Here is a 102676-nt window from a genome sequence, read left to right as displayed (position 1 = left end):
GCAGTCGGCTTGACTTCGTCATTGAGACTCCAGCGCGTCGTCGCGGGTGCCCTCGGCACGGCCTGCGGCGCGCGGGGATTCGCGGGGTGCCCCGTCGGGGTGGGCCGTGTCCTCGGGCGCGCGGCCGCCGGGGGCCTTGTCCCCGGGTATGGACAGGGCCGCGGCGCTGGCCGCGAGTGCGACGGCGCAGGCCATGGCGAAGGCCAGCAGGTAGCCGTGCAGGGTGGGAATCGGGACACCGCCGACGAGGCCGGTGTGATGGGTGAGGACGGCGGCCACGGCGGCGCTGGAGGTGGCCTGGCCGATGGTGCGCATGAGGACGTTGACGCCGTTGGCGGAGGCGGTCTGGCTCGCCGGGACGGCCCGCAGGATGAGGGTGGGCAGCGCGGAGTAGGCCAGGGTGGTGCCGGTGGCGACGACGGTGGCACCCAGGATGATCATCCAGAGGTCGCGGCTGTCGGCGATGCGCACCACGTATCCGCAGGCGATGACCGCGGCGCCGAGGGCGAGGGTGACGCGCGGGCCGCGGGCGGCGGAGATCCGGGCCGAGAGCGGGGAGAACACCAGCATGGTGACGCCACCGGGCAGCAGGCACAGGCCGGTGGCGACGATGGACAGGCCCAGACCGTACCCGGTCGCCTTCGGCGCCTGCACCAGCTGGGCGGTGACGAGGGAGTTGGCGTAGAAGGCGAACCCGGTGAGCAGGGCGGCGACGTGGGACAGGCCGACCCGGGGCCTGGCCACCAGGTGCAGGTCGACCAGCGGCTGGGCGGTGCGCAACTGCTGCCACCACCACAGGGCGAGCACCAGTACCGCGGCGGCGAACAGGCCCAGCACCCGCGGGCTGCCCCAGCCCCACTGACCGCCCTGGGAGACGCCGAGCAGCAGACAGGTGAGGGCGACGGCGAGCCCGAGCGCGCCGAGCACGTCGAACCGGCCGGCCTCACGCACCGGGGACTCCCGCACCGCCCACCACACGGCGGCCACCCCGAGCGCGCCGAGCAGGCTGGTCAGCCAGAACATGGTGTGCCAGTCGTAGTACTGCACCACCAGCGCGGCCAGCGGCAGGCCCAGCGCGGCGCCGATGCCGACGGTGGAGCTCATCAGCGCGACCGCCGATCCCCGGCGCTCGGGCGGCAGTTCGTCCCGCAGGATGCTGATCGACAGCGGTACGACGGAGGCGGCGGCGCCCTGCATGGCGCGGGCGGCGATGAGCACGGCGATGTCCGACGACAGGGCGCACAGCACGGAGCCCACCGTCATCAGGGCGAGGGCGCCGGTGAGCACCCGGCGCTTGCCGTACATGTCGCCGGCCCGGCCGAGCACGGGGGTGAGGACCGCCCCGGAGAGCAGGGTCGCGGTGACCGTCCAGGAGACGGCGCCGGCCGAGGAGTGGGTGAGCCGGGGCAGGTCCGGCAGGAGCGGGACGACCACCGTCTGCATGACGGCCATGAGGATCCCGCCGAAGGCCAGGACCGGGATCGTCAGCCGCTCCCGGAGTCCGGGCGGTGCGGCGGACCGCTCCGCGGAGCCGGCGGTCGGGGCGGGGCGGTCCATCGGCACTCCTGCGGGCGACGCGAAGAAGAAGGTGAATATGAATTCACCTTATCGGGTGAATGACCTTTCACCAACGCGGGCCCGGGAAGCGCCTGGTGGCTACGACCGGACGTGCAGGGCGCGCGCCGCGCGCGGTCCGAGCCACCGCTTGAACCGGCGCAGCGTCTCCAGCCGTCCGGCCGCCTTGTCGAGGCCGTAGTAGAGCTGGGGCGGCACGTAGGGCAGCAGCGGCGAGTGGCGCTGGCCCAGCAGGGCGAACATGCGGTGCGCGGGCAGGTCGATGTAACGGGGCAGGTTCTCGTACCACTGGGCGCTCAGCCGGGCGGCGCTCTGGGCGGAGACCAGTTCGGCGCGGCGCCGGCCCTCGTAGGCGGCGAGGGCCTGCGGTACGGCGCCGTGCTCGCGCAGGGCGTCGGCGAGGCACATCGCGTCCTCCAGGGCGAGGGTGGTGCCGGCGCCGATGGAGTAGTGGGTGGTGTGGGCGGCGTCGCCGAGCAGGACCAGGTTGCCGTGGTGCCAGCTGCGGTTGGTGAGGGTGCGGAAGGCGGGCCAGGCCGCGGAGGAGCCGCCGATCAGCGGCTGTCCGCCGAGGACGCCGGCGAACAGCTTCTCCAGCACGACGAGTTGCCCGGCCTCGTCCATCGCGTCCAGGCCGAGGCCGGTGAGCGTCTCGGGGGCGCACTCGATCACGCAGGTGCTGTGCCCGTCGTCGTACGGGTAGCCGTAGCACCAGACCCAGCCGTGTCCGGTCTCGGCGAAGGCGAAGGTGAAGGAGTCGAAGACCTGGGTGGTGCCGAGCCAGACGTAGTGGTTGCGGCCCTCGGTGACCCGGGTGCCGAAGTGGCCGGCGTGCCGGGTGCGCAGGGCGCTGTGGATGCCGTCGGCGGCGACGACCAGGTCGGCCTCGGGGAGGTTCTCGGGTGTGATCTCCTCCTCGAACTCCAGCCGCACACCGAGGGACCGGGCGCGGTCGGCGAGGATCTCCAGGAGGCGGTGGCGGCCGATGCCGTGGCCCGGGTCGCCGGGACGGCAGGTGATCCGGTCGCGGACGTGGGCGACCCCCTGGGTCCAGCGCACCGAGCTCTCCTCGACGAGGCGGGCCGACTCGGGGTCGTACGTGTGGAGCCGGTCGAGCAGGGCGCGCCAGTAGGTGACGCCCCAGCCGTAGGTCGAGCCCTCGGGGTTGCGCTCGTGGACGGTGACGTCGTGGGACGGGTTTTGCCTCTTGAGCAGGATCGCGAGATACAGGCCGGCGGGCCCGCCTCCGACGCAGTCGACCTTCACGCACACACCCCTGGGTTTCACCGAACGTGGTCAATTGGCACCGCAGGGTAGCAGCGCGGGCTAGCCCGGCCGGGTTTTCGAATCGCGCCAGATTGACGCCGTGAGCCACGACACCCGGACGGCGGACCGGCGCCAAGGATCGACGGGAACCGCCCCGTCCGAGCAAGGAATTCCCCGTTCCGGAACCGTGCGGGCCATCGCCCCGGCAAGATCATCTTTGTTAAATCCTGTATGACATGTAGTCAATTGTCCTGATCGCGGCCAACCCGATCCGGGCGATTTCACCCGCCGGGAAACCGCCGGATAGGCATACGGAGTCATCACCCGCACCCACCACAGGAGGCATCCGTATGCCCGGACCCACCCGTCGTCGCGCGCTCACCGCAGGGGCCGCCCTGGCCGCCGCGGCCGGCGCCGCAGCGCTCCTCGCCCCCGGTGCCTCGGCCGCACCTCACTCGCACGAAGGATCCCTCGAACCCTTCGACGAGGTCTACAAGGGCCGCCGGATACAAGGCCGTCCGGCCGCCATGGACCACGGCACGGGCGGTCACCAGCACGGCCACGGCGGCGGATACGCGGTGTTCGTGGACGGCGTGCAGCTGCACGTGATGCGGAACGCCGACGGCAGCTGGATCAGCGTGGTCAGCCACTACGACCCGGTCACCGGCCCGCGCGCCGCCGCCCGCGCGGCGGTCGACGAGCTACAGGGCGCCACGCTGCTGCCGTTCCCCGCCAACTGACCGCCCCCGCAAGGACTTCCGGAGCCCCGATCCACATGACCGTACGCAAGAACCAGGCCGCCCTCACCGCCGACGAGAAGCGGCGGTTCGTGGCCGCCGTCATCGCGCTGAAGCGCGACGGCCGTTACGACGGCTTCGTGCGCACGCACAACGCCTTCATCATGTCCGACACGGACGACTCCGAGCGCACGGGCCACCGTTCGCCGTCGTTCCTGCCCTGGCACCGCAGATTCCTGCTCGACTTCGAGCGGGCCCTCCAGTCGGTGGACCCCTCGGTGGCACTCCCCTACTGGGACTGGAGCGCCGACCGGACCGTCCGGGCCTCGCTGTGGGCGCCGGACTTCCTGGGCGGCACCGGACGCGCCTCCGACGGGCGGGTGACGGACGGCCCGTTCGCCGCGTCCGCCGGCGACTGGCCGGTCAACGTCCGTGTGGACGGCCGTACTTATCTGCGCAGGTCGCTCGGGACCGGCGTGCGCGAGCTGCCCACCCGGGCCGAGGTCGACTCGGTGCTGGGCATCGCCACGTACGACATGGCGCCCTGGAACAGCGCCTCGGACGGCTTCCGGAACCATCTGGAGGGCTGGCGCGGGGTCAATCTGCACAACCGGGTCCACGTCTGGGTCGGCGGCCAGATGGCCACCGGCGTCTCGCCCAACGACCCGGTGTTCTGGCTGCACCACGCCTTCGTCGACAAGCTGTGGGCCGAGTGGCAGCGCCGGCATCCGCAGGCGGTCTACCTGCCGGGCGGCGGCACCCCGGACGTGGTGGACCTGAACGAGACGATGAAGCCGTGGAACGACGTGCGGCCGGCCGACCTGCTCGACCACACGAGGTTCTACACGTTCGACACCCAGGCGGCCTGATCAGGCCTGAGCGGTACGGCACTCCGGGTGGCCCCAGCCCTGCGCGTTCTTGGCGATGGACTCGCCGGCCGCGTAGGGGCGGCCGCACAGGCAGCGGCCGGGGAACTTCGCCTTGATCGTACGGGCGGTGCCGGCGGACCCGGCCGTCTTCCGGGCCGCCGCCTTGCGGCGCGGAGCCGTGGCGGGGGCGGCGGACGTCGGGGACGGCGGCGGGACCGGGGAGCCGAGCGCGCTGCCGGCGGCCTCCTGGACCACGGCCGCCTGGCTGGCCGCGCGGTCGGCGAAGTCGTTCAGCGGGTCGCCGTCCACCTGGTGGGCGGGGACGTAGCGGAAGTCCACCGTGCGGCCGTCGAGGAGTTCGTCGATGCGGACCACCAGGTCCTGGTTGGCGACCGGCTTCCCGGCGGAGGTCTTCCAGCCGTTGCGCTTCCAGCCGGGCAGCCAGGTGGTGACCGCCTTCATGGCGTACTGCGAGTCCATCCGGACCTCGAGCGGCACGTCCGGGTCGACGGCCGCGAGCAGCCGTTCCAGGGCGGTCAGTTCGGCGACGTTGTTGGTGGCCCTGCCGAGCGGGCCGGCCTCCCAGCGGGCCGGGGTCGCCGCGTCGTCGGACACCACCCAGGCCCAGCCCGCCGGCCCCGGGTTTCCCTTAGAAGCCCCGTCGCACGCGGCCACCACTCGTTCACGCATGGGCCCGATCATGCCACGGCCGGACGCACCGCCCGGCCGCGGCCCGGTGTCCGTGCTGCTCAGACGTCCCTGGCCGACGGCAGCTCGCCCCCGGCGGTGGTGAGGCCGATCACCGGGAAGCCGGCGCCCCGCGGGTCACCGAGCGCGGCGAACCGGCCGAAGGGCATGCTCAGCGGGCCGAGGCGGAGAACCCGGCGCCTTCCGGTCGTACCGCCCTGGCCGCGGCCCTTCCGGTCCAGCGGATTCTCCCGGTTCCTCACGCCGGCCGTCCCGCGCACCGCCCGCGCGCCGAATGACGGGCTCCGGCGGACACTGGGGGGGACGGCGGCCTTCGGCGGACGGGGCGCGGTATGGCGGACGTGATGCGGGCGTGGTCGGTGGCGCGGCCGGGGCCCGTCGAGGGTGATCCGCTCCGGCTCGTCGAGCGACCGGTGCCGGTGCCCGGCGCGGACGAACTGCTGGTGCGGGTGCTGGCCTGCGGGGTGTGCCGCACCGACCTGCATGTCACGGAGGGCGATCTCCCGGTGCGCCGGCCCGGGGTGACACCGGGACACGAGGTGGTCGGCGAAGTGGCGGGCGCGGGTGCCGCGGTGGCGGACTTCGCACTCGGCGAACGGGTCGGCGTGGCCTGGCTGCGGCGCACGGACGAGGAGTGCGCGTACTGCCTGCGGGGCGCCGAGAACCTGTGCCCGGACTCGCGGTACACCGGCTGGGACGCCGACGGCGGATACGCGCAGTACACGACCGTGCCGGCGGCCTTCGCCCACCGGCTGCCCGGGACCCTGGACGACGTGGCGCTCGCGCCGCTGCTGTGCGCCGGGATCATCGGCTACCGCGCGCTGCGCCGGGCCTCGCTCCCGCCGGGTGGCCGGCTCGGCCTCTACGGTTTCGGCGGCAGCGCCCACCTGTGCGCGCAACTGGCACTGGCGCTGGGCGCCCGGGTGCACGTGCTCACCCGGGGTGCCGAGGCCCGGCGGCTGGCACTGGAGCTGGGCGCGGCCTCGGCACGGGACGCCCGCGAGGCGCCGCCCGAGCCGCTGGACAGCGCGATCCTGTTCGCCCCGGTCGGCGATCTGGTGCCGGTGGCGCTGCGCGCCCTGGACCGGGGCGGGGTGCTGGCGGTCGCGGGCATCCACCTCAGCGACGTACCGCCGCTGAACTACGAGCGGGAGCTGTTCTACGAGCGGGAGCTGCGCAGCGTCACCTCCAACACCCGGGGCGACGCGCGGGAGTTCCTGGCCCTCGCCGAGCGGCACCGGATCCGCCCGACCACTCACGTGTATCCGCTGTCCGAGGCTCCGCGGGCGCTGCGGGACCTGAAGGCCGGGCGCTTCGACGGGGCCGCGGTGCTGGTGAACGACCTTTCCTGAGGCCAACCCTCGCCGGGGCCGGGCACAAGAGCGGACGACCGGCGCACGACGGGCGAACGCAACCTTTTCCGCCTCGACCACCAGGTTTGCGCAACCAAGGCGTGATGCCGCCCCTTTCACGCCGTATCCGTAGATCACCAGGGCTGTTTGGCTAGTCGGTGCGCATCACCACCTCGCACCCCACCGACCCTTCGGGTCACCGTCGTTCAGCTCTCTGCTGGAGGGAATGTGTCCACACCGGACAGCGTCATCGGTTCCGCCGTCGACGAGCCCGAGCCGGATCCGGCCGCCGACGGGCAGCTCACCAGTCTGAGCACCCGGGCGGCACGCCAGCTCGCCACGACCACCAAGTCGGAACCGCAGATGCAGGCCATCACCTCGCGATGGCTGCTGAAGACGCTGCCGTGGGTGGACGTCAAGGGCGGCACCTACCGGGTCAACCGCCGCCTCCAGCTGCGCACCGGACGCGGCCGGGTGAGCTTCGAGCAGAACGGCGGGGACGACATCCGGGTCATCCCGGGGACCCTCACCGAGCTGCCGATCCTGCGGGGCTACGACAACCCCGACGTGCTGGCCGAGCTCGCCGCCCGTTTCCAGCCCCGCGAAGTGCGCGCCGGACAGCTGCTGTTCGAGGCCGGTCAGCCGGTCACCGAGACCTACCTCGTGGTGCACGGGCGGTTCACCCGGTACGCGGCCGGCAAGTACGGCGACGAGGAGGTCGTCGGGGTCGTCACCGACGGCGACCAGATGGGCGACGAGGCCGTCGGCCAGACCGACCCGCTCTGGCTCACCTCGGTCCGGGCGGAGACGGCGGGAGTGGTGCTGGCGCTGCCGTGGGCGGTCGCCGAGGAGATCATGGGCCGGGAGCCCTCGCTGGGCGCCCACCTCCAGGCCTTCGTCGACCGGCAGCGGCTGCCGATGAACCGCAAGGGCGAGGCCGAGGTGCCGGTGCAGGCCGGCCATGTCGGCGAGGAGACCCTGCGCGGCGGTTTCGTCGACTACGACCTGGCCCCGCGCGAGTACGAGCTGTCGCTGACCCAGACCGTGCTGCGGGTGCACTCGCGGGTCGCCGACCTCTACAACCACCCGATGGACCAGACCCAGCAGCAGCTGCGCCTCACGGTCGAGGAGATCCGCGAGCGCCAGGAGTGGGAGCTGGTCAACAACCGCGAGTTCGGGCTGCTGCACAACATCGACTACGGACAGCGGATCAGCTCCTTCACCGGCCCGCCCACCCCGGACGACATGGACGAGCTGATCTCCATGCGCCGCAAGACCAAGGTGATCCTGGCCCATCCCAAGGCGATCGCCGCCTTCTTCCGGCAGTGCAACCGGCGTGGCCTGGTGCCCCCCAGCGTGAACGTGGACGGGCACGAGATCCCGGCCTGGCGCGGGGTGCCGATCTACCCGTGCAGCAAGATCCCGATCAGCGACGACCACACCAGCAGCATCATCGCGCTGCGCACCGGCGAGGCCGACCAGGGGGTCATCGGCCTCTACCAGACCGGTATCCCGGAGGAGTTCCAGCCCGGCCTGAACGTCCGCTTCATGGGCGTCAACGAGCAGGCCGTCATCAACTACCTGGTGACCGCCTACTACTCGATGGCCATCCTCGTCCCCGACGCGGCCGGGATCCTGGAGAACGTCCAACTCGGCCGCACCGCCGACTGACGGCCCGGAGCACAGCCATGAGCACTGCCACCACGTCCTACGTCCTGCCCGGCCCGCCGGACATCGCGCGGAGCCTGCGCCCGGCCCGGCGCACCGGTGCGGTCCCGGGACTCCACTACCGGCCCGCCGTGCCCGCCGACCCGGAGAAGGCCGCCGAGCTCGACCGCCGCCTGGAGACCTGGGCCCGGGAGCTCGACCTGTTCCCCGAGGCCTGGAAGGGGGACTTCGCCGGCTTCCAGTTCGGCCGGGCGGTCGTACTCCAGCACCCGGGCGGTCTCGACCTGGACCGGCTCACCGCCGCCGGCAAGCTGCTGCTCGCCGAGAACATCGTGGACTCCTGCTACTGCGAGGAGGACGAGGGGCGCGGCGGATCACGGCGCGGGCTCGGCGGCCCGCTGATCATCGCCCAGTCCGCCCTCGACCCCTACCACGGCATCCCGGAGCTGGAGGAGGAGTGGCGCGCGGGGATCGCGGCCGACGGTCCGCTGCGGTCCTACCACTTCGCCCTCACCGACTTCGCGGCCTTCGCCACGCCGAGCCAGACCGACCGGTTCGTCCACGACATCGCGCGGCTGCACCTCGGGTATCTGGGCGAGGCCGCCTGGATGGAGACCGGGTACACACCGCGGGTCTGGGAGTACCTGGTGATGCGCCAGTTCAACAACTTCCGCCCCTGTCTGTCGATCGTCGACGCGGTGGACGGCTACGAGCTGCCCGAGCCGCTCTACGCCCGTCCGGAGATCCAGCGGATCACGGCGCTGGCCTGCAACGCCACCACGATCGTCAACGACCTCTACTCCTTCACGAAGGAGCTGGCGAGCGACCCGGACCACCTCAACCTGCCGCAGGTGGTGGCGGCCAACGACCGGCGCGGGCTGAAGGCGGCGTATCTGAAGTCCGTCGGCATCCACAACCGGATCATGGAGGCCTTCGAGGCGGAGTCGGCCGCGCTGTCCGCGGGTTCACCGCTGGTCGCGCGCTACGCCGAGGGACTGGCCGCCTGGGTCTCCGGCAACCACGAGTGGCACGCCACCAACTCCAGCCGCTACCACCTGCCCGACTACTGGTAGCCCACAGCCACATCCGAAACATCGTCAGCAACACGTCGAGGAGAACCTGTTGACCACCGCCCCTGTCGCTCGGAAGACCACCACGTCAGCCCCGGTGCCGACCCAGTCCAGGTACCAGAACAGCGTCGCGGAGTACTGGAACGCCGAGGAGAACCCGGTCAACCTCGAACTCGGAAAGATCGACGACCTGTACCACCACCACTACGGCATCGGTGAGGCCGACTGGTCGGTGCTGGACGAGCCCGACCCCGGGCTGCGCAAGGAGCGTGTCACCGGCGAACTGCACCGCCTGGAGCACGCCCAGGCCGAGCTGCTGGCCGGCCATCTCGGCGCGCTCACCCCGGCCGACCGGGTCTTCGACGCCGGCTGCGGCCGCGGTGGCGGCAGCATCGTGGCGAACCTCCGGTACGGCTGCCACTCCGACGGCGTCACCATCTCCGCCAAGCAGGCCGACTTCGCCAACGAGATGGCCCGCAAGCGCGAGGTCGGCGACAAGGTCCGCTACCACCACCGGAACATGCTGGACACCGGGTTCGAGACGGGCGCGTACGCGGCCTCGTGGAACAACGAGTCCACGATGTACGTCGAGCTGGAGCTGCTGTTCGCCGAGCACGCCCGGCTGCTGCGCCGCGGCGGGCGCTACGTCACCATCACCGGCTGCTACAACGACACCTACGGCCGGGCGTCCCGCGAGGTCTCCCAGATCAACGCGCACTACATCTGCGACATCCACCCGCGGTCGGAGTACTTCCGGGCGATGGCCGCGAACCGGCTGGTCCCGGTGCACGTGGAGGACCTCACCGAGGCGACGATCCCGTACTGGGAACTGCGCAAGCAGGCCGATCACCTGGTGACGGGGATCGAGGACGCGTTTCTCACCGCGTACAAGAACGGCAGCTTCCAGTACCTGCTGATCGTGGCCGACCGGGTCTGACCCGGCGGGGCCGCGGGCGCGGGGGCGGTGCCTGACACCGCCCCCGCGTCCGCGCGCCGGTCACTCGCCCTCGTACGCCTTCTTCAGCGCGGCGATGTCGAGCTTGCCCATCGCGTACATCGCCCGCGTGGTGCGCGCCGCCTTCTCCGGGGCGGCGTCGCCGATCATCTCGATCAGCCCCTCCGGGATGATCTGCCAGGACACGCCGTAGCGGTCCTTGAGCCAGCCGCAGGGGCCGCCCTCACCGCCGTTCTCGGTGAGCTTCGCCCAGTAGTGGTCGACCTCCTCCTGGCCGTCGCAGTAGACCTGGAAGGAGATCGCCTCGTTGAACGTGAACTGCGGGCCGCCGTTGAGCGCGACGAACCTGTGCCCGTTGGCCGTGAAGTCGACGGCGATCACCGAGCCGGCGGGCCCCGGCCCGGCCTCGGTGTAGCGGCCGATCCGCCCGACGGCGGAGTTCTTGAAGATCGACACGTAGTAGTGGGCGGCTTCCTCGGCCTGGCCGTCGAACCAGAGACACGTGGTGAATCCGTCGGTGGTCATGGGCACCTCCTGGAGCGTGGAACGCGGTCATGTGTACCGACCGCCGCGCGCCGGGAAACTCATCGGTCAGGCGGCCAGGCACAGCCCGCGGTGGCGGCTCGGTGTGGTCTGCCGGCGGGTGAACTCCGTCTGCACCAGGGAGAGCAGACCGCCCAGGTCGAGGCCGAGGGCGTGGGCGGCGGCCCCGAGCACCTCCGAGGAGGCCTCCTTGCGGCCGCGCTCGATCTCGGAGAGGTACGGCAGGGAGATCCGGGCCGTCTCGGCCACCTCCTTCAGGGTGCGCTCCTGGGCGAGCCGCTCCTGGCGCAGCACGTCTCCGAGGAGGTCGCGCCAGAGTGGCTGCCTGGGCTGGGGGGCCGGCTCCTGCGGGCGCAGCGGGACGACACGGGTCTGGTTCGGCGGTTGGCTGGTCACCCGCTCAGCCTAGAAGCAGTGGCTTCGCGAGGGCAGGGACCGGCATTCTGCCCTGAGTGGACGCACTGGAGTTCAGGGCAGCGAACCCGCGGTTGCGGGACATCTTCGACGAGGACGCCGAGCGGTACGAGCGGGCGCGGCCCCGCTATCCCGCCTCGCTGATCGAGGAGTTGGTCCGGGTCACGGGGGCCGGGCCGGGGGTTCGGGTGCTGGAGATCGCACCCGGCACCGGCAAGCTCACCGTCGATCTGGCCGGGTCCGGGTGCGCGATCACCGCTGTGGAGATCGGCCCGAGCATGGCCGCGGTGGCCCGCCGGCGACTGGCCGCCTTCACCGGCGTGGAGGTGGTGGTCTCGGCCTTCGAGCAGTGGCGGCCCCCGGCGGAGCCGTTCGACGCGGTGGTCTGCGCGACCGCGTTCCACTGGCTCGACCCGGAGGTACGGGTACCGAAGACGGCCCGGGTGCTGCGCCCCGGCGGTCGGCTCGGCATCGTCGCCACCCATCATGTGGCGGGCGGCACCGAGGACTTCTTCGCCGAGGTCCAGCGGTGCTACGAGCGCTGGGATCCGGCCACCCCGCCCGGGCTGCGCCAGACCCGCGAGTCCGACCTCGCGACGGACACCGGTGAGTTCACCCGCTCCCCGTACCTCACCGACGTCACCGTGCACGGCCACGCCCAGGAGATCACGTACACCGCGGACCAGTACGTCGACGTACTCCTGACCTACTCCAACCACCGGGCGCTTCCCGGGCCGGCCCGCGGCGGCCTGCTGGCGGACGTCCGGGAGCTCATCGAGTCGCGGTACGACGGGGCCGTCACCAAGCGGTACTGGCATGAACTGGTGACCGCCGTGCGCGTCGGCGGGTGAGCGTCCCGCCATGGAACGTCACAGTCTGTTTTGCGCCAGCCGTGGGAACGGGATGCATGCGTCGCGTCACCCCGGGTACCCGAAGGTCGAGGCACGCATGGGACGTCCGATTCCGGGTAACCGGGCGAGGACACAACCAGGTCAGGGCCGGTACGACCCAGGTCGCACCGCCACCCGTCGCACCTTGACTCACGTGGGAGAGGGAATGAACACCGCCGGGATCCGGTCGGAAGCAGTGGACACCGCTCAGGCCGTCGGGGCAGGGACGGCGGAAGAGGCCCTGCCGGGAATCGAGGACCCGAAGAGTGTCGCGCCCCGCGACGCGCGCGAGCTGTCCCGCCAGTTCTTCCAACGGCTCTGTGAGCTGGAGGAGGGCACGCCCGAACACCAGTACGCCCGCAACACGCTCATCGAGATGAACATGTCGCTGGTCAGGTTCGCGGCCGGGCGGTTCCGCAACCGGGGCGACGACATGGAGGACATCGTCCAGACCGGGATGATCGGCCTGATCAAGGCCATCGACCGGTTCGAGCTGTCGCGCGAGGTCGAGTTCACCTCCTTCGCGCTGCCGTACATCGTGGGCGAGATCAAGCGGTTCTTCCGGGACACCACCTGGGCGGTGCACGTACCGCGCCGGCTCCAGGAACTGCGCGTGGAGCTGGCCAAGGCGCGTGAGGAGCTGTCCAGCCGGCTGGACCGGGACCCGACGGTCGCCGAGCTGGCCACGCTGATGAACCTGTCCGAGGCCGAGGTGGTCGAGGGGCAGCTGGCCTCGAACGGCTACAACTCCTCCTCGCTGGACGCCGCGCTCACCGGGGACGGCCCGGAGGACGGCGAGGCGGTGCTGGCCGACTTCCTCGGTGTCGAGGAGGAAGGGCTGCGGCTCGTCGAGGACTTCCAGTCGCTGGCTCCGCTCATGGCCGAGCTGAGCGAACGGGACCGGGAGATCATCCATCTCCGGTTCGTGGAGGAGGCCACGCAGGCGGAGATCGGCGAACGGCTCGGCTGCTCCCAGATGCATGTCTCCCGCCTGATCAAGCGCATCATCACCCGGCTGCGGCAGGGGATGCTGGGCGAACTCGGCTGCGCCTGAGCGCGGACTCCCGGGCGCTGCCCCTCACCGGCGCGTGGGGCGGCGCCCGCGGTGCGTTCCCGGCACGGCGACGACGTGCCCTCCGTGCGGGAAGCGGGCTTCTCAGGCTGGGAAACGCACCAGGGCGCGCACCCGCTTGCCGACCGGCACCAGCTCGGCGGTGACCTCGCTGGCCACGGCGTGCACGATCTCCAGACCGTGCCGGCCGACCCGCTCGGGGTCTTTCGGGAAGCGCCGGGGCAGGGCGTCGCTGCTGTCGTACACGGAGACCAGGACGGCGCTGTCCGTGCCCTCCAGTTCGAGGATGTACGGGCCGTTGCTGTGCCGGTCGGCGTTGGTGATCAGCTCGCTCACCACGAGGAGCAGTTCGCCGTCGGACCGCGGGTCGATGGTGGCGCACCACTCGGTCCTGAGCTGCTCCAGGAAGCGGGCGGCGAAGTCCCGTGCCTCGGCGATGCAGCCGGGCTCACCGGTGTAGTGCGCGGCCCGCCGCAGCGGTTCCACGGGTACGTCGAAGCCAGTCGATATCACTGCCCCGCCCAGGTGTTCGATCATGCGTTTCTCTCTCGGAGGCCGGCCCGGCCGGTCGCTGTTGCAACCATGCTCGTACCCCGAGTGTGCCCCCGCAGTCCCCGGGGACGTTCGCCGAACGCGCACAAAGGGCGTCACGCTGGTCACATCGCCGGGGAACCGGGGCCCTCCGGCTCCGGCAGGGACGCCGAGGACGCCAGGGACGCCAGGGAGGCCGGGGAGGCCGGGGACGCCGCCGGCCGGGAGCCCGGTGCGGGCGGGGACGGCGGGGAGGACGGCGGCTCGGAGAGCGGTGACTCGGGGGACCGCGGCGACGCCGGTCCGGATTCCGGCGACTGCGGCTTCGGCGCCGGCGACGACGGCGGTTCCGACTCGGGCGACTCCGGCTTCGAGGCGGGCGAGGAGGGCGGCTCGGAGGAGGGGGATCCGGACGAGGGCGGCTCGGAGGAGGACGGGCTCGACGAGTGCGAGGACGGCGGACTGGAGGGCGGGGGCTTCGAGCCGTTGCCCGGGCTGGCGGGGGTCGAGGGAGCGGTGGAGAACGGCGGGTTCATCGGGTCCGGATCCGCCGGGGGTTTCGCCGGACGGTCCTGGTGCCCGGTGTGGTCGCCGCGGTGGCGCCCGAACCAGTCGTCGTGCCGCGGGTCGAAGATCACGAAAACGTTGACCACCTGCGCCGCGGGAGCCACGACGACCACGTTCCCGGGCCGGTACGCGGGCCACGCCGCGCCCGTGGTCCGCGGTGTGCTCCGCTGGGCGACCGGCGAGGTGAGCGGGTTGCCGCAGGCGCAGCGCACCCGGGGCACGCCGTGCCCGTCGACGAGGACCGCGGTGCCCGCCTGGAGGACGGACTGGTAGGCGGTCGCGCCGCCGTCGCGGTAGCCGTGGGCCGTGACCCGGGTGTCCGCGCGCAGCTGTACGGGGGTCAGGGAGCGCAGGTAGGCCGGGACACCGGAAGGCTGGACGCCGACCTGCGCGGCGAACGCCTTGTTGCGCGGGGGCGCGGCCTGGAAGTACCTGATCTGCTGCTCGACGTCGCAGCTGCCGGAGTTCTTGGTGCCGCTGTAGAGGCCGGGTGCCCCGCCGTCCACCCCGCGCAGCTGGTTCGACGGAGGGGCCGACGCCACCGGGGCGGCCGAGACCGGCGCGGCGACGCTCTTCCTGGTGCTGGACGCGGTGAACGGGTCCTGGCCGGTGCTGTCGGCGGCTTGCAGGAAGACCTCGGCGCGGCGGCCGGAGCCGTCACCCGGACGGGTGAGGACCACGGCCACGACCGCGGCTACCACGACGGCGGTGACGAGCATGGCCAGCCGGGGCGCGGACCGCCACCACGGCCCGTGCCGCCCCCCGCCCCCGGCGCCTCCAGCGCTCCCGGCGCCCCCGCCGCCGCCCTGGCCCCCGCCGCCGCCCTGGCCGCCACCGCCTCCCGGCGGGTGCGAGGGCGGCCCGGCGGGCCCGGACAACGGGCCGGAGGGAGGTCCTGTGGGGCGGCCGGACGACGGCGGTTCGACGCTCACGCGCTCATCTCCCCGTTGCGGGAAACGGCATCAATACAGGCGCGGCATTAAACGTCGTCAACGATTAAATGCCCTAATTGATGCATAACGAGCCCAATGTGCGCTCGTCCCGTACCGCCCGCAAGCCGACGCGGACGGCCCACCCGGCGGGCGCGGTGTCCCCGGGCTGCCTACGGTGACAGCGTGAGCCGCCGAATCGCCTCCGAGCGGCCGGTGGCCGCGCCGGCCGGTCGTTCCGTGGCCCGGCACGGCTGGCCGCGGGCCCTGGCCGTGGTGCTGGGCTCCCTGGTAGCCATGGTCGTGGTGGCCGCCCTGGGGCTGTGGGCGGCGGGCGCGGCGGACCTGCCCGGAGGCGCCTTCGCGCCGGTGGTGCTCGCGACCGTGGCGACGGCCGTCGGCGGCGCCGTGGAGCTGTCCGGGGACGCGGGCGACCTGGCCCGGACGAACGCCGGACTGACCGTCGTACCGCTGTCGGTGACGCTGGTCGGGGCACTCGTCGTCGCCGGGGGCTTCCTGCGGCCGCTGCGGCACCGCGCGGTGGCCGGGGCCGGGGAACTGGCAGGCTGGGCGGCCCGGATCGCGGTGCTGTGGCTGCTGGGGCTCGTCGGGCTGGCCCTCGGCGCCCGGCACACCTTCGCGGTCGACATGGGCAGCGGCACCCTCAGTGATCTGACCGGTCTGCTCGACGCGGCACCGAAGGTCGGCTTCACGACGGCCGTGCCGCTGACGGCCGCCCGCGGACTGCTGTGGCTCGCCGGGATCCTGGTACTGGCCCTCCTGGTGTCGCGCGGCGCCCCGCTGCCGGGACGGCTGCTGCGCTTCCAGGTGTCGGTGCGCCCGGCGGCGTACGCGATGGTGGCCCTGGTGCTGGCGTACGTCGCGCTGGCGCTGGTGGCCGCCCTGGTCACGATGGTCACCCGCGGGCACGTGCGGGAGACCCTCGCGGTGATCCTGCTGGGGCTGCCCAACCTCGCCTGGCTGGCCCTCACCCTCGGTCTCGGCGTGACCTGGGACGGCAGGGTCGACGGCCCGTTCGGGCTGCCGGTGCCGCGGGTGCTGGCCGAGGTGCTGCGCACACCGGACGTCTCGACCCTCAGTCTGCGCACGATCGCCGCCCACGACGGCCGCTGGTGGTGGCTGGCCGGGTTGGCCGCGGTGCTGCTGCTCGCGGCCGCGTTCCTGATGGCGGCGCGCTCCCCCGCCCGGATCCGCCCCTGGCGGCACGCCCTGCACCTGGCGGTCGCCCTCGCGCTGACGCTGCTGACGCTCTGTCTGGCCGGACGGGTCTCCGCCCACTACGGGCTCTCCCTGCTCGGCATCGGCGACATGGGCGGCAACCTGTCGGGGGAGCTGCTGCTGCGGCCCAGACTGTGGTCGGCGGTGGGCCTCGGCGCGCTGTGGGGTCTGCTCGCCGGTTTCCTGGGGGCGTCGGCGGCCCGCCCGGTGCCCCGGCGGGGCGAGGTGGCGGCCCGCCGCCCCTGAGGCGACCCGGACCCGGTCGACCTGAGTGGACCCGAACCTGGTCGACCTGCGTGGACCCGAATCCGGTCGACCTGCGTGACCCGGACCCGGTCAGCGGTCGCCGTCGGGGGTGACCACCCGGGTCGGTTCGTGCCGGGGCGGGTCGCCGCCGGGCACGGACCGGTCGGTGACGTACGTGGCGAGCCGCCGCCCGTCGCCGTACAGCCAGCGCCCCTCCCCCGGGTCGTACAGCCACATGGCCTCCCCGTCGACGACCAGGCCGATCCGCAGCCCGTGGGTGCGGCCCCGGAAGGACTCCCCGTCCAGGTCGCCGTCGGCCAGTTCACCGACGGCGGCGCGGTACTCGGCGAGGGTCCGTGCCACGCGGTCCAGCAGGGGGCGCGGGTCGGTGGCCTCGTCGGCCGGGCCGCCCGGCAGAGGCGGATCGTGGGGTACGGCGACGAGGTAGCGGCCGTCGACCCAGGCGGCCCAGCCGTTGGCGCAGCTGATGTGGGCCCAGTCGCCGCGCCGTTCCACGAGCTGCACCGGCAGCAGCGGGTCCAGCGGGACGGTCGGCCGGCCCGGATCGGGGGCCTCCCAGGCGGGCATGCCGTCGGCCGGGACGACGTGGCTGGGCCGGAAGCCGGGTGCGCTGGTCATCGCCTCTCCTCCTTCCGCTCCTTCCGCTCCTTCCGCTCCTTCCGCTCCTTCCGCTCCTCCGCTCCTTCCGTACCTTCCACACCTTCCGCTGCCTGCGTCATTTCCGCATCACGGCGGGTTCATGGCGGCGCAGCAGCCGGGACAGGACACAGCCGAAGACGACCGACAGCACCACCAGCATCAGCATGTTGCGCAGCCACACGCCCGCCGAGTGCCGGAAGACCGGGTCGGCGGTGGCGGCGCCCGGCACCAGCCGGTGCAGTTCGACGGTGCCGGCCATGGCACCCAGCGCCCACCGGGCGGGCACCAGCCAGGCGATCTGTTCGAGTCCCGGCACGCCGTTCAGTTTCAGCAGCGCCCCGCAGAACACGACCTGGACGATGGTGAGCAGCACCAGCAGCGGCATGGTCACCTCCTCCTTGCGGACCAGCGCCGAGATCAGCAGGCCGAGCATCATCGAGGTGAAGGCCAGCAGCGCCACGGCCAGGGTGATCTCCAGCAGGGGCGGCATCAGCACCCCCCGGCCGCCGGGCGCGTCGAGGTCGACGCCGGCCAGGCCGACCAGGGTGAGCACGACCGCCTGGAGCACGGTGACGGCGCCGAGGACGACGACCTTCGACATCACGTACGCCGATCTGGGCAGGCCGACCGCTCTCTCGCGCAGGTGGACGACGCGTTCCTTGACCAGTTCGCGCACGGCGTTGGCGGCGCCCGTCAGCACGCCGCCCGCGCACAGGATGAGCAGCGCGTTGGTCACGGTGTCCGCGGTGAGCCGGCTGCCGGCGACGGCCCGGGTCATCGCGCCCATGACGAACGGCAGTCCGATCATGATGGCGAGGAAGGTGCGGTCGGCGACCAGGACGGCCGCGTAGCGGCGGACCAGGGTGGCGAACTGCGCGAACCAGCTGCGCGGCCGCGGCGGCGGGGCCGCGGCCACCGGCCCGGAGCGCGGCAGCAGCGGCTGGGAACTGGAGTTCACCACGTACTTCCGGTGGTACGACGAGGCGCGGTAATCCCCCGCCCAGTCCCGGCCGGCGTCCTGCTCGAACGCCTCGAAGGCCGCCGGCCACTCGTCGAAACCGAAGAAGCCGAGGGCGTCTCCGGGCGGCCCGAAGTAGGCGGTCCGGCCGCCCGGTGCCAGCACCAGCAGCCGGTCGCAGACGTCCAGGCTGAGCACGCTGTGGGTGACGACGATGACGGTCCGGCCGTCGTCGGCGAGGCCGCGCAGCATGTTCATCACCGAGCGGTCCATGCCGGGGTCGAGCCCGGAGGTCGGTTCGTCGAGGAAGAGCAGGGAGGGTTTCGTGAGCAGTTCCAGGGCGACGCTGACCCGCTTGCGCTGCCCGCCGGAGAGGCTGTGCACGGGCTGGCCGGCGCGCTGTTCGAGGCCGAGTTCCCGGATCACCTCGTCGACCCGCCGGCGGCGCTCGGCCTTCTCGGTGTCCTCGGGGAAACGCAGTTCGGCGGCGTAGCCGAGGGCGTCGCGCACGGTCAGCTGGACGTGCAGGATGTCGTCCTGCGGGACCAGGCCGATGCGCTGGCGCAGTTCCGCGTAGTCGCGGTAGAGGTCGCGGCCGTCGTAGAGGACGGTTCCGTGGTCGGCGGGGCGCTGGCCGGTGAGGGCGCCGAGCAGGGTGGACTTGCCCGCGCCGCTCGGTCCGACCACGGCGAGCAGGCACTTCTCCCCCACCGGGAAGGAGACGTGGTCCAGCAGGATCCTGCGGCCCCGGTCGACGGCGACGGTGAGTTCCTGCACGTCGAGTGAGACCTCGCCGGTGTCGACGTATTCCTGGAGCTGCCCGTCGACCAGGCAGAACGCCGAGTGGCCGATGCCGACGACGTCCCGGGGGCCGAGCGGTGCGCGGCTGACCGGGCCGCCGTTGAGGTAGGTGCCGTTGTGGCTGTCGAGGTCGACGATCTCGTGGCTGCCGTCGGGGTCGGTGCGCAGTTCCGCGTGGTGGCGGGAGACCACGAGGTCGTCGACGACGATGTCGTTGTCGGAGGCGCGGCCGATGCGGACCGTGCGGGCGCCCAGCGGCCGTACCGAGGAGGGCTGCCGGAAGGTGCCGGTCCGGCTGGGCACCGAGACGGCGGCGGGGCGGTCCGGCGCGGGCGGGGCGCGGCCCACCAGGACGCCGCTCGGGCCGTCGGCGGGGCTGCCGAAGCCGATGACGGTGCCGGGGCCGACCTCCCATTCCCGGACGCGGCGGCCGTCGGCGTAGGTGCCGTTGGTGCTGCCCTCGTCCTCCAGCGTCCAGTGGCCGTCCTCGGGCCGCAGCACCGCGTGGTGCCAGGAGACCCGGGTGTCGTCGAGGCAGATGTCGCTCAACGGGTCCCGTCCGACGTGGTAGTCACGGCCCGGGCTCAGCACGGTGGAGCCCGTGGCGGTCTCCAGGACGAGTTCGGGTGCCGGGGAGGCGACCGGCCGCTCAGCCATGGCCAGAATTCTACCGATCTGACCTCTTGTGCGCCCGGTCATGGCCGCCGGGCGAGCGCTGTCACGCGTCAGGCGACGGGTACGACCAGTGCCGGGATGGTGCGCTGCATACGGAGCGCGTCGACGGACTCGGCGAGCAGTTCGTACTCGGTGGTGTCGTCCTGGACGGCGATCCGCACCAGTCGGCCGTCGGCCAGTTCGTCGGCGACGAGTTCCTGCCGGACGACGTCGGCACACCAGGCGCGGAGCAGGCCGGGCACGTCCACGACGGTGTCCGCGACCGGGACGAGTGCGCCGTGCGGAAATCTCGGGTTCTCGGGAAAGGGATCGAGCCGCTCCGCGATCCAGGAGGCCCGGTCCCGTAACCACCACAGCGCCAGGGCCAGGGTCGGCGCACGGTAGGTGCCGAGGGGAACGCCGATGCGCTGCCCGCCGCAGACGCCGTATGCCGTCACATGGCACAGGAATTCGTCGTGCACGATCACTCCCCCGTAGCTCGCCGGTGTGCCGTCGCGGGCCGGTTTTCCGTGCGGCTCCTGTGCGGTGAAGTGCTCCTGACATTCGAGTATGTTCACTTTCGAAACACTGTCACCACACCTTTTTGGCCAGTCTCTTGGCATATTCGCCCTGCGAATTGGCCGAAATGCACGTGCTCCACCACGCAGGAGGGCAGGGCCCCCTGAGAGGAAAGGTTTCGTCGCGGTGGCCAGTTTTGACGTGCCCACACTCAAAGAGCGAGGGGGGACGCGGTCGCGTCCCCCCTCGGCGCACGGCTCACGGGCCGGCGTGCCCGTCCGTCACGGGTTGACGATCGCGTCGATCCGGGCCAGTTCCCCGGTCTCGAACTCCAGGTTCCCGATGGCTCCGACACTGTCCTCGACCTGCTGCGGGCTGCTCGCGCCGATCAGCGCCGAGGTGACCCGGCCGCCGCGCAGCACCCAGGACAGGGCGAGCTGGGCCAGCGTCTGGCCCCGCTCCTTGGCGATCTCGTCGAGGGCGCGCAGCCTGCCCACCAGGTCCTCGGTGACCGCGTCCGAGTTCAGGAACGGGCTGTCGCTCGCGGCCCGGGAGCCCTCGGGGATGCCGTCCAGGTAGCGGCCGGTGAGCAGGCCCTGCTCCAGCGGGGAGAAGACGATGGAGCCGACCTGGAGCTCGTCGAGGGCGTCCAGCAGGCCCTCCGTCTCCGGGCGGCGGTCCAGCATCGAGTACCGGGGCTGGTGGATGAGGAGCGGGGTGCCCAGCTCGCCGAGGATCCGGGCCGCCTCGCGGGTCTGCTCCGCCGAGTAGTTGGAGATGCCGACGTACAGCGCCTTGCCCTGCTGGACCGCGGAGTGCAGGGCGCCCATCGTCTCCTCCAGCGGAGTCTCCGGGTCGGGGCGGTGCGAGTAGAAGATGTCGACGTAGTCCAGGCCCATCCGGCTCAGCGACTGGTCGAGGGACGAGAGCACGTACTTGCGCGAGCCCCACTCGCCGTACGGGCCGGGCCACATCAGGTAGCCGGCCTTGGTGGAGATGACCAGCTCGTCGCGGTACCCCGCGAAGTCCGCCCGCAGGGCCTCACCGAACGCGGACTCGGCGGCGCCGGGCGGCGGGCCGTAGTTGTTGGCCAGGTCGAAGTGGGTGACGCCGAGGTCGAAGGCGCGGCGCAGGATGGCGCGCTGGGTCGTCACCGGCCGGTCGGGCCCGAAGTTGTGCCAGAGGCCGAGCGACAGCGCGGGGAGCTTGAGGCCGCTGCGGCCACTGCGGCGGTACGGCATGTCGGCGTAGCGGTCGGGGTGTGCGGTGTACAACGCGACTCCAGAGGGGTTGGCACACGATCTACCGATCCCACTCTTTCCCGCGCCCCGGGCAGTGGTCCAACAGAAGAATCCGATGGAATTGTGCGGCTACGCTTCTCAATCATGGAACTGCGCCACCTCCAGCACTTCGTCGCCGTCGCCGAGGACCAGCACTTCACCCGGGCCGCGGAGCGGCTGATGGTGTCCCAGTCCGGTCTGTCGGCGTCCATCCGGGCCCTGGAACGGGAGCTGCGGGCGCCGCTGTTCGTGCGGACGACCCGCCGGGTGACCCTGACCGAGGCCGGCCGGGCGCTGCTCGGCGAGGCGGAACGCGTCCTCGCCCAGGTGCGGTCGGCGCACGAGGCGGTGGCCGCGGTGCAGGGCGTGCTGCGCGGGACGCTGGCGCTCGGCACCGAGCAGTGCATCGCCGGGGTGCACGTGGCGGGGCTGCTCGCCGCGTTCCGGCGCCGCCACCCGGACGTGGAGATCCGGCTGCGGCAGGCGGGCTCCGGCGCGCTGGCCGAGGAGGTGGCGGCCGGCCGGCTCGACCTGGCCTTCGCCTACCGCACCCAGGACGACACCGACCAGCTGCGCTCGGTGTCGCTCACCGGCGAGCCGATGACCGTGCTGTGCCATCCCAGCCACCGGCTGGCCACCGCGGGCGTGGCGGTGACGCCCCGGGACCTCGACGGCGAGGTGTTCGTGGACTTCCACCCGGACTGGGGGCCGCGGCGCACCACCGACGCGGCCTTCGCCTCGGCGGGCGTACGGCGCACGGTCGCCCTGGAGGTGAACGACGTGCACAGCCTCCTCGACCTGGTCGACGAGAACCTGGGGATCGCGGTCGTACCCCGGCACTTCCGGCACAAGCGGCCCTCGCTCACCGCGCTCGCCCTCAAGGACACGGACGAGACGGCCTACCAGACGGTCGCACTGCTGCCGCCGCAGACGGCCACCAGTCCGGCGGCCCGCGCCTTGGTCACCCTGCTGGAGACGGGCGACCTGGCGGCCCCTTCGGACGGGGCCTGCCCCGTCTGACCGGCCGCGGGCGGATGCCCGATTCCGGACGCATCACGACCGGCGATGCGCGATCGTGTTCGTATGCATGCAAGGGACATTCTCATCGACGGCTTCGGCCGCATCCAGGAAGAAGTCCACGCCGCCCTCGACGGCCTCGGCACCGACCTGCTCAACAGGCGCCCCGCGCCGGACGCCAACTCCGTCACCTGGCTGGTCTGGCACCTGACCCGGATCCAGGACGACCATGTGGCCGACGCCTTCGGCCTCGGCCAGGTGTGGCTGGACGAGGGCTGGGAGAAGCGCTTCGGCCTCGGCCTGCCACCCCACGACCACGGCTACGGGCACACGTCCGAGCAGGTCGCCAAGGTCACCGTGGCCTCCGCCGACCTGCTGACCGGCTACTACGACGCGGTGCACGAGCAGACCCTCAGGGCGCTGCGCGGACTGGCCGCCGCGGACCTCGAACGGGTCGTGGACGAGCGCTGGGACCCGCCGGTCACGCTGGGCGTACGGCTGGTGAGTGTCCTGTCCGACGATCTCCAGCACGTCGGACAGGCCTCCTACCTGCGGGGGCTGCTTCAGAGCGCGGACGCGTAGCCCGGCAGCACGACGTCCTCGATGAGGGCCGTGCGCTCGTCGAACGGGATGAACGCGCTCTTCAGGGCGTTCACGGTGACGGTGCGCAGGTCCTCGACGGTCCAGCCGGCCTCCGCCACGAGAAGGGACATCTCCCGGGTCATCGTCGTCCCCGAGACCAGCCGGTTGTCGGTGTTGAGGGTGACCCGGAAGCCCAGCTCCTTCAGCGCGGTGATCGGGTGCTCGGCGATCGAGGTGGCGCAGCCCGTCTGGAGGTTGGAGGTGGGGCACATCTCCAGGGCGATCCGGCGGTCGCGCACCCAGCTCGCGAGGCGGCCGAGCTTGCCGCCCGCGAGGTCGGGGATGTCCTCGGTGATCCGCACCCCGTGCCCGATGCGCTGGGCTCCGCAGACCTGGATCGCCTGGTGGATGCTGGGCAGGCCGTGGGCCTCACCGGCGTGGATGGTGAACGGCACGCTCTCGCCGCGCAGCAGCTCGAAGGCGTCCAGGTGGTCGACCGCGGGGAAGCCGTCCTCCGCGCCGGCGATGTCGAAGCCGACGACTCCGGCGTCCCGGTAGGCCACCGCCAGTTCCGCGGCTTCGCGGACCCGGTCGAACATCCGCATGCCGCACAGCAGGGTGCCGACCCGCACGGGCGTGCCGGCGGTGGCCGCCTTGGCCATGCCCGCCGCGAGACCCTCCTGCACGGCCTCGACGACCTCGCCCAGGGTGAGTCCGCCCTTGACGTTCAGCTCGGGCGCGTAGCGGACCTCGCCGTAGACCACACCGTCGGCGGCCAGGTCGAGGACGTACTCCTCGGCGACGCGCCGCAGCCCCTCCTTGGTCTGCAACACGGCGAGGGTGTGCTCGAAGGTCGCTATGTAGCGGACCAGGTCACCGGAGTTGGCGGCCTCGAAGTACCAGGCGGCCAGTTCCTCGGGGTCCGTGGCGGGCAGGGTGTGGCCGACCTCGGCGGCGAGTTCCACGAGGGTGGCGGGACGCAGGCCGCCGTCCAGGTGGTCGTGCAGGACGGCCTTGGGGAGACGGCGGATCAGGTCTGCGTCTACGCGCGTAGCGGTCATGGTGGGCGTTCCTCGGCAGGTGGTTCGGAGCGGTCGGTCAGGCGGCGGGCTGGAGCAGGTCCCAGCGGTTCCCGTAGAGGTCCTGGAAGACGGCGACGGTGCCGTACGGCTCGTGCCGGGGTTCCTCCAGGAAGATCACGCCGGCGGCGGCCATCCGGGCATGGTCCCGGGCGAAGTCGTCGGTGTGCAGAAAGAAGCCGACGCGCCCGCCGGTCTGGTCGCCGACTCGGGAGCGCTGGGCGTCGTCCTTGGCGCGGGCGAGCAGCAGTCCGGTACCCGCCCCCTCGGAACCGGGCTCCACGACGACCCAGCGGGAGCCGTCCGGGCGGGGCGCGTCCTCGACGAGTCGGAAGCCGAGGGCCTCGGTGTAGAAGCGGATCGCCTCGTCGTAGTCGCCGACGACGAGGGTGACCAGGGCGACGCGTCGCATGGTGACCTTTCGGGTGGAGCGGTTAGCGGGAGAGGTTATACGTAAAACCTCGGGGACGCCAGCCGCCGCTTCTCAGGGCTTCTTCTCGACGGGCGACGGCTGGAGCACCCCCGCCGGCAGGGGCTGGGGTGCCCCCGTCCGGAGGCCGGGGGCAGGAACCGCGCGACCGGCCACGGCGGACCCGCGCCTTCCGAACGGCACGGCGGCTACCGCTCCGCCTCCCCCTGGGCCACCTCCACCCGGTGGTGGAAGTCGGCCATCCCGGTCGCCGAGGCGACGCACGACACTCCGGTGCAGGCCACCAGCAGCGCCGCGATCCACCCCCCGGCCCGTCGCCCACCCGGCGCCAGCAGCGCCTCGACCCGGCGCGGCACCGGCCCCGACACCGCCCCCGGCACGAACGCGGGCCGCTCGGGAGCGCCCGCGCCCTGTCCCGCCAGCGCGGCCCTGGCGATCGCGCGTGCCGTCAGCCGCCGGTCCCCCACCACCCGCGCCGCCACCTCGTCGGCCACCCGTTCCACGGCCAGCCGGACGACGTCCCGGACCCGCCGCAGCGCCGGATGGCAGTGCGCCGCGAGTTCGGCCGCGGCGAGGAAGTAGTGGTGGCCCCCCGCGTTGTGCGCCCGCTCGTGCGCGAACAGCGCCTCCCGCTCGCTCCCGTCGAGGTTGCGCAGCATCGCCGTGGTGACGACGATCCGGTGCGGCCGCCCGGGCAGCGCGTACGCGTCCGGACGCGGTGAGTCGACGACACACAGATCACCCGCGGCGGGCCCGTGCGCCGCTGCCGAGCGGGCCGCGCGGAAGGCGCGGACCTGCCGGGACACGGACCGCACGAGGGTCCACGCGGTCACGGCGAGGCCGCCCACCGAGAGTGCGGCCAGCGGCAGGACGAAACGGTCCGAGGCGGTGTGCAGCGGCCTGATCAGCTCACCGAGCGAGGCGAAGAACGGCAGCTTGAGCAGGCCGGTGAGGACGAAGGCGCCGAGGGCGGCGAGCGAGCACAGGGCCAGGGCGACGGCCGAGGCGGTCACCGTCCAGAGCGCGGCGACGGGGGCCAGCCGGTCGAGGGCCCGCCGGGCCAGTGCCGGGAGGGCGAACGGCACCAGCAGGGGCAGGATCAGCAGCGCGATCATCGTCCACCGGACTGCTCGTCGGCTTCGAGCAGCGTACGCAGGACGCGCTCGTCGTCGGGGCTGAGCTGGGCGACGAAGCGGGCGAGCACGGTCTCCCGGTCGCCGTCCCGGTCGAGTTCGCTGTGCATGCGCCTCGCGGTCAGGCCCTGGGCGTCCTGGACGGGCACGTAGGCGTAGCCGCGGCCCTGGCGGTGCCGGTCGACCACGCCCTTGTCGTGCAGCCGGGTGAGGATCGTCGTCACGGTCGTGCGGGCCAGTTCCGTGCCGAGGCTGCGCTGCACCTCGCCGGGCGTCTGGGGCACGCCCGCGGCCCAGAGGGCCGCCATGACGCTCGCCTCGAGTTCGCCGGCGGGCCGGCGTTCGTCCTTCCCGTCGGCCATGGAAGGTCCCTCACCCCTTCTTCGTCCTCGGTCCGGCTCCTCGGCCTCGCTCAGCCGGACCGTCTACGCCAGTGTAGTCATGCGGGCGGCTGCCGCCGCCCGTGCGGCCCATTGTGCGAGGAGCCGCCGTCACCGGCGGGCGCCCCGGGCGTTCACCCCGGCCGGGGTGCGGTCACCCGGGGCGGGGTGCGGTCGCCCGGGGCGCCGAGTGCCGGGGGTCAGCAGTAGAGGTCGGCGCCCGTCGGCACGCCCAGGATCTGGGTGAACTTCTGGTAGGCGCTCACCCGGCTCTGCACCTGCGCCGGGTTCTTGCCGTCGCACTCCAGGGAGCCGTTGATGCTGCGGATGGTCTGGCCGAAGCCGGCCTGGTTGACCATGGCGTTGTGACCGGTCATGGTGCCGGGGCCGGACTGGGTGTTCCAGTACCACAGGCCGGTCTTCCAGGCCACGGAGGAGTTGTTCTCCACCTGCCAGGGGTTGTTGAGGAGGTCGACGCCGAGCGCGTCGCCGGCGGCCTTGTAGTTGAAGTTCCAGCTGAGCTGGATGGGGCCGCGCCCGTAGTAGGCGGACTGTCCGGCGGGACAGCCGTACCACTGGCTCCAGTCGCAGTAGTGCGGGTAGTTGGCGGTGTTCTGCTCGACGACGTGGACCAGCCCGCCGGTCTCGTGGCTGACGTTGGCGAGAAAGGCGGCGGCCTCCTGCTTCCTGACGGTGTCGCTGCCGGTGTTGGCGAAGCCCGGATAGGCACCGAGCGCCGCGGTGAGGCCGCTGTAGCTGTAGAAGGAGTTCCGGTTCGGGAACATCTGGTTGAACTGCGCCTCGCTGACGACGAACCCGGCGGCGGAGGCGGAGGGAGCCGCCTGGAGCACCAGGACGGAGCTTCCTGTGGCGAGCGAGGTGAGAAGGGCTGCGATTCGGCGCCTCAACACGGATCAACTCCTTTGCGGAGCACGACCGCACCCCCGGAAGGGGGCGCGGCCGCGGTGGGGGGTGTGGGGCACACTCAACTGCTTTGGTCTGTACCAGTCAAGGATGTAGACCAGTCAACCGGGGCATCGGTCTCCGCCCACTGGTTTCCGCAATTGCGGTCGAAAACAAGGGAGTCGGGCATCCGGCACCCGTGACGCGACCGGGCGCCGGCGGTGTGCGCGGGCCCGGCCGCGTCGTACGCGGGCGGGCCCCGACAGGGGGATGCGGGAGAAAGGAGGTTCAGCCGGGCTGCTTCAGGAGGACCGCCTCGCGGTGGCTGAGGGTGCTTCGCCGGTGGATTCCGGTACCCCGGAAGCCACCGGGACGAGGAAGATCACGCCTGGTCAGCCGGTGAGTTCGCGCTTCCGCCGGTCGAGGTGTGCCCGTTCGGGCAGGCTCCCGGCGAGGGCGATGGCCGCGTCGTACTCCGCCACGGCCTCGGCGTCCCGGCCGAGCCGGCGCAGCAGGTCGGCGCGGACGGCGTGCAGCACGTGGTAGCCGTCCAGGGCGAGCGCGTCGACCAGCCGCAGGGCCGCGTCCGGCCCCTCCGTCTCGGCCACCGCGACGGCCCGGTTCAGGGCCACGACCGGGCTCGGTGCGACGGCCATGAGCTGGTCGTACAGCCGGCGGATCTGCGCCCAGTCGGTGGCGTCGGCGGTCGGCGCGTCGCTGTGCACGGCGTTGATCGCGGCCTGGATCTGGTAGGGCCCGGGCCGGTTGCGCCGCAGGCACCGCCGGACCAGGTGCTGTCCCTCGCCGACCAGTTCCCGGTCCCACAGCGCCCGGTCCTGCTCGGGCAGTGGCACCAGTTCGCCCGCCCCGGTCAGCCGGGCCGGTCCCCGGGACTCGACCAGCAGCATCAGCGCGAGCAGTCCGGCGACCTCGGGTTCGTCCGGCATCAGCCCGTACAGCAGCCTCCCGAGCCGTACCGCCTCCGCGCACAGTTCGGGATCACCGCCGTAGCCCTCGTTGAAGATCAGATAGACGACGGCCAGCACACCGCCGAGCCGGTCGGGCAGATCGGCGTCCGCGGGCACCCGGTACGGGATGCCCGCGTCCCGGATCTTGGCCTTGGCGCGCACCAGCCGCTGGGCCAGGGTGGGCTCCGGGACCAGGAAGGCGCGGGCGATCTGTGCCGTGCCGAGTCCGCCCAGCAGGCGCAGGGTCAGGGCCACCCGGGACTGCGGGGCGAGCGCGGGGTGGCAGCAGGTGAAGATCAGCCGGAGCCGTTCGTCGCGCACGGGACCCTCCTCGCGGGGTGGCTCGGGGGCGTGCAGCCGGGCGGCCTCGGCGTGCCGGGCGTCCCGGGAGGACTCGCGGCGCAGCCGGTCGACGGCCCGGTTGCGGGCGGTGGTGATGATCCAGCCGGCCGGGCTCGGCGGCACCCCGCGCTCCGGCCACCTGTCGAGTGCCGTCGTGAACGCGTCCTGGACCGCTTCCTCGGCGAGGTCGATGTCGCCGAGAAAGCGGACGAGGACCGAGACCGCGCGACCGTACTCGGCACGGAAGACGGCCTCGACGTCGACGGCGTCCGCCATCAGTGCTGCCCCATGAAGGGGCGCACCTCGATCGGCAGCGTGGTGGCGAGCGCGCACTTGCGGCCCCACTCCAGGGCGGCGTCCAGGTCCTCCGCGCGGATCAGGCAGATCCCGCCCAGGTACTCCTTGCCCTCGGCGTACGGTCCGTCGGTGATCAGGACCTCGCCGCCCTCCGGCCGCAGCACGGTGGCCGTCTCCGGGCCGTGCAGGCCGTCCGCGAAGACCCAGGCGCCGGCCGCGCGCAGCTCGTCGTTGAACGCCTCGACGTCGCGCGTGATCGCGGCGAGTTCGTCGGGCGGGGGCGGGGTGCCGTCGGTGGGCTGGACCACGCTGAGCAGGTAGTGCTTCATGGGGTACTCCTCGGTCGTCGTGCGGTGTCGTCGGGGTGTTCCGCCTTCTACACGAACGGAAGGCCGCCGGATCGACACCTCGCCCGGAGAAAACAGGTTGGCACGGGAAGCCCGGTCAGTACCCTGACGCGATGACGACCGACACCGCGTTGTCGCGGGCCGTGCGGGGCGTCGTCGACCCGCCTCTGCTCCCGCTGCCGGACCGTGTGGCCGGGCTGCTGTCCGGGCTGGAGTGCCCGCCGCGGCTGGCGGCCCACCTGAGGGCCGTGCACGACGTCGCCCACCAGCTGGCCGACTGGGCCGAGCGGCACCGGCCCGCCCTGTCCTTCGACCGGGACGCCGTGCTCTTCGGGGCCGCGACCCATGACATCGGCAAGACGGTCCACGTCCGCGAACTCTCCGCGCCCGGCGCGGCACACGAGGAGGCGGGGCGGGCGCTGCTGCTCGGCCTCGGCGTCGGTGCGGGGCTCGCCCGGTTCGCCGCCACGCACGCGTCGTGGACGGAACCGGGTGTCGGGCCCGAGGACCTGCTGGTGAGCCTCGCCGACAAGATCTGGAAGAACAAACGCGTACCGGACCTGGAGGACCTCGTCGTGGCCCGGCTGGCCGAGGCCATCGGCCGGCCCGCGTGGGAGGAGTTCATCGCGCTCGACGACGTCCTCTCCCGCATCGGCGACGGCGCCGGCGATCGCCTGGCCTTCCAGGCGTCGTTCCCGGTCCACGGCTGAGGAGGTCGGAAAGAATCCTGTTCATGACCGCTGCCACCCATCCGCTCGTCACCCGCGCCCGGCACCTCGCCGACACCCTCCTCTCCCCCGCCGCGGAGCGGGTCGACCAGGAGGGCGTGCCCGTCGGCCACATCGAGGCGATCAAGCGCTCGGGGCTGCTCGGGGTGAGCGCCCCGGTCGCGTACGGCGGCTCGGCGGCGCCCGTGGCCGTCGTCCGCGAGACGGCGGAGATCCTGGCCGGGGCCTGCTGCTCGACCTGGTTCGTGCAGACGCAGCACCACACGCCGGTGCAGACCCTGGCCGCGACCGAACTGCCGGTGCGGGAGCGGCTGCTGGGACCGCTGGCGCGCGGTGAACTGCTGTCCGGGGTGGCGTACGCGCATCTGCGGTCCCACCCACGGCTCCCCGTGCGGGTACGACGGGAGGCGGGCGGCCGGCGCTTCGACGGCACCGTGCCGTGGTACACCGGCTGGGGTCTGAACGACGTGCTGCTGCTGGCCGGGGTGACCGAGGACGACGAGGCGCTGTTCGCCTTCGTCGAGGCCCGGGAGCAGCCGGGGCTGCGGCCTTCGGAACCGATGCGGCTGGCGGCGCTGACCGCGTCCCGGACGGTGTCCCTGGACCTGGACGGCCTGTGGGTGCCGGAGGAGGCGGTCGCGCTGCGGGTGCCCTACGGGCAGTGGGCGGCGACGGACCGTCCGAAACCCCGCAACGCGGGCCCGGCCGTCTTCGGTGTCGCCCGGGCGGCGCTGGCCCTGGTGGCGGCGGAGTACGCGGGCCCGCTGCGGGCGCGGCTCGACGAGGTCCGCCGCCGGGCCTACGCGCTCGCGGACCATCCGGTTCCGCACGAGCACACGGAGGAGCGGCTGGCGGTGCGGGCCGAGGCGTTCACGCTGCTGCGGACGGCGACGACGGCAGCCGTGGTGGCGGGCGGCGGCCGGGCGATGGCCCTGGACAACCGCGCCCAACGGCTCGCCAGGGAGGCCCTGTTCCTGCTGGTCCAGGGCCAGACCGGTGAGTCACGCGCGGCGCACCTGGGGCAGCTGGCCCAGTCACCGGGCTGAGCCCCGGCGCCACCACGGTCGGCCTCCGCGCGGGTGCGTGACGGCTGGTCGCGCCTGAGCCCCGGCGCCACCACGGTCGACCTCCGCACGGGTGCGTCACGGCTGGTCGCGCTGAGCCCCGGCGCCACCACGGTCGGCCTCCGCACGGGTGCGTGACGGCTGGTCGGGCGGTTCTCCGCGCCCATGGGAGGCGCCGCTCACCCCCGGAGCCGGGACATCGCCGGGTCGAACAACGGCTCCTCGGCCACCACCGCCTCCACGCGCTGGTCGAAGTACCCGATCCGCACCGCCGTGCCGGGCACCGCCAGCTCCGCCGGCAGCCACGCGTAGGCGATGCCCTTGCCGATGGTGTAGCCGTACGCGGCGCTCGTGACGTAGCCGACGGCCCGCTCGCCGTCGTACACCGGTTCCTTGCCCATCACGACGGCCCGGGGGTCGTCGACGGTGAGGCAGGTCAGCTTCCGGCGGACGTCGGCCCGGCGTCGCTCCAGCGCGGCCCTGCCGACGAAGTCGCCCTTGTCGGGCCGCACCGCGAAAGCGACGCCGGCCTCGTAGGGGTCGTGCTCGTACGTCATGTCGGTGCCGAAGGAGCGGTAGCCCTTCTCCAGGCGCAGGCTGTTGAAGGCGCCGCGGCCGGCGATGACGCCGCCCAGCGGTTCGGCCGCCGCCCACAGCGTGTCCCAGAGCTTCCCGCCCAGGTCCGCGGTGGTGTACAGCTCCCAGCCGAGCTCACCGACGTACGACAGGCGCATGGCGGTGACCGGGACCGAGCCGATGTGGGCGCGCTTGGCGCGGAAGTACTTCAGGCCGTCGTCGGAGAAGTCCTCGTCCGTCAGCGGCTGCAAAACCTCGCGGGCCAGCGGGCCCCACAGGCCGATGCAGCAGGTGCCGGGCGTGATGTCGCGGACCTGCACCGTGCCTCCCCCGGCTGCCGCTGGGAGGTGCCCCCACGGCAGGTGGCGGGTGAACCAGTCGAGGTCGAGGTTGCCGTTGGCGCCGACCTGGAACAGGTCGCGGGCCAGCCTCGCCACGGTGATGTCGCTGCGGATGCCGCCGTCGTGGTCGAGGAGGAGGGTGTACGTCACGGAGCCGACGGACTTGGCGACCTTGCCGGTGACCAGACCCTCCAGGAAGTCGGCGGCACCGGGGCCGCTGACCTCCAGGCGCTTGAGGGCGGTCATGTCGTACAGGGCGACCGTCTCACGGGTGGCCTGGGCCTCGGCGCCGACGATCGGCGACCAGTAGCGGGCGGCCCAGTCGTTCGGGGTGGGGATGTCACGGCCTTCGACCAGGCCCGCGTTCGCCTCGTACCACTGGGGGCGCTCCCAGCCGTTCGCCTCCAGGAAGAACGCGCCGTGCTCCTGCTGGCGGGCGTAGAAGGGGCTGGTGCGGATCGGGCGCGGCTTCCCGCTCGGCTGGAGGGGGTGGAGGATGTCGTAGACCTCGGCGAAGTTCTGGCAGTCGCGGGCGAGGACGTACTCCGGGGCGAGCTGGTGCGGCTCGAAGCGGTTGACGTCGCACTCGTGCAGGTCGAACGACGAGCAGTGGCCGTCCACCAGCCATTCGGCGACGGCGCGGCCGACGCCCGCGGAGTGGGTGACCCAGACGGCCTCGGCGACCCAGAAGCCCTTGACGTCCGGGGACTCGCCGAGCAGCGGGTAGCCGTCGGTGGTGAAGGAGAAGAGGCCGTTGATGCCCTCCTCGATCTTCGCCTCGCGGGTCGCGGGGAGCAGCGACTGCGTCTCCGTCCAGGCGTCCTCGAAGTCCTCCTCGGTGAACTTCAGGACCGAGGGCATCCCGTCGGCCTCGTCGACGGAGAGGATGTCGTCGGCGGAGACGGGCATGGGGCGGTGGCCGTAGTAGCCGATGCCGATGCCGTCGAAGCGGTCGCGGTAGTAGAGGTCGGCGTCCTGGTGGCGCAGGATCGGGCGGACGGCCTCCTCGGTCTGGCCGGCGAGCGCGGGGACCGGGCCGGTCCAGGCGAGCTGGTGGGCGAGCGGGGTGAGCGGGAGGTTCATGCCGACCATGCGGGCGATCCGCGGGCCCCAGATGCCGGCGCAGCACACCACGATGTCGGCGGGCAGCTCGCCCTGGTCGGTCACCACGGCGGTGACCCGGCCGTCGTCCTGGCGGACGTCGAGGACCTCGTGGCGGGCGAGGAAGCGCACCCCGCGCCCGGTGGCCCGGCGGATCTGGGCCTCGACGGCGAGGACCGCCTTGGCGAGGCCGTCGGTGGGGACCAGCAGGCCGCCGAGCACACGGTCGCGGTCGACCAGCGGGTGCCGCTCGACGCACTCCTCGGGGGTGAGGATCCGCGCCTCGATGCCCCAGGAGGTGATCCAGCCGTGCCTGCGGTGGAGTTCGGCGAGGCGTTCGGGGCTGGTGGCCACTTCGAGGCCGCCGACCTGGAGGAAGCAGGGCCGGCCGTCGACGTCGAGGGAGCAGAGCTTCTCGACGGTGTAGCGGGCGAGTTCCGTCATGGTCTTCGAGGGGTTCGTCTGGAAGACCAGGCCCGGGGCGTGGGAGGAGGAGCCCCCGGTGGCCGGGAGGGGGCCCTGGTCCACCACGGTGATTTCGGTCCAGCCGCGTGCGGAGATCTCGTCCGCGAGGGCGGCCCCCACGACGCCCGCTCCGATGATGACCACTCGGGGTCCCGCCATCGCCCAACCTCCGAACTTGAGACCGGTGCAGTTGCTTTGTGCGCAACGTGATTCAGGCTGCGCAACTCAATGTGCCCGTCGCCGAGGAGGGGTGTCAAGGGGTGGGCGATGTCGGTAAAGAGGGCGGGAAAGACCCGGAAAACGGCAACGCCCGGCGGGCGGCGCGCGTCATCGCGCACCGCCCGCCGGGCGTCCTGGACCGTCGCCTTCGCGGCCTCCGCTACTTCAGCCAGGCCTCGACCTTGTCGCGGTTGGCGTCGACCCACTTCTTGGCCGCCGCGTCGTCCGACATCTTGTCCACGGCGATGTACTTGGCCACCGTGTTCTGGTCGTCGTTGGTCCAGTTGAACTTCTTCACCAGGCCGTAGGCGGGGCTGCCCGACTTGGCGAAGCTCGCGCTGACGATCTTGTCCAGGTCGTAGACGGGGTAGTCGCAGGCCACCTTCGCCGCGTCCGCGTCACAGCCCGTCGTGTACTTCGGCAGGTTCACCTTCACCAGGGGCACCTCGGAGAGGAACCACTGCGGTTCGTAGAAGTACCCGATCAGCCACTGCTTGTTCTTCTCGGCCGTCCTGAAGGCCTGGATGAGCGCGGTCTCGCTGCCCGCGTACACCACCTTGAAGTCCAGCTTCAGGTTCTTCACCAGGGCCGCGTCGTTGGTGACGTACGACGGGTCGCCGTCGAGGAGTTGGCCCTTGCCGCCCGACTCGGACGTCTTGAAGTTCGCCGCGTACTTGTCCAGGTTCCGCCAGTCGGTGATGTCCGGGTGCGCCTTGGCCAGCCACGGCGGCACGTACCAGCCGATGATGCCCTTGTTGCCGGTCGAACCGGCCTCGACGGCCGTCTTCTGGCCGCTGATGTACTTCTTCTTCAGATCGTCGTGGCCCCAGTTCTCCAGGACGGCGTCGACCTCGCCGGTGCCGAAGCCCTGCCAGGCGATCTCCTCCTTGAGGTCCTTCTTGTTCACCGTGCAGCCGAGGTCGTGCTGCGCGACGTACGCGACGACCGCCGCGTCCGCCTCGTAGCCCACCCACGGGTTGACGGCCAGGTTGAAGGTGCCGCACTTGCCGCCCGAGGACTTCGCGCCGGCCGAGCCGCTGTCGCCCACCTTCGCTCCGCCGCAGGCCGTGAGGGTCAGTCCGAGGACGGCCAGGCCGGCCGCGCCGGCTCGCCAGTGTTGTGCCATGGTGTAGCGCTCCTTATGCCCGGGTGCGTCGTGCCGCAGCCTGAGTGATCCGGTCGAACATGACTCCGAGCAGTACGATGGCGAGCCCCGCCGCCAGCCCCTTGCCGTACAGCTCACCCTGCGAGAAACCGGCCACGACGTCGTAGCCGAGGGCGCCCGCCCCCACCAGGCCGCCCACCACGACCATCGACAGCACGTAGATCAGGCCCTGGTTGGTCGCGAGGGTCAGGGCGCTGCGGGCCATCGGCAGCTGGACCTTGGTGATGATCTGCCAGGTGTTGCACCCGGCCGAGGTGGCCGCCTCCACCGTGGCCTCGGGGACGTTGCGCACCCCGTCCGCGATGATCTTGATGGCGACGGGTGCCGCGTAGACGACGGCCGCCACGATCGCCGTGAAACGGGTGGCGCCGAACAGCGCCAGGAACGGCACCAGGTAGACGAACGGCGGCATGACCTGCGCGGCGTCCAGGGTGGGCCGGATCAACCGGTCGGCCAGGGCGCTGCGGCCCATCCACACGCCGACGACCGCGCCGAGCAGCATCACCAGGACGGTGGCGACGGCGGTCGAGGCGAGGGTGGTCATGCTGTCCGACCACAGGCCGGTGCCGACCAGCAGCCCCACGCAGACCGCGGCCGTGACCGCGGCCCACCGGCCGCCGAGGACCGCGCCGAGGCCGGCCAGGACGGCGCCGACCAGCCACCACGGGGAGTCGGTGAGCAGCGTCTGGAACGGGTTGAGCAGGCCGTTGGTGAGGGCGTCCCGCAGGGCGTTGGTCAGCCCGGAGACATGGTCCTGGAGCCAGCCGGTCGCGGTGTCGGCGGCGCTCGCGATGTGGCTGCCGACGGTGCCGTCACCGGGGAACTCGGCCGCCCAGACGTAGGTGTGGGAGAGGTAGACCAGGACGAGGGCGGCGACGGCGCCCGCGCCCAGCAGCGGCCGGCGCCACCCGGTGAACCGGCCGTCGGCCGTACGGCGGGTCTCGGTGCGGGCGGCGGCGGCCGTGGTGACCCGGTCGAGCACGATGGCCATGACGACGATGGCGAGGCCCGCGTTGAAGGCGGTGCCGACGTCGAGGGACTGCAAGGCCTGGACGACGGTCTTGCCGAGGCCGGGCGCGTCGATCAGGGCGGCGATGGTGACCATGGCCAGGGCGGCCATGATGGTCTGGTTGACGCCCATCACCACGGTGCGCTTCGACATCGGCAGCAGCACCTTCACCAGTTGCTGCGTGCGGGTGGTGCCGAGCGAGTCGGCCGCCTCGACGGTGGTCTGCGGCACCGAGCGGATGGCGTGCGCGGTGATGCGGATGGCGGGCGGCGCCGCGTAGATCACGGTGGTGATGACGGCGGAGGCGCCGCCGATCAGGAAGATCAGGGTCAGCGGGGCGAGGTAGACGAAGGTCGGCATCGTCTGCATGAAGTCCAGGAAGGGCGTCATGATCCGGTTGAAGCGGTCGGAGAGCCCGGCCCAGACGCCCAGCGGGATACCGATGAGCAGGGCCACGAGGACCGCGGACAGGGTCAGCGCCAGGGTGTCCATGCTCTCCTGCCACAGGCCCTGGAGCCCGAAGAAGGTGAACCCGGCCACGGCCAGCAGCGCGACCCGCCAGTTGCCGACGGCCCAGGAGACGTAGCCCGCGAGTCCGACGACGCCGAGCCAGCCGATCTGCGGGACCGGGCGGCCGCCGGTGGGCTGGGAGATCAGCGACTGGACGAAGGTGACGAGGTTGTCGATGACCAGGCGGATCTCGTTGAAGAAGTAGAGGAAGAGCGGGTTGGAGTTGCGGTTGGCGCCGATGCTGTCGTTGACGTCGTTCAGCCAGCGGTGCAGACCGGTGAGGTCGGCGGCGGCCAGGTTCAGCGTCTGCCGGCCGCGGAACACCGCGAAGAGCAGCAGCCAGACGAGCAGGATCGCCCCCACCACCACGGGCCGGCCGACCCTGCTGCGGATCGTCGCGACCGGCGCGGTCGCGTCGGCGACGGCGGCCATCAGGCGCCGCCCTCCCGCCCGGGGTCCTGCCCGGCGACGACGGAGAGGATCTCCTCGTCGCCGACGATGCCGAGCAGTTCGCCGTTCTCGACGACCTTGACCGGTTTCTCGGCGGCGAGCACCGCCCGGGTGGCCTCGCGCACCACGACGTCCGGTCCCAGCTCGGGCCCGTCCAGCGCGTCGTCGGGTCCTGCGGGCCGCATGATCCAGCGCAGGGTCAGGACGTCGCCGCGGGGCACGTCCTTGACGAAGTCCCGCACGTAGTCGTCGGCCGGGGCGCCGACCAGTTCGTCGCCGGTGCCGCACTGGACCGTCTTGCCGTCCCGCATGATCAGGATGCGGTCGCCGAGCTTGAGCGCCTCGGAGAGGTCGTGGGTGATGAACACCATGGTCTTGCCGACCTCGTGGTGCAGGCGGATGACCTCGCTCTGCATGTCACGGCGGATCAGCGGGTCGAGCGCGGAGAACGGCTCGTCGAAGAAGAGGACGTCGGGGTCGCCGGCCAGGGCCCGGGCGAGGCCGACACGCTGCTGCATGCCGCCGGAGAGCTGGTCGGGGTAGGAGTTCTCGTAGCCCGCGAGGCCGACGAGTTCGACCGTCTCCATGGCCCGTTTCACGCGTTCGGCCTTGCTCATGCCCCGGATCTCCAGGCCGAACGCCACGTTGTCGACGACCTTGCGGTGCGGCAGCAGGCCGAAGTGCTGGAAGACCATCGAGAACTTGCTGCGGCGCAGTTCGCGCAGGCGCCGCGGGTCGGCGCCCCGGATGTCCTCGCCCTCGAAGACCACCTCGCCCGCGGTGGGTTCGATCAGCCGGGTGAGACATCGCACCAGGGTGGACTTGCCCGATCCGGACAGGCCCATCACGACGAAGACCTCGCCGTTGGACACCTCGAAGTTCACGTCCCGCACGGCGGCGGTGCAGCCGGTGCGGTCCATCAGCTCCCGGCGGGTGAGCCCGCACAGCTCCTCGGAGCCCGGCACCTCGTCCGCCTTCGGCCCGAACACCTTCCACAGCCGGCGCACGGAGATGACCGGGGTGCGGTCCCGGGGGTCCTCGGACGTGTCGCGGGGCCGCGACACCTCGGTCTGGGCTGGGGGCATGATGGGGACCTCTCTTCGGCGTCAGCCGCGGAACCAGTGCTGCGGCCCGGGTTGGATGTTCTGCCAGACGTGCTTGGGCTCTCGGTACTCGTCCAGGCCGGTCGGTCCCAGCTCGCGGCCCACACCCGAGTGCCCGAAACCACCCCATTCGGCTTGCGGTACGTAGGGGTGGTAGTCGTTGATCCACACGGTGCCGTGGCGCAGCCTGCGCGCGACCCGCTGCGCCTTGCCCGCGTCCTGTGTCCAGACGGCGCCGGCGAGGCCGTACTCCGTGTCGTTGGCGATGCGGACGGCGTCGTCCTCGTCGTGGAAGCGCTCGACGGTGAGGACGGGCCCGAAGGACTCCTCGTGCACCACGCGCATGTCCTGGCGGCACTCGTCGAGGACGGTGGGCGGGTAGTAGAAGCCGTTCGCGAGCGCGGGGTCCTCGGGGCGGGCGCCGCCGCAGCGCAGGACCGCGCCCTCGGCGATCCCGGCGGCCACGTACGCCTCGACCTTCTCGCGGTGCTGCGCGGAGATCAGCGCTCCGGTCTCGGCCTCCGGGTCGAACGGGCCGCCGAGGCGGATCAGCCGGGCGCGGCGGACCACCTCGTCCACGAAGGCGTCGTGGATCCGGTCCTCGACGATCAGCCGGGCGCCGGCCGAGCAGACCTGTCCCGAGTGCAGGAAGACGGCGGTGAGGGCGAAGTCCACGGCGGTGGCGAAGTCGGCGTCGGCGAAGACCACGTTGGGGTTCTTGCCACCGAGTTCGAGGGCGACCTTCTTCACCGTGGCCGCGGCGGTGGCCATGATGTGCCGGCCGGTGCCCAGCCCGCCGGTGAAGGACACCAGGTCGACGTCCGGGTGCTCGGCCAGCGGCGCGCCCGCCTCGGCTCCGGCGCCCAGTACGAGGTTGGCGGCGCCGGCCGGGAGGCCCGCCTCGGCCAGGGCCTTCATGAGGAGGATCGAGGTGGAGGGGGTGAGCTCGCTGGGCTTGAGGACGACGGTGTTGCCCGCGAGCAGGGCCGGTGCGATCTTCCAGGAGGCCTGGAGCAGCGGGTAGTTCCAGGGGGTGATCAGTCCGCAGACGCCGACGGGTTCGTAGGTGACCCGGCTGAGCGCGTCGTCCCGGCCGGTGTCGACCACCCGGCCCGCGTTCGTCCCGGCGATGCCGCCGTAGTAGCGGAGACAGGAGACGACGTCGGCGATGTCGTACTCGCTCTCCACCAGGCGCTTGCCGGTGTCCAGGGACTCGGCGCGGGCGAACTCCCTGGCGTCGCGTTCGAGGACGGCGGCGGTGCGCAGCAGCAGGGCGCCGCGTTCCCGCTCGGGGGTGCCCGGCCAGGGCCCCTCGTCGAAGGCGCGCCGGGCGGCGGCGATCGCTGCCTCGGTGTCGGGGCGGGTCGCCTCCGAGACCGTGGCGACGAGCGTGCCGTCGGCCGGACAGCGGATCTCCCGCCGGCCGCCGGCCACCGCGCCGCGCCATTCACCGTCCACATACAGATCTGCCACGGCCGCGCCCTTCGAGCCCGAACTTCGCGTTGCGCATTGTGCATTGGATTGCTTGTGGTGGAACACCCTGGCCGAACAGGCTGACGAACGTCAAGGGGTCCGCGTATCCCGATTAGGCCGCGAAAGAGGCACGCCGTCGCACGGCCGCGCGGCGGCGTCCGGTGTCTACCCGGCCTGCCTCTGGGCGTCGCGGTGCCGGTAGTAGGCGGCCTTCGACGGCGCCAGGGGCTCCTTGCCGAGGATCAGGTCGGCCGCCTTCTCGGCGATCATCATCACCGGCGCGTAGATGTTGCCGTTGGTGACGTAGGGCATCACCGAGGCGTCCACCACCCGCAGGCCGTCCACGCCGTGCACGCGCATGCTCGCCGGGTCGACGACGGACATCTCGTCGGTGCCCATCTTGCAGGTGCAGGACGGGTGCAGGGCGGTCTCGCCGTCCTTGGCGACCCAGGCGAGGATCTCCTCGTCGGTCGCCACGGACGGGCCGGGCGAGATCTCGCCGTCGTTGTAGGGGGCGAGCGCGGGCTGGTTGAGGAGGTCGCGGGCGACCCGCACCGCCTCGACCCACTCGCGCCGGTCCTGCTCGGTGGAGAGGTAGTTGAAGCGCAGTGCCGGGTGTTCGTCCGGGTCCTTGCTCCTGATCTTCACCGAGCCGAGGGCGTCGGAGTACATGGGTCCGACGTGGACCTGGTAGCCGTGGCCGCCGGCGGGCACGGAGCCGTCGTAGCGGACCGCGACGGGCAGGAAGTGGAACATCAGGTTGGGGTAGTCGACATCCTCGTTGCTGCGGCAGAAGCCGCCGGCCTCGAAGTGGTTCGTCGCGGCCGGCCCCCTGCGGAAGAGCCACTGAAGACCGATGAAGGGGGCCCGCCACTTCGCCAGGTACGGCTGGACGGACACCGGCTGCTTGCAGCCGTACTGGATGTACACCTCCAGGTGGTCCTGGAGGTTCTCGCCGACGCCCGGCAGGTCGTGGACGACGTCGATGCCGAGCGCGCGCAGTTCCTCGGCGTTGCCGACGCCGGAGAGCTGGAGCAGCTGAGGGGAGTTGATCGCGCCGCCGCAGAGGACGACCTCCTTCGCGCGGACCTGCCGGAGGGCACCCCTGCCGCGCCGGTACTCGACGCCGACGGCCTTCTTTCCCTCGAAGAGGACGCGGGTGACCAGGGCGCGGGTCTTCACGGTGAGGTTGGGGCGGCTGCGGGCGGGTGCGAGGTACGCCTTGGACGCCGACAGCCGCCGGCCGCGGTGGACGTTGCGGTCGAACTTGGCGAAGCCCTCCTGCCGGTAGCCGTTGACGTCGTCGGTGGGCGCGTACCCGGCCTCCTCGGTGGCCTTCAGGAAGGCGGTGAAGAGCGGGTTGTCGGCCGGGCCGCGTTCCAGCACCAGTGGTCCGTCGTGGCCGCGGAACTCGTCGTCCGGGTCGGCCGCGAGGCAGTTCTCCATCCGGCGGAAGTACGGCAGGCAGTGGGCGTAGTCCCAGGTCTCCATGCCGGGGTCGGCCGCCCAGCGCTCGTAGTCCATGGGGTTGCCGCGCTGGAAGATCATGCCGTTGATGCTGCTGGAGCCGCCCAGCACCTTGCCGCGGGCGTGATAGACACGGCGGCCGCCCATGTGGGGCTCGGGCTCGGACTCGTACTTCCAGTCGTAGAAGCGGCTGCCGATCGGATAGGTCAGCGCGGCGGGCATGTGGATGAACACGTCCCACGGGTAGTCGGGGCGGCCCGCCTCGAGCACGAGCACCCGGTTGCCGGGGTCGGCCGAGAGCCGGTTCGCCAGTGCGCTGCCGGCCGATCCGCCGCCGACGATGACGAAGTCGTACTGCAAGGGAGCCATGGTGCCTCGTCTCGCTCGCGCCGTCGATTGCGCGGCATGCTAGTACGGGTATCGCTATACGCACCAGGTTGCGAACAACGCAACTTGTAAGATCTTTGTTCACATCGCGTTACTTGGGTCGCGTTGTTTACTGCGCGTATAGTTCCGCTATGAGCAACTACAGTCCGGATACCGAAACGAACGGCTCATCCTCCGGCGGCGTGCAGTCCGTCGACCGCGCCATCAGCGTCCTGGAGATCCTCGCCCAGCGCGGGGAGGCCGGGGTGAGCGAGGTGGCCGCGGAGATCGACGTGCACAAGTCGACCGCGTTCCGGCTGCTCGGCGCCCTGGAGGCGCGCGGCCTGGTGGAACAGGCGGGCGAACGGGGCAAGTACGCGCTCGGCTTCGGGATCGTACGCCTGGCGGGAGCCGTCACGGGCCGCATCGACGTCACCCAGCAGGGCCGCCAGGTGTGCGAGCGGCTGGCCGAGGAGATCGGCGAGACGGTGAACATCGCGGTGATGCAGGAGCACTACGCGATCAACCTCTACCAGGTGCGCGGTACGGCCGCCGTCAGCGCGCACAACTGGGTCGGCCAGCTCACCCCGCTGCACGCCACCTCCAGCGGCAAGATCATGCTGGCCCATCTGCCCGCCGGGGAGCGGGCCGCGCTGATCTCGGACTCCGGTCTGAAGAAGGTGACCCCGCACACCATCTCCTCGAAGGCGAAGCTGGAGAAGAACCTCGCCGAGGCCCGGGAGCGCGGTTACGCCTGGACGCTGGAGGAGCTGGAGATCGGGCTGCACGCCATGGCCGCGCCGATCCGCGACCGGGAGGGCCAGGTCATCGCCTCGATCAGCGCGTCCGGGCCGTCCTACCGGTTCACCGAGGAGCGGATGCACGAACTCGCCCCGGTGCTGGTCAAGGGCGCCGAGGAGATCAGCCACCGGATGGGCTACCTGGGCTGAGCGCCCGCGGGACGACCGCCGTGGGGCCCGCGTTCAGCCGCTCGCGCGGGTCACGGGCGTCACCCCGGCTGCCCGGTGCCGAGCCGCTCGTGCACCCAGTCGTGGAAGGCGCCGATGTGGTGCTCACTGGGCACCAGCACACCGCCCTTGGCGTACAGCCGTGAGCTCATCCCCGGCTGGGTCCGCTCGCAGGCGTCGAAGTCCTGGCGGTTGACCCGGTCGAAGAGTTCCACGGACCGGCTGACGTCCTTGCCGCTCGCCACGACGTGCGGGAGATAGAGCCAGTCGCACTCGACGACCGTGCGGTCGACGGCCACCGGGTACATCCGGTGGAAGATCACGTGGTCCGGCACCAGGTTGATGAACACCTGCGGCTTGACGGTGATCGCGTAGTACCGCCGGTCCTGGTCCTCGGAGACGCCGGGGATGCGGTCGAGGCCCTCGGAGCCGTCCACGGTGAAGCCGCGCACGCCCGCGCCGAACTCCGCGCCGTGGCCCACGTAGTACTGGGCCGCGTAACCGTCGGCGAACTCGGGGAGCACCTCGGTGAGTTCGGGGTGGATGGTGGCGCAGTGGTAGCACTCCATGAAGTTCTCGATGATGAGCTTCCAGTTGGCCTTGACGTCGTAGACGATCCGCCGGCCGACGGAGAGGTCCTCGACTCCGTAGCGCTCGATCGCCGCGACGTCGCCCAGCCGCTCGACCACGGCCCCGATCACGTCCTCCTCGAAGGACGGCGGGTTCTCCGCGAGGCACACCCACACATAGCCGAGCCACTCGCGCACGGCCACGCCCACCAGGCCGTACTCGGTGCGGCCCACGTCGGGCATCTTGGTGAGGTTGGGCGCCGCGACCAGCTTGCCGTCGAGTCCGTAGGTCCAGGCGTGGTACGGGCACTGGAAGGCCCGTGCGACCTCGCCGGTCTCCTCGGTGCGGAGCTTCGCCCCGCGGTGCCGGCAGACGTTGAAGTAGGCGCGGATCGCGCCGTCCCGGGCCCGGGTGACGAGGATGCTCTCGCGGCCCACGTCGACGGTGCGGAAGGCGCCGGGCTTCGGCAGGTCGGCGGCGCGGGCGACGCAGAACCACATCGTCTCGAAGATGCGCTCCTGTTCCTGCGCGAAGATCCCGGGATCCGTGTAGGCGGAGCCGGGGAGGGTGGCGATCAGGCTGTCCGGCAGGCTGGTCGAGGTCACGGTGCACTCCTCGGAGAACGTCGTGGATCGATGGGGTGGCGCGGTCGCCGGGTCAGGACGCGGCGGTGCCGAACTGCTTGCGGGCGCGGGTGAACAGCCGCGGCTGGTTCATGCCGAGCACCGCGACCGGCCGGCCGGCCCGCCGGTAGACGGCGAGGAAGCTGCGGTCGTCGGTGGAGCCCTCCTCGACCGTCACGCTGTCGGCCCCCGCGGCCTGCCCGACGAACTGGATCTTCACGCCGTACTGGTCGGACCAGAAGTACGGGGGCCGGGGGACGCCCGGTTCCGTCGCGCCGTGGGCCAGCAGGGCGGCGACGGCGGCGGCCGGCCGTTCCAGCGCGCCGGTCCAGTGCTCGACCCTGCGGTGGCTGCCGGTGCCCGGGTCGTACCAGTTGGCGCAGTCGCCGACCGCGACCACGGCGGCCAGGCTGGTACGGCCGTCGGCGCCGCACCTCACGCCGTTGTCGAGCGCGACGCCGGAGCCTTCGAGCCAGTCGACGCAGGGACGGGCGCCCACTCCGACGACGACGGTGTCGGCGGGCACACTGCGCCCGTCCTCCAGCAGGACGGCCTCCACCCGGTGTTCGCCGCCCAGCCCCTTGACGCCCACCCCGCACAGCAGCCGTACCCCGTGGTCGGCGTGCAGGGCGGAGACGACCGCGCCCATGGCCTGGCCGAGCGGTCCGGCCAGCGGGGTCGGCGCCGCCTCGATCACGGTGACGTCGAGGCCGAGGGCGTACGCGGTGGAGGCGACCTCGGCGCCGACGAACCCGCCGCCGATCACCACCAGCCGGCCGCCCCGGGCCAGGTCGTCCCGCAGGGCGCGGGCGTCGTCCAGGGTGCGCAGCACGTGGACCCCGGCGAGGCCGTCGGTGCCGGGCAGGGTGCGCGCGGCGGCACCGGTGGCGACGACGACTCCGTCGGCGCGGACCTCCCGGCCGTCGGCGAGCCGGATCGCCCGCCGGGTGCGGTCGAGACCGGCGGCCCGGGTGCCGAGCAGCCACTCGGCGTGGAGTTCCTCGCCGTCCCGCTCCAGCGCGAGGTCCGCCTCACGGAGGGTGCCGGCCAGGAACTCCTTGGACAACGGGGGCCGGTCGTAAGGGCGGTGGGTCTCGTCGCCGATGACGACCAGCCGGCCGTCGTACCCCCGCTGCCGCAGCGAGCGCGCGGCCGACAGTCCGGCCAGCGAGGCGCCCACCACGGCCACGGTCCTCACGCGGCGCCGCCGGCGAGGCGGGCGCTGACGCACGGCGGCAGATTGGGCGCGTCGGTGGAGAGCCGGACGTAGACCGTGCCGTCCTCGACCACGATCTGGTGGGTGCGGACCGGGAGTCTGGCCGGGGGCGCGTCCACGGCTCCGGTGCGCAGGTCGAACTTCGAGGCGTGCAGGGGGCATTCCACCTCGCAGCCCTCCAGCCAGCCGTCGGCGAGCGACGCGTCCTGGTGGGTGCAGGTGTCGTCGATGGCGAAGAGCTCGCCGTCGTCGGTGTGGAACACCGACACGGGCGGGTCGATGTCGAGCCGGTGGGCCTCGCCTCGCGGCAGATCCTCGAGACGGCACGCGGGAATCATCATGACACCTCGGTGCGTATAGCGAAACGGATTGCGGTAAGCGCAACGCCAGTTTGAGGGCGGCCCCGAAGCGTTGTCAAGGCGTTCACGCGCCGGTTTGCGGGGGCCGCCAAGGCGCCCGCCCGGGCTCGCCCGAGCCCCCGGAAAACCGGGTGTGAGCTGGGAAGACGCACGGCCCGTCCGATACGACGACGGCCCCGCCCGGTGTCGTCCGAGGGGGCCGTCACCGAGGCGGGGCCGTGCCGTGGCGGAAGCGGTCGGCGATCGCCGTGGCTCCGCTACCGGAGCCGCGAGACTCCGGCGCCGCCCGTCACAGGAGCACCACCGAGCGCAGGACGTCACCGTGGCGCATGCGCTCGAAGGCCTTCTCCACCTCGTCCAGGCCGATGGTCTCGGTGACGAAGGCGTCGAGGTCGAGCCGGCCCCTCAGATGGAGGTCGATGAGCATCGGGAAGTCGCGGGAGGGCAAACAGTCCCCGTACCAGGACGACTTCAGCGCCCCGCCCCGGCCGAAGACGTCCAGCAGGGGCAGCTCCAGCTTCATCTCCGGCGTCGGTACGCCGACCAGCACCACGGTCCCGGCCAGGTCACGGGCGTAGAAGGCCTGCCGGTAGGTCTCCGGGCGGCCCACCGCCTCGATGACGACGTCCGCGCCGAAGCCGCCGGTCAGTTCGCGCACCGCGTCGACCGCGTCGGCCTCCTTCGAGTTGACCGTGTGGGTCGCCCCGAGCCCCCGCGCCGTCGCCAGTTTGCGGTCGTCGATGTCGACCGCGATGACCTTCGCCGCGCCGGCCAGGTGCGAGCCGAGCACCGCGGCCGCGCCCACACCGCCGCAGCCGATCACCGCGACGCTGTCCCCTCGTCCGACGTTGCCGGTGTTGAGGGCGGCGCCGATGCCCGCCATCACCCCGCAGCCGAGCAGCCCCGCGACCGCCGGGGAGGCGGCCCGGTCGACCTTGGTGCACTGTCCGGCCGCCACCAGTGTCTTCTCGGCGAAGGCGCCGATCCCGAGGGCCGGGGAGAGTTCCTGCCCGGTCGAGGCGAGGGTCATCCGCTGCCGCGCGTTGTGCGTGTCGAAGCAGTACCACGGCCGCCCACGCAGACAGGCCCGGCACTGACCGCACACCGCACGCCAGTTGAGGATCACGAAGTCGCCGGGCGCGACATCGGTGACCCCGTCGCCGACGGCCTCGACCACGCCCGCCGCCTCGTGGCCCAGCAGGAACGGGAAGTCGTCACTGATCCCGCCCTGACGGTAGTGCAGATCGGTGTGGCAGACCCCGCACGCCTCGACCCGGACCAGCGCCTCCCCCGGACCGGGATCGGGCACCACGATGGTCTCCAGACCGACGGGGGCGCCCTTGCTCAGCGCGACGACACCACGGACCTGCTGGGACATGGCCACTCCTACTGACAGAGCCGGCGAGACGTTGCCCATGGCGCCGCACATCTCGCATTCCGCAACACAGCATCGCGGAGCCCCGAATCACCGGTCAAGGATCCGGTGAACCGCGCCTCTGTCGGGTCAGTCCTCGTCCGTGCGGACCACGACCAGGAACGCGTCCGTCTTCAGGTCCATCACCACCGTGGCCGGCTTGCCCTCGGCGCGGCGCTCGGCCGCGTACTCCTCGGCCGGCCACGACCCCCGGGGAGACCCGGCCGGGAATCGCTCCAGAATCCTCGCACCCGTCATGACCTGCACCTCCTGGGTCGCCGTCCGCCGTAATGTTCGGCTGCCCCACATCGACGCGGACATGCCCGAAATGCCGATGACCGCTGACCGCCGACCGGAGAGCCGCACTCAGGACACGGAGCTACACATAAGGAGGAAATAAGAGCAGAATGGAGCAAGCGGCGTAAATCGCACGCACCAGACGCGATCAGGCCTGCAAGTCAAAGGAGACGAGTCATGGCCAACGTCTCGCACGGCAGAAGTGACATAACCAGCCATCCCGATGTCTCCGAGATGCGGGAGCGCTACGCCCGCATGCTCGGCGGCCGCGACGTGGCGCTCGTGGACGGGCCGGTGTTCCTGCTCGGCCTGTACTGCGCGGCGTCCCCGTGGATCGTCCACTACTCGGCCAGCCAGCCCGCGCTCATGACCCACAACCTGGTCATGGGCATAGCGATAGGGCTGCTGGCGCTGGGCTTCACCCGCGCTCCGGAGCGCATGTACGGCCTCAGCTGGGCCATGTGCGCGATGGGCATCTGGATGATCATCGCGCCCTGGGTGGTCGGCACCAGCCCGGACACCGGGGTCATCATCAACAACGTCGTCATCGGCGCGCTGGCCCTCTGCCTCGGCCTGGTGTGCGCCGCCTCGTCGGCCAGGCGGACGCCCATGACATAGCCGTCACGAGCACCTCCTGGAAGGGAGGACACGGGGCCGGCCCGGCGACGCGGACCGGCCCCGTCGCCCACCCGGCTACACGACGGCCGGCTGCTCCGGCGCGGCGAGGTACTCCTCGCTGATCTCCCTGGGGCCGAACGGCCACACCTTCTCGACGCGCGCCCACAGCACGAACGCCACACAGCCGAGCGCGAGCCAGGCCAGGGACCACTCGATGGGGTGGCGGCCCGGGGAGTTCTTGTCGGCGTAGCCGTAGATCACGCACCAGCCGGCGAAGGCGACGATGCTGGGCAGGGGGTAGAGCCACATGCGGTACGGCCGCTTCAGGGCCGGCTGCCTGCGGCGCAGCACCGAGAGCGCGACGATCTGCGCCAGCGCCTGGACGATCACCATCACGGTGGTGAGCAGCTGGATCAGCGTGGCCAGGTCGGTGTGGCGGCCGATCAGGAACCCGATCGCGGTGATCACACCCATGGTCGCGAGGCCCAGCATCGGGAAGCGGTGCTTCGGGTGCAGTTTCTCGTAGGGGCGGAAGAAGACCCGGTCGCGGGCGGCGTCGTAGGGCACCCGGGAGCCGCCGAGCAGGCCGGTGAAGACCGAGGCGAAGGCCGTGATCAGGATCAGCACGGTGACGGTGTCGGCGGCCCCCTTGCCCCAGGTCTCCTCCAGGACCGCCGAGGCCACGGAGGTCGAGGCGATGTCGGCCGGGTCCGTCATACGGTGCCAGTCGATGACGCCGAGGGTGCCGATCTGGAGCAGCAGGTAGATCGCCATGATGCCGAGGATCGAGAAGAGGATGGAGCGCGGCAGCACCCGGCCGGGCTCCTTGATCTCGGCGCCCATGTACGCGGTCGTGTTGTAGCCGAGGTAGTCGTAGATGCCGATGGTCAGTCCCGCGGCGAAGCCGAGCCAGAAGTGGTCGCTCGTCAGGTCGAAGGCGTGCGCCGGGTAGGTGAAGGCCAGGTGGGGGCTGAAGTCGCTCGCCGCGGCGACGATCACCAACAGCACCGAGGCGATCATCACCGCCCACATCACGGCGGTGATCCGGGCGATGTGCTCGATGCCGCGCCAGAGCAGCAGCACCACCAGGGCGATGACACCGAGTCCGATCAGGTCGCCGGAGGTCCGGCCGAGCCCGGGGGCGAGGTAACCCAGGTACTGGACGAAGCCGACCACACCGGTGGACATGATCAGCGGGATGAAGAGCATCGCCGTCCACACGAACAGGAACGGCATCAGGCGTCCGGTGCGGTACTGGAAGGCCTGGCGCAGATAGACGTAACTGCCGCCGGAGCCGGGCATCGCGGCGCCCAGCTCGGCCCAGACCAGGCCGTCGCAGAGGGCGAGCAGCGCGCCCGCGACGAAGCCGATGACGGCCTGCGGGCCGCCGAACGCGGCGACCATCAGCGGGATGGTCACGAAGGGGCCGATGCCGCACATCTGGCTCATGTTGATGGCGGTGGCCTGGAACAGGCCGACGCGGCGGACGAAGCCGCCGTCGGGCGGCGCGGCGCGGAGGTCGTCGGAACGGACGGGGCGGCCGGGACTACCGGACATGGCGGGGCTCCTGACGCGAGGAGGAGGGACGTCGGCCGAGGAGGCGGGATGGCCGATAAAGTTAAGGAGCCTTACTAGATGCGTCAAGTATGCGCCGGGAATCGGTGAGAATGATGCGATGGCCGCCAGTGACGTCGTAGAGCAGCAGGAACAGCCCTGGAGCCGGCAGCGACTGCGCAGCTCCAACGAGCGGCTGCTGCTGTCCCGGCTGCGGGCGCTCGGGTCCGCCTCCCGCGCCCAACTCGCCCGCGAGACCGGCCTGTCGAAACCGACCGTGTCCAGCGCGCTGGCCGCGCTGGCGGCGGCGGGCCTGGTCCGGGAGGCGGGCACGCACGCCCCGGAGCGTGGCCGTACCGCGGTGCTGTACGCGCCCGACCCGGCGGCGGGATACGCCCTCGGCGTCGACGTGGGCCGCGGCTGGCTGCGGGTGGCGCTCGCCGACCTGGACGGCACCCTGGTCGCCCGCTCCGACGTGCGCAACCGGGCCCGCGGTTCGGACGCCATGGCCGGCCTGCTGGTCAGCACCGCGCGGCAGGTCGTCGCCAACTCGGAGGTGGACCCGGCCGAGGTGGTGCACGGGGTGGTGGGCACCCCGGGCGTGTACGACGAGCGGCAGCGCCGGGTGCGGTACGCGATGCACCTGCCCGGCTGGGGCCGCGCGGGGCTCTTCGACCGGATGCGCGAGGAACTGGGCGTCCCGCTGGAGGTGCACAACGACGCCAACCTGGCGGCGCTCGGCGAGTACACGTACGGCGTCGGGGCGGGCAGCCGGCTGTTCGCGTACATCATGATCGGCACCGGTCTCGGCATGGGCGTGGTCAGCGAGGGACGGCTGTTCACCGGGGCGCACGGGCTCGCCGGGGAGATAGGGTTCCTGCCCTGGCCCGGGCAGCGGAGGCCGGAGCGGCTGGAGGACGCGGTGTCGGGGGTGGCCGTGGCCGAGACCGCGCGGCGGCTGGGGATGACGGGCCAGCTCACCGCGAAGTCCGTGTTCGACGCGGCACGCCAGGGCGACCCGGCCGCCGTCGAGGCGGTACGGCTGGAGGGCGAGCGGATCGCGCACACGGTGGCGGCGGCCGCGGCCGTGCTCGATCCCGACCTGGTGGTGCTGGGCGGCGGGGTGGGGCACAGCGTCGACCTGCTGCTGCGCCCGGTACGCGAGCATCTGCGCACCCTCACCCCGCTGCGTCCGAAGCTGGCGCCCAGCCGGCTCGGCGAGGACGCGGTACTGCTCGGCGCGGTGGCCACGGCCCTGGGAACCGCCCGTGACCTGGTCTTCGAGCGCCGGTCGGCCGCGTCCTGAAACCGGCGCCACCAACTCGCGCGGGCCCCACGGTGATTGACACACCCCTTTCGGGACCCTAGCTTGAGCCGAGTTAGTAAAGTTTCCTAACTTTACGAGCCTGGAGACCGCCGTGTTCCCTCGCCCCGCCCCAGGACACCGCCTCGCCACGGCCGCCGTGGCCCTGGGCCTGCTCTGCTCACTCAACACGAGCGCCTGGGCCGGCGCCAGGAACCCGGCCGGTGCCACCGTCCACTCCCCCTCGTACGGCCACCCCCGGATCACCCGGGTGCCCTCCGCGGCCGGGTCCGGGACCCCGCTGGCGGGCTACGCGATCCGCTCCACGGCCGAGGTGGGCGACTCCGCGTCGGCGGTCTCCTCCCCCGGGTATCCGGCGCGGGACTGGTATCCGGCGGGCCCCCGTTCCACGGTGCTGGCAGCGCTGCTCGCCGACGGCGTCTACGACGACCCGTTCGTCTCCACCAACCTCCAGAAGATCCCCAAGTCCCCCTTCCAGGTGCCCTGGTGGTACCGCAGCGACTTCCAGGTCGACGACCCCTCGCAGCGCAGCTACCTCGACTTCAGCGGGGTGATCTCGGCGGCCGACGTGTACGTCAACGGCCAGCGGGTCGCGACCGCCTCGGACGTCACCGGCGCCTACACGCACCACGAACTGGACATCACCTCGCTGGTCAGGTCCGGGACGAACACGGTCGCCTTCCGGATCCAGCCCAACGACCCGAACAAGAACCTCACCATGGGCTGGCTCGACTGGCTCCAGCCGCCGCCCGACCAGAACATGGGCATCGTCCGGGACGTGGTGGTGCGGCGCGGCGGCCCGGTCGCGCTGCGTGACGCGCACGTGGTGACGGAGCTGGCGGTGCCGTCCCTCGCGACGGCGGACCTGACGGTGCGGGCACAGGCCCGCAACGACTCCGACGCGCCGGTCACCGCCGAGGTCTCCGGCACGGTCGCGGGCGTGCCGCTCACCCGGTCGGTCGCCCTCGCCGCCCACGAGACCAGGACCGTGACCTTCACTCCGGCCGACACCCCGGATCTGCACCTCACCTCCCCGAAGGTGTGGTGGCCCGCGGGCATGGGCGGTCAGCCGCTCTACGGCCTCGACCTCACCGCCTCCGTCGCCGGCACGGCCTCGGACACCGCCCACGAGACATTCGGCATCCGGGACGTCAGGGCCCCGCTGAACTCCGACGGCGCCCGCCAGTACTCGGTCAACGGCCGCCGGCTGCTGATCAAGGGCGGCGGCTGGTCACCGGACGAGTTCCTGCGCTGGGACCGCACCTACGCCGAGGACCGCCTGAAGTACGCCCTCGACCTGGGCCTGAACGCCATCCGGCTGGAAGGCCACATCGAGCCCGACGAGTTCTTCGACCTCGCCGACCGCCTCGGCGTCCTCACCCTGCCCGGCTGGGAGTGCTGCGACAAGTGGGAGGGACAGACCAACAGCGGAGAGAGCGGCGAGAAGTGGACCGCCGCCGACTACCAGGTCGCCCAGGCCTCGATGGCCGCCGAGGCCGCCCGGCTGCGTGACCACCCGAGCGTGGCCTCCTTCCTGATCGGCAGCGACGCCGCGCCCGACGCGAAGATCGAGAAGAACTACCTGGACGCCCTGCACGCCGCCGACTGGACCGTGCCGGTGGTGCCCGCCGCCTCCGACAAGTCCGCTCCCCAGCTGGGCAGTTCGGGCATGAAGATGACCGGCCCCTACGACTGGGTCCCGCCGTCCTACTGGTACGCCAAGCGGGAGGGCGGCGCCACCGGCTTCAACTCCGAGACCAGCGCGGGCCCGGACATCCCGACCCTCGACACGCTGCGCCGCATGATGACCCCGGCCGAACTCGACACCCTCTGGAAGAACCCGGACGCCAAGCAGTACCACCGCTCGCCGTCCTCGACCTTCGGCACCCTGAAGGTCTACGACGCCGCCCTCACCGGCCGCTACGGCGCCCCGAAGAGCCTCACGGACTACGTCCGCAAGGCCCAGCTCGCCCAGTACGAGAACGTCCGTGCCCAGTACGAGGCCTACGAGCGCAACCAGACCGACGCCTCGAAGCCCTCGACCGGCGTCGTCTACTGGATGTTCAACAGCGGCTGGACCTCCCTGCACTGGCAGCTGATGGACCGTCATCTCGATCAGGGCGGCGCCTACTTCGGCGCGAAGAAGGCCAACGAGCCCGTGCACGCGCAGTACTCCTACGACGACCGTTCGGTGGTCGTCGTGAACAACCGGCACGCGGCGGCGTCCGGGCTCACCGTCCGGGCGACCCTGTTCAACCCCGACGGGACCGAGAAGTACGACCGGACGGTCACCGGGGTCACGGTCCAGGGCGACGGCGCGCACGGCACCGCGCTCACCCTGCCGGCGTCGGTGAGCGGTCTGTCCTCCGCCTACCTGGCGCGGCTGGTCCTCACGGACGCCGACGGCAGGGAGGTCAGCCGCAACGTCTACTGGCTCTCCACCAGGTCCGACACCCTCGACTGGGCGAAGACCGACTGGTGGCACACTCCGACGACGGGCTACGCCGACCTGACGGGACTGTCCTCCATGGCCCGGGTGCCGGTCACGGCGACGGCGTCGACGACCGGGGCGGACGGCACGTCCACCACGACGGTCACGGTCCGCAACACGGGCTCGGGAAAGACACCGGCCCTGCTGACGGACGTCCACCTGGTCGACGCGAACGGCACACCCGTGCTGCCCGTCCGGTGGTCGGACAACGAGGTCAGCCTGTGGCCGGGCGAGGCGGCGACCCTGACGGCCACCTACCGGACCGCCGATCTGCACGGCTCCAGGCCCCAGGTGCGGGTGTCCGGCTGGAACGCGGTGGAGCGGACGGTTCCGGCGGACGCGCCGGAACCGTCCGTCCCGCTCAGCTCACGTTGAGCGCGGTGTCGTCGAGGACGAAGGACGTCTGGAGGGTCGAGCCCTCGACACCGGTGAACTTGATGGTGGCCGTGGTACCGGCCAGCGAGGAGACGTCGAAGCTCTTGAGGACGTATCCGGAGGCCGCGTTGAGGTTGGAGTACGTGGCCAGGGTGGTGGATCCGGCCGTGACCGTCAGCTTGTCGTAGGCGGTGCTGGTGGTGGTCTCCGCGGTGTCCACGTGCAGGTAGAAGCTGAGCGTCGCGGAGCAGCCGGACGGAATGGTCACCGACTGGGACAGCGTGTCGGTGTGGGCGGATCCGTAGCCGTCGAGCCAGGCCTTGTAGGAGCCGGTGCGGGCCGCCTCGCTGCTGGAGTTGGTGATGACCCCGCTGCTGGCGGTCCAGGTGGTGCTGCCGGACTCGAAGCCGGGGTTGCCGAGGAGCTGGGCCGCGGTGCAGGTGCCACCGCCGCCTCCGCCACCGCCGCCGCTGCTGCCGCTGCTCGCGCCGGTCAGCCAGGCGGTGGCGTTGAGGGCGAGGGCCGCGTTGGTGGCGCCGGTGTCGTTCCAGCCGTCGTACAGCGTGTTGCCGGACTGGCCGGTGCCGTCGTCGATGGGTGAGCTGTCGCCCCAGAAGGCGACCCGGCCGCTGCCGAAGGTGCTGGTGAGGAAGAAGGCACCGGTGTTGCCGGAGTAACCGCTGCGGTACACCAGCCCCTTGACGTTCGAGTTGTCGGCCGGCTTGAGGGTGGCGGTGGTGCCGTCGGCGATCAGGCTCTTGGTGACCGTGCCGTAGGAGCCGTTGAGCACCGGGTCGGTGCTGTCGCTGATCGCGGCCGGGTAGCCGGAGCTGATGTCGAGGGAGTCGATGGAGAAGCCGAACGGGTCGGTCGAGTCGACGCTGTTGTTCGTCATCAGGTCGTTGAGGATCTCGACCGCGTCCTCACCGTCGCTGTTGCGGTCGGCCCCGGTGTGGTCGGAGATCATGAAGAGACCGCCGCCGTTCTTCACGAAGTTCATGATCGCGGTCTTCTCGGCGGTCGTGAACAGCGTGTTGGGCTCAGGGAGCACCAGGGCGTCGAAATTGGACAGGTCGGTGGTCGAGGAACCGCCGTACGTCAGGGCGCTGGTGGCGGTCTTCAGGCTGTAGCTGCCGGTCTTCTGGAGGGCCACGCCCCACGAGGAGAGCGCGCCGGTCCAGTCGGTCTCGGAGGACGGGGAGGAGTCCTCGGAGAGCGGGTCGGGCTTGCTGGTCGAGATGATCCAGTCCGCGTTGCCCGCCTCCTCGGCGTGGCCGTCGTCGAACAGGACGCGGTAGGTGGTGGCCGCATGGGCGGGCGCGGCTCCGGTGCCGACCTGGAGGGCGGCTCCGGTGACGAGCAGCCCGAGCCCGGCCAGGGCGGTGGTGAGTCTGTGGCGGGATCTGCTGGATCCAAGCATCCGGCGAACCTCCATGAGGGGGTGGGGAAGAGGCGGTGCGGGGCGCCAACTCTGCGCGCGTAGAACCAGCTCGAGATTTCTACACGCGTCGACTGCTTGAAAGGTACATGGCATGTCGGGTCGGTGAACAGAAAACCGCCGTAACAACCCGAGGGGACTGGCCGGGTCTCCAGCGGGCAGATTGGAGTGCAGCGGAGTCCGGCAGGAGAGGGGCGGAAATGGAGATCTCGGGCATCATCAGCGCCATCGTCATCGGAATCATCATCGGCGTACTGGGACGCCTGGTCGTCCCCGGCCGGCAGCACATCGGTCTCCTGTGGACCATCGTCGTCGGCATCGTGGCGGCGCTGCTGGGTTCGGCGATCGCGGCGGGCTTCGGCGTGGCCGACACCAAGGGTCCCGACTGGATCGAGTGGTTCATCCAGATCGCCCTGGCGGCGGTGGGGGTGGCGGCACTGGACCGGGCCAAGGCACGCCGGTGACCTCCGGGCGCCCGTTCAGGGGCGCCCGACCTTGACCGCGATCCGCGTCCACGCCGTGCGGGGCGCCGCGGGCAGTGGGGGCTGCCCGTAGCGGCTCACCCGGCGTGGACGTACGGCGTGGTCGTGCCCAGGGCGTGGAATCCGAGCCGTTCGAGGATCGGCCGGCTCATCGCGGACGCGTCCACGTGCAGATAACGGTAACCGCGGTCCTCGGCGACCCGCGCGCGGTGGGCGACCAGGGCCCGGTACAACCCGCGCCCCCGCCAGCCCGCCACCGTACCGCCGCCCCACAGACCGGCGAACCGCGTCCCCGGCCGCAACTCCATGCGGGCGGCGCTCACGGGCTCGTCCCCGGCCAGCGCCACGACGGCGACCACGGTGTCGGGCCACTCGGCCAACTGCGCCAGCAGGCGGTGCCGCAGCCGTGCCCCGTCGGTACCGAAGGCCTTCTCGTGGACGTCCACCAGGAGATCCACGCCCGCCGCGTCCGTGACCTGCGTGGTCCGCACGCCGTCCGGAAGCCCGGCGTCGACGCGCAGTCCGGCGGTCTCGGCCACCATCAGCGTCTCCGCCGGTTCCGGCCGGAACCCGGCCGCGGCCAGCCGGGCGCCGAGATCGCACGGGAGGTCGTGGCCGTAGAGCTTCCACTCGAACTCGTGGCCCAGGGTCCCGAAGAACTCGACCTGCTCGGCGATCGCCCCGTCCGCGGTCTTCTCGTCCAGCGCCGACCACAGGACGGCGTTCCACCCTTCGGCGTCCGCGACCTGGCGCACCACCGCGCCGACGCGTTCGACCCGCGCGCCGGGGCCGTCGGGGCGCGCGCCCTCACGCATGTCACGGTCGTACAGAGCAAGCACTTGGAGATCCATCCGAGCACTCCAGCATCCGAGCCCAACCACGGCAACGTATTTGTCCGCGCAGGCGCTCGTCCGCGCGCGGGTCAGCCGAGTTCCAGTGTCGTCACGCCGAACACCCGGTCGCGGGCGTGGTCCCGGACCGGGCCCGTGTACATGCGGGCGGTCTCGAACGACGGGGTGAAGCCCGCCGCTTCGGCGAGGGCGACGGCTGCCGTGCTGGTCTCGGGTACGTCGATGGCCACCTCGGCGCCGGCCGCCGTCGCGCCGAGGGCGGCGAACAGGGCGCGGGCGTCGGCGGCGGTGTCGGCGAACAGCGGGCCGATGCGCAGGCTGTCGTGGCCGGGGCGGAGCACGCCGTAGCCGGTGACACGGTCGCCGTCGTGGCGGACGAGCGCGGTGTGGCCGGGGCCGGTCAGCCAGGCGGCGACGAAGCGCGGCCGGTCGGCGGGGTGACAGATACCGTCGTACGCGGTGACGGCCGCGAGGTCGGCCGGGCGGACGGCGCGGACGCCCTCGGGCACCTCGGCGGCCGGGGCGGTGCCGGTGAAGCGGACCGTGCGGTGGGCCGGCTCGAAGCCGGACTGCCGGTAGTTGTCCTGCTGGGCCACCACGCCGTCCAGGCCGACGGTGCGGTTGCCGGCGTGGGCCAGCGCGGTCTTCCAGGTGGCGTAGCCGTGGCCCTGGCCGCGCAGGTCCGGGCGGACCAGGTAGCAGCCCAGGAAGGCGTAGTCGGGACCGTGGTTCACGACGGAGACGGCCGACACCGGTTCCCCGTCGATCCGGCCCAGGAAGAAGCCCTCGGGGTCCTGGGCGAAGAAGGCCGGCCCGTCCGACAGTCCCGGGTTCCAGCCCTCGTCGGCCGCCCAGCCGCTGATCACCGGCCAGTCGTCGAGCGTGGCCCGGGTGACGACGAGGTCCTGGGGGGCCGGAGAGGTCATCGATGCGCTCCCTTGCGTGACGGGGTCCGAGGGCACGGCGACCGGCACCGCGCCCGCAGCATCCTTGCCGATCACGGTCCCCCACGCCACGCCGGGATCAAGCCGCCGCCACGCACAACTGGCTTGCACGGAGCACTCGTTGACAGCGGTCGGCCCGCCCGCATCAGACGGGGGCGACCTACCCGCACCAGTCGGGGCCGGCCTACCCGCACCAGGTGGGTCCGGCTCCGCCGAACCAGGTGGGGGCGGCTCGGCCGCGGCCCCCTGGTGCGGCCCGGCCGCACCAGGCGAAGTCGGCCCGGCCGCACCCGGCGAGGGCAGTTCCGCCGCGTCCGGCGCATGCGGCCCGGATGCATCAGGCAAGGGCGGCTTGCCCGCGTCCGGGAGTGTGGCCCGGCGCATCCGACAAGGACGGCTCGGTCTCGTCCAGTGGGGACGGCTCGGTCTCGTCCGGTGGGGACGGCTCGGCCGCACCCGGTGGGGACGGCTCGCCCGCACCCGGTGGGGACGGCTCGGTCTCGTCCGGTGGGGACGGGGCAGGCCCCGCCGGTTGGGTTCGGTGGGGCCTGTCCGGTCGCGTCGCTTCGGGCCGGCCGCGTGTCACACGGCGGCGGTCAGCGGGTCCGGCCCGGACGGAAGCGCCGGTGCAGAACGGTGCCGGTGAGCAGCAGCGCCGCGCCGACCCCGGCGGCGGGGCCGGTCAGGTCCGTCCCGGTGTGGGCGAGGGTGGCGTCCGTGACCGGCGGCGCGGCGGGGTGCGACCGGGGGGCCGGCCGCTTCTTCGGCGGCGCCGCGACGGGCGGCTCCGGAGCGGGCGCGCTGGGCCTCGGGGTCGTCTTCGGCGGGCTCGGGTGGTCGCCGGAGGTGTTCACCGAGGTGTTGCCGAGGGCCGGGTTGAGGACGCCGACCACGTCGACGCTGTTGCCGCTGACGTTCACCGGGAGATCGACCGGCAGCTGGACACCGTTGCCGGAGATCACCCCGGGCGAGTCCTGCTCGGTGCCCCGCGCGGACGCGCCACCGGTCGTGGCCGAACCGCCGGACGTGCCGGCTTCGGCGCCGCCGCCCTCGTTCGCGCAGGCGTTGCCGGCCGCCGGATTCAGCAGCCCCACCACGTTCACGGTGTTCCCGCACACGTTCACCGGAACGTGCACCGGCAGCTGGACGCCGTTGCCGGAGATCACCCCGGGCGAACCGGCCGCGGTCGCGTCCGCACCGGAGTCGGCCCAGGCGGGGACCGCCACGGCCATCGCCCCGGAGGCGGCGGCGACGGCGATCACACCGTTTCGGGTAACCCGTTTCATAGGTGCCCTGCCTTCCAGACATGATTACGGGCGCTCGCCCGCAACGGTTAAAACCGCGTACGCCACATACGGGTTATGGCTTATGCGCGTTTCACCCCATCGAGCTACATCGCTCTCGAACCGCAGGCAAAACGCGCAAGGAGCCTGAAGGCGGCGAAGCGGCGCAGAGTACGGCACCCCGGCGCGGTCCGCCCGCCGGGAGGCGGGGCCCCGCGTGGCGTGCTTATGGTGGGCGAAAGCCCTGTACCCGGTCCGTCACGGAGTGTTCCTGGAGGCCCCCGATGCCTGCCGTGCCCCGTACCCGGCCCGCTCTGCGGCGCTGCGTCGGCGCCGGAGCCGTCACGCTGGCTCTGCTCGGCGCGGGACTGCCCACCCTCCCGGCGACGGCCTCGGCCGCGGACGGCGGACAGCCGGACCTGACCCGGTTCTACCGGCAGAAGGCCCGGTGGACGGCGTGCCAGGACGAGCAACTGCCCAAGGACATGCAGTGCGCCAAGGTCACCGTCCCGCTCGACTACGCGAGGCCGGACCGGGGCACCCTCGACCTGGCACTGTCCCGCTACCGGGCGACGGGCAGGTCACGGGGCTCGGTCCTGCTGAACTTCGGCGGCCCGGGCGGCTCCGGCGTCAGCGAGCTGGGGCTCTCCGGCAAGGAGTTCATGAGCCTCACCAACGGCTACGACGTGGTCGGCTTCGATCCCCGCGGCGTCGGCCGCTCCTCCCCCGTCAGCTGCGGCGACGGCACCGGCGGGCCCTCCGACGACCGCGGCTCGGCCGACCCTCCCGACGTCACCCGGCCGCAGGCCCTGATGAAGCAGCTCAAGCAGCTGGTCGTACGGTGCACCGAGCACTCCGGTCCCGTGCTGGCCCACATAGGCACCGTGAACGCCTCCCGGGACCTGGACGTCATCCGCCAGGCGCTCGGCGACCGGAAGCTGAACTATCTGGGCTTCTCCTACGGCACCAAGCTCGGCGCGGTGTACGCGGCGCAGTTCCCGCACAACGTGGGCCGGATGGCGCTGGACGGCGTGGACACCCTGACCGAGTCGCTGGCCCAGCAGGGTGTGGCCGGCGCCCAGGGCCAGCAGACCGCGCTGGACGACTTCCTCGACTGGTGTGTCACCGACCTCGCCTGTCCCTTCGGCCAGGACCGGCGCAAGGCCGGGGACGCGGTCGTCCAGCTGGTGCGCTCGCTCGACAAGGACCCGGTGCCGTCCGACTTCGGCGGCTCCTTCACCGGCCAGGACCTGGTGGGCGCCATCGGTGAGGGGCTGTACAGCAAGGATCTGTGGCCGCTGCTCGCGCGGGCGCTGGCCTCGCTGACGGAGGACGGGGACACCCGGGGTGTGCAGAACTTCGCCTCCGGCGGCTACGCCGTGCCGCTCGTGCGGAAGTCGCCGAAGACGGGGAGCGGCGGGCTGGTGGCCGGCCAGGACGTGCCCGTGGACAACCTGTCCGCGGCGTTGATGGCGATCAACTGCGCCGACGACCCGGACCGGCCGAGCGCCGAGCGGCTCTCCCAGGACGTCGCCCGGCTGAACCGGGAGTACCAGCAGGCGTCCCCGGTGTTCGGCCGGTTCCGGCTGACCCAGGTGCTGCTGTGCTACGGCCGGCCGCGCGGCACGGACTTCATCCGGGACCAGGTAAAAAACGTGCCCTCGGCGCGGATGCTCCTGGTGGGGACGCGCGGTGACCCGGCGACGCCGTACCGCTGGACGATCGAGACCGCGAAGCGGCTGGGGCCGTCGGCCGTGGTGCTGGACAACAGGGCCGACGGCCACACCGGTTACACGTCCTCCAGGTGCGTGCACGGCAAGGTCGACGACTTCCTGCTGTACGGCACGCTGCCGGCCGACGGCAGCTCCTGCCCGCCGGACACCGCCGCCGGGCGCGCCGGCGGCGGCTCGTCGGACTGAGGCTCCTCCGGGATCCCAGGAGCCTCAGGAGCCTCAGGAGCCTCAGGAGAGGGTGAGTTCCGGGTCGTAGAGGTCGAGCCAGTGGGCCAGGTCGAGGGTGCGTTCCAGGCCGCGCCGGGCCGCCTGGCCGGCGAGTCGGGGCAGGTGGGCCGCCCGGTCCGCCTTCTCGCGGTCGACGAGTTCGAAGACCCGGTGGTCGGGACGCGCGACCAGGTCCTTGACCTGGTCCTGGAGGGCCCGGCCGTACTCCGGGTCCTGGGTGGAGGGGTAGGGACTCTTGACCCGGTCGTACACGGACTGCGGCAGGACGTCCCGAGTGGCCTCGCGCAGCAGGGTCTTCTCCCGGCCGTCGAAGGATTTCAGCGCCCAGGGCGCGTTGTAGACGTACTCGACGAGGCGGTGGTCGCAGAACGGCACCCGTACCTCAAGGCCGACGGCCATGCTCATCCGGTCCTTGCGGTCGAGCAGGACGCGGACGAAACGGGTGAGGTGCAGGTGGCTCATCCGGCGCATGCGGTACTCGAAGTCGCTCTCGCCGTCGAGGCGTTGGACGGCGGAGGCGGCGGAGTGGTAGGAGTCGGCGATGTAGGACTCCAGGTCGAGCGCCTTGGCGAGGTCCGTGCGCAGCACGTCGGAGTCGTCGCCGAAGTGCCGGGCGAACTGGAACAGCCAGGGGAAGGTGTCGGCGTTGCGGGCCCCCTCGTCGAAGAACTGAAGGTAGCCGCCGAACACCTCGTCGGCGGACTCCCCGGACAGGGCGACGGTGGACTGGTCGCGTACGGCCCTGAACAGCAGCAGGAGCGAGGCGTCCATGTCGCCGAACCCGGCCGGCAGGTCGCGGGCCCGGATCACCCGCTCCCGGACGGCGGGGTCGGCGAGGCTGCTCGCGTCGAGGACGATGTCCTGGTGGTCGGTGCGGGCGAGGCGGGCCACGTCGTGCACGAAGGGCGTGTCGGGGGTGCCGCGCAGTTCGTCGGCGACGAAGTTCTCGGTCTGGCCGACGAAGTCCACGGCGAAGCTGCGGACCTTCTCGCCCCGCGCGGCGAGCTGCCGGGCGGCGAGCGCGGTCATCGCGGAGGAGTCGAGGCCGCCGGAGAGCAGGGTGCAGCGGGGTACGTCGGCGACCAGCTGGCGGCGCACGATGTCGTCGAGGAGTTCACGGACGGTGGCCACGGTGGTGTCGCGGTCGTCGAGGTGCGGGCGGGTCTCCAGACGCCAGTACGTGCGGATGCGCGGACCGCGGCGGTCGACGGTGACGACGGTGCCCGGTTCGACCTCCCGCATGCCCTCCCAGACGGCCTGTCCGGGGGTCTTGACCATGGTGAACAGCTCGCGCAGACCGCTCAGGGCGACCCGGGGGCGGACCAGCGGGTTGGCCAGGATCGCCTTCGGCTCGGAGCCGAACAGGACGCCGTCCGGGGTGGGATACATGTAGAAGGGCTTGATGCCCATGCGGTCGCGGATCATGACGAGCTTGTCGTGGCGGCCGTCCCAGACGGCGAAGGCGTACATGCCGTTCAGCCGTTCGGCGATGGTGTCGCCCCACTCCACATAGCCGCGCAGGACGACCTCGGTGTCGGAGTCGGTGGTGAACTCGTGGCCCCGGCCGACGAGTTCGCGGCGCAGTTCGGTGAAGTTGTAGGCCTCGCCGGAGTAGACCATCGCGACCGTGCCCTCCGGGGTGCGGACGGTCATGGGCTGGCGGCCGCCGGGCAGGTCGATGATGGCGAGCCGGCGGTGGCCCAGGGCGGCGGGGCCCTCGCTCCAGGTGCCCCGGTCGTCGGGGCCGCGGCAGGCCATGGTCTCCGTCATCGCATCCAATGCGTGCGTCTCGGTGGTGAGGTCACGGTCGAAGGAGACCCAGCCGGTGATGCCACACATGCGCTACCTCCTGCTGCCGGTCCGCCGGACAACCCGCGCCACCTGCGGTGACACACCAGCGCCTCCCAGAGGCGATTGCCCGAGCGAACCACTTGTATTCAGCACCTATATGACGAGCGTGCGCCCGGGTTCCCGGCCGGTCAACCTGGGCGTAACACGGCGGGGCTCTCGCGGCCTCCCCCTCCGGCCGCTTTCGGCCGCGCTTTGCCCGCGCGAGGACCGCGGACCCGCCTCGCGCCGGGCCCCGCCCGCCCCGAACCGGCCAAGCGCAAAAAGTTCCCCAAACGGAACCGGCGCCTCGGCTCTCGCCGGGCGCCGGTCACCCGGTGCTGTCGGGTCCCGCGCTACGCGGCCGGGGCCAGGAACCGGTCCAGCGCCGCCGTCAGCTCGTCGGGCCGCTCCACCGGGAGCTCATGGCCCGCGTCGATGATCCGCACCTCCGCGTCGGGGTAGGCCTTGGCCATCCGCAGCATCTGCCCGGCCGGCAGCTGGACGTCGTGGTAGCCGTGCACCATCAGGGTGGGCGCGGTGATCTCGCCGGCCCGGTCCAGGACGTCGAAGGCCCGCATGGCGCCGTACAGCGTCATCACGACCTCGCGCGGGGTGTCGGCGGAGGCGCGGACGTACTCGCGGATCCGCTCGCGGGGGTACCCCGGGGCGAAGGCACGCTGGATGTTGGCGGCGACGAAGAGCTTGAACGGCACCAGTGTCGAGGCCGCCATGAGCAGCCCGCGGCCCTTGCTGTACGTCATCCGCCCGATGGAGTTGACCAGGACCATCCGCTCGACGCGGGCCGGGTGGGCGAGGGCGAGGGTCTGGGAGATCATGCCGCCCATGGAGTGACCGACGGGGACGAAGCGGTCCACCTCCAGGTGGTCGAGGAGCGCGGTGACGTCCTGTGCCAGTTCGCCGATGGTCCGCACACCCGCCCCGGTGCTCTCGCCGTGTCCGCGCAGGTCGAGCCTGACCACCCGCCGCCGGTCGGCGAAGTGCGCGGTCTGGTGGTCCCAGCGGTGCCGGTCGGCGGTCCAGCCGTGGATGAACACCAGGGGTGCGGCGGTGCCGTCCCGGGGGCCCTCGTCGTCGTACGCCAGCACCGCTCCGTCGACTTCGAGCTGCGGCATGGGGGCCTCCTGGGGCGCGATCCGGTTACTGCCGGGTACGGTAACGGGCCGCGCGGCCCGGCGTCACCGGTGGCCAGGCCTCGACAGGGTCACGGAGCCGCGTCCTGGTGCCCGTACGGGCACCGCGCCCCGCCCGGTGCGGGATTACCCCAAATGCCGCACCGGCGATTCGGCCCTATGGTGCTGATATGGAGCACGCACTCAGTCCATCGACCCTCGCCGAGCTGCGCCGCCCGCGCCTCTATCCCGCCGTCTCCGTGCTGACGCCGACGCACCGCCGCGAGCCCGACAACGCCCAGGACTCCGTCCGGCTGCGCAATGTCGTGGCCGAGGCGAAGAAACAGTTGGAGGCCGATCCCGCGATCACCCGGGAACGGCGGTCCGACGTCATCAGGGAGCTCGACCGGGCACTGGCCGAGGTCGATCTCACGTACACCGAGGACGGTCTGGTGATCTTCGCCGCGCCCGGTGAGCACCAGGTGTGGTCCCTGGCCCGCAGTGTCCCCGAGCGTGTGGTGCTCTCGGACACCTTCCTCACCCGCAACCTGGTCTCGGCGCACGCCGCCGAGCGGCCGTTCTGGGTGCTCTCGCTCTCGGCCGACCGCGTCACGCTCTGGAACGGCGGGACCGACCGGGTCACCGAGAGCCGGGACGGCGGCTTCCCGCTGGTCCGCCGCCAGGTGAACTTCGACGCCGAGCGCCTTCAGCGCATCGGCGACATGCCCAGCACCTTCCGCGACGAGGACACCAAGCACTTCCTGCGGGACGCGGACACCGCGATGTCCGCGCTGCTGCGCGACGAGCCGCGGCAGCTCTACGTCACCGGCGAGCAGGCCGCCCTCTCCCTGTGGGAGGAGCTCGGCAACGTCGCCAGACACAGCATCCCCGTGCAGCACGGCGGTCTTTCGCACGCCGGTCCGGAGGCGGTGTGGCAGGCGATCCGGCCGCTGCTGGAGGCCGAGTCCCGCCGGAGTGCGGCGGCGGTCACCCGGGAGCTGGAATCCGCGCGCGGTCACCGGACGTTCGCGGCCGGCGTCGACGAGGTCTGGCAGAGCGCGCGCGAGGGCCGCGTGCGGCTGCTGGCCGTCGAGGAGAACTACCGCACCACGGTCCGCGACGACGGCGACCATCTGATCCCGGCCGTCAGCGGCGACCTCGACGCCCGGGACGACATCGTGGACGAGATCGTCGAGCAGTGCCTGGAGACCGGCGCCGACGTCCGGTTCGTCCCGGACGGCGCCCTGGGCGACGAGGACGGCATCGCCGGGGTGCTGCGCTACTGACGGAGCCACTGACCGACCCCTTCTCGGCCGGCGTCTAACCTACGAGGTGATCGTCGGCGTCGGCTGAGAGGGAGTGCGGGCGTGGCTGAGCTGCTGGGTGTCGCGGTACTGGGTGCCGGACACATGGGTGCCGACCACATAAGACGGCTCGACCACGTGGTGAGCGGCGCGAGGGTGGCGGCCGTCGCCGATCCCGACCTCGACCGCGCCAAGGAGGCGGTGGCCGGCCGGGACGGCGTCACCGTCCACGCGGATCCGCTGGCCGCGCTGGACGCGCCCGGTGTGGAGGCGGTGCTGATCGCCTCCCCCGGACCGGCCCACGAGGAACCGTTGCTCGCGGCCTTCGAGCGCGGGCTGCCGGTGCTGTGCGAGAAGCCCATGGTGCCGGACTCCACAGGTGCGCTGCGGGTGGTGGAGGCCGAGGCGGGGCTCGGCCGCAGGCTGGCGCAGATCGGCTTCATGCGGCGCTACGACGCCGAGTACCGGCGTCTGAGGTCCCTGCTGGACGACGGTGGTCTGGGCCGCCCGCTGATGCTGCACTGCGTCCACCGCAACGTCTCCTCACCGCCCGGGTTCACCAGCGCCATGCTGGTCAACAGCTCGGTCTCGCACGAGATCGACGCGGCCCGCTGGCTGCTCGGCCAGGAACTGACCGCGGTGACCGTGCTGCGTCCGCGGCCCTCCTCGGACGCCCCGGACGGGCTGCTCGATCCTCAGCTGGTGCTGTTCGAGACCGACGGCGGCGCCCTCGTCGACGTCGAGGTCTTCGTCAACTGCGGATTCGGCTACCAGGTGCGCTGCGAGGCGGTCTGCGAGCGGGGCAGCGCCCGGATCGGCGAGGACCACACGATGCTGGTCACCTCGGCCGGCGGCGCCCGCGAGGAGGTCGCCCAGGACTACCTGGTGCGGTTCGCCGACGCCTACGACCGCGAGGTGCAGTCCTGGGTGGACGCCACCCGGCAGGGCCGGGTCACCGGACCGAGCGTCTGGGACGGCTACGCCTCCTCCGTCGTCGCGGAGGCCGGGGTGCGGGCGCTGGAGTCCGGCGGCCGTACGACCGTCGAACTCGCCCCGCGCCCGGACCTGTACGCGGACGCCGGCCGCTGACGCTCGTGGCGCCCCGGTTTCGGTGACATCACCCTGGAAGCGGCGGTGGAGCGGGCTGCCCGCCTCGGCGGCGGGGAAGTTCTCAAGCAGGCGCGGCCGTGGTCCGCGCCCTGGTTCCAGGGGGCGTGCTGCGGGGCCCGGGAGAACGGGAGGTCGCCGGCGCACTGCCCCGTCCGCGTCACGGGCGCGCCCTCGCGGCACACCGCGCGCCCAGGTGTGCACGGGGTGGTCGGACGGCTCCTGACCGGAGCGGTGAGGCGGGAGTGAACAAGAGTCAAAGTACGCGTCAGGCCCCGGGGGCCTCACACGCCCCCGAACAGGGCGCTCAGCCCCTGCTCCACGACCCCCGCGACGTCCTCGTCCCCCGGGGCCACCACCTCGTGGGTGCGCTGGAGGAAGCGGAACAGCGCCTGGGTGTCGAACTGGAGCAGCGCGAGACCGTGCGGCGAGTGGAACTCGACGGCCGTACGCCCCGGTCCGCAGGGCCAGATGTGCACGTCCCCGCGGCCGGCCGGCGCCGCGAGTCCCTGGTCGAGGAGCGAACGGGCGAAGGTCCAGGTGACCTCCTCCCCGCCGAGCGTGACCTCGGCGGGGAAGTCGACGAACACGGCCAGCGGATCACCGGAGGTGTACCGCAGCGTGGCGGGCACCGGGACCTCCTGGTCCTCGGCGGTGATCAGCCGGGCGCGGGCGGGTTGCTCGAAAGTGATGTCCATGCCTGTAGGACTCCGCGAAGGCCCTTCGCATGACGCGAAATCCGGACAGAGTTGCCGCCGTTGGCCGAGACCACGACACTGTGCACACAGGCACGTCGAACAACCGCCCGAGCGCGACGCGAGCGCCCTTGAAAATGGGTCAACTCACGTAGTCCGCCTACGCCTTGCCCCTCACCGCGCGTACGTCTTCCATATGGCCCGACCAGCCCGGGAAGACTCTGGCATATGTCAGAAGCACCACCGTATCGTGTGTTGCCAAATCCCTTACAGGGCGTCGCAGGCTGTGCAACAGTCGTAACCGGTCCCCCGCCCGTCCTGACCCTTCCCGTCCCCGCATCGGAGTGCGTCATGCCGTCCCATGTCTCCGCGGACCGCCCCGCCGCCCAGCCGCCCGGGCGCGGCTCGGTCGAGGCGTTGATTTCGCAGACGCGGCGGCTCAAGGGTGATGTGGACGCCGTGCGGCGGGACACCCGGAGCGACGGAGCGGACCCCGAGGAACGCTGGCAGCGGGCGCTGTACGACCTGGCACTGCACCAGCTCAACGACCTAGACGAGCACTTGGCCCAGCTGCGGGACGGACCGGCCCCGCCGCCCTGCGGCCCGGACACGGAACCCCTGCCGTCCGCTCCGCCCGCCTCGGGATCACTGCTCAGCCGCGTCGGCAGCGCGGAGTGGAACCTCCTCACGGACGAGGCCAGTTGGTCGGCCGAGCTCTACCGGATCCTCGGCCGCGACCCGGCCGCGCCCGCCCTCACGCTCGACGAACTGCCTTCACTGGTACTGGACGAGGACCGGCCCCGGCTGACCACGATGGTCACCGGCTGCCTGGTCGACGCCAAGCCGATCGACGACGAGTTCCGGATCGTGCGCCCCGACGGGGGTGTGCGGACCGTCCACATGATGGGCGAGCCGGTGCTCGGCGGCGACGGCAGCACCGCCTCGATGTGGGCCGTCCTGCGGGACGTCAGCGAACTGCGCCGCAGCCAGCGGGCGGTGCACGAGACCCACGACTCGATGCAGCGCCGTCACCAGCAGGCCAGGACCGAGCACCGGCTCGCCGTCGAACTCCAGGAAGCGGTGCTGCCGCCCGGCCGTGACGCGCTACGGCTGCCGCGCCGGGGTCCCGGCACGCTGGAGGTCGCGGCCCGGTGCCTGCCGTCCGCGAGTGGCGCCCTGCCGGGCGGCGACTGGTACGACGCGCTGGAACTGCCCGACGGCGACACCCTGCTCAGCGTCGGCGATCTCACCGGGCAGGGGGTGGCGGTCACCTCGGGCATGGCGATGCTGCTGGGCGCCGTACGCGGGATGGCGATGGCCGGTGCCCCGCCGGCGCATCTGATGTCCCTGCTCAACCAGTTACTCGACGCCACCGTGCAACCCGCGCTGGGCAGCGCCGTCTGCTGCCGCTACCGGCCCACCACCCGTGTGCTGACCTGGGCACAGGCAGGACACCCCGCCCCGCTGCTGTTCCGCGGCGGGACGGGGCGGGTGCTGAGTGCGCCGGACGGCGTGCTGCTCGGCGCCACCTCGGGAGCCGGTTACGGGCAGGCCGAAGTGACCCTGGAACCGGGCGATCTGCTCCTGCTGTACACCGACGGACTGGTACCCGGGCACAGCGGAGCGGACTCTCTGGACTCCCTTCTCGGCCTGACCGCGCGGTTCGGGGCGGCGCGCACCGCCCAGGACTGCGTCACGGCCGTCGTCGAGGAGTTCGGCGAGAGCGGGCGCACGGACGAGGCGTGCGTACTCGTCGCCAGGGTGGGTGAGTAGGAGCAGCGGTCGCCGCCCGTTCCGGGCAGCGGAGACCGCCTGGTTCAGTCGGCGGGCACCGAGCGCACGGGCCCCTATGCCTGTGCGCTGTTGTTCGTCCCCCTGCTCCGGGGCCTGGGCAGGGCGAGCTTGATCTCCTCCCGCAGTTCCTGGATCTTCGGATAGCTGGAGTACTCGGCGGTGAGCCGGTACATCTGGCGCAGCCGGTCCCAGGTGCGGTGCGAGGAGTTCGATCCCATCGAGACCAGGGCCAACCGCGCGTAGTGACCCGCCTGTTCGGGGTCGTCCGCGATGAAGCAGGCGGAGGCCATGGACAGGAAGTCGAAGATCTTCGACCGCTCCTGTTTGCTTCCTGCCCGGAGCGCCAGGGCCTTGTCCGCGTAGTGCCGGGCGTGCACGGCGGCGCTCGGGTCGTGGTCCGCCAGCGTCCGGTAGGCCAGGGCCTGCATGCCGTACAGATCCGCCTCGTTGAACATCTGCATCCAGCTGGGCGGCGGTACGTCGGTGCGGTCCGAGACAAACAGGCTCTCCGCCTGGCCGAGGGTGCGGCGCATCGCCTGGCCCCTGCCCATCGACGCCTGTGCCCAGGCCTCGATGGTGTGGAACATCGCCTGGGTGCGCGGCAGTACCTCGTGACCGGAGCCGGACTGGGCCAGCTTCATCAGATCGAGCGCCTCGTCGGGCCGGCCGATGTGCACCATCTGGCGAGCCGCTCTGGAGAGCGCCTCCCCGGCACGCGGCCGGTCGCCGCCCTCACGGGCCGCGTGGGCGGCGATGACGAAGTACTTCTGGGCCGTGGGCTCCAGGCCGACGTCGTGCGACATCCAGCCCGCGAGGACGGCGAGGTTGGCGGCGACGCCCCACAGGCGCCGCTGGAGATGGTCGGGGTGACGGTAGGCGAGCATGCCGCCCACCTCGTTGAGCTGTCCCACCACGGCCTTGCGTTGCAGCCCGCCGCCGCGGGCCGCGTCCCAGGCTCGGAACACCTCGACGGAGCGCTCCAGTTCCTCGATCTCCTCGGACCCGATGGGGGCGGCCTCGTAGCGGTCGAACCCGGCGGGGTCGGCGTGCAGGGGGTCGTCGAGGACGGGGGCGTCGGCCCTCAGGGTGGGGTCGGTGTGCAGCCAGTCGTACATGGCGGTGGTGAGTACGGATCCCGCGGTGAGCGCGGCACCCGCGCCCACCAAGCCGCGTCGGTTGAGCATGAGGTCCATTCCCGTGAATTCGGTGAGGACCGCGGCGGTTCGTTCGGGCGCCCACGGCATTCCGTCGGGATGTTCCGCGTTCCCGTCGTCCGGCCGTCTTCCCGTACGCCCGTGCCGTACCAGACCGAGGTCCTCGATGGTCACGACACGGCCGAGACGCTCGGTGAACAGAGCCGCCAGCACCCGCGGCACCGGATCGCGCGGGATCTCTCCCGTGTCGATCCACCGCCGCACCCGGGAGGTGTCGGTCGACAGCTGGGGGTGGCCCATGGCCGCCGCCTGCCGGTTGACCAGCCTCGCGAGTTCACCCTTGGACCAGCCGGCCAGGCCGAACAGGTCCGAGAGGCGGGTGTTGGGTTCTCCGGTCACGTCAAGCCCCCAGGTTCTCGGCTGAGTTGACAGTAGCCCGGTGACGGTTGCCGGGCGACTATTCGCCACGGTTCGCCAGGGTGCGCCAGATGGTGTGCCACTGGGCGACGGGTGTCAGGTAGGAACGCGCCACCCCGACCCGGTCGCCATCGACGGGCCCACTCCCCAGGGTGAGCCCGGGCGGCCGGGACGGGTTGGGCGTGAGAACTCTTCTCCACAGGACTTCTCAGGCAGGCACCGCAGGTACACGAAGGGATCTGTATCGCCCATGTACGCAGCATCGTCCTCCGTGTCCGCCCCGCCCCGGCCGCTGCGCCCCCGACCGGCGGGCAGCGGACCCTACCTCGACCCCGCCCGTACGGGGGCCGCCGTGCCGGTCGTGGGCCGGCCGCGGCGCGCCCCCGGGCTCGGCACCCAGCCCCTCAGCGGGAGACTGGACCTGTCCGGCCCACAGGGCGCGCAACTGCGCACCGCGATCGCGTCGGTGCACCGGATCTGCCCGGAGTTCGCTCCGGTGCAGGTGCTGCGGCGCACCGGGCGGTCCGTGATCCTCGTCGGGACGACGGGGCGCAGCACGGCCGTGGCGAAGTGTCTACTGGACCACTCCCCCGCCTGGGCGGAGCGGACCCGCCACGAAATAGCCGCATACCGCTCGTTCGTCCGGCACCGGCCGCCGATCCGGGTGCCGAGGCTGATCGCGGCGGACCCGGACAACTGCACCCTGGTGATCGAGCGGATGCCCGGCCGGGTGGCGGCGGTGCAGCGCCACCCCGCGGAGGCCCCGCCCAGGGCGGACATCCGGGCCGCGCTGGGCGCCGTCTGCCGGCTGAACGCGTGGCGGCCGCCGGCGGGCACCTTCGACGCCCCGGTGGACTACGCGGCCCGGATCTCCCGGTACCACGAGCTGGGGCTGCTCACCGACCGGGACATGGGTGACCTACAGAAGCTGCTGCACGGCATCGCGATCGCGGCGGGCCGCCAGGGGATGGGCCAGTTCTGCCACGGTGACGCCCTGCTCTCGAACATCCTGTTGTCGCCGGCCGGTCCAGTGCTGGTGGACTGGGAGCACGCGGGCTGGTACCTGCCGGGGTACGACCTGGCGACGCTCTGGTCGGTCCTCGGGGACGCCCCGGTGGCGCGCCGTCAGATCAGCCAGATCGCCCAGTCGGCGGGGCCCGCGTCCCGGGACGCGTTCCTGGTGAACCTGATGCTGGTCCTCACCCGGGAGATCCGGACGTACGAGACCGCCGTGCAGCGTTCGATGCACGACGCGACCCCGGCGGCACCGGGTACGGCCCACCCTGGTGCGGCGCCGACCGGCGAGGAACAGCGGCTGCTGCTCCGGCGGCTGCACGACGACTGTCAGCTGGCCCGGCGGGCCGTACGCGCGGCGGTCGGCACTCGCTGACGGGGACGGGGATCCGCGGTGCGCTCAGGGCAGCGGCGCACCGCGGATCCCTGGTGCACGGCCCCGTTCACCGGCGTACACCTCTGAAACCACGCAGGCCCGGAGCCTGCGGCGCGAAACTCCCACGAACATCGTATGACATGGGAAATCACCTCCCTCTGGGCATGATTGACGGATCGTCGGCAAGCCGGTACCACTGAGCCACGCTCAGCCCCGCACGCCCCGCCGCGCTCTAAACGCCCCAGGAGGCCGCATTGCGAGGATCCGTCACCGAGCCAGTTCCCGCCCGCCACGGCAGACGCACGCGCAGGACGGCAGGCGCCGTCGCCTCCGCGGCGCTGCTGCTGCCGTTGCTGGGCGCGGCTCCGCCCCCGAGCACCAGCGCGGCGTCCGCCGAGGCGCTCCAGCGCGCGTTCGCGTCCGCCGCCACCGACTACCACGTGCCGCAGAGCGTGCTGCTGGCCGTCTCGTACCTCCAGTCCCGCTGGGACGACCACGGCGGCGCGCCGAGCGTCTCCGGCGGCTACGGCCCGATGCACCTGACCGACGCACGCACCGCGCTGGCCACCGCGACCGAGCACTTCGCCGAGGGCACCGAGGATCCCCGCGGCGACAGCGCCCGGCCCGCCCTGCACCCGCGCGTGAAGGTGCCGGCGGACTCCGCGCTCCCGGCCCGTCTCAAGACGCTCACGAAGGCCGCCGGGCTGACCGGTATCCCGGCCGAGCGGCTGCGCACCGACCCGGCGGCGAACGTGGCCGGCGGCGCCGCCCTGCTCGCGGCGGCCCAGAAGGGTCTGGGCAGGCCGCTCAGCGCCGATCCGGCCGACTGGTACGGCGCGATCGCCCTCTTCTCCGGTGCCGACGACACTGCGACCGCGTCGGCGTACGCCGACGACGTCTTCGACGTCCTGCACACCGGCGAGGAGCGCACCACGGACGCGGGGCAGCTCGTCGTGCTCGCCGCGCAGCCGGACCTGAAGGCAGCCCGGCAGCCGGCGCCGGCCGGGCTGCGTACGGCGGCGGCGGACGACACCGAATGTCCGACAACGGTGTCATGCGAGTGGATCCCGGCGCCGTACGCGCAGTTCGGGGACAACGACTACGGCAACCACGACCTCGGTGACCGGCCGGCGTCGCAGAGCATCAAGTTCATCGTCATCCACGACACGGAAGGGTCCTGGGACGAGACCATCAAACTGGTCCAGGACCCGACCTATGTGTCCTGGAACTACACCATCCGCTCGACCGACGGCCTGATCGCCCAGCACGTCAAGGCGAAGGACGTGGCCTGGCACGCGGGCAACTGGTACATCAACGCCAAGTCGATCGGCATCGAGCACGAGGGCTTCCTCGCGTCGCCGGACGCCTGGTACACGGAGGCGATGTACCGGTCCTCGGCCCGGCTGGTGAAGTACCTCACCGACAAGTACGGCATCCCGCTGGACCGGCAGCACATCATCGGCCACGAGAACGTGCCGGGCCCGGTCACGTCCTCGATTCCCGGGATGCACACCGACCCGGGTCCGTTCTGGGACTGGCGCCACTACTTCGAGCTGCTCGAGCACCCCTTCAAGCGGACGGCAGGCAAGAAGGGGGGTCTGGTGACGATCCTGCCGGACTACGCCACCAACCAGCCCGCGTACACCGGCTGCGTCAGCAAGGGCCAGCCGTGTGCCGCGCACGGTTCCGGCGAGGTCCGGCTGTACTCCGACCACGACGAGAGCTCGGCCCTGATCAAGGACGTCGGCCTCGGTACGACGCCGACGACCGACGTGAACGACCTCTCGTCACGGGTCTCCACCGGTCAGCAGTACGCGGTGGCGGACACCTGGGGCGACTGGACGGCGATCTGGTACCTGGGCCAGAAGGCCTGGTTCAGGAACCCGGCCAAGGATCCGACGGCGGTGACCGCGGCGGGCCTGGTGGTCACGCCCAAGGCGGGCCTGACGAGCGTCCCCGTGTACGGCCGCGCCTATCCGGAGGCGTCGGCGTACCCGTCCGGGGTGCCCGCCCAGTCGATCTCGCCGCTGCCCTACACCATCCCGGCGGGTCAGGAGTACGTGGCCGGTGACGCGGTGCCGGGCGAGTACTTCTACGCGACCACCTTCGCCACCGACGCACACCGGGTCGTGACGGGCAAGGACCTGTACTACGAGATCCAGTACGGCCACCGGATCGAGTTCGTCCGGGCGGCCGACGTGGACGTGGTGCCGTCGCCGAAGACCGGACGGCACCACCGGCGGTGACCGGGCCGGCCTGTCTCAGCCCTGCTGGAAAAGCTCCGCGGGGAGCGGCTTCAGCAGGGCGTACAGGTCGTCCGTGATGGGTCGGTCCCAGGCGGCGATGGTGACGAGGACGCCGTCGCTGCGGTCGAACTGGACGCAGGAGATCCGGCTCTCGGAGAGCTTGAGCCTGCGCACGATCAGCAGGTTGTCGCCCTGGAGCACCGGCATGTCCTCGGTGCCCACGACGGTGACGTCCTCGTCGTTCTCCAGGGCCAGGAGGAGCTGGCCGACCTCGAACGGGACCTCGTCCTCCGCCACCTCGCGGGCCGGGGAGCCCTCGGGGAGGTTTCCGATGATCATCGCGGGGCCGCGGCCGCCGAAGAGGTCGTAGCGGAGGAAGACGCCCTGGCAGGTGCCGTCGGGGGCGGGCAGCAGCCCGGCTCCGAGGTTGCCGGGCCAGTCGCCCGGGTCCATGGCCAGTACGTCGAAGTCGGGGCCGGCGGGAGTGGCGCTGCGGCGACGGAGGAACGACATGCGCTCCATGGTACGGGGAGCCGCGGGTGCGGGGCCGTATGGACCGGTGGGTGGTTGCGGAGCGGTGTCAGGTGCGGGGCTGTGGGGACTTTCCGCGCGGTTCCCCGTGCCCCTGGGTGGTCTCGCGCAGTTGTCCCCGCGCCTGGGTGGTCTCGCGCAGTTCTCCCCGCGCCTGGGTGGTCTCGCGCAGTTCTCCCCGCGCCTGGGTGGTCTCGCGCAGTTCTCCCCGCGCCTGGGTGGTCACGCCCTGGGTCCGCTTCACAGCGGACGCCAGTTCGGCGCACGCGGTGGCCGCCAGGGTGTCCGCTCCGCACCGCTCGGCTGTTTTCAGGCCCCTGCGGAGGTGGGCGGTGTCGTGGAGTTCCGTGCCCAGGGCGACCAGGGCGCAGGCCAGCTCGTAGGCGGCGGGGGACCGCTCCAGGTGGGCCACCGCTTCTTCCAGGTAGGTCACGCGGGCCGGACCCGTCGCCACCTCGGCGGCCGTGCGCAGCGCCTGGCCGATCGCCGACGGGGCGCCGAACTGGCGGGCCCGGCTCACCGCTTCCAGGGCGGTGGTCAGGGCGCGCTCCGGTGCGTCGTGGGCCTCGGCCCGGGCCAGGTGGAGCTGCCAGGGGCACCAGGCGGGGTTGCGGATCCCGCGGGGTTCGAGGCGGCGGCCGGCCGCGGACAGCTCGGCCGCCGCGGCCTTGGTGAGGCCGCGGGCGAGGAGCAGCTCGCCGTAGACGGTCTGGGCGTCGGGGAAGACCACGGCCGCCGGGAACGGCTCCCGGAAGGAGTGGTCCTCGGCCAGCCGGGTGGCCTCGTCGGTACGGCCGCGGGCGATGAGGGTCTGGATGAGGGTGCCCAGGGCGTACCAGTGGGCGGGCGTGCCGGGTCCGACGCGTTCGGCGAGGCGCAGTCCGGAGCGGGCGAGGTCCTCCGCCTCGGCGAGGCGGCCGCGCCGGTAGCGGAGGTAGCCGAGGAGTGTGTAGGCGAAGGAGAGGTGCCCGCCGCGCCAGCCCTGGCGTTCGTAGTCGGCGATGCCGGCGGCGAACAGTTCCTCGGTGCGGTCGGGGCGGTCGGCGTACATGAAGGCGAGGGCGACCAGGACCGGGACCTCGAAGCCACGGTCGGCCTCGGCCCAGCCGAGGCCGCCGACGAGGGCGCGTTCGGCGTGGCGCAGGGCGGTGCCGGCGGGTTCGCCGCGCTGGATCGCGTCCCAGGTGCGCAGCCCGATGATGTACCGCTCGGTGAGGTCGCGGCCCTGGAGGCGGTCGGCGAGCCTGGCCAGGCGGCGGGAGCGGGCGGGATGGTCGGGTTCGTCGGCGCGGAAGGCGTCCCACATGAACTGTTCGGAGAGCATCCGCAGCCGGACCCGGGCGTCGTCGGTCAGCCGGATCTCGTGCGCGAGGGTCTCGGAGGCCTCGGCTAGGCGGTCGCTGTGGGCGAGGACCTGCGAGAGGCGGTAGACGATGCGGTGCCGCAGGGCGGGCTCGGCGATGGGTTCCTGGAGGGCGGCGCGGAGGTGGTTGACGGTGGTGGCCGGTTCGGTGAGCAGGGAGGCGCTGCCGAGTTCGTGGAGGACGGCGGCGCGCTCCTTGGCCGGCGGGGGTTCGCGCAGGGCGCGGGCCAGGTAGCGGCGGGCCGCGTCGGGGGCGCCGGCCCGGAGCGTCTCGCCGGCGGCGGCACGCAGCTGGCGCACGACCCAGGCGTCGCCCTCGGGGTGGGTCTCCAGGAGGTGGCGGGCTGCGGCGGTGGCGCCCTGACCGTCGTCGGTCACGCACCAGGCGGCCTGGCCGTGCAGGGCGACGCGGGTGGCGGGCGGGATGGCCCGGTAGACGGCGGTGGCGATGAGCGGGTGGACGAACTCCAGGGTGTCGGCGCCGGTGAGGACGCGGGCGCCGCGCAGGGCGTCGGCGGCGTCGGCGGCCTCCTCGTGGCCGAGGCCGGCGACGGCGGCGGCCAGCGTGGGATGGATCTCGGTGCCGAGGACGGCGCAGGCCCAGGCGAAGCGGACGGCGGACGGGCCGAGGCGTTCGAGCCGGGTGATCAGTCCGCTGCCCTTCACGGCGGCGGCGAGGTCGCGCAGCAGGGGTGCGCCGGCCTCGGTGGGGTCCAGGCCCCGGTCGTGGACCTTGGCGGTGAGCTCGACGATCTCGAAGGGGTTGCCGGAGGTGACGGCCCAGGACTCGTGGCAGAAGGCGTCGTCGGCGTGGTCGCCGAGGCTTTCGCGCACCAGGCCGGCGACGGCGTCGGCGCTGAGCGGTTCCAGGTCGTGCGGCCGGCCGCCTGCCCGGCCTGGCAGGCGGCGGAACGACTCGGCGTGGTCCGGGAGTTCGTCGGGCCGGTAGGCGACGACGACGAGCAGCGGGAGTTGTTCGGCGCGGGGCGCGAACGCGGCGAGCCAGCCGAGGGATTCGGGGTCGGCCCAGTGCGCGTCGTCGAGGACGAGGACCATCGGGGCGCGGCGCACGGCGAGGTGGGTGAGCACCCAGTCGAGTCCGTCGCGCAGGCCCTGCTGGTCGGGCGGGGCGCCCTCGGTGGGGGCGCACAGGCCGAGGGCGGGGCCGACGATGTCGTACCAACTGCCCAGTGAGGCGCGGAGTTCGGCCTCGGGCGCACCCGCGAGACGGGGTTGCAGGAGCTGGCGGGCGACGTGGAAGGCGACGCGCTGTTCCTGGTCGCCGCCGCGCGCTGACAGGACGGTGCAGCCCTGGGCGGTGGCGCGCCGGCGGACCTCGGCGAGCAGGGTGGTCTTGCCGATTCCGGCGCGGCCGGCGAAGGCGAGCAGCGCTCCGCGCGGACGGTCGTCCGGTGTCGTGACGTCCGGGCTCACTCCGGTCGGCCCGGTGCGCGCGGCGAGACCGGTGAGTTCGGCCAACGCCTCGTCGACGGCGGCGAGTTCGCTCTCACGTTCGTAGAGCGTTCGTCGGTTCCGCAGGACCCGCTGTCCCATGACCACCCCCCGCCACGGTGATGCGCGAGCGCGGGGAGCGGGCGCGCACCGTGGCTTGCAGGCAGCTCAGCGTACGCCTGACGAGGGTGATCCGCTCCCTACTGACGGTAACTGGCCGGTGGGCCTTGACATCACTGCTCGGGTGGCGGCGGGACCACCGCGACCGGGCAGGCCGCGTGCAGCAGGACGGCGTGGGTGACGGAGCCCAGCATGCGGGCCGGTGCGAGCGGGCGGCGGCGGTGCCGGCCGACGACGACGAGTTCGGCGTCCTTGGAGGCGGCGACCAGGAGTCCGGCCGCGTCACCGGGCAGCGCGAGGATCTCGGTCCACACGTTCGGGTGGTCCTTGAGGTGCGGGGCGAGGAAGCCCTCGGCGAGGGTGCGGGTCTCCCGCTCGACCTCGTCCTGGTCGACGGTCGGCACGACGAGGCTGCCGGCCGCGACCCAGGACCGGACCGGCCACGGGTAGCCGGCGATCACCTGGAGCCGTACGCCCCGCCACGCGGCCTCGACGAAGGCGAAGGCGAGGGTCGCGTCGTCGGGGCTGTCCGCGTCCACGCCGACGACGACCCGGGGTCCGGGTTCGGTGGGCAGGTCCTCCCGCACCTCGCGCCCGGGCCGGGGTATGACGACCACCGGGCACCCGGCGTCGCGGGCGGCGGCCATGCCGTTGGAGCCCAGCAGCAGGCTCGCGAAGCCGCCGCGGCCCCGGGAGCCGAGCACCAGCAGCAGGCCGTCGGCGCCGAGTTGGGGCAGCAGCGCGGTCGGGGCGCCCTCCAGGGCGACGTACTCGACGGTGAGCGGCTCGGCGCAGGCGTCCAGCCGGTCGCGGACCTCGTCGAGCACCGGGTCGCCGGCCGCGTCGGGCTCCCCGGCGACCAGGACGTCCGGCTGTCCCCAGGCGGCGTACTGGCGTACGTGCACCACGCGCAGCGGTGCCTTCCGCTGCCGGGCCGCCGTCACCGCCCAGTCCAGGGCGCGCAGGCTGTCGTCCGATCCGTCCACCGCAGCGATGACCGGCGTAGTGCTCATCGTTCCCTCACCTCCGGAATGTGACCTTCCCTTTCCGGGGCCAGCCTGTCTCAGGCGGCGGCCCCGGACGGGCGCTGCTGGTCACGTGTCCGGAAATCCTCGCGGAACACCGCCCGGTCCGCTCCGCGACGGGGACCGGGGGCGGTGCCGTGCTCAGGTGAGGTCGAACTCGCCCTCCCGGGCCCCCGACACGAAGGCACCCCATTCGGCGGGGGTGAAGATCAGGGAAGGACTCTCCGGCCGGCCGCTGTTGCGCATCGCGATGAATCCCTCGACAAAGGCGATCTGGACATCCCCCCGGCCACGGCTGCTGGACTGCCAGTCGGCCCCGCTGAGGTCCAGCTCCGGCTTGTCCCAGCCCAGAACCGGCTGCTGCTGGATGGTGCTCTCGGCCACGTCCGTGCTCCTCCCGAATTCGTCGTCCGCGGCCAGCCTAGCTTTCGGTTCCGGCACCCAACAGGCCACGTGGACGGGTCCTTTCAGGAGTCGGGGGCAGCGGAGCCGACGAGCCACATCGAGAAGAACTGGGAGCCGCCGCCGTAGGCGTGCCCGAGCACCTTGCGCGCGCCGTCCACCTGGTGTTCTCCGGCCCGGCCGCGGACCTGGAGGGCCGCCTCGGCGAACCGGATCATGCCGGAGGCGCCGATCGGGTTGGTGGAGAGCACCCCGCCCGACATGTTGACGGGGAGGTCACCGTCGAGTTCCGTGACCCCCGATTCGGTGAGTTTCCAGCCCTCGCCCTCCTCGGCGAAGCCCAGGTTCTCCAGCCACATGGGCTCGTACCAGGAGAACGGCACGTACATCTCGACGGCGTCGATGTCCCGGCGCGGGTCGGCGATCCCCGCCTGCCGGTAGACGTCCGCCGCGCAGTCCTTCCCGGCCTGCGGGGACACCGCGTCCTTGCCGGCGAACAGGGTGGGTTCGCTGCGCATGGCACCGCCCAGCATCCAGGCCGGCGGTCCCGGGGCGCGCGCGGCTCCGGCGCGGTCGGTGAGGACCATGGCGCAGGCGCCGTCGGAGGAGGGGCAGGTCTCCGAGTAGCGGATGGGGTCCCACAGCATGGGGGACGCCTGGACCTTCTCCAGGGTGATGTCGTGTTCGTGGAGGTGCGCGTAGGGGTTCTTCAGCGCGTTGCGGCGGTCCTTGTAGGCGACCAGCGAGCCGACGGTGTCGGGGGCGCCGCTGCGCCGCATGTAGGCCCGGACGTGGGGTGCGAAGAACCCGCCCGCGCCGGCCAGCAGCGGCTGCTGGAAGGGGATGGGCAGGGAGAGCCCCCACATGGCGTTCGATTCGGACTGTTTCTCGAAGGCGAGGGTCAGCACCGTGGAGTGGACGCGGGCGGCGACGAGGTTGGCCGCGACCAGCGCGGTGGAGCCGCCCACCGACCCCGCGGTGTGGACCCGCAACATGGGCTTGCCCACCGCGCCGAGGGCGTCCGCCAGGTACAGCTCCGGCATCATCACGCCCTCGAAGAAGTCGGGGGCCTTGCCGATGACGACGGCGTCGATGTCGGCCCACGTCAACTCGGCGTCCGCGAGGGCGCGCAGCGCGGCCTCGCGGACGAGTCCCGCGATCGAGACGTCCCGGCGCGCCGCGACGTGCTTGGTCTGGCCGATCCCCACCACGGCCACGGGTTCCTTGCTCATCGCGGATCCCCTTCGAGTACGGCGACCAGGTTCTGCTGCAAGCAGGGGCCGGAGGTGGCGTGGGCGAGGGCGCGGTCGGACTCGCCCCGGTGGATGCGGGCGGCGGCCTCGCCGACGCGGATCAGGCCGGCGGCCATGATCGGGTTGGCGGCCTGCGCGCCGCCGGACGGGTTGACGCGCACGTCGTCGCCGAGCCGCAGCGCCTTGCGCAGCACGACCTCCTGCGAGCTGAACGGGGCGTGCAGTTCGGCGGTGTCCACGGGCCGTTCGAAGGCGCCGGCCCGCTCGGCGGCGAGCCGTGCGGACGGCGAGTCGGTCAGGTCACGGACGCCGAGGCCGTGGGCCTCGATGCGGTGGTCGATCCCCCGGATCCAGGCGGGCCGCTCGCACAGCTCCCGGGCCCGGTCCCCGGCCGCGAGGATCACGGCGGCGGCGCCGTCCCCGATGGGCGGGCAGTCGCCGGTGCGGAGGGGCCGCACGACGTACTCCCCTTGCGGCACCGGACCGCTGAGCTGGGCGTGGGGGTTGCCGGTGGCGTCGGCGCGGTTCCTGGCGCCCACGGCGGCCAGCGCCGGCTCGTCGGTCTCCCCCGCGTCGATGAGCGCCTGGGCCTGGAGGGCGGCCAGGGCGACGGAGTCCGGCCACAGGGGCGCCAGGTAGTAGGGATCGAGCTGCCGGGTGAGCACGTCCCGGACGGAGCCGGGTGAGGACTTGCCGTAGGAGTAGACGAGCGCGGTGTCCGCGTCCCCGGTGAGCAGTTTGGTCCAGGCCTCGTACAGCGCCCAGGCGCCGTCCATCTCGACGTGCGACTCGGAGATCGGCGGCCAGGCGCCGACGCCGTCGAGGGCGAGGGTGAAGGAGAAGGCGCGGCCGGCCAGGTAGTCGCTCGACCCGGAGCAGGTGAAGCCGATGTCGGCGGTCCGCAGGCCGGTCCGGTCGAGTACCTCGTGCAGCACCGGCATCAGCATCTCCACCTCGGAGAGCTCGTCGCTGGTGCGCCGGTGACCGGTCTGCGCGAAGGCGACCAGCGCGATGTCACGCGTCACAGCAGCTCCTTGTACGTGTCGTAGTCCGCGTCGGGTTCGCCGGTGGGCCGGTAGTGGTCGGGGTAGCGGGCGCCCTCGGTCCACACCGGTTCGACCCGCAGGCCCATCCGCACCTGGTCGTAGGGGATGCCGCCGATCCGGCCGTGCAGGGCGAGCCCCGCGCCGTCCAGGGCGATGTGCGCGTAGACGTAAGGCACCTCGATGTCGAGGTTCTTCGCCTTGATGTTGACGATGCAGAAGGTGGTGACCGTGCCCCCGGGTCCCACCTCCACCTGTTCCGATGTGGCCACCCCACATGTGGGGCAGGCACCCCTCGGTGGGACGTACACCTTCCGGCAGGAGGGGCAGCGCTCACCGAACGTCCGTCGTGTCGACAGGGCGTTGATGTAGGCGGTCTGGGCGCGGCCGGGCGAGTAGGTGTAGTCGAGGCAGGCGTGGGCGACGATGCCGGTGACCGGTTCCTCGAACTCCCCCGCGTGGACGGTGACGACGGTGTCCGCACCGTCGTACGGCTCGAAGCAGGCGATGTCGGTGATGGCGCCGGAGCGCTCCTCGGCCCAGCGGATCCGGACCCGCATGCCCGTGTGCACGGCGTCGGGCCCGGGGACGTCGAGGGCGTGCAGCAGGGCGGTGTCGGCGCCGTCGAGCCGGACCAGCACCCAGGCGAAGGGCGTGGCGAGGGGCTGGCCCCGGCGGGGTTCGTGGTTCCAGGCCCAGGTGGTGACGGTGCCGGTGGTGGCCACGTGGACGAGGTCGCGGATCTCCTCGGCGGTGACGGGGTCGTACTCGACGGGCGGCACGAGGACGCGGCCGTCGCCGGTCCGCACCCCGAGGACGATCCGCTCCCGCAGCCCGGTGAGGAAGGCCCCCTGCACGGGCCCGAGGGAACGGGTGAACGGGAACTCGACGACGAGGGGGGCTTTGAGCACTTCGGGCATGGGGGCTCCTTGTCTTCACCGGGTGGGTGTTCAGCGCCCCGTCGGGGGCGCGGGGAACTGCGCGACCAGCCGCATACGACCTGCATGGAACGAACTGCCCCGCCAGGCGAGCGCAGCGCTACGCACGCTTGTAGTCAGGCACCCGCTTCTCCGCGAACGCACGCGCCCCTTCCTTCGCGTCGGCCGTGTCGAACACCGGCCACCCCCGCTTCAGCTCCGCGGCCAGCCCGTCGACCTCCGTCATCTCCGCCGTCTCGTACACCGACGCCTTCACGGCCTCGACCGCCAGCGGCCCGCACGCGTTGATCTGCTCGGCGATCTCCAGCGCCTTGTCCAGCGCGCTCCCGTCGGGCACGACATGCCCGACGAGCCCGATGTCCGCGGCCTCGCGCGCGCTGTACGGCCGCCCCGTCAGCAGCATCTCCAGCGCGTGGGTGCGCGGGATCTGGCGTTGCAGCCGCACCGTGGAGCCGCCGATCGGGAAGAGTCCGCGCCTGACCTCGAACAGACCGAAGGTCGCGGACTCGCCCGCGACCCGGATGTCGGTGCCCTGAAGGATCTCGGTGCCGCCCGCGACGCAGTACCCCTCGACCGCGGCGATCACCGGTTTGCGCGGGCGGTGATGACGGAGCATCGCCTTCCAGTGCAGGTCCGGGTCGGCCTTCAGCCGGTCGCGGAGGTGCTCCCCCGCCATGCCCTGTCCCGCCAGCGCCTTGAGGTCCATCCCGGCGCAGAAGGCGCCGCCGGCCCCGGTGAGCACGACGGAGCGGACGCCGTCGTCCTCGTCGGCCTCGATCCAGCCGTCGTACAGACCGACGAGCATGGAGATCGAGAGTGCGTTCTTCGCCTCGGGCCTGTTCAGCGTGAGCACCAGTGTGGCGCCCTCGCGCCGCACGGTGAGGTGTTCCGTGCCACCCATGGACCTCTCCCCTCTGCCGGAACGAGAACAGGTTGCAGTAGGGCGGAGGGCACTTCAAGGGTTTTCTGACAGACAGTCAGATTTCTTCGCGCGAACCCTTCCCACTTGCCGCGCCCTTTGCTCTGATGACCGGCGAACCGACAGTTGCGCCTTTCTTCGTCATGGTTGCCGGGGTCAGGAGGAGCGGTGGAGTACAACCTTGCCGACCTGTTCGAGTCGGTCGTCGACGTGGCCGCGGACCGCGAGGCGCTCGTGTACATCGACCACCCCGGCACGGGTGCCGAGCGCCGGCTGACCTACGCGGAGCTGGACGCGGCCGCCAACCGCGTCGGCCACCATCTGATCGACAGCGGGATCCGGCCGGGCGAACACCTCGGGCTGCACCTGTACAACGGGGTGGAGTACCTCCAGACGGTGCTCGGCTGCCTCAAGGCACGGGTCGTACCGGTCAATGTCAACTACCGCTATGTCGAAGAGGAGTTGGTGTATCTCTACCGGGACGCCGACCTGGTCGCGCTGGTCTTCGACGCGGAGTTCGAGGAGCGGGTGGCGGCGGCGCTGCCGCGGGTCCCGAAACTGCGGCACCTGGTACGGGTGGGCGAGCCCGCCTCGGAGCTCAAGGCACTCGCGTTCCCGGAGGCCGAGGCCGCGGGGTCGCCCGGCCGCGGGTTCCCGGCGCGTTCGGCGGACGACCAGTTCATCATCTACACCGGTGGCACCACCGGGATGCCCAAGGGCGTGATGTGGCGTCAGGAGGACCTGTTCTTCGCCGGGCTGGGCGGTGGCGCACCGACCGGTGAGCCGGTCGGGCGGCCGGAGGAACTGGCCGAGCGGGTCGCGGCCGGCGGCACCGGGATCACCTTCTTCCCCACTCCCCCGCTGATGCACGGCACGTCCACCCTGACCAGCTTCATCGGCTTCAACTTCGGGCAACGCGTGGTGATACACCGCAAGTTCGCGCCCGAGGAGGTGCTGCGGACGGTCGAGAAGGAGAAGGTGACCAGTATGTCGCTGGTCGGCGACGCGATGCTGCGGCCGCTGATCGACGCTCTCAACGGGCCTATGAAGGGCACCGACTGCTCCGCTCTGTTCAGCGTCTCCTCGTCGGGCGCGATCCTCTCCGAGACCGTACGCCGCGAGTTCAGCGAACTCGTCCCGAACGCCATGCTGTTGAACAACTTCGGCTCCTCCGAGTCCGGTTTCAACGGCACGGCGACCGACGACTCGGGGGCCGGCAGCCGGTTCCGGGTCCGGGTCAACTCGCGTACCCAGGTGGTCGATCCGGCCACCCATGAGCCGGTCGCGGTGGGCGAGATCGGGCGGGTGGCGCAGAGCGGCCATGTGCCGCTCGGCTACTACAACGACCCCGGGAAGACCGCCGAGACCTTCTTCGAGAAGGACGGCCGCCGCTGGGTGCTGCTGGGCGACATGGGGACGATCGACGCGGACGGCGTGGTCACCGTCCTCGGCCGGGGGTCGCAGTGCATCAACACCGGGGGCGAGAAGGTGTACCCGGAGGAGGTCGAGCAGGCGCTGAAGTCGCATCCGGACGTGTACGACGCGCTGGTGGCGGGGGTGCCGGACGCGAAGTGGGGCAACCACGTGGCGGCGGTGGTGCAGTTGCGCGAGGGGGCGCCGCGTCCGTCGCTGGCGGACATCCAGTCGCACTGCCGCACCCATCTCGCCGGGTACAAGATCCCGCGCCAGCTGGTGATCACGGAGACGGTGCAGCGGTCGCCGAGCGGGAAGGCCGACTACCGGTGGGCACGGGAGGTGGCGGCCGCGGCGGACCGGTAGCGGCGCCCGCCCGGTGACGGGACGTGAGCCCGGCGTACTCTTTGCGCTCGGTTGACCCGGGCGGTTGAACGTCAGGTTACGTGCGACCGTACGCGAGGTTGGCGGTCGTGACCTGCGGATCCTGGGCCGCCGTGCCATCACCGGGCTCAGCACGGAAGGACGTACGGGTGTCGCACCTCACGCCCCCTCGCCAGCAACTGGACACGGACGCGGACGCGCCGGTCCCGGACCCGGCGGAGGAGGCATCACCCACACCGGAGGCCCCCGAGCCGAACGCCGAAGCGAAAGCCGACGCCGAGGCCGAGGCCGGTACCGAGGCCGACGGGAGCGAGTCGGGCGAGGGGTCCGAGGCTGCCGAAGCGGCCGGCTCCGACACGAGTCCCGCGGCTGAGGCGGCGGCCGGCCCCGACGCCGCCTCTGCCTCTGCCGGGGACAAAGCCGACGCCTCTGCCTCTGCTTCTGCCGGGGACAAAGCCGACGCCTCTGCCTCCGCTTCTGCCGGGGACGAAGCCGAAGCCTCTGCCTCTGCTTCTGCCGGGGACGAAGCCGAAGCCTCTGCCTCCGCCGGGGACGACGCCGAGGCCTCTGTCTCCGCCTCCGCTGGGGACGGCGCCGGGGCCTCCGTCCAGGGTGCCGACACCCCGCGGGCCCGTTGGTTCCGGCGGTGGCGGCTGAATCCTCGCGCCGCAGCCGTCGTACGGGTGGGTGCGAACGTGCTGGCCGGGGTGTTCGTGCTCGTCGCGATCCTCGTGCCCGACCGGCTCGACCGGTTCACCCTCCAGGGTTTCTTCCGGCTGCCCGTCGAAGCGCTCTTCCTCGCGATCCTCCTGCTGGCGCTGCCGTCCCGGGCACGGCGGATCGCGGCCGTCGCCACGGGCGCGCTGATCGGCCTGTCCACCGTCCTCAAGTGCCTCGACATGGGCTTCTACCAGACCCTGGCCCGGCCCTTCGACCTGGTCTTCGACTGGGTGCTGCTGACCGACGCCGCGGACTGGGTGAAGGACTCGTTCGGCCACACGGGCGAGATCCTCGCGGTGATCGGCGTGATCGTGCTGCTCATCGCCGTACTCGTGCTCAGCGCGCTCGCGATGGTGCGGCTGGCGGACATGATGGCCGGGCACCGCGCCGTGGCGGTACGCACCACGCTCGTCCTCGGCGTCGTGTGGATCACCTGCTTCACGCTGGGCGTGCAGTTCGCCGGTGTCCCGGTCGCCACGAAGGGCTACAGCCAGTTCCTCGCCAACCGTGTGCAGTACGTCCGCGACGGGCTGGGCGACGCCGACGTCTTCAAGAAGCAGCTCGCCGTCGACGCCTACGCCGGCACCCCGCCGAACCAGCTGCTGACCGGACTGCGCGGCAAGGACGTGCTGTTCACCTTCATCGAGAGCTACGGCCGGGTGGCGATCGACGATCCGGCGATGGCGCCGGAGATCGACGCGACGCTCACGGAGGGGAACGCCCGGCTCAAGTCGGCCGGTTTCGCCGCGCAGAGCGGCTGGCTCAGGTCGCCCGTCACGGGCGCCGGCAGCTGGCTCGCCCACTCGACGTTCCTGTCCGGCCTGTGGATCAAGAACCAGCAGCGCTACCGGACCCTGACCACCGGTGACCACGCGACCCTCACCAAGTACTTCCAGAAGACCGGTGCCTGGCGCACGGTCGGTATCGTGCCGGGCGTGCGCAAGGCCTGGCCCGAGGGCAAGTACTTCGGCCTCGACCACATCTACGACTCCACGCACCTCGGTTACGAGGGCCCGTACTTCAGCTGGACGCCGGTGCCGGACCAGTTCAGCCTGGAGGCCTTCCAGAAGCTGGAGCACGGCAAGAAGAACCGCGACCCGATCATGGCGGAGATCATCCTGGCCTCCAGCCACAACCCCTGGTCGCCCATCGCGCACATCATCGACTGGAAGGACCTCGGCGACGGCAAGGTCTTCTACAAGATCAAGAAGGAGGGCACCGACCCGACGGAGGTCTGGAAGAGCGCACAGCGGGTGCGGACCGAGTACCGCAAGGCGATCCAGTACTCCCTGGACAGCCTGACGCAGTGGATGCAGCGGTACGGCGACGACAATACCGTCCTGGTGTTCCTCGGCGACCACCAGCCCGTCCCGACGGTCACCGGCGGCACCGCGAACAAGGACGTGCCCGTCACCATCGTCGCCCGCGACCCGAAGGTCCTGAAGCGGGTCTCCGGCTGGGGCTGGACGGACGGGCTGAAGCCCGCGGACAACGCCCCGGAGTGGGCCATGGACCAGTTCCGGGACCGCTTCCTGAAGGCGTTCGGGCCACAGGGCTGAGGCCTCAGGGGGGCGTTCCTGGCTTGGTCACCCGGAACGCGAACTGGCCGCAGAACATGAGCTTGCGCAGGTTCACCAGGGCCGCCCGCCGGTCGCCGGTGCGGGCCCAGGCGTCGATCTCCGTGTTGAGCGGCGACTCCCGCCGCCAGAACCGGCCGTACTCCTGTTTCCGGCTGTCGTGGTAGCTGCGCATGATCAGGGTCACGCCGTCGAGCGAGGGACGGACCTCCTCCAGGGTGAGGCCGGCCTCCTCGACCAGCACCCGGAACCCGTACGGCGTGTAGTTCCACAGGCTGAAGGAGTGGTACGGCTCGAACTGGGAGGTGCTGCCGATGAACAGCCCGCCCGGCCGCAGCACCCGGCCCACCTCCGCGAGGAGTTCCCTGGGCCGGGCGACGTGCTCGAAGACCTGGTGCGAGTACACGAGTGGCACGGCGTCCGAGCGGAACGGCATGTTGACGCCGTCGAAGTGGACCACCGCGTCGCCGCCGGGCGTGCGCTGCGCGGCCTCCGGGGAGTCGCGGATGTCCAGTCCCACCCACCGGACCCGGGGGTCGTGGCTGCGGAAGAGTCCGGCCGAGGCGCCGCGTCCGCAGCCGAGGTCGACCACCCGGTCCGGTGGCCGCGGGCCCCTCATGGCCTCGTCGAGGTAGTAGCGGGAGGTCACCTGCCGGGCGTGATCGTCGGGGATGCAGTCGTGCATGAGTTCCCACAGGGTCGACATGGCCTCACGCTACGAAGCCGCCTCCCTTCGGGCCGCGTGCCGGTGCCCGTTCGGCACGGCCGTCATCCCAAGGGACGAACGCGACGCCGCGGACGGCTCAGGCGCCCCGGCGCCGCAGTCCCCCGGCCTGCCGGTGGCTGAGCTTCGTTCCGTTCCAGGGCGCCGGCGAGCGGGAGACCGGCGCGCAGCACCTCGCCGGGGGCGGGGACGCCCGCGAGTGCGCCGAGGGCGACGGGGAGACGGCGGCGCCCGTCTGCTGTGTGCAGGCGGGTCCTCAGGCGGGGCCGAACCGGTCGCGCAGCTCACGCTTCAGGATCTTGCCGCTGGCGTTGCGGGGCAGCTCGGTCACGAACAGGATCCGCTTCGGCGCCTTGAAGGCGGGCAGCCGCTCCTTCACATGGGCGATCAGGGCGGCCTCGTCGGTCTCGCCGCGTGGCACGACGACCGCCGTGACCGCCTCGACCCACCGCTCGTCGGGCAGGCCGATGACGGCGGCCTCGGCGACCGCCTCGTGGGTGTAGAGGGCGTCCTCGACCTGTCGTGAGGCGACCAGTACGCCACCGGAGTTGATGACGTCCTTGACCCGGTCGACGATCGTGAAGTAGCCGTCGGAGTCGCGTACCGCGAGGTCGCCGGAGTGGAACCAGCCGTCCCGGAAGGCCTCCTCGGTCTCCTCGGGTTTCCGCCAGTAGCCGTCGCACAACTGCGGCGAGCGGTACACGATCTCACCGGGCGTGCCGTCGGGTACGTCCCGGCCGTCCTCGTCGACCACGCGGGCCTCCACGAACAGCACGGTGCGGCCGCAGGAGTCCAGCCGCCCCTTGTGCTCCTCGGGGGCGAGCACGGTGGCCAGCGGTCCGATCTCGCTCTGCCCGAAGCAGTTGAACAGGGCCAGTTTCGGGAGCCGTTCCCGCAGCCGTTCGAGGACGGGCACCGGCATGACCGACGCCCCGTAGTAGGCCTTGCGCAGGCCGCCGAGGTCGCGGGTGGCGAAGTCGGGCCGGCCGGCCAGGCCGATCCACACGGTGGGCGGTGCGAACAGGCTGTCCACGCGGCCGGCTTCGATCAGGTCGAACAGGGTGTCACCGTCCGGGGCGGCCAGGATGACGTTGGTCGCGCCGACCGCCAGGTAGGGCAGCAGGAAGACGTGCAGCTGGGCGGAGTGGTAGAGCGGCAGGGCGTGCGCGGGCCGGTCCCCGGCGCTCAGGTCGAGGGCGGCGATCGCGCTCAGGTACTCGTGCACCAGCGCCCGGTGGCTCATCATCGCGCCCTTGGGCAGCGCCGTGGTCCCCGAGGTGTACAGCAGCTGCACCAGGTCCTCGGCACGCGGCTCCGGACCGTCGTAGGGCGCCGCCCGCTCCAGCAGGGCGAGCAGCGAGTCCTCGGCGTCCCGCAGCGGCAACACCCGTACACCGTCCGGGAGTCGTCCGGCGAGGTCCGGGTCGGCCAGCACCAGCGAGCTGCCCGACTGGTCGACGATGTAGGCGAGGTCGTCGCCGGTCAGGTTCTGGTTCACGGGCACGTGCACCAGACCGGCGCGGGCGCAGGCGAGGAAGGCGATCAGGTAGGCGTCGGAGTTGTGCCCGTAGGTCGCGACCCGGTCGCCGCGGTCGAGGCCACGGCCGAGCAGCACGCTCGCCGCGCGTGAGACGGCGTCGTCGAGTTCCTGGTACGTCCAGCGGCGTTCGCCGTACTCCACCGCCACCCGTGCGGGGGTGCGTCGGGCGCTGCGTCGCAGCACCCCGTCAACCGTGCTGCCCTGTCCCTGCGTCATGGCTCATGATCCTCTGTCCGTCGCACGGACAGGTCAAGCACCATCGAAGCGCACACGCACAGCGTTCCTCAACCGCTCCTTCCCGCAACGACGTTGGGAGGCACAGATGCGCACCACCCGTCTGAGACGACTGCTCGTCGCAGCCGTCGCACTGCTCACCGCATCGGCCGCGTTACCGGCCGCCGCGGCCGACCGGCCGGCCCGCCAGGACCGTCCCTCGCACGGCGGTCTGTCCGCCGTCATCCGCTACACCGAGTACGGCGTTCCGCACATCCTCGCCAAGGACTACGCCGATCTGGGCTTCGGCACCGGCTGGGCCCAGGCCGCCGACCAGGTCTGCACGCTCGCCGACGGCTTCGTCACGCTGCGCGGCGACCGTTCGCGCTATTTCGGCCCCGACGCCGGGACCGACCTGTCGCTCTCGTCGGCCGCCACCAACCTCTCCAGCGACCTGTTCTTCCGGGGCGTACGGCGGGCCGGGACGGTGGCGGAACTGCTCGCCCGACCGGCGCCGCTGGGTCCGAGCCGGCAGGTGCGGGACCTGATGCGGGGCTTCGCCGCCGGCTACGACGCCTGGCTGGCGCGGCACCGGATCACCGACCCCGCCTGCCGGGGCGCGGCCTGGGTGCGGCCGATCACCACCCTGGACGTGGCCACCCGCTTCTACGCCCTGTCGGTGCTGGGCGGCCAGGGCGGTGCCGTGGACGAGATCACCGCGGCGCAGCCGCCCACCGGGGCCACCGGGGCCACCGGGGCCGCCCGGGACGTCGACGCCGCGGCCCTGGTCAAGGCCGTGCGGGCGCGGACCGCCGCCGACTCCGACATGGGGTCGAACGCGGTCGCCTTCAGCGGTGCCACCACGGCGAACGGCCGGGGTCTGCTGCTGGGCAACCCGCACTACCCCTGGCAGGGCGGACGCCGGTTCTGGCAGTCGCAGCAGACCATTCCCGGCGAACTCGACGTCGCGGGCGCCTCGTTGCTGGGTTCGCCGACGATATCCATCGGCTACAACGCCCATGTGGCGTGGAGCCACACCGTCGCGACCGGCGTCCCCTTCAACCTGACCCGGCTCACCCTCGCCCCGTCCGACCCCACCGTCTACCTGGTCGACGGCAAGCCGGAGCACATGACGAAACGGACCGTGACCGTCCGGGTCAAGGGCGGCGCGCCGGTCACCCGCACCCAGTGGTGGACGCGGTACGGCCCGGTCGTCGCGGATCCCGGCGGCCAGCCGCCGCTGCCCTGGACGGCGACGACGGCGTACGCGTTCAACGACCCCAACGCCGCCAACTTCCGGTTCGCCGACACCTCGCTCGGCTTCGCCAAGGCCCGGTCCACGGCGGGCATCGCCGACTCCCTCGACCGGCACCAGGGTCTTCCCTGGGTGAACACGGTCGCCGCGGACTCCTCCGGACACACGCTGTACACGCAGTCGCAGGTGCTGCCCCGGATCACCGACGCGCTGGCCGCGGAATGCTCCACCGACCTCGGCAGACTCACCTACCCGCAGGCGGGGCTCGCGGTCCTCGACGGCTCGCGGAGCGCCTGCACTCCGGGCAGCGATCCGGACGCCGTCCAGCCCGGGATCTTCGGGCCGTCCCGGATGCCCGTCCTGAAGGACGCGCCGTACGCGGAGAACTCCAACGACAGCGCCTGGCTGGCCAACGCCGACCGGCCGCTCACCGGGTACGAGCGGATCTTCGGCGCCATCGGGACGCAGCGTTCGATGCGGACCCGGGGCGCGCTCGAGGACGTGTCCGCGATGGCGAGGCGGGGCGGGCTGACCGTGCGGGACCTCCAGGCCCAGGAGTTCACGAACCGGGTGCCCGCGGGCGACCTGGCGGCGGCCGACACGGCGAAGGCCTGTGCCGCCCTGCCCGGCGGCAGCGCGAAGGGCTCGGACGGCAGGTCCGTCGACGTCTCCGCCGCCTGCCCGGTGCTGGCGTCCTGGGACCGGACGATGAACACGGACAGCAGGGGCGCCCTGCTCTTCGACCGTTTCTGGCGGAAGCTGACCGCCTCGGTGGCGTCGGCCCAGCTCTGGAAGGTGCCGTTCTCGGCGGCCGACCCGGTGCGCACGCCGAACACGCTCGACACCGCCGACCCGGGCTTCGCGACGGCCCTGGCCGACGCCGTCGCCGAGCTGCGCGCGGCCGGGATCGCCCTTGACGCCCCGCTCGGGCAGCACCAGTTCGTGGTCCGCGGCGGCCGCCACATCGCCGTACCGGGCGGCACGGAGCGGCTGGGGGTCTGGAACAAGGTGGAGGCGGTCTGGAGCCCGGCCCAGGGCGGCTACACGGAGGTGACGACCGGGTCGAGCCACATCCAGGCGGTCGGCTGGGACGGCGGCGGCTGCCCGGTGGCCCGCACCCTGCTGACGTACTCACAGTCCTCGAACCCCGACTCGCCGCACTACGGCGATCAGACCCGGCTGTTCTCGGCCGAGAGATGGGTGACCGCGCGGTTCTGTGAGAAGGACATCCTGTCGTCACCGGTGCTGCGATCGGTCCACGTGCACCAACGCTGAGGATGTGTGGTCCCGTTCCTGTGGGGCGGGACCACACCCGCGTGACGGGCGCGACCACGGGTGAGTACGGAATGCGCCAAAATCCGCTTCACAAAGGATGTTTTGCTTCTGCGTGCTTCCGTGCGCCCCTTTGAAGAAAGGATTCGGGAAACCCGGAAACAGCTCAACTGGGCAGGACTTGTCTCGGACATCACGTCCGCAGCAGATACGCTCATTTCGCATGTCCAGTCGGGCAGGAGGTTTTCATGAACCGCGCTGCGCCTGAACAAAAACGAACATGGACGACAGGTACTGCTCCCGGCATATTCCCGCTCTTCGGCCACGGTATCGCCTTCTACCGACGACCGCTGGCGTTTCTCAATTCTTTGCCCGCGTACGGGGATCTGGTCGAGATACGACTGGGCCCCCAGCGCGCCTGGATGGTGTGCCGTCCCGAGCTGGCCCACGAGGTGCTGATGGATCCGCACACCTTCGACAAGGGGGGCCCGCTCTACGACAGGCTCGGCAGACTGATGGGGGACGGCCTCGTCACCTGCCGCCAGCCGGACCACCGCGAGAAGCGCCGGCTGCTACAGCCCGCCTTCCGCCCCGGACGGGTGGCCGCGTACACGGACCTGGTCACCGCGGAGGCCGAGGCGGTGGCCCGCGCCTGGCCGCCGGGGCAACGCATCGCGGTGACCGAGGCCATGATGTCCCTGACGACCCGGGTGATCAGCCGGGTCCTCCTCTCCGACTCACTGGACGCGGCGAGCGCCGCCGCGGTGCGGGACTGCCTCACGGACGTCGTCCGCGGCCTGTTCGTCCGGACGGTCGTGCCGATCGACGCGCTCTTCCGGATCCCGACCCCGGCGAACCGCCGCTACCGGCGCTCGCTGGCCCGTCTGCACGCCCTCATCGACACGGTGATCGCCGAGCGGCGCCGGGGCACCGACCGCGACGACGTGCTGGGCACGCTGCTGGCGGCCACCCGCGGTGCCGGCGCGGCACCCGCCATCAGCGACCAGGAGGTCCACGACCACCTGATCACCCTGCTGCTCACGGGCGCCGAGACCCTGGCCCTCACGCTGGCGGCCGCTTTCGCCCTGCTGGCCCGCCATCCGGAGGCGGAGCGTCGCCTGCACGCCGAACTCGACTCCGTCCTCGCCGACGGCCGGCTCCCCGGTCCCGACGACCTGCCGCGTCTCGTGCACACCCGCTGCGTGGTCTCCGAGACGCTGCGCCACTCGTCCCCCGGCTGGCTCTTCACCCGGGTGACCACCAAGGAGACGGAACTCGCGGGACGCCGGCTGCCCGCGGGAGCGGCCGTGCTGTACAGCCCCTACCTCCTCCACCACGATCCGGCGTCGTTCCCCGACCCCGAGCGCTTCGACCCCGGCCGCTGGCTGCCGGGGCGGCCCACCCCGGAACAGCGCCGCGCGATGATGCCGTTCTCGGCGGGCAGCCGCAAATGTCTCGGCGACGAGTTCGCCATGGTCGAGGCCACCCTGGCGCTCGCGACCATCGCCGCGCGCCGACGGCTGCGCCGGCTGCCGGGACACGTCGAACGGCCGCCGCGCCCCGGCATCACGATGGGGCCGCGCGCACTGGTCATGATCTGCGAGACCCGCTCACCGGTGCCCCCGACGGCAGCCCCCTCACAGCGCACCGGAACCAGGAACGGCAGGTGACCACGTTGTCGACCACACATGAGGAAATCGCGCTCGCCGCACCGGACGGAACACCGGTCCCCAACCTCCGGGACCTGATCGACACCCACCTCCACATGCCCTTCCCGTTCCGGCGCAACCCGCACGAGGCCGAGGCCGCGGCCGGGGTGGACGCCTGGCTGAACGAGTGGGGGCTGACCGACGAGCCAGGTGTGGCGGCGATGATCCACCAGACCCGGCCGGCGGAACTGGCGTCGTTGACCAGTCCCGCCGTGGACGCGGATCTGCTGCGGATCGTGGCCGGTCAGATCGCCTATCAGTTCGTCTTCGACGACCGTGCGGAGGCTGTCGGCCGACGCTCCCCGGGCCGGCTGCTGCCCATGCTGTGCGAGAGCGTCGAGATCCTGCGGGACGGCCGGCCTGCCGGCTCTCCCCTCGGGGCTGCCCTTGCCGACCTCCACCGGCAGGTCAGGGAGCGGTGCACACCCGAGCAGGCGGCGCGATGGGCCTGGAAGAGCCGTGAGTACGTGCACGGCCTGCTGTACGAAGCGGTGGCGCAGGCCCACCCCTTCCTCCTGGAAACGGAGAACTGCACCTCGATACGCTCGCTGACGGCCGGTGTCGAGCCCTTCTATCCGCTGTACGAGGCCGCTCAGTCGCCCGGGCCGGCCGTCGCCGAACTCCACCGTCCCGCCGTACAGCGGCTCAGTCGGCTCTCGTCCGACGCGGCGGTGTGGACGGCCGACCTGTTCTCAGCGGTGAAGGAACAACGCGCGGGCGAGATGATCAACCTGGCCCTGGCCCGTCGGCGTGAGCACGGATGCTCCCTCCAGGACGCCGTCCTGTTGGCCGTCCGGGAGATCAACGGCACGATCGAGGAGTTCGAAAGGCTCCGTGCCGAGGTGGAACCGGAATTGAGTCCCGCGGTCCTCGGCTGTCTACAGGGCATGATCGGCTGGATGCGCGGGTGCTACGACTGGTCCCGCGCCGTACCACGCTACGCGGATGTGGTCTCGGTGCCCGCCGTGCCATAAGGGTTTCCGGGATGCTCCTGGGACAGCCGCCGGGAAAAGTCCATTCGGCCCTCCTACCCGGTGGGCGGGCATTTTCCCATCCTCCGTTCATGATTCACTCTATGGTGCCCAAACCGTCTTGTCGCACCTCACCGAGGCGTACGCTCGGCCTCCTCCGGGCCGAACGACAGAAAGCGGTACGGCACATGGCGATGGAGCTGCGGCAACCGATCACCGAACAGTGCACGTTGATCGAACGCCGTCAGGAACTTCGCGCTCTGGACGCCGCATTCCAGGAACTGCGCCGCTCTGCGGACGGCGTACCGCGAGCGCGGCGCGGGGGGCTGCTCGCCTTCAGCGGGCCGGCCGGACTGGGCAAGACCGCGCTGATCGCGGCAGCACGCGACCGGGCCGCGGGTACCGGATTCACCGTGCTGTCGGGCAGGGGCGGGGAGAACGAGCAGGGCTCGGCGTTCCGCGTGGTGCGCCAGTTGATGCAGCCGTCGCTGGCCGGCATGGACGGGGCGGAACTCCGTGCCTTCCTGGGCAGCTGGTACGACATCATGGCCGCCGTCCTCGGGCTGGAGGCGCGGGGCGCCGCCCCCGCGCCGGACCCGACCGGGGTCCGAGACGGGCTCGACTGGGTCATGACACGGCTCGCGGTGAAGAAGGCGCCCGTCGTCCTGCTGCTGGACGACCTGCACTGGGCTGACGCCGAATCCCTGAACTGGCTCTCCTCGTTCGCGTCCCGGATCGACGACCTGCCGCTGCTGATCGTGCTGGCCTACCGGCCCGACGAACTGCCGGTGGAAGGCGGCGCGCTCCGCGCACTCGTCGCGCATCACGGGGACCGTCCCCATGACCTGGCGCTGCTCAGCGCCGACGGCGTGGCACAGATCGTCAGGAACGAGGTGGGCGCGGAGGCCGAGGACGTCTTCTGCAAGGAGTGCTGGTCGGCCACCGGCGGAAGTCCCTTCGAGGTGGTGGAGCTCGCCATCGGACTCGCCGAACGGAAGGTCAGCGGCACCCAGCACGAGCTGCCCGCCATGCGCGAACTCGCCGCGGCCATCAAGGGTCCCGGACTGATCGAGCGCCTGAAACGACTCGACACGGCCACTGTCCGCTTCGCGGACGCCGCGGCCGTCCTCGGTTCGCCCTTCTCACCGCAGCTCGCCGCGACCATCGCGGTGCTCGGCGAGGACGCCGCGGCCGACGCGACCAGGCGGCTGCGTGCGGCCCGGATCCTCGCCGAGGACCATGGGCCCGAGGGCGAGCTGGAGTTCGTTCATCCGCTGATCGCGACGACGATCTACCGGTCCATCCGCCCCGGCTTCCGGGCCGGCCTGCACAATGCCGCCGCGGAGGCCCTCCTGACCGCGGGATACGGCCCCACCGCCGCCGCCCGGCACCTGCTGGAGGTGCCCTGCGAGGGCATCCCCGAGACGGTCGGCTGTCTGCGCGAGGCGGCTCGCGAGTACCTACGTGCCGGGGCCACCGAGGCGGCCCGGCGGCTGCTGACCCGCGCGCTTCAGGAGCCGCCGCTGCCCGAGGACCGCGCCGCCGTCCTGCACGAACTCGCGTGTGCCACCTTCCTGATCGAGCCGACGGCCACGGTGCGGTATCTCCGCGAGGCGCTGACCGAACCGCACGTCGACCCCGAGTTGCGCGCCTCCGTCGTCTACCGGCTGACGACGGCGCTGGCCCACACCGATCAGATGGCCGAGGCCGTGGCCGTCGCCGCCGCGGAGGCGCGTCAGGCCACGCATCCGCGCGTCAAACTGCGTATGCAGGCGGATCACTTCGTCTGGAGCACGATGCGCGCCGACGATCCCGACTCACCCGCCCGCTCCCGGAGACTGGCCCGTCTCGCTGAGCAGTTGCCCGGTCGCAGCCTGGAGGAGCGCTACATCCTGGGACTGCGGGCCTGGGACGCCGTCCTGCGCGGCGAATCACGCCGCACCGCTCTCGCGTACGCCGAGAAGTCCCTGCACGGTGGCATGAGCTGGACCGACGAGAACCGTGGCTTCGAGGTGCCCCTCTCGGTCGCTCTGGTGTTCATGTACGCCGACCAGCCGCGACGGGCCGAGGAACTCTTCGAGCAGGGGATCGCCGAGTGCACCGCCAAGGGCTGGCACGGCTCCCATTCGGCCTTCGGCCAGACCATCGCCGGGTACGTCCGCTACCACCGTGGCTGTCTGGCCGAGGCGGAGGACCTCGTCCGGGAAGGTCTGCGCATCGCCGACAAGGTGGAAGGCGTCGTGGCCGCCCAGTGGTACGGCGTGAGCGTTCTGATCCAGACGCTGCTGGCCCGTGGGCGCCTGGCCGAGGCCCGCGCACTCGCCGACCGGCACCACTTCGGCGAGACGGCTCCCAACGCCGTCATCTATCCCGACCCCCGCACGGTGTACGCCGAACTGCTGCTGGCCGAAGGGCGGCACGCCGAGGCGGCGCGGCTGCTGGCCTCGGTCGGGGACTGGCTGGACGGCCGCGGCTGGCGTAATCCGGCCTGGTGCCCGTGGCAGTTGCGACTCGCCTCCGCACTCGCCCCGATCGCCCCGGACGAGGCGGTCGTTCACGCCCAGGACGCCGTGCGCCGCGCCCGGGAGTTCGGTGCGGCCTCCACCATCGGACAGGCCCTGCACACCCTCGCCGAGGTGACCGGCGGACCGACGGCTCTGCCGGTGCACGCGGAGGCGGTACATCACCTGGAGCAGTCGCCCGCCGCCTGTGAACTGGCCCGCGCCCAGATCGGCCACGGCGCCGCGCTGTTGCGTGCCGGACGGCTCCAGGAGGCCGCCGACCGGCTGTACCAGGGGCTGGAAGGAGCCGTCCACTGCGGGGCCGAGGTACTCGCCGGGCGGGCCCGGGAGGAGCTGTCGGCGGCCGGAATGCGCCCCCTGCCCCTGCGCTATGTCCAGGCCGTCACCCTGAGCCCGCAGGAACTGCGCACCGCCGAACTGACCGTCCAGGGACAGCCGTTGGCGGCGGTGGCCGAGGAACTGCACCTCACCCAGCAGGGCGTGCGGCAGATGCTGTCCCGCATCTACCGCAAGGTCGGTACCGACTCGGCCGGTCTGGCCGACTTCCTTCAGAGCCGTTCCCGTCTCCACCCGTGAGCCGCCCGTGTGCCGCTCTCACGGCACTGGTCACACCGGCCGGGTCCGTCCCTCCCAGTACGGTTCCCGCAGCCTGCGTTTGTACAGCTTGCCGTTTGGGTCGCGGGGCATCTCGGAGATGAAGTCGACGGTCTTGGGGCACTTGTAGCCGGCCAGGCGTTCGGCGCAGTGGGTGAGGAGGGCGGCGGCGAGGTCCGGGCCCGGTTCGTGTCCGGGGGCGGGTTCGACGACGGCCTTGACCTCCTCCCCCCAGTCGTCGTGCGGGATGCCGAAGGCCGCGGCGTCGGCGACCGCGGGGTGGGACAGCAGGGCGGACTCGATCTCGGCGGGGTAGATGTTGACCCCGCCGGAGATGATCATGTCGATCTTGCGGTCGCGGAGGAAGAGGTAGCCGTCCTCGTCCAGGTAACCGAGGTCGCCCACGGTGAAGAAGTCACCGATGCGGTTCTTCCGCGTCTTGGCGTCGTCCTTGTGGTAGGAGAAACCGCCGGTGTTCATCTTCATGTAGACGGTGCCGAGTTCACCGGCCGGCAGCCGGTTGCCGTCGTCGTCGAAGACGGCGAGTTCGCTGATGGGCCAGGCCTTGCCGACCGTGCCGGGCTTCTTCAGCCAGTCCTCGGCGGTCGCGAAGGCACCGCCGCCCTCGCTGGCCGCGTAGTACTCCTCCACGCTGGGGCCCCACCAGTCGAGCATCGCCCGCTTGACGTGGTCCGGGCAGGGGGCGGCGCCGTGGATGGCGTGCCGCATGGACGAGACGTCGTAGCGGGCGCGCACCTGCTCGGGGAGGGCGAGCAGGCGGTGGAACTGGGTCGGGACCATATGGGTGTCGGTGCACTTGTGGGTGTCGATCAGGCGGAGCATCTCCTTCGGGGTCCACTTGTCCATCATGACCAGGCGGTGCCCTATGTGGAGCGAGGCGCCCGCGAACTGGAGCACGGCCGTGTGGTAGAGCGGCGAGCAGACCAGGTGGACGTCGTCTCCGAAGGGACGGATGCCGAAGATGCCGAGGAAGCCGCCGAGGTAGGCCTCCTCGGGGAGTCTGCCGGGCAGCGGGCGCCGGATGCCGCGTGGGCGTCCCGTCGTACCGGAGGTGTAGTTCATGACCCAGCCGAGTTCGCGGTCGGAGGGGGCCGACTCGGGCTGTCCGTCGAGGAGTTCGGCGTAGGGGCGGAAGCCCTCGATGTCGCCGACGGCGTACCGGTGGGTGGCGGGGAGGCCGGCCTCGTCGGCGGCGTGCCGGGCGGGGCCGGCGAAGCGTTCGTGGGCGAGCAGGACCTTGGCGCCGGAGTCGGCGACGATCCAGGCGATCTCCGGGCCGACGAAGTGGTGGTTGACGGGGACGAGGTAGAGGCCGGCCTGGGTGGCGGCGAGGTAGGCGGTGAAGAACTCGGGCCCGTTGGGCAGGACGACCGCGAAGGCGTCGCCGCGGCGCAGGCCGGCCGCGCGCAGTCCGTGCACGAGGCGGTTGGTCGCCGCGTGCAGGCGTCCGGCGGTCCATTCCTCGCCGTCGGGGGCGACGAGCACCGTGCGGTTGGGGTCGAGGGTGGCCTGGGCCCAGAATCCGGCGGGGGGCGTGCTGGTCACTTGCCGCTCCTTCCGGCGATGCGGTTGATGCGGTCGACGGCCCGTTCGAAGCCGCGGGTGAGGTCGTCGAAGACGGCCTGGACGCTGCGTTCGCCGGTCATCCGGCCGACGATCTGGCCGACGGGGGTGCCGAGCAGGGGTTCGACCTCGTACTTCTGGATGCGGGTGAGGGCCTCGGCGACGAGCAGGCCCTGGAGGGGCATCGGGAGGGTGCCGGGGCCCTGCGGGTCGTCCCAGGCGTCGGTCCACTCGGTGCGGAGCTGGCGGGCCGGTTTTCCGGTCAGGGCGCGGGAGCGGACCGTGTCACCGGAACCGGCGGCGAGCAGTTTGCGGGTCACGGCGGGTGAGGAGAGGTCGGCTTCGGTGACGGTCAGCCACAGGGAGCCCAGCCACACGCCCTGGGCGCCGAGGGCGAGCGCGGCCGCCGCCTGCCGGCCGCTGCCGATGCCCCCGGCCGCCAGGACCGGCAGCGGGGCGACGGCGTCCACGACCTCGGGGGTGAGGACCATGGTGGCGATCTCCCCGGTGTGGCCGCCCGCCTCGTAGCCCTGGGCCACGACGACGTCGATGCCGGCGTCCCGGTGCTTCTCGGCGTGCCGGGCGCTGCCCGCGAGCGCGGCGACCAGGACGCCCCGGTCGTGGGCGCGGTCGACGACGTCGGCGGGCGGCGAGCCCAGGGCGTTGGCGAGGAGCCGGATCGGGTAGTCGAAGGCGACGTCCAGCTGGGTGCGGGCGACCTGCTCCATCCACCCGGTGATGCGCCACCCGGACGCCTCGCCGTCGGCCAGTTCGGGCACCCCGTACTTGGCGAGGGTGTCGCGGACGAACTGCCGGTGCGTCTCGGGGATCATCGCCTCGACATCGGCCTCGGTGACGCCCTCCACCTTCTTGGCGGGCATGACGACGTCGAGCCCGTACGGCTTCCCGTCGACGTGCTCCTCGATCCAGTCGAGGTCGCGTTTGAGTTCGTCGGGTGCGGCGTAGCGGACCGCGCCGAGCACTCCGAAGCCGCCGGCCCTGCTGATGGCCGCGGCCACGGCGGGGAACGGCGTGAACCCGAAGACGGCGTGCTCGACTCCCAGGGTCTTGCTCAGCTCCGTCTGCATGGGCGCAGGATGCCGCAGCCGGGCGGCCGACGGAAGAGGTTTTCTGATGCTCCGTCAGATTTCTGGGCCGTCCTCCCGCTCCAGCACCGCCATCGCCGCGTTGTGCCCGGGCACCCCGCTCACCCCTCCGCCACGGACCGCGCCCGCCCCGCACAGCAGCACGTTGGCGTGCCGGGTCTCGACGCCCCAGCGGCCCGTGCCGTCCTGGGCGTGGGGCCAGGACAGGTCGCGGTGGAAGATGTTGCCGCCGGGCAGGCGCAGGTCGTGTTCCAGGTCCAGCGGGGTCTTCGCCTCGATGCAGGGGCGGCCGTCCGCGTCGAGGGCGAGGCAGTCGGCGAGCGGCTCGGCGAGGTGGGCGTCGAGCTGGGCGAGGGTGGACTTCAGGAGTTCGGCGCGTACGGCGTCGTTGTCGGCCGTGAAGAGCCGCGCGGGCGTGTGCAGGCCGAACAGGGTGAGTGTCTGGTAGCCGCGTTCGACGAGATCCCGGCCGAGGATCGTGGGGTCGGTCAGGGAGTGGCAGTAGATCTCCGAGGGCGGGGCGGCCGGGAGCCGGCCGGCCGCCGCCTCGGCGTGGGCGGTGGCCAGTTGCTGGTAGCCCTCGGCGATGTGGAAGGTGCCGGCGAACGCCTCGCGCGGGTCGACCGCGGTGTCGCGCAGTCTCGGCAGCCGCTTGAGCAGCATGTTGACCTTGAGCTGGGCGCCCTCGGCGGGCTCCGGCGCCGGGTCGCCGACCAGGGCGGCGAGTTCCTGCGGGGAGGCGTTGACCAGCACGTGGCGGGCGCCGACGACGCCCTCGCCGTCGGCGGTGCGGTAGGTGACCTCGGCGGCCCGGCCGTCGGTCTCGATCCGTACCGCCTCGTGTCCGGTGGTGAGCGAGGCGCCCGCCGAGCGGGCCGCGGCGGCCAGCGCGTCGGTGAGGGCGCCCATGCCGCCGACCGGTACGTCCCAGGCGCCGGTGCCGCCGCCGATGACGTGGTAGAGGAAGCAGCGGTTCTGGCGCAGCGAGGTGTCGTGGGCGTCGGCGAAGGTGCCGATCAGCGCGTCCGTGAGGACGACCCCGCGTACCAGGTCGTCGGCGAAGTGCTCCTCGATCGCGACGCCGATGGGCTCCTCGAACAGCGTCCGCCAGGCCGTCTCGTCGTCGATCCGGCGGCGCAGTTCGTCGCGTGTGGGCAGCGGTTCGGTGAGGGTGGGGAAGACCCGCTCGGCGACCTGGCCGGTCATGCCGTAGAACCGCCGCCAGGCCCGGTACTCCTCCTTGCCGCCGGTCAGCCGTTCGAAGGCCTCGCGGATCCGCCGCTCGCCGCCGCCGACGAGCAGTCCGGTCGGCCGGCCGGCCCGTTCCACGGGCGTGTACGAGGAGACGGTGCGGCCGCGGACCCGGAAGTCCAGGCCGAGATCGCGGACGATCTTCCTGGGCAGCAGGCTGACCAGGTACGAGTAGCGCGAGAGCTTCGCGTCGACGCCGGTGAAGGGGCGGGTGGAGACGGCGGCGCCGCCGGTGTCGCCGAGCCGCTCCAGCACGAGCACGGAGCGGCCGGCACGGGCCAGGTAGGCGGCGGCGACGAGGCCGTTGTGGCCGCCGCCGACGATGACTGTGTCGTAGGTCCGGGACGCTGCGGTGGCAGGGGGCATGGTTCTTCGTAACACGTGATGATCTAGGTGGGTAAGAGGCGTGCCGATGCGCCTCGCGGGCGGGGGTCGGTTTGCGTACGGGGCGGTGGGGCTGATCGCGCGGTTCCCCGCGTCCTTCGGGGCGCGTCTCAGAGCCGTCCGCCGGACGCGCGCTGTTGGCGCAGGACCGCCACTCGTCGGTACAGCTCCACCGCCTCGGGCCCTCGGCCCAGTTGCTCCAGGCAGTGCGCCTCGTCGTTGCGGCTGGCGAGGGTGTCGGGGTGGTCCGGGCCCAGGACTCTCTCCCGTGCGGCGGCCACCCGCCGGTACTCGGTCAGCGCGTCCGTCCAGCGGCCCAGCCAGCCCAGGCCGACGGCCACCTCGCGGCGGCTGACCAGGGTGTCGAGGTGGTCGGGGCCCAGGACGCGCTCGCGGATCGCGCAGACGTCACGGGACTCCGCGAGGGCCTCCTCCCAGCGGCCGAGACGGCCGAGGTTGACGCCGAGACCGTGGCGGGCCCGCAGGGTCTCGGGGTGGGCGGGGCCCTGGACGCGGGTACGGTCGTCGATCAGGGCGCGGTAGAGGATGAGCGCGTCCGCGCTGCGGCCGAGGCGCCCCAGGCTGATACCGACCTCGTAGCGGGCGGCGAGGGTGTCGGGGTGGTCGGGTCCGAGGGCCCGGGTCCGTGCCTCGGCGACCTCGCGGTAGGTGTGCAGGGCCTCCTCCCAGCGCCCCAACTGCCCCAGCGCGTAGGCGACTTCGTAGCGGGTCACCAGGGTGTCGGGGTGCAGCGGGCCGAGCACCCGGGCGCGGGCCTCGGCCACGTCGTGGGCCATCCGGTACGAGTCCTCCAGCCGGCCCAGCCTGCTGAGGTTGAAGGCGAGGTTGTGGCGGCAGCGCAGGGTGTCGGGATGGTCCGGGCCCATCAGCCGCCGACGGGCCGCGAGTACGTCGGCGTACACCTGGTGGGCGTCGAAATGACGGCCCAACTGGCCCAGGACGTAAGCCGTTTCCTGCCGGGTGGCCAGGGTGTCCGGATGGTCGGCGCCGAGCACCCGCTCTCTGGACCGGGCGACCTCGGTGTACTCCTGAAGGGCGTCGAGGGCGCGGCCGGTGCGGCTGAGGGTGAAGGCGACCTCGTAGCGGCTGGCGAGGGTGTCCGGGTGGTCGGCGCCGAGGAGGCCGGCGCGTTCGGCGGCGACCGCGCGGTGGATCTGGCCGGCCTCGGCCCAGCGCCCGAGGCGGCCGAGGCTGAGACCGGCGTTGTGACGACCGGCGAGGACGGCGAGGACGGCGACCGTACGAGGGGGCGGGGCGGCCTGCGGGGCCGGGGCGCTCTGCCGGGGCGGGGCGGGGGCGGCCTGCGCGGGCTCGGGGGTTTGGAGGGCCGGGCGGGCGGTCCACTCGCCGGTGAGTCCGGCGCCGGGGTCGGGCGGGGTGCTGCTCAGGGTGGTGCCGGCCGCCTTGTGCCCGGTGGTCATTCCACGCGTCCAGGACGGCAGCCGGGCCTCCCGGGACGCCGGTCCGGAGGGCCGGAGCCGGGGCTGCGCGGTGACGACGGTGGGGACGTAGGTGGGGGTGGCACGCCCCGAGGCTG

Annotated in this window: 83 protein-coding genes; 30 read left to right on the top strand and 53 right to left on the bottom strand. The window is 72.1% G+C overall.

Annotated elements, in window-relative coordinates; all coding sequences use genetic code 11:
• Nucleotides 1-18: 18 nt before the first annotated feature.
• Both AAW13_RS20395 and AAW13_RS20390 read right to left on the bottom strand, forming a co-directional pair.
• Nucleotides 19-1557, bottom strand: a complete 1539-nt coding sequence (locus tag AAW13_RS20395) for an MFS transporter (protein ID WP_046730774.1) — start codon at nt 1555-1557, stop codon at nt 19-21.
• 99 nt (nt 1558-1656) lie between these two features.
• Nucleotides 1657-2847: an FAD-dependent monooxygenase gene (locus AAW13_RS20390; protein ID WP_046730775.1), complete on the bottom strand. Its 1191-nt coding sequence runs from the start codon at nt 2845-2847 to the stop codon at nt 1657-1659.
• 344 nt (nt 2848-3191) lie between these two features.
• Here AAW13_RS20390 and melC1 point away from each other — a divergent pair, with 344 nt between their 5' ends.
• Nucleotides 3192-3581 carry an apotyrosinase chaperone MelC1 gene (gene melC1, locus AAW13_RS20385; protein WP_046730776.1) on the top strand — a complete coding sequence of 130 codons (390 nt, stop codon included), beginning with the start codon at nt 3192-3194 and terminating at the stop codon, nt 3579-3581.
• Nucleotides 3582-3616: 35 nt separating this feature from the next.
• Nucleotides 3617-4447, top strand: coding sequence for a tyrosinase MelC2 (melC2, locus tag AAW13_RS20380; protein ID WP_046730777.1), 831 nt, complete (start codon nt 3617-3619; stop codon nt 4445-4447).
• Here melC2 and AAW13_RS20375 read toward each other — a convergent pair whose 3' ends face one another.
• Together AAW13_RS20375 and AAW13_RS20370 are read right to left on the bottom strand one after the other, a co-directional pair.
• Complete coding sequence (locus AAW13_RS20375) at nt 4448-5149, bottom strand: ribonuclease H family protein (RefSeq protein WP_071659616.1); 702 nt, start codon at nt 5147-5149, stop codon at nt 4448-4450.
• Nucleotides 5150-5196: 47 nt separating this feature from the next.
• Nucleotides 5197-5397: a hypothetical protein gene (locus tag AAW13_RS20370; RefSeq protein WP_143145021.1), complete on the bottom strand. Its 201-nt coding sequence runs from the start codon at nt 5395-5397 to the stop codon at nt 5197-5199.
• Between the two features lie 102 nt (nt 5398-5499).
• Between AAW13_RS20370 and AAW13_RS20365 the strand changes: the two genes are divergently transcribed.
• From AAW13_RS20365 to AAW13_RS20350, 4 genes are all read left to right on the top strand, one after another.
• Nucleotides 5500-6507, top strand: a complete 1008-nt coding sequence (locus tag AAW13_RS20365) for a zinc-binding alcohol dehydrogenase family protein (RefSeq protein WP_206306247.1) — start codon at nt 5500-5502, stop codon at nt 6505-6507.
• 228 nt (nt 6508-6735) lie between these two features.
• Nucleotides 6736-8178, top strand: a complete 1443-nt coding sequence (locus AAW13_RS20360; protein ID WP_046730781.1) for a family 2B encapsulin nanocompartment shell protein — start codon at nt 6736-6738, stop codon at nt 8176-8178.
• A gap of 17 nt (nt 8179-8195) precedes the next feature.
• Complete coding sequence (locus tag AAW13_RS20355) at nt 8196-9248, top strand: family 2 encapsulin nanocompartment cargo protein terpene cyclase (RefSeq protein ID WP_046730782.1); 1053 nt, start codon at nt 8196-8198, stop codon at nt 9246-9248.
• 49 nt (nt 9249-9297) lie between these two features.
• Nucleotides 9298-10182 (top strand): geranyl diphosphate 2-C-methyltransferase, encoded by an 885-nt coding sequence (locus AAW13_RS20350; RefSeq protein WP_046730783.1) that lies wholly within the window; start codon nt 9298-9300, stop codon nt 10180-10182.
• A gap of 60 nt (nt 10183-10242) precedes the next feature.
• Here AAW13_RS20350 and AAW13_RS20345 read toward each other — a convergent pair whose 3' ends face one another.
• Both AAW13_RS20345 and AAW13_RS20340 read right to left on the bottom strand, forming a co-directional pair.
• Nucleotides 10243-10725 (bottom strand): VOC family protein, encoded by a 483-nt coding sequence (locus AAW13_RS20345; RefSeq protein WP_046730784.1) that lies wholly within the window; start codon nt 10723-10725, stop codon nt 10243-10245.
• Nucleotides 10726-10791: 66 nt separating this feature from the next.
• On the bottom strand, nt 10792-11139 hold the full coding sequence (locus tag AAW13_RS20340; RefSeq protein ID WP_046730785.1) for a helix-turn-helix domain-containing protein: 348 nt from the start codon (nt 11137-11139) through the stop codon (nt 10792-10794).
• 56 nt (nt 11140-11195) lie between these two features.
• On the opposite strand from AAW13_RS20340, the gene AAW13_RS20335 reads away from it, so the two are divergent.
• Nucleotides 11196-12008, top strand: a complete 813-nt coding sequence (locus AAW13_RS20335) for a class I SAM-dependent methyltransferase (protein ID WP_240528662.1) — start codon at nt 11196-11198, stop codon at nt 12006-12008.
• 205 nt (nt 12009-12213) lie between these two features.
• Entirely contained in the window at nt 12214-13101 is an 888-nt protein-coding gene (locus AAW13_RS20330) for an RNA polymerase sigma factor SigF (protein ID WP_046730786.1), read from the top strand.
• A 102-nt stretch (nt 13102-13203) separates the two neighbouring features.
• Here AAW13_RS20330 and AAW13_RS20325 read toward each other — a convergent pair whose 3' ends face one another.
• Nucleotides 13204-13656 carry an ATP-binding protein gene (locus AAW13_RS20325; protein ID WP_046730787.1) on the bottom strand — a complete coding sequence of 151 codons (453 nt, stop codon included), beginning with the start codon at nt 13654-13656 and terminating at the stop codon, nt 13204-13206.
• 119 nt (nt 13657-13775) lie between these two features.
• Nucleotides 13776-15149: a DUF6777 domain-containing protein gene (locus AAW13_RS45600; protein ID WP_206306246.1), complete on the bottom strand. Its 1374-nt coding sequence runs from the start codon at nt 15147-15149 to the stop codon at nt 13776-13778.
• 183 nt (nt 15150-15332) lie between these two features.
• Between AAW13_RS45600 and AAW13_RS20310 the strand changes: the two genes are divergently transcribed.
• A complete protein-coding gene (locus AAW13_RS20310) occupies nt 15333-16631 on the top strand; it encodes a streptophobe family protein (RefSeq protein WP_206306245.1) in 1299 nt (432 codons plus the stop codon).
• 90 nt (nt 16632-16721) lie between these two features.
• On the opposite strand, the gene AAW13_RS20305 is transcribed toward AAW13_RS20310, so the two are convergent.
• The 4 genes from AAW13_RS20305 to mgrA form a co-directional block, all read right to left on the bottom strand.
• Nucleotides 16722-17270, bottom strand: a complete 549-nt coding sequence (locus AAW13_RS20305) for an SH3 domain-containing protein (RefSeq protein ID WP_046731207.1) — start codon at nt 17268-17270, stop codon at nt 16722-16724.
• Between the two features lie 97 nt (nt 17271-17367).
• A complete protein-coding gene (locus AAW13_RS20300) occupies nt 17368-19707 on the bottom strand; it encodes an FHA domain-containing protein (protein ID WP_046731208.1) in 2340 nt (779 codons plus the stop codon).
• Between the two features lie 68 nt (nt 19708-19775).
• Entirely contained in the window at nt 19776-20186 is a 411-nt protein-coding gene (locus tag AAW13_RS20295) for a hypothetical protein (protein ID WP_046731267.1), read from the bottom strand.
• 318 nt (nt 20187-20504) lie between these two features.
• Entirely contained in the window at nt 20505-21497 is a 993-nt protein-coding gene (gene mgrA, locus AAW13_RS20290) for an L-glyceraldehyde 3-phosphate reductase (protein ID WP_046731209.1), read from the bottom strand.
• Between the two features lie 111 nt (nt 21498-21608).
• Here mgrA and AAW13_RS20285 point away from each other — a divergent pair, with 111 nt between their 5' ends.
• Together AAW13_RS20285 and AAW13_RS20280 are read left to right on the top strand one after the other, a co-directional pair.
• On the top strand, nt 21609-22523 hold the full coding sequence (locus tag AAW13_RS20285; RefSeq protein ID WP_046731210.1) for a LysR family transcriptional regulator: 915 nt from the start codon (nt 21609-21611) through the stop codon (nt 22521-22523).
• Nucleotides 22524-22586: 63 nt separating this feature from the next.
• Entirely contained in the window at nt 22587-23102 is a 516-nt protein-coding gene (locus AAW13_RS20280) for a mycothiol transferase (RefSeq protein ID WP_079178872.1), read from the top strand.
• Here the strand turns inward: AAW13_RS20280 and AAW13_RS20275 are convergent.
• From AAW13_RS20275 to AAW13_RS20245, 7 genes are all read right to left on the bottom strand, one after another.
• Nucleotides 23084-24163: an adenosine deaminase gene (locus tag AAW13_RS20275; RefSeq protein ID WP_046731212.1), complete on the bottom strand. Its 1080-nt coding sequence runs from the start codon at nt 24161-24163 to the stop codon at nt 23084-23086. The two genes, AAW13_RS20280 and AAW13_RS20275, sit on opposite strands and share 19 nt — an antisense overlap.
• Nucleotides 24164-24200: 37 nt before the next feature.
• On the bottom strand, nt 24201-24593 hold the full coding sequence (locus tag AAW13_RS20270; protein WP_046731213.1) for a VOC family protein: 393 nt from the start codon (nt 24591-24593) through the stop codon (nt 24201-24203).
• A gap of 206 nt (nt 24594-24799) precedes the next feature.
• The gene (locus tag AAW13_RS20265; protein WP_046731214.1) at nt 24800-25726 is read right to left on the bottom strand and encodes a M56 family metallopeptidase; all 927 of its coding nucleotides are present in this window, start codon (nt 25724-25726) and stop codon (nt 24800-24802) included.
• Nucleotides 25723-26106 (bottom strand): BlaI/MecI/CopY family transcriptional regulator, encoded by a 384-nt coding sequence (locus tag AAW13_RS20260; protein WP_046731215.1) that lies wholly within the window; start codon nt 26104-26106, stop codon nt 25723-25725. Before AAW13_RS20260 ends, AAW13_RS20265 begins: the two co-directional genes overlap by 4 nt.
• A gap of 218 nt (nt 26107-26324) precedes the next feature.
• Entirely contained in the window at nt 26325-27032 is a 708-nt protein-coding gene (locus tag AAW13_RS20255) for a chitinase (RefSeq protein ID WP_420855478.1), read from the bottom strand.
• A 387-nt stretch (nt 27033-27419) separates the two neighbouring features.
• Nucleotides 27420-28613 (bottom strand): RNA polymerase sigma factor, encoded by a 1194-nt coding sequence (locus tag AAW13_RS20250; protein ID WP_046731217.1) that lies wholly within the window; start codon nt 28611-28613, stop codon nt 27420-27422.
• A complete protein-coding gene (locus tag AAW13_RS20245; RefSeq protein ID WP_046731218.1) occupies nt 28613-28963 on the bottom strand; it encodes a YciI family protein in 351 nt (116 codons plus the stop codon). The genes AAW13_RS20250 and AAW13_RS20245 overlap by 1 nt, the downstream gene beginning before the upstream one ends.
• A 131-nt stretch (nt 28964-29094) precedes the next feature.
• Between AAW13_RS20245 and AAW13_RS20240 the strand changes: the two genes are divergently transcribed.
• Both AAW13_RS20240 and AAW13_RS20235 read left to right on the top strand, forming a co-directional pair.
• Nucleotides 29095-29691: an HD domain-containing protein gene (locus tag AAW13_RS20240; RefSeq protein WP_046731219.1), complete on the top strand. Its 597-nt coding sequence runs from the start codon at nt 29095-29097 to the stop codon at nt 29689-29691.
• Nucleotides 29692-29714: 23 nt separating this feature from the next.
• The gene (locus AAW13_RS20235) at nt 29715-30755 is read left to right on the top strand and encodes an acyl-CoA dehydrogenase family protein (protein WP_046731220.1); all 1041 of its coding nucleotides are present in this window, start codon (nt 29715-29717) and stop codon (nt 30753-30755) included.
• Between the two features lie 197 nt (nt 30756-30952).
• Here AAW13_RS20235 and AAW13_RS20230 read toward each other — a convergent pair whose 3' ends face one another.
• From AAW13_RS20230 to betA, 6 genes are all read right to left on the bottom strand, one after another.
• Entirely contained in the window at nt 30953-33415 is a 2463-nt protein-coding gene (locus AAW13_RS20230; protein ID WP_046731221.1) for a GcvT family protein, read from the bottom strand.
• Between the two features lie 220 nt (nt 33416-33635).
• Complete coding sequence (locus AAW13_RS20225) at nt 33636-34601, bottom strand: ABC transporter substrate-binding protein (RefSeq protein WP_046731222.1); 966 nt, start codon at nt 34599-34601, stop codon at nt 33636-33638.
• 13 nt (nt 34602-34614) lie between these two features.
• Nucleotides 34615-36591 carry an ABC transporter permease gene (locus tag AAW13_RS20220; protein ID WP_046731223.1) on the bottom strand — a complete coding sequence of 659 codons (1977 nt, stop codon included), beginning with the start codon at nt 36589-36591 and terminating at the stop codon, nt 34615-34617.
• On the bottom strand, nt 36591-37694 hold the full coding sequence (locus AAW13_RS20215) for a quaternary amine ABC transporter ATP-binding protein (protein ID WP_046731224.1): 1104 nt from the start codon (nt 37692-37694) through the stop codon (nt 36591-36593). Before AAW13_RS20215 ends, AAW13_RS20220 begins: the two co-directional genes overlap by 1 nt.
• Nucleotides 37695-37715: 21 nt before the next feature.
• Complete coding sequence (locus AAW13_RS20210; protein WP_046731225.1) at nt 37716-39185, bottom strand: aldehyde dehydrogenase family protein; 1470 nt, start codon at nt 39183-39185, stop codon at nt 37716-37718.
• 165 nt (nt 39186-39350) lie between these two features.
• Nucleotides 39351-41021 carry a choline dehydrogenase gene (gene betA / locus AAW13_RS20205; RefSeq protein WP_046731226.1) on the bottom strand — a complete coding sequence of 557 codons (1671 nt, stop codon included), beginning with the start codon at nt 41019-41021 and terminating at the stop codon, nt 39351-39353.
• Nucleotides 41022-41170: 149 nt separating this feature from the next.
• On the opposite strand from betA, the gene AAW13_RS20200 reads away from it, so the two are divergent.
• Nucleotides 41171-41968: an IclR family transcriptional regulator gene (locus tag AAW13_RS20200; protein ID WP_046731227.1), complete on the top strand. Its 798-nt coding sequence runs from the start codon at nt 41171-41173 to the stop codon at nt 41966-41968.
• A gap of 59 nt (nt 41969-42027) precedes the next feature.
• Here the strand turns inward: AAW13_RS20200 and AAW13_RS20195 are convergent, their stop codons facing one another.
• The 5 genes from AAW13_RS20195 to AAW13_RS45960 all read right to left on the bottom strand — a co-directional run bounded on the left by AAW13_RS20195 (nt 42028) and on the right by AAW13_RS45960 (nt 46426).
• Nucleotides 42028-43161 carry an aromatic ring-hydroxylating oxygenase subunit alpha gene (locus tag AAW13_RS20195; RefSeq protein WP_046731228.1) on the bottom strand — a complete coding sequence of 378 codons (1134 nt, stop codon included), beginning with the start codon at nt 43159-43161 and terminating at the stop codon, nt 42028-42030.
• A 52-nt stretch (nt 43162-43213) separates the two neighbouring features.
• Nucleotides 43214-44377, bottom strand: a complete 1164-nt coding sequence (locus AAW13_RS20190) for an NAD(P)/FAD-dependent oxidoreductase (RefSeq protein ID WP_046731229.1) — start codon at nt 44375-44377, stop codon at nt 43214-43216.
• Nucleotides 44374-44736: a bifunctional 3-phenylpropionate/cinnamic acid dioxygenase ferredoxin subunit gene (locus AAW13_RS20185; protein ID WP_046731230.1), complete on the bottom strand. Its 363-nt coding sequence runs from the start codon at nt 44734-44736 to the stop codon at nt 44374-44376. Before AAW13_RS20185 ends, AAW13_RS20190 begins: the two co-directional genes overlap by 4 nt.
• Nucleotides 44737-45043: 307 nt before the next feature.
• Nucleotides 45044-46132 carry an S-(hydroxymethyl)mycothiol dehydrogenase gene (locus tag AAW13_RS20180; RefSeq protein ID WP_046731231.1) on the bottom strand — a complete coding sequence of 363 codons (1089 nt, stop codon included), beginning with the start codon at nt 46130-46132 and terminating at the stop codon, nt 45044-45046.
• A gap of 126 nt (nt 46133-46258) precedes the next feature.
• Complete coding sequence (locus AAW13_RS45960) at nt 46259-46426, bottom strand: hypothetical protein (RefSeq protein WP_167391720.1); 168 nt, start codon at nt 46424-46426, stop codon at nt 46259-46261.
• Between the two features lie 216 nt (nt 46427-46642).
• Here AAW13_RS45960 and AAW13_RS20175 point away from each other — a divergent pair, with 216 nt between their 5' ends.
• The gene (locus AAW13_RS20175; protein ID WP_046731232.1) at nt 46643-47083 is read left to right on the top strand and encodes an SPW repeat protein; all 441 of its coding nucleotides are present in this window, start codon (nt 46643-46645) and stop codon (nt 47081-47083) included.
• A 75-nt stretch (nt 47084-47158) separates the two neighbouring features.
• On the opposite strand, the gene AAW13_RS20170 is transcribed toward AAW13_RS20175, so the two are convergent.
• A complete protein-coding gene (locus AAW13_RS20170; RefSeq protein ID WP_071659614.1) occupies nt 47159-48640 on the bottom strand; it encodes an APC family permease in 1482 nt (493 codons plus the stop codon).
• Between the two features lie 118 nt (nt 48641-48758).
• Here AAW13_RS20170 and AAW13_RS20165 point away from each other — a divergent pair, with 118 nt between their 5' ends.
• Both AAW13_RS20165 and AAW13_RS20160 read left to right on the top strand, forming a co-directional pair.
• A complete protein-coding gene (locus tag AAW13_RS20165) occupies nt 48759-49943 on the top strand; it encodes an ROK family protein (RefSeq protein WP_046731233.1) in 1185 nt (394 codons plus the stop codon).
• A gap of 112 nt (nt 49944-50055) precedes the next feature.
• Nucleotides 50056-52827: a glycoside hydrolase family 2 protein gene (locus tag AAW13_RS20160; RefSeq protein ID WP_046731234.1), complete on the top strand. Its 2772-nt coding sequence runs from the start codon at nt 50056-50058 to the stop codon at nt 52825-52827.
• On the opposite strand, the gene AAW13_RS20155 is transcribed toward AAW13_RS20160, so the two are convergent.
• Complete coding sequence (locus AAW13_RS20155) at nt 52814-54247, bottom strand: hydrolase (protein ID WP_046731235.1); 1434 nt, start codon at nt 54245-54247, stop codon at nt 52814-52816. The genes AAW13_RS20160 and AAW13_RS20155 overlap by 14 nt on opposite strands.
• Before the next feature lie 218 nt (nt 54248-54465).
• Here AAW13_RS20155 and AAW13_RS20150 point away from each other — a divergent pair, with 218 nt between their 5' ends.
• Entirely contained in the window at nt 54466-54729 is a 264-nt protein-coding gene (locus AAW13_RS20150; protein ID WP_046731236.1) for a GlsB/YeaQ/YmgE family stress response membrane protein, read from the top strand.
• 95 nt (nt 54730-54824) lie between these two features.
• Here AAW13_RS20150 and AAW13_RS20145 read toward each other — a convergent pair whose 3' ends face one another.
• The 3 genes from AAW13_RS20145 to AAW13_RS20135 form a co-directional block, all read right to left on the bottom strand.
• Nucleotides 54825-55598, bottom strand: a complete 774-nt coding sequence (locus AAW13_RS20145) for a GNAT family N-acetyltransferase (protein WP_046731237.1) — start codon at nt 55596-55598, stop codon at nt 54825-54827.
• Nucleotides 55599-55669: 71 nt separating this feature from the next.
• Nucleotides 55670-56524, bottom strand: a complete 855-nt coding sequence (locus tag AAW13_RS20140; RefSeq protein WP_046731238.1) for a GNAT family N-acetyltransferase — start codon at nt 56522-56524, stop codon at nt 55670-55672.
• 614 nt (nt 56525-57138) lie between these two features.
• Complete coding sequence (locus tag AAW13_RS20135) at nt 57139-57828, bottom strand: chaplin (RefSeq protein ID WP_107483364.1); 690 nt, start codon at nt 57826-57828, stop codon at nt 57139-57141.
• A gap of 281 nt (nt 57829-58109) precedes the next feature.
• On the opposite strand from AAW13_RS20135, the gene AAW13_RS20130 reads away from it, so the two are divergent.
• Entirely contained in the window at nt 58110-59744 is a 1635-nt protein-coding gene (locus AAW13_RS20130; protein WP_046731240.1) for an alpha/beta hydrolase, read from the top strand.
• Between the two features lie 42 nt (nt 59745-59786).
• Here AAW13_RS20130 and asnB read toward each other — a convergent pair whose 3' ends face one another.
• Both asnB and AAW13_RS20120 read right to left on the bottom strand, forming a co-directional pair.
• A complete protein-coding gene (gene asnB, locus AAW13_RS20125) occupies nt 59787-61625 on the bottom strand; it encodes an asparagine synthase (glutamine-hydrolyzing) (protein WP_046731241.1) in 1839 nt (612 codons plus the stop codon).
• 344 nt (nt 61626-61969) lie between these two features.
• Entirely contained in the window at nt 61970-62749 is a 780-nt protein-coding gene (locus AAW13_RS20120; RefSeq protein ID WP_046731242.1) for an alpha/beta fold hydrolase, read from the bottom strand.
• Nucleotides 62750-62937: 188 nt separating this feature from the next.
• Between AAW13_RS20120 and AAW13_RS20115 the strand changes: the two genes are divergently transcribed.
• Both AAW13_RS20115 and AAW13_RS20110 read left to right on the top strand, forming a co-directional pair.
• Entirely contained in the window at nt 62938-64032 is a 1095-nt protein-coding gene (locus AAW13_RS20115; protein WP_046731243.1) for a baeRF3 domain-containing protein, read from the top strand.
• 81 nt (nt 64033-64113) lie between these two features.
• Nucleotides 64114-65139 (top strand): Gfo/Idh/MocA family protein, encoded by a 1026-nt coding sequence (locus AAW13_RS20110; protein ID WP_046731244.1) that lies wholly within the window; start codon nt 64114-64116, stop codon nt 65137-65139.
• 302 nt (nt 65140-65441) lie between these two features.
• Here the strand turns inward: AAW13_RS20110 and AAW13_RS20105 are convergent, their stop codons facing one another.
• Nucleotides 65442-65855 carry an SsgA family sporulation/cell division regulator gene (locus tag AAW13_RS20105; RefSeq protein ID WP_046731245.1) on the bottom strand — a complete coding sequence of 138 codons (414 nt, stop codon included), beginning with the start codon at nt 65853-65855 and terminating at the stop codon, nt 65442-65444.
• A gap of 348 nt (nt 65856-66203) precedes the next feature.
• On the opposite strand from AAW13_RS20105, the gene AAW13_RS20100 reads away from it, so the two are divergent.
• The gene (locus AAW13_RS20100; RefSeq protein WP_046731246.1) at nt 66204-67625 is read left to right on the top strand and encodes a PP2C family protein-serine/threonine phosphatase; all 1422 of its coding nucleotides are present in this window, start codon (nt 66204-66206) and stop codon (nt 67623-67625) included.
• Nucleotides 67626-67699: 74 nt separating this feature from the next.
• Here AAW13_RS20100 and AAW13_RS20095 read toward each other — a convergent pair whose 3' ends face one another.
• Nucleotides 67700-69199 carry a DNA-binding protein NsdB gene (locus AAW13_RS20095; protein WP_046731247.1) on the bottom strand — a complete coding sequence of 500 codons (1500 nt, stop codon included), beginning with the start codon at nt 69197-69199 and terminating at the stop codon, nt 67700-67702.
• A gap of 268 nt (nt 69200-69467) precedes the next feature.
• Between AAW13_RS20095 and AAW13_RS20090 the strand changes: the two genes are divergently transcribed.
• On the top strand, nt 69468-70607 hold the full coding sequence (locus tag AAW13_RS20090) for an aminoglycoside phosphotransferase family protein (RefSeq protein ID WP_046731248.1): 1140 nt from the start codon (nt 69468-69470) through the stop codon (nt 70605-70607).
• Between the two features lie 254 nt (nt 70608-70861).
• On the top strand, nt 70862-72853 hold the full coding sequence (locus AAW13_RS20085) for an N-acetylmuramoyl-L-alanine amidase (RefSeq protein ID WP_046731249.1): 1992 nt from the start codon (nt 70862-70864) through the stop codon (nt 72851-72853).
• A gap of 15 nt (nt 72854-72868) precedes the next feature.
• Here AAW13_RS20085 and AAW13_RS20080 read toward each other — a convergent pair whose 3' ends face one another.
• From AAW13_RS20080 to AAW13_RS20045, 8 genes are all read right to left on the bottom strand, one after another.
• Nucleotides 72869-73366, bottom strand: a complete 498-nt coding sequence (locus AAW13_RS20080; RefSeq protein WP_046731250.1) for a glycosyltransferase family protein — start codon at nt 73364-73366, stop codon at nt 72869-72871.
• Nucleotides 73367-73433: 67 nt separating this feature from the next.
• Nucleotides 73434-76301: an ATP-binding protein gene (locus AAW13_RS20075; protein ID WP_079178871.1), complete on the bottom strand. Its 2868-nt coding sequence runs from the start codon at nt 76299-76301 to the stop codon at nt 73434-73436.
• 131 nt (nt 76302-76432) lie between these two features.
• The gene (locus tag AAW13_RS20070) at nt 76433-77332 is read right to left on the bottom strand and encodes a universal stress protein (RefSeq protein WP_046731251.1); all 900 of its coding nucleotides are present in this window, start codon (nt 77330-77332) and stop codon (nt 76433-76435) included.
• 153 nt (nt 77333-77485) lie between these two features.
• Nucleotides 77486-77728 (bottom strand): DUF397 domain-containing protein, encoded by a 243-nt coding sequence (locus AAW13_RS20065; RefSeq protein WP_046731270.1) that lies wholly within the window; start codon nt 77726-77728, stop codon nt 77486-77488.
• A gap of 83 nt (nt 77729-77811) precedes the next feature.
• Nucleotides 77812-78978 carry a thiolase domain-containing protein gene (locus tag AAW13_RS20060; protein WP_046731252.1) on the bottom strand — a complete coding sequence of 389 codons (1167 nt, stop codon included), beginning with the start codon at nt 78976-78978 and terminating at the stop codon, nt 77812-77814.
• A complete protein-coding gene (locus AAW13_RS20055) occupies nt 78975-80024 on the bottom strand; it encodes a thiolase domain-containing protein (protein WP_046731253.1) in 1050 nt (349 codons plus the stop codon). The genes AAW13_RS20060 and AAW13_RS20055 overlap by 4 nt, the downstream gene beginning before the upstream one ends.
• Nucleotides 80021-80962 (bottom strand): Zn-ribbon domain-containing OB-fold protein, encoded by a 942-nt coding sequence (locus tag AAW13_RS20050; RefSeq protein WP_046731254.1) that lies wholly within the window; start codon nt 80960-80962, stop codon nt 80021-80023. The genes AAW13_RS20055 and AAW13_RS20050 overlap by 4 nt, the downstream gene beginning before the upstream one ends.
• A 118-nt stretch (nt 80963-81080) precedes the next feature.
• A complete protein-coding gene (locus tag AAW13_RS20045) occupies nt 81081-81881 on the bottom strand; it encodes a crotonase/enoyl-CoA hydratase family protein (RefSeq protein ID WP_046731255.1) in 801 nt (266 codons plus the stop codon).
• Between the two features lie 186 nt (nt 81882-82067).
• Between AAW13_RS20045 and AAW13_RS20040 the strand changes: the two genes are divergently transcribed.
• Nucleotides 82068-83678 (top strand): acyl-CoA synthetase, encoded by a 1611-nt coding sequence (locus AAW13_RS20040; protein WP_046731256.1) that lies wholly within the window; start codon nt 82068-82070, stop codon nt 83676-83678.
• A gap of 167 nt (nt 83679-83845) precedes the next feature.
• Nucleotides 83846-85975, top strand: coding sequence for an alkaline phosphatase family protein (locus tag AAW13_RS20035; RefSeq protein ID WP_420855477.1), 2130 nt, complete (start codon nt 83846-83848; stop codon nt 85973-85975).
• 4 nt (nt 85976-85979) lie between these two features.
• Here the strand turns inward: AAW13_RS20035 and AAW13_RS20030 are convergent, their stop codons facing one another.
• Both AAW13_RS20030 and AAW13_RS20025 read right to left on the bottom strand, forming a co-directional pair.
• Nucleotides 85980-86699, bottom strand: a complete 720-nt coding sequence (locus tag AAW13_RS20030; protein ID WP_046731258.1) for a class I SAM-dependent methyltransferase — start codon at nt 86697-86699, stop codon at nt 85980-85982.
• A gap of 274 nt (nt 86700-86973) precedes the next feature.
• Nucleotides 86974-88473: an acyl-CoA synthetase gene (locus AAW13_RS20025; protein WP_046731259.1), complete on the bottom strand. Its 1500-nt coding sequence runs from the start codon at nt 88471-88473 to the stop codon at nt 86974-86976.
• Between the two features lie 106 nt (nt 88474-88579).
• On the opposite strand from AAW13_RS20025, the gene AAW13_RS20020 reads away from it, so the two are divergent.
• The 4 genes from AAW13_RS20020 to AAW13_RS20005 all read left to right on the top strand — a co-directional run bounded on the left by AAW13_RS20020 (nt 88580) and on the right by AAW13_RS20005 (nt 96775).
• Complete coding sequence (locus AAW13_RS20020; protein WP_046731260.1) at nt 88580-91000, top strand: penicillin acylase family protein; 2421 nt, start codon at nt 88580-88582, stop codon at nt 90998-91000.
• A 245-nt stretch (nt 91001-91245) separates the two neighbouring features.
• Nucleotides 91246-92667: a cytochrome P450 gene (locus AAW13_RS20015; protein WP_046731261.1), complete on the top strand. Its 1422-nt coding sequence runs from the start codon at nt 91246-91248 to the stop codon at nt 92665-92667.
• Nucleotides 92664-93680, top strand: coding sequence for a (-)-alpha-amorphene synthase (locus tag AAW13_RS20010; protein ID WP_107483363.1), 1017 nt, complete (start codon nt 92664-92666; stop codon nt 93678-93680). Before AAW13_RS20015 ends, AAW13_RS20010 begins: the two co-directional genes overlap by 4 nt.
• Nucleotides 93681-93865: 185 nt before the next feature.
• The gene (locus AAW13_RS20005; protein WP_046731262.1) at nt 93866-96775 is read left to right on the top strand and encodes an ATP-binding protein; all 2910 of its coding nucleotides are present in this window, start codon (nt 93866-93868) and stop codon (nt 96773-96775) included.
• Between the two features lie 30 nt (nt 96776-96805).
• Here AAW13_RS20005 and AAW13_RS20000 read toward each other — a convergent pair whose 3' ends face one another.
• From AAW13_RS20000 to AAW13_RS19985, 4 genes are all read right to left on the bottom strand, one after another.
• Nucleotides 96806-98359 (bottom strand): acyl-CoA synthetase, encoded by a 1554-nt coding sequence (locus tag AAW13_RS20000; protein WP_046731263.1) that lies wholly within the window; start codon nt 98357-98359, stop codon nt 96806-96808.
• The gene (locus tag AAW13_RS19995) at nt 98356-99465 is read right to left on the bottom strand and encodes a nitronate monooxygenase (RefSeq protein WP_046731264.1); all 1110 of its coding nucleotides are present in this window, start codon (nt 99463-99465) and stop codon (nt 98356-98358) included. The genes AAW13_RS20000 and AAW13_RS19995 overlap by 4 nt, the downstream gene beginning before the upstream one ends.
• Nucleotides 99466-99519: 54 nt before the next feature.
• Entirely contained in the window at nt 99520-101100 is a 1581-nt protein-coding gene (locus AAW13_RS19990; RefSeq protein WP_046731265.1) for a phytoene desaturase family protein, read from the bottom strand.
• A gap of 128 nt (nt 101101-101228) precedes the next feature.
• Nucleotides 101229-102676: tetratricopeptide repeat protein (locus AAW13_RS19985; RefSeq protein WP_143145020.1), on the bottom strand; the 1448-nt coding region annotated here is incomplete at its 5' end.

It is taken from the genome of Streptomyces humi (assembly GCF_001005085.2).
Taxonomy (GTDB): Bacteria; Actinomycetota; Actinomycetes; order Streptomycetales; family Streptomycetaceae; genus Streptomyces; species Streptomyces humi.
Note: the sequence above shows the minus strand (reverse complement) of the source record. Positions and strands in the feature narration are given on the sequence as shown.

Coding starts and splice junctions, on each gene's coding strand:
- AAW13_RS20395 (WP_046730774.1), bottom strand. CDS start 1,557: ATGGACCGCCCCGCCCCGACCGCCGGCTCCGCGGAGCGGTCCGCCGCA.
- melC1 (WP_046730776.1), top strand. CDS start 3,192: ATGCCCGGACCCACCCGTCGTCGCGCGCTCACCGCAGGGGCCGCCCTG.
- melC2 (WP_046730777.1), top strand. CDS start 3,617: ATGACCGTACGCAAGAACCAGGCCGCCCTCACCGCCGACGAGAAGCGG.
- AAW13_RS20375 (WP_071659616.1), bottom strand. CDS start 5,149: ATGATCGGGCCCATGCGTGAACGAGTGGTGGCCGCGTGCGACGGGGCT.
- AAW13_RS20365 (WP_206306247.1), top strand. CDS start 5,500: ATGCGGGCGTGGTCGGTGGCGCGGCCGGGGCCCGTCGAGGGTGATCCG.
- AAW13_RS20355 (WP_046730782.1), top strand. CDS start 8,196: ATGAGCACTGCCACCACGTCCTACGTCCTGCCCGGCCCGCCGGACATC.
- AAW13_RS20345 (WP_046730784.1), bottom strand. CDS start 10,725: ATGACCACCGACGGATTCACCACGTGTCTCTGGTTCGACGGCCAGGCC.
- AAW13_RS20330 (WP_046730786.1), top strand. CDS start 12,214: ATGAACACCGCCGGGATCCGGTCGGAAGCAGTGGACACCGCTCAGGCC.
- AAW13_RS20325 (WP_046730787.1), bottom strand. CDS start 13,656: ATGATCGAACACCTGGGCGGGGCAGTGATATCGACTGGCTTCGACGTA.
- AAW13_RS20305 (WP_046731207.1), bottom strand. CDS start 17,270: ATGACCAGCGCACCCGGCTTCCGGCCCAGCCACGTCGTCCCGGCCGAC.
- AAW13_RS20300 (WP_046731208.1), bottom strand. CDS start 19,707: ATGGCTGAGCGGCCGGTCGCCTCCCCGGCACCCGAACTCGTCCTGGAG.
- AAW13_RS20285 (WP_046731210.1), top strand. CDS start 21,609: ATGGAACTGCGCCACCTCCAGCACTTCGTCGCCGTCGCCGAGGACCAG.
- AAW13_RS20280 (WP_079178872.1), top strand. CDS start 22,587: ATGCATGCAAGGGACATTCTCATCGACGGCTTCGGCCGCATCCAGGAA.
- AAW13_RS20275 (WP_046731212.1), bottom strand. CDS start 24,163: ATGACCGCTACGCGCGTAGACGCAGACCTGATCCGCCGTCTCCCCAAG.
- AAW13_RS20270 (WP_046731213.1), bottom strand. CDS start 24,593: ATGCGACGCGTCGCCCTGGTCACCCTCGTCGTCGGCGACTACGACGAG.
- AAW13_RS20265 (WP_046731214.1), bottom strand. CDS start 25,726: ATGATCGCGCTGCTGATCCTGCCCCTGCTGGTGCCGTTCGCCCTCCCG.
- AAW13_RS20260 (WP_046731215.1), bottom strand. CDS start 26,106: ATGGCCGACGGGAAGGACGAACGCCGGCCCGCCGGCGAACTCGAGGCG.
- AAW13_RS20250 (WP_046731217.1), bottom strand. CDS start 28,613: ATGGCGGACGCCGTCGACGTCGAGGCCGTCTTCCGTGCCGAGTACGGT.
- AAW13_RS20245 (WP_046731218.1), bottom strand. CDS start 28,963: ATGAAGCACTACCTGCTCAGCGTGGTCCAGCCCACCGACGGCACCCCG.
- AAW13_RS20240 (WP_046731219.1), top strand. CDS start 29,095: ATGACGACCGACACCGCGTTGTCGCGGGCCGTGCGGGGCGTCGTCGAC.
- AAW13_RS20235 (WP_046731220.1), top strand. CDS start 29,715: ATGACCGCTGCCACCCATCCGCTCGTCACCCGCGCCCGGCACCTCGCC.
- AAW13_RS20230 (WP_046731221.1), bottom strand. CDS start 33,415: ATGGCGGGACCCCGAGTGGTCATCATCGGAGCGGGCGTCGTGGGGGCC.
- AAW13_RS20225 (WP_046731222.1), bottom strand. CDS start 34,601: ATGGCACAACACTGGCGAGCCGGCGCGGCCGGCCTGGCCGTCCTCGGA.
- AAW13_RS20220 (WP_046731223.1), bottom strand. CDS start 36,591: ATGGCCGCCGTCGCCGACGCGACCGCGCCGGTCGCGACGATCCGCAGC.
- AAW13_RS20215 (WP_046731224.1), bottom strand. CDS start 37,694: ATGCCCCCAGCCCAGACCGAGGTGTCGCGGCCCCGCGACACGTCCGAG.
- betA (WP_046731226.1), bottom strand. CDS start 41,021: ATGGCTCCCTTGCAGTACGACTTCGTCATCGTCGGCGGCGGATCGGCC.
- AAW13_RS20200 (WP_046731227.1), top strand. CDS start 41,171: ATGAGCAACTACAGTCCGGATACCGAAACGAACGGCTCATCCTCCGGC.
- AAW13_RS20185 (WP_046731230.1), bottom strand. CDS start 44,736: ATGATGATTCCCGCGTGCCGTCTCGAGGATCTGCCGCGAGGCGAGGCC.
- AAW13_RS20180 (WP_046731231.1), bottom strand. CDS start 46,132: ATGTCCCAGCAGGTCCGTGGTGTCGTCGCGCTGAGCAAGGGCGCCCCC.
- AAW13_RS45960 (WP_167391720.1), bottom strand. CDS start 46,426: ATGACGGGTGCGAGGATTCTGGAGCGATTCCCGGCCGGGTCTCCCCGG.
- AAW13_RS20175 (WP_046731232.1), top strand. CDS start 46,643: ATGGCCAACGTCTCGCACGGCAGAAGTGACATAACCAGCCATCCCGAT.
- AAW13_RS20170 (WP_071659614.1), bottom strand. CDS start 48,640: ATGTCCGGTAGTCCCGGCCGCCCCGTCCGTTCCGACGACCTCCGCGCC.
- AAW13_RS20165 (WP_046731233.1), top strand. CDS start 48,759: ATGGCCGCCAGTGACGTCGTAGAGCAGCAGGAACAGCCCTGGAGCCGG.
- AAW13_RS20155 (WP_046731235.1), bottom strand. CDS start 54,247: ATGCTTGGATCCAGCAGATCCCGCCACAGACTCACCACCGCCCTGGCC.
- AAW13_RS20150 (WP_046731236.1), top strand. CDS start 54,466: ATGGAGATCTCGGGCATCATCAGCGCCATCGTCATCGGAATCATCATC.
- AAW13_RS20145 (WP_046731237.1), bottom strand. CDS start 55,598: ATGGATCTCCAAGTGCTTGCTCTGTACGACCGTGACATGCGTGAGGGC.
- AAW13_RS20140 (WP_046731238.1), bottom strand. CDS start 56,524: ATGACCTCTCCGGCCCCCCAGGACCTCGTCGTCACCCGGGCCACGCTC.
- AAW13_RS20135 (WP_107483364.1), bottom strand. CDS start 57,828: ATGAAACGGGTTACCCGAAACGGTGTGATCGCCGTCGCCGCCGCCTCC.
- AAW13_RS20130 (WP_046731240.1), top strand. CDS start 58,110: ATGCCTGCCGTGCCCCGTACCCGGCCCGCTCTGCGGCGCTGCGTCGGC.
- asnB (WP_046731241.1), bottom strand. CDS start 61,625: ATGTGTGGCATCACCGGCTGGGTCTCCTTCGACCGTGACCTCACCACC.
- AAW13_RS20120 (WP_046731242.1), bottom strand. CDS start 62,749: ATGCCGCAGCTCGAAGTCGACGGAGCGGTGCTGGCGTACGACGACGAG.
- AAW13_RS20115 (WP_046731243.1), top strand. CDS start 62,938: ATGGAGCACGCACTCAGTCCATCGACCCTCGCCGAGCTGCGCCGCCCG.
- AAW13_RS20105 (WP_046731245.1), bottom strand. CDS start 65,855: ATGGACATCACTTTCGAGCAACCCGCCCGCGCCCGGCTGATCACCGCC.
- AAW13_RS20100 (WP_046731246.1), top strand. CDS start 66,204: ATGCCGTCCCATGTCTCCGCGGACCGCCCCGCCGCCCAGCCGCCCGGG.
- AAW13_RS20090 (WP_046731248.1), top strand. CDS start 69,468: ATGTACGCAGCATCGTCCTCCGTGTCCGCCCCGCCCCGGCCGCTGCGC.
- AAW13_RS20080 (WP_046731250.1), bottom strand. CDS start 73,366: ATGTCGTTCCTCCGTCGCCGCAGCGCCACTCCCGCCGGCCCCGACTTC.
- AAW13_RS20075 (WP_079178871.1), bottom strand. CDS start 76,301: ATGGGACAGCGGGTCCTGCGGAACCGACGAACGCTCTACGAACGTGAG.
- AAW13_RS20070 (WP_046731251.1), bottom strand. CDS start 77,332: ATGAGCACTACGCCGGTCATCGCTGCGGTGGACGGATCGGACGACAGC.
- AAW13_RS20060 (WP_046731252.1), bottom strand. CDS start 78,978: ATGAGCAAGGAACCCGTGGCCGTGGTGGGGATCGGCCAGACCAAGCAC.
- AAW13_RS20050 (WP_046731254.1), bottom strand. CDS start 80,962: ATGCCCGAAGTGCTCAAAGCCCCCCTCGTCGTCGAGTTCCCGTTCACC.
- AAW13_RS20045 (WP_046731255.1), bottom strand. CDS start 81,881: ATGGGTGGCACGGAACACCTCACCGTGCGGCGCGAGGGCGCCACACTG.
- AAW13_RS20030 (WP_046731258.1), bottom strand. CDS start 86,699: ATGTCGACCCTGTGGGAACTCATGCACGACTGCATCCCCGACGATCAC.
- AAW13_RS20025 (WP_046731259.1), bottom strand. CDS start 88,473: ATGACGCAGGGACAGGGCAGCACGGTTGACGGGGTGCTGCGACGCAGC.
- AAW13_RS20020 (WP_046731260.1), top strand. CDS start 88,580: ATGCGCACCACCCGTCTGAGACGACTGCTCGTCGCAGCCGTCGCACTG.
- AAW13_RS20015 (WP_046731261.1), top strand. CDS start 91,246: ATGAACCGCGCTGCGCCTGAACAAAAACGAACATGGACGACAGGTACT.
- AAW13_RS20005 (WP_046731262.1), top strand. CDS start 93,866: ATGGCGATGGAGCTGCGGCAACCGATCACCGAACAGTGCACGTTGATC.
- AAW13_RS19995 (WP_046731264.1), bottom strand. CDS start 99,465: ATGCAGACGGAGCTGAGCAAGACCCTGGGAGTCGAGCACGCCGTCTTC.
- AAW13_RS19990 (WP_046731265.1), bottom strand. CDS start 101,100: ATGCCCCCTGCCACCGCAGCGTCCCGGACCTACGACACAGTCATCGTC.